We start from the raw sequence: 88,713 nt of genomic DNA, 5'->3' as shown, positions 1-88,713 counted from the left end.
TTTCTGGAGGGCAACCCCGACCAGCCTTTGATCACCGGCTGCGTGCCAAACACCGTCACCGCCGTGCCGTATCCGTTGCCGGAGCACAAGACCCGAACCGTGCTGCGCAGCCACAGCTCACCGGCCAATGGCGGCTTCAACGAGCTGTCGATCGAAGACCGCGCCGGCCAGGAGCTGATCTACCTGCGCGCCCAGCGTGACCTACAACAGCAAGTCCTCAACGACAGCCGGCTGGAGGTGGGTAACCAGCGGCATGAAATCATCAAGGGCGACAGCATCACGGTGCTGGAGGCAGAAGACCGGCGCACCGTGACTGCCGACCGCAAGGTCGAGCTCAAGGCCAACGATTATTTGCAGGTGGCTCACAGCAGCCACACCCGTGTCGGCCAGACGCTGGTGGCCGAAGCCGGCCAGCAGGTGCACCTCAAGGCCGGGCGAATCTTATCCTCGATGCCGGGGTCAGCATCACCTTGAAAGCCGGCGGCCAGCACATCGTGATCGGGCCGGGTGGCATTTTCAGCAGCACAGAGATTCAAGTCGGCGGTGCGCCGCTTGCGGGCGTCGCTGCGGCTCCACTGCTGCCAGGCATGTTGGAGGAGCTATCTGCGTCACCTCTTTTGGTCCTGGCTCAGCGGCGAGCATTGCAGAGCGCTACCCCACGTTGCGAAATCTGTCAGCAGGCAGAGGAGGAAAGTGCGACATGAGTATTGATTCCCCGGCCAACTACTTGCTGATCGATGGTGTATTGCGTGCCAATGCACTGACGAGCCTGTATCAACTCGATGAGTCGGTTGAAGTTGAACCCTTGTACCTGGGCACGCGATGGGCTGCGCTGAATGATCTTGGCCCCATACTGGTCTCGATTCGCGGTTCATCAGGCTTCGTTAACGAGACATGCCGAAGCGCTACCGGTCAACCTGATGCGAGCCTGCTGTACAGCCTGGCGCCGATGAGTGTCGTAGCGGCTCATTTGCGGCGCTTCATAGCTCCGCCAGATGTGTTGGGCGGCAATGGTTTGCTGCGTTTTGCCGACCCGCTGGTGGCGCGCCATTGGTTGGGCAGCTATCAAGGCGCGCAGCTGGATACCGTGCTTGGCCCTATAGATGCCTGGCACGTTCCTGAACATCCGCATTCCTGGGAGCCTGTTGTATCCCTCGAGTGGCGAAGCATTTTTCGTGCGGCGCCGTCGCCCGAGTGGGTTGATTCATGCGCTCAATTGGGAGAAACCCAATTGGGCGCACTGGATCAGGCGGCACGCTGGCGGTTCATGGAGAAACTGCATCAAAGCCTCGAACAGAGCCTTCCTCAGCACCTCGCTCGAATAGACATAAGCCAGCTGACTCGATGGTTCCATGACCGTCTGAATGAGGCTCAGGCCTGGGGGCTTGGCACCCAGCGCAGCCTCGCGATCTGGGTTGAATACAGCCTGCGCTGGGGCGAGGGTTTTACATTGCGTGCCGATGGACCCTATCAGCAATGGCTGGTCCGTACCCCCGATGCCCCCAGGTTCGCTCCAGAGTTACGTATCCAGCAAATGGACAGCGACTTCGAATTGAACAAGGAACTGTGATGAACCAGCCCACCGCGGAATACTTGCTGAGGCAGGCCAGGCGTAACCAGATGTTCAGCAATGCGCCCATGGGCATGGGCCAGTGCCCCTTGAAACTTGCCGAGGTAGCCATTTTTCCGGTGCGTTATGCGCTGGACGAATCACCATCAGCCAAGGGCAGCCACCAAGGGCCGCATGCCTTGCCCGCCGGCTGGTCCAGGCCACCGCCTGCACTGCAGACCCGCAGCTATACCCTGCGGCAATTGCGCGATGGCTGGCTCTACGTCTGGAACAGCGTCGACCAGACGTTCCATGAATATCAGATACACGGCGAACACTTCACGCGGCACCCGTGGACGGACGTCCAGCTGCATCAGGACGTGCGCCACAACCCGGGCGAAACCCATCCCTACCTGCTGTACCCGCGACGTAGCCAGTTGCGGCTCGCCTATTCGCCGGTGCAATGGACGTGGCGCCTGTGCGAGTTGATGCGCAACAGTGCGACTGCACACAGCCGATGGATGCGAAGCCTGGATCTGCCGGGTTTTTGCCGCACTGGCGAGGTCGCCCATGGCGGCCTGATCACCGAGCTGGGCAATAGCGTGGCCGATATCCTGGTCTACGGCGCAACGCCTCCCGGCTTTACCAGTACGCTATTGCCGACCACCGCGACGGAGCCCGGCGCGCCCTTCAAGGCCGCGTTCGAAGAGGCGCTGGTACGGGGCCGGGTGCCGGAACAGGACACCGCGCTGTTTATCGCCCTGGATGATCCGCTGGCCCTGATCGATGACCTGACCATGAACCTGACCGGTCGCCTCCTAGAGCAAAGCCGGTTTGAAAGCCTGCATCAATACCCGGTGGAAAGCGCAATCGCCGTGCAGCGTTTGTGCGGGTTTGATACCGAGGCGTTTGTGCCCGACGCGCTGACCGACCCGGTGCAACGTCAAGCCTGCAACGATGACCTGTATGCGCTCCTGAAAGCCCAGGATGAAGTCGAGTGCGGCAAGGACCTGGCGTCCGCCGACCAGGTGGGATTGGTGACGCTGGGCGCCACCTCAACCGTGGAAGCCGGCATGGCCTCGTTCAAGGCCAGATGGGGCCAGTTGCCCGATCATCTCCAATGGCAGCAGGCCCTGGAAGAGTGGAACGCCAAGCGCTTGTGGCGCGAAGATGTGCGCTTTGACGACGTACAGCAGTACCTGCGTCAGACCACCGCCGAGGCGCGGCGGCTGCGCGAGCATGGCCAGCGCAGCGAGCGCGACCTGCTGACCTGGCTGGATCAGCTGGGTCCGGGCGCGGAGGCGGTCTACCACGATACCTGCGATGAAGGGCACGCCAGTCAGTTACTGGAAACCGCCCACGCCCTTTACACCGTCCTGGGCAACGGCGAAAACGGCCAACAGTGGTTGTGCGCGCAGGCCCGCCAACCGAGCACCCTGTTCGGCATGGCGCTGTTCAATTTCAATGCCGAAGTCGCCACCTTGATCAGGACCGTGTCGCACAACTTCAGCACCACCGGCAAACTGGACTATCAGGGCCGTGAAGGGGACGGCAGCTCGCCGGTCCTGACGCCTGCCTCGGCGGCGGGCGAGACAAACCTCGCCACTCGCTTCAGCGAAATCAAGGCGGTACTGGACCTGGAGACGCTGCGCAACAGCAAGCTCTACCAGGCCATGAGCAGCACGGCCAGGCAGGCCATGACAACCTTGATCAAGGTCGCCAACCACCAGGCGAAGGAGGCCTGGCACGGGCTCAGTGGCATGTTGCTGCCGGCCATGAAGCAGCAGGCAGGGCTGATCCTCGCCGTGCCCCAGGTGCTGATCTCCAGCGAAATCTCCAGCGCCACGCAACTGCTCTTCAACCCAAACTACCCGCGTGATTATCAAGCCTGGCTGCTGGAGGTCGAGGCCGTCAAGAACAGGATCAACGTCGCCCAAAGGGTGCTGCTGCGCCCCGGCGCGGCGTACGATCAACGCGCCGCGCGCATTGCCCTGCAGGCCCATGAAGCCTCACTGAAAAACCTTTTCCTGAGCCGCCCCAACCAGATCCTCGCCCACGCCTCGGGCCACACGCGGCTTGCGGCGGGGCTGGTGCAAATCAACCACTGGCTCGCCGACCTGGGGCAAAGCGAAGTGCTGGCCCAACTCAAGCTGACAGGCACCTATGAGCACATAACCCGCACGAAAGCCTGGATGAACCAGAACCTGGGCCACGCCCTGCCGGCCCTGTTGGTCGGCCTGAACGCCTGGAACCTGCATCACAGCGCTCGGCAGGCGCAGAACGACGGGCGGTTTTCCGCGCAGGAGTGGCGGGTTGTCGGGGCCAATGCGGCGTATGCGGGCAATGCCGTTGCGGCGTTGTGGGTGGGGCCGGCGTGGAGTCGGGCGGGGGGATGGTTGGTGAGCTGGGTGCGGAAACGCTCAAGGTGGCTCAGGTAGCTTATAAACGTTGGCTGTCTGCCGCTGAACAAGGGCTGGCCAAAGGAGAGGCTGCCAAGGCTGCGGTAGCCAACGAGTTTGCAACGTTTTCGAAAGGGCTGATTTGGCGCACGGTGACGTGGGCGGCCTTGGGGGCTGTTGCGGCCGGGCTTGAGGCTTGGCAGATTTCCCACGAAGTCGAAGGAGCCACCAGCGAAGAAGAGTGGTTCCTGCTTACGTGGAAGAAACATACTGTCGTGGGAATGTCCATTGTTGCTGGAGGGCAACTGGCTGGCGCAGGTCTCGGTTACTGGTTTGGTTTTGCCTGGGTCATGTCCACCCCGGTAACAGTCATATTGGCCGGCCTTGGCATCGCTTATCTGATGATTACCATGGCCGCCAACCGTTACAAACGTGAAGGGCTGCGTCTGTGGCTGCACCGTTGCAGTTGGGGGCGCGGGGCTATACCCGAGTGGCAGGGCGATGAAGGCCATGCCCAACAAATGTTCGCCCTGCTGGAAACCCTGCAACGACCCACCGTGATGGGCAGAGCCTTGCATTACGACGGCGACCGGATGCCGAGCAGGGGGCTGGGCTTCTGGGTACAGATCCAGGTGCCCGTCGCAGTGGCGGGCAAAGCGCTGACCTTGCAACCGTGGCTGGTGGAAAAGAGCCATTTTTCCGAAGGTGATCTGCGCACCTTGAACACCGCCGCCGTCCACGACCAGTTTCTTAACGGCAACTGGGTCGACCCCCAGCAGCTCGGCGAACTGCCCAGCGTGCCCGCCCGCACCGTCAGGCCGGCGGACTTCAGTTATGCCGATACAGACCAGCACCGGCTGTGGCAGGTGTGGGTCGAAACCACGACCCGACGGCCGATCCTGGAACTGGAGATTACCTATCCGTCCGGCGTGCGTCAGCGCTCGGACTTCCGGGGATACATGTTTCGACTGGCGTTGGAATGGACCACGAATGAAGCAGACCGGCTCAACAATGTCTTTACCAGCGAACTGACGCAAGAGAGCGGTGTGCTGCTGGCTAATAAACACATTCAGCCCTTGCAGTTGATTGTTCCCTTGTCAATGAGCGATGAGCGTGACGATGTTTAACTTTAACAAAGCCCTTGAGTTGCCGCCGCAACTGCAGTGGAAATACGCCAATGAGCCCGAATTATTGGGCTGGACGATACGGGCGCGTAATTACAATACGTTTGTGGCTAATTGTATGTTTGCGTTTATGTCTCTGGTGATTATGGGGTGGTCTTATTTTTTGTATGCGACGGCTGATGCAAATGATAGTGTCGCCTCCAAGTTTGTATTTAGCCTGTGTTTCTATATGTTTTTTTCATTTGTGATTTCTTGGATGACCCATCAGCGCATGAATATCGCCTATCGCTTCACGGAATCTGGTGTGGAGTATTGCAAATGGAAAGACTTTCCCAAATGGGTATTGCCGTTTGTAAAGTGGTTTGCGGGCATAACGGCAGTGATGTTTATCTTTCTTGCAACCCTTGATCCTGCGTTCTTGATCGGTGCGCTCATAGGTCCGGGGGGGATGGGGTTGATGTACCTGTCAATGGCGAACTCAAAGAGCTACCGAGAGCTACATACTCAATATCACAATCATTTTTTTCATTGGGATGAACTGACAAAACTAACGATCGCGACAAATAGAGATATGGTGGAGGTTGACTATAGCGTGCCGAAGGAAGGTTCTATTTACATGATCGAAGGGAGTCTGTATGTGTTTTTTAAACGCGATAGAAAAAATGAGGTAGTAACCTTGATCAAAAAACATTTACCGCCTGCCGTTCCTTGTATTGTCGGAAAAGTGGATGTTCTGAACTAATCACGATGCCATGGATGTTTAACCGCAAGCGGCGCGAAACGGCTGATATAGATGTCCGTTCCACAACAGCTCGGCGAACTGCCCAGCGTGCCCGCCCGCACAGTCAGGCCGGCGGACTTCCGTTATGCCGCTACAGACCAGCACCGGCAGTGGCAGGTGTGGGTCGAAACCACGACCCGACGGCCGATCCTGGAACTGGAGATTACCTATCCGCCCGACGTACGTCAGCGCTCGGACTTCCGGGGATACATGTTTCGACTGGCGTTGGAATGGACCACGAATGAAGCAGACCGGCTCAACAATGTCTTTACCAGCGAACTGACACAAGAGAGCGGTGTGCTGCCGGCCAATAAACACATTCAGCCCTTGCAGTTGATTGTTCCCCTGTCAATGAGCGATGAGCTTGACGATGTTTAACTTTAACAAAGCCCTTGAGTTGCCGCCGCAGTTGCACTGGAAATACGCCAATGAGCCCGAATTATTGGGCTGGACGATACGGGCGCGTAATTACAATACGTTTGTGGCTAACTGCATGTTCGTATTTATGTCCGTTGTAATAGTTGGGGCTGGATTCATCATGTACTCCGTCTATAGCGGGATGAGTCAGCCTTGGCGTACATTGTCTTGTGTGTTTTTTTGTACGGCCATGTTTTTGGTGATAGTCGGTATGACCCATCAGCGCATGAATTTCGCTTATCGCTTCACGGAATCTGGCGTGGAGTATTGCAAATGGAAAGACTTTCCAAAATGGGTATTGCCGTTTGTAAAGTGGTTTGCGGGCATAACGGCAGTGATGTTTATCTTTCTTGCAACACTTGATCCTGCGTTCTTGATCGGTGCGCTCATAGGTCCGGGGGGGATGTTGATGTACCTGTCAATGGCGAGCTCAAAGAGCTATCGAGAGCTACATACTCAATATCACAATCATTTTTTTCATTGGAATGAACTGACAAAACTAACGATCGCGACAAATAGAGATATGGTGGAGGTTGACTATAGCGTGCCGAAGGAAGGTTCTATTTACATGACCGAAGGGAGTCTGTATGTGTTTTTTAAACGCGATAGAAAAAATGAGGTAGTAACCTTGGTCAAAACACATTTACCGCCTGCCGTTCCTTGTATTGTCGGAAAAGTGGATGTTCTGAACTAATTACGATGCCATGGGTGTTTAACCGCAAGCGGCGCGAAACGGCTGATATAGATGTCCGTTCCACAACAGCTCGGCGAACTGCCCAGCGTGCCCGCCCGCACCGTCAGGCCGGCGGACTTCCGTTATGCCGCTACAGACCAGCACCAGCAGTGGCAGGTGTGGGTCGAAACCACGACCCGACGGCCGATCCTGGAACTGGAACTGGAGATTACCTATCCGCCCGGCGTGCGTCAGCGCTCGGACTTCCGGGGATACATGTTTCGACTGGCGTTGGAATGGACCACGAATGAAGCAGACCGGCTCAACAATGTCTTTACCAGCGAACTGACGCAAGAGAGCGGTGTGCTGCTGGCTAATAAACACATTCAGCCCTTGCAGTTGATTGTTCCCTTGTCAATGAGCGATGAGCGTGACGATGTTTAACTTTAACAAAGCCCTTGAGTTGCCGCCGCAACTGCAGTGGAAATACGCCAATGAGCCCGAATTATTGGGCTGGACGATACGGGCGCGTAATTACAATACGTTTGTGGCTAACTGCATGTTCGTATTTATGTCCGTTGTAATAGTTGGGGCTGGATTCATCATGTACTCCGTCTATAGCGGGATGAGTCAGCCTTCTTTCTTGCAACCCTTGATCCTGCGTTCTTGATCGGTGCGCTCATAGGTCCGGGGGGGGTGGGTTTGATGTACTTGTCGATGGCCAATTCGAAGGATTACCAAGCCATGCACACCCAATATCATCACCATGCTTTCAAGTGGGAGGACCTTACACAGTTGGCCATTGCGACTAATAGAGAGGTGGTGGATTTAAAATATAGCGTCATTTTGGCGGGGAATGACTATAAGACGAACTGGAGTCTTAATGTTTTTTGCAAACGCAAGCATAAGGAAAGTGTGGCTGATTTCATCAGGCCTTATTTATCTCCCGGCGTGCCCTTCATCAAAGCCAAGGTGAATGTGCCAATGAGCACTGACTGACGGTTGCAGGTGGTAAAAGATCTATTTTGGATGCCAGTTGCTGGTCTTTATCAACAGCACCAGCATTTTTACGTGCAGCCGATAATGGCCATCCTCAGCCAATGATTGCCCTGCTGGAAACCCTGTAACGACACATCATCATGGGCACAGCTTTACGGTTGTCAGCTCGAGAGGTAGCGCAACACCCCGGATCAAATTTCAGGGCATTTCCTTCGTTGCTTGCAGATAACTCCTACATCAATGCGTGGCGCAAAACTCAATACTTCCAGTCGCTTTTAGGGGAATCGGTTCAGGGTCAGTCTGGGATCGATTACGCCAAACCGTAGCGTCGTGAATGGAATTAGTATGCAGCGAGTTCACCTCTGATGAGGTCAGTCCGCAAAGCCCTGATTAGCGGGGCGGATCATTTCTGCGCTACCCGGGATACGGTTTTGCCGCGAGCGCGCTGGAGCCTGGGTCCGGGTGGGTCGCAGCTTGATGAGGTGCTTTGCGGCTACCTCCTCGGACCGGTGCTGATCGCTAGCTTTGGCTGCTTGCGGCAGCGCGATCTGTATGGCAATCAGCGGCAAGTAGTGATGGCCGGCAGTTGTCTGGAAAACTTTCAGTCTGTCGCCAGCACTGGTTTTGCGCGTGAACTCACGCTACAGGACGAGCCGTAAATGTCCTATTCAAGCAAGCTATCGGCTCACTATCTTGAACTCGCGAAGTCAGCTATTGGTGAGCAGTCCTTTGCAGGTGAAGACGTTCGTTTTTCGAGCGAGTTCGAGACGTTGGAAAGCGAGTTGGCCAAAGCCCGATCGATGCATGAAAGCGGGCAGGTTGACTGGCTGAAAGTGCAGGAAGTCGGTGAGGCGTTGCTACGTACTCAGTCCAAGGACTTGCGGGTTGCGAGCTGGGTAACGTGGGCGCTGTACCAGCGTGAGTCCTTTTCCGGCCTGGTGGCCGGCTGTGGGCTCATGCATCACTTGTGTAAGCACTCGTGGTCGCAGATCCACCCGGTCAAGTGGCGAACCCGCGCTGCGGCTGTCGGCTGGCTGGTGCCGCGGCTTGAGCAGGTACTCACTGACAGTGTCGCAATCAAAGAGCAGTTGCCGGTGTTCCGCCAACTGGTTGAACACCTTGAAGGTCTCGATGCCGCCTGCGCAGAGCATCTGGGTGGCGATGCGCCGCTGCTGTTGCCGATCACTCGCCGCTTGAGAAGCAGGGTTCTGCGTGCTGCAAACAACCAGCCAGAGCCTGGTGTGGTGGGCGCAACAGTGGCTCAGGTCAAGCAAGCAGCCACACAGTTGTTTACCCCTGGCGCTACGATCGACAACGAAAAAGACGCCCATAAGGCCCTGCGCGATCAGCAGGAGGCGGCACGGCCTTTATGCGCGTGGTGGCTCAAGCAGAAAGCCACCGACCTGCGGGCCTATCGCCTCAATCGAACGCTTCTGTGGTTACCCATTGACGTCGTCCCTGAACGTAATTCCGAGCAAATCACTGCATTGCGCGGTTTGCCGACGGACAGGCTGAAGGCCTATCAGGCCCAATATGACCAGTCCAAGTACGCCGACCTGCTGGTGGAGCTGGAGGCGAGTGTCGCAAAGGCCCCGTTTTGGTTTGATGGCCAACGGATGGTTTGGGAATGCCTTCAGGGCTTGAGCGCGGAAATGGCGATGCGAGAAGTGGAAATCCATTTCGCGCTGTTGATTCAGCGCCTGCCAGGCATTGTCGAATTGCGTTTTCATGATGGCTCCCCGTTTGCCGATCCAGCCACTCAGGCATGGATCGCCGCCAACGTCATGCCACACCTGCAATCCGCCAGTACGCCGCGCAAGGTCGAAGCCATCGACGCGCAGTCCGCCTGGGAGCTGGCCCTGGAAGAAGCCCTGCCGATTCTGCGCACGGAAGGCCTCAAGGCGGCCGTGCAGTCCCTCAAGCAGGGCTTGCAAGGCGCCCAGGGCGGGCGCGTTAGATTCTTCTGGCAGTTCGCTCTGGCGCGGCTGTGCTTCATGGCAAAAAAGTACGAATTGGCCAAGACCCAGCTCGAAACACTGGACCAGACACTACAGGGCTCGGGCCTTAACGCCTGGGAGCCCGACCTTGTACTGGACGTGCTGCATTTGCTGCATAGCTGCTGCGAGTTGTTGCCACAGAACCATGCCGTACGTGAATGCAAGGAAGAGATTTATCGCAGGCTGTGTCACCTCGATCTCGAAGTGGTACTGCAATAGGCCTCAGGGCCACAACCGCAAGGAGAAAAGCCATGGCCAAAGAAGGCTCGGTAGCCCCCAAGGAACGCATCAACGTCACTTTCAAACCTGCCACCGGTGCTGCCAGGGAGGAGATCGAACTGCCGTTGAAACTGCTGGCAATCGGTGACTACACCCACCGCAAGGATGAGCGCAAGGTCGAAGATCGCAAGCCGATCAGCATCGACAAGATGACGTTCGACGACGTGCTGGCCAAACAAGAGTTGAACCTGACACTTAGCGTACCGAACCGACTGCAGGAAGACAGCGACACGCAAGAGCTGGCGGTGAAGCTGCATGTGAACTCAATGAGGGACTTCAATCCGGCCAGCCTGGTCGAGCAAGTGCCTGAGCTCAAAAAACTGATGGAACTGCGCGATGCGCTGGTAGCCCTCAAGGGGCCGCTGGGTAACGCACCGGCATTTCGCAAAGCCATCGAAGGCGTACTCGCCGACGACGAATCCCGCGCTCGCGTTCTGGGTGAGCTGGGCTTGAGCACCGCCGCTCAGGATGCCTGAGTCCCCATCAGCCAAGGAAGCCAAGACAATGAGCACTAGCGCAGCACAGCAGAACAACAACGAGCAGGGCGAATTCAGCATTCTCGACAGCATCATTGCCGAAACCCGCCTGACGCCGGGCGACGAAGCCTACGACATCGCCAAGCGCGGCGTGTCAGCGTTCATTGAGGAGCTGCTCAAACCGCAGAACGATGGTGAACCGGTCAAGAAAGCCATGGTTGACCGCATGATCGCCGAGATTGATGCCAAACTCAGCCGTCAAATGGACGAAATCCTCCACCACTCGGACTTCCAGTCTCTGGAATCCTCGTGGCGTGGCCTGCAATTGCTGGTCGAGCGCACCAACTTCCGCGAAAACATCAAGATCGAGATTCTCAACGTTTCCAAAGAAGACCTGCTGGACGATTTCGAAGATTCACCGGAAGTGATGCAGGCTGGCCTGTACAAGCACATTTATACCGCTGAATACGGTCAGTTTGGTGGTCAGCCGGTGGGCGCGATCATTGCGGACTACTTCATGACTCCAAGCTCGCCGGACGTAAAGCTGATGCAGTACGTGTCCAGTGTGGCCTGCATGTCCCACGCGCCGTTCATCGCCGCAGCCGGCCCGCAGTTTTTCGGCCTGGAAAACTTCACTGGTTTGCCGGCCCTGAAGGATCTCAAAGATCATTTCGAAGGCCCGCAATTCGCCAAATGGCAGAGTTTCCGCGAATCGCAAGACGCCCGATACGTAGGTCTTACCGTCCCGCGTTTTCTGCTGCGCAACCCCTACGACCCGGAAGAAAACCCGGTGAAGTCGTTCGTGTACAAGGAAACCGTAGCCAATAGCCACGAACACTACCTGTGGGGTAACACCGCCTACGCGTTCGGCACCAAATTGACCGATAGCTTCGCCAAATTCCGCTGGTGCCCGAACATCATTGGCCCGCAAAGCGGTGGCGCGGTGGAAGACCTGCCGTTGCACCATTTCGAAAGCATGGGCGAAATCGAAACCAAGATTCCTACCGAAGTGTTGGTTTCCGATCGTCGTGAATATGAGATGGCGGAAGAGGGCTTTATTTCTCTGACCATGCGCAAAGGCTCCGACAACGCGGCGTTCTTCTCCGCAAGCTCGGTGCAAAAGCCAAAGTTCTTCGGCAACAGTGCAGAGGGCAAGACGGCCGAACTGAACTACAAGCTCGGCACCCAACTGCCGTACATGATGATCGTCAACCGCCTGGCTCACTACTTGAAAGTACTGCAGCGCGAGCAGATCGGGTCGTGGAAAGAACGTACTGATCTTGAGCAGGAGCTGAACAAATGGATCCGTCAGTACGTGGCCGACCAGGAAAACCCCAGCGCCGAAGTCCGTGGCCGCCGTCCACTGCGTGCTGCCCAGATCATCGTCAGTGATGTCGAAGGCGAGCCAGGCTGGTACCGCGTGAGCCTGAACGTGCGGCCCCACTTCAAATACATGGGCGCAGACTTCACCTTGTCACTGGTCGGCAAGCTGGATAAAGAGTAAGCGGAGCCTGACTCATGACTGGATACGGCAGCCTTTTCGAACGCCTGGGTGGCGATGCTGGAAAACGCATCGATTGCAGCCTCGAGTTTTGCGCCATGGCGTCGGTGGCTGCCCATCTGGCCAAGATGTTGAGTACACGTGCGGGCAGTGTGCAAACGCTGTCCGATTACGGGCTTCCCGATCTCAATGACATGCGTCTGAGCCTGCACGACGCCTTGAGTCAGGCCCGTTTGGCTATCGAGAAATTCATAGAAGCCTACGAGCCACGCCTGAGCAACGTGCATGTCATCTCCCTACCGCCTGACCACGAACAGCTCCGCTTGTCCTTCAGCATCAACGCGCTTATGGAAGTTGAGGGTTTCAAGCGACGGGTCAGCTTTGCCGCGCGCCTGGATGGCAACGGCCAAGTCAAAGTCAGCACATGACGGAGATCGAAACAATTTTATTGATTGATCGGCATCGACGTTCGGGACGTTTCTTTAACGCCACTGACCTCACACCTTTCGCGAACAAGAAAAGCGGGTAGCCGACTGTGTCCTTTAACCATTACTACCAAAGCGAACTCACGGCACTTCGCCAGTTAGGCCGCCGATTTGCCGAGCGCAACCCTGCGTTGGCGCCTTTCCTCGGGCAGGCCGGACGTGATCCGGATGTTGAGCGGTTGCTGGAAGGCTTTGCGTTTCTGACCGGTCGTCTACGGCAGAAGCTCGACGATGAATTGCCTGAGGTCAGCCACTCGCTGATGCAATTGCTGTGGCCGAACTACATGCGGCCGCTGCCTGCGTTCAGCATTTTGCAGTTCGACCCGCTGAAGCGCTCCGGACCTGCATTGATGGTTGGGCGCGATACGCCGGTCCAGAGTCAGCAGATCGACGAGGTACATTGTGGTTTCCGCACCTGTTACCCGACCGAAGTTCAGGCACTGGATCTGACCGGACTGACGTATTCGGTGAAGGGCAGTGGTTCGTTGCTGAACCTGCGCCTGGAGATGAGCGCCGACGGCCACCTTGGCGAGCTGGAATTGAACCGCTTGCGTCTGCACTTGGCTGGCGAGCGTTACATCAGTCAAATGCTGTACCTGAGTTTGTTGCGTAATCTGGAAGGTATTGAACTGATTCCGCTCGATAGCGCCGGCATGGCAATCAAAGGTGTCGACGGCAAGCCAATGGCGTTCAAGATGCCATGCAACCGCGTACAACCGGTGGGGTTTGCCGAAGACGAGGCGTTGATCCCTTATCCGCTGAACACCTTCCGCGGTTACCGCTATCTGCAGGAATACTTCGCCTTCCAGGACAAGTTCATGTTCGTCGATGTCCTCGGTCTGGATCTGCTCAAGGCGCTGCCGCAAGACACGCTGAAACAGATGCGGGGACTGGAGTTGCGTTTCGACATTCGCAAGAGCGGCAACCTGCGCATGCCTCCGACCCTGGACAACGTGAAGCTGCATTGCACCCCCATCGTTAATTTGTTCAAGCACGATGCGTTACCGATTCGTCTCGATGGAAAGCAGGACGAATACCTGCTACTGCCCACAGAACATAACCTGGAAAGCTGCGGTGTGTTTTCCGTGGAAACGGTGACCGGCTGGAAGCCCGGCGGCACCGGTTATCAGGAATACGTGCCGTTCGAATCCTTCGAACACGATCCGAGTTTCGACGTGCCCAACAGCCGTCCGCATTACAGCGTCCACCAGCGTTCGTCATTGCTCCACGACGGCCTCGATACCTATCTGAGCTTTGGCATCCGCCACACCGAAGCTCACGAAACCTTGTCAATCGAGCTGATGTGCACCAACCAGAATCTGCCGCGCAGACTCAAGCTCGGTGATATCAACATGGCCTGCGAAGGCACGCCGGAGTTCCTCGGTTTCCGCAACATCACCCCGGTCACCGCAAGTTTCGCGCCGCCGCTGAACGGTGACTTCCTGTGGAAACTGATCAGCAATATGTCGCTTAACTATCTGTCCCTGGCCGACGTCAACGCGCTGAAGGTCATTCTCGAAACCTACGATCTGCCGCGTTACTACGATCAGCAGGCAGAGAAGGTCAGCAAGCGTCTGCTCGACGGGCTCAAGTCGATTGAGCATCAGCATGTCGACCGATTGCATCGCGGTTTGCCGGTGCGAGGACTGCGCACCGAGCTGACCATCGACCCGCAAGGCTATATCGGCGAAGGGGACCTGTTCGTGTTCGCTTCGGTTCTCAACGAGTTTTTCGCGCTTTACGCCAGTCTCAATTCGTTCCACGAGCTACGGGTAAAAAGCACACAGGGAGAGGTGTACCAATGGGCGCCACGTATGGGCTTGCAGCCCCTGCTTTAAGCGGGTTGACCCGGGTAATACGCGAGTATTCGCTGTTTCAGGCCGTACTGCTGGTACTCGACCGGCTGCGTGTGGCTCACCCGTACATGAGCGAAGAGGAGCTGTACGACCAGCTGGAGTTCCAGGCCAACCCGAGTCTGGGTTTCCCTGGCAGCGACGTTGATCGCGTGGAGTTTTTCGAAGAACACGGGCAGATGCGCGCGCGACTGCGATTCAACCTGATCGGCCTGGTGGGGTCCGGTTCGCCGCTACCGGCGTTCTATGGCGAACAGGCTCTGGGCGACAGCGAAGAAGGCAATTCGACGCGCAACTTCCTCGATCTGTTTCACCATCGCCTGCACCGGCTGATGTTGCCGATCTGGCGCAAGTATCGCTACCGCGCGCGATTCCTGAGCGGCGCGCTCGACCCGTTTTCCTCACAGCTGTTTGCCTTGATCGGTCTAGGCGGCGAAGAGATCCGCAAGGCCGGGGAACTGAACTGGAAGCGCCTGCTGCCGTACCTCGGGTTGCTCAGCTTGCGGGCGCACTCTGCGGCGCTGATTGAGGCGGTACTGCGTTACTACTTCAAGCACGAAAACCTGCTTATCGAGCAGTGCATCGAGCGTCGCGTGGAAATGCTCGACGAACAGCGCAATCGTCTGGGTCGTGCCAACAGTCTGCTGGGCGAAGACCTGGTACTGGGCGAACACGTACGCGACCGCAGCGGCAAATTCCGCATCCACATCACCCAACTCGATTGGCAACGCTTTCACGAATTTCTGCCGATCGGTTTCGGTTACCAGCCGTTGCGCGCGCTGGTTCGGTTCACTCTGCGTGACCCGCTCGATTACGACATTCGCCTGGTACTGCGACAGGACGAAATTCCCGAGCAGCGCATCGGCGAGCAGAACGCCTGTCGTCTGGGATGGACCAGTTGGCTGGGCCGCGAAAGAGCGGACGGCGTGGTGACGCTGGGCAGCAAAATTCATTAAGGACAGATGATCCATGATCAACGTAGACCTGCAACAACTTATCCACGCCCTGGATGCCGAAACCCGTCGCGATCTGGAGCGTTCGGCTGAGCGTTGCGTCGCCCGCGGCGGCAGCAAAATCCTGATCGAAGACTTGCTGCTGGGTTTGCTGGAGCGCCCGCAAGGCTTGCTCGTCCGTGCATTGCAAGATGCCGGGATGGACGCCGGTGTATTGAGCGCTGCATTGCACTCCCGGATGGAACACAGCGGCTCGCGCAATCCGGTGTTCGCCCCGGAACTGCTGCAATGGCTGCAAGATGCGTTGCTGGTGGCCAACCTCGAACTGGGGCAGAGCCAGGTTGAACAGGCTGCGCTGATCCTCGCGCTGCTGCGCAACCCGATGCGTTATGCCGGCAGTCGCTACCAGCCGTTGCTGGCGAGGCTGAACATCGAGCGTCTCAAAGAGTTCGCCTTGTCACAGAAAGAACCAGCGGCCACTGGCAAACCCACCGCACCGGGTGAATCGCTGTTGGAGCGTTTTACCCACAACATGACTCAACAGGCTCGCGACGGCAAACTCGACCCGGTGCTGTGCCGTGATGGCGCGCTCCGGCAGATGATCGATATCCTCGCTCGTCGGCGCAAGAGCAACCCTATTGTTGTCGGCGAAGCCGGTGTCGGTAAAACCGCGGTCGTCGAAGGCTTGGCCTTGCGCATCGCCGCCGGTGAAGTGCCCCCTGTGCTCAAAGGCGTCGAGTTGCTCTCGCTGGACGTTGGCCTGTTGCAAGCGGGCGCCAGCGTCAAAGGCGAGTTCGAACGCCGCCTCAAGGGCGTCATCGACGAAGTCAAAGCCTCGCCGCATCCGATCATCCTGTTCATTGACGAAGCTCACACGCTGATCGGCGCGGGTGGCAATGCCGGTGGCTCCGACGCGGCCAACTTGCTGAAACCGGCCCTGGCCCGTGGCGAGTTGCGCACCATCGCCGCCACCACGTGGGCGGAGTACAAGAAGTACTTCGAAAAGGATCCCGCACTGGCTCGTCGTTTCCAGCCGGTGCAATTGCACGAGCCGACGGTCAGTGAAGCCGTCACTATTCTGCGTGGCTTGGCTCAGGTTTACGAAAAGAGCCACGGCATCTACCTGCGCGATGACGCAGTGGTTGCTGCCGCTGAACTGTCCGCCCGTTACCTGACGGGTCGCCAGCTGCCGGACAAGGCGGTCGACGTGCTCGACACAGCCTGCGCCCGTGTGCGCATCAGCCTCGCGGCTGCCCCGGAAAGCCTTGAGCGCCTGCGTAGTGAACTGGCTGAAAGTGGCCGTCAGCGCCAGGCTCTGTGCCGTGATGGAGACGCCGGTTTGCTGATCGATTACCCAGCGCTGAAGGCGTTGGAGCATCGCCTCGACGAAGCCGAAAGCGAAATGATCGCGCTGGAATCGCTGTGGACTGAACAGAAAGCACTGGCCGAGCAGCTGCTGGATCTGCGTCAGCGACTGGCCATGGCCCGTGAAGCCAGCGCCGTCGAGCCGACGATTGAGCAAGGCGCGGTGATCGAATCCCTTCATGCCGATGAATTACAAAGCGTTGAGTCTCTGGAAGCATCGCTGAACGCCGCCCACCGCGCCTTGACCGAGGCTCAAGTAAAAGAGCGTCTGGTGAGTTTCGAAGTCTGCCCGCGCCTGGTGGCCGAAGTCATCAGTGCCTGGACCGGCGTGCCATTGGCGCAACTGGCCCGCGAACACAACACCAAGGTCGCCACTTTCGCCACCGAACTGCGCATGCGCATTCGTGGTCAGGAGCAAGCCGTTCGCGCCCTGGATCGCACTATGCGTGCCACTGCGGCAGGTCTGAACAATCCGCAAGCCCCCGTTGGCGTATTCCTGTTGGTCGGCCCGAGCGGTGTCGGCAAGACCGAAACCGCACTGGCTCTGGCTGACTTGCTGTATGGCGGCGATCGTTTTATTACGACCATCAACATGTCCGAGTTTCAGGAGAAACACACTGTGTCGCGCCTGATCGGTGCGCCACCGGGCTATGTCGGTTACGGCGAGGGAGGCATGCTCACTGAAGCGGTGCGCCAGAAACCGTATTCCGTCGTCTTGCTTGACGAAGTCGAGAAAGCCGACCCGGACGTGCTGAACCTGTTTTACCAGATCTTCGACAAAGGCGTGGCCAACGACGGTGAAGGACGCGAAATCGATTTTCGCAATACGTTGATCCTGATGACCTCGAACCTGGGCAGCGACCGCATCATCGACCTCTGCGATAACGGCGCGCGGCCCGCCGCCGAAGTGCTGGAAGAAACCATTCGCCCGATACTCAGCAAACACTTCAAGCCGGCTCTGCTGGCGCGCATGCGAGTGGTGCCTTACTACCCGGTGGGAGGTCCGGTGCTGCGTGAACTGATTGAAATCAAACTCGGCCGGCTGGGCGAGCGTCTGAACCGTCTTCAGCTGGCTTTCACCTATTGCCAAAGCCTCGTCGATCATTTGGCCGAACGCTGCACGCAGAGTGACAGCGGCGCACGCCTGACCGACCACTTGCTCGATCTGCATGTGTTACCGCTGGTGGCCGACCGCTTGCTCGATGCGATGGCCTGCGGTGAAAGCCTCAAGCGTGTGCATGCCACGCTCGACGGTGGCGCCAGCGTGATTTGCGAGTTCGCCTGAGGTGGGTGTGATGTTCACTCAGGTATCGCAACCACTGGCCTATGCCGAAGCTTTGCTGGGGCAGTTTACCAAGTTGTCACGTGCGGCGAACGATGCTGCGCTGCTGGGTGAATTGGTGCAAGGGGTGGCCGAGCTAAGCGGTTGCGAACTGACGCAACTCTACTTGCTGGATGCGACTCACACATGCCTTGGGATGAACGCCGAGTGCCTCAACGGCATACTGCAATCACGCGAAGTGGCGAGCCTGCCAGCGGATTACAGCGGTGGGCAATTGCTGCAATTTTCTCTGTGCCAGAACCGCGTGGTAAGTCTCGAGGGGTTGAGCAGCAGCCTCCACGAAACCAGTTTCATGCCGCCACAGGCATCACCTTGGCAATCTCTGTTGTGTGTGCCGCTGGTCAATCAACTCAAAGCGGTCAAAGGCTTGTTGCTCTGTGCGAGTCACCGGCACATTGATTTGCAAGTCTTTGCAGACTCGCTCGGGCAGTTAGGCTCGTTCGTGCTGGGCCAACTGAATCTGCTGCAACGCTCGCGTCAGCCCGCCGTGGATTTGTCGCCAGTGCCTGTCAGCCTGCCCTGTGCCAGCGGTTACGGATTGATCGGTGAGAGTCTGGCCATGCGCCAGACCCGTGCGTTGATCAGCAAAGTCCTGCACAGCCCGTACACAGTGCTGCTGCGCGGTGAAACCGGCACTGGCAAGGAAGTGGTCGCGCGGGCGATTCACGATTGCGGCCCACGACGCTCGCAGACATTCATCGTGCAGAACTGCGCGGCGTTCCCCGAAAATCTTCTGGAAAGCGAGCTGTTCGGCTATCGCAAAGGTGCGTTCACCGGTGCCGACCGTGACCGCGCCGGACTGTTCGACGCGGCCAATGGCGGCACTTTGTTGCTCGATGAGATTGGTGACATGCCATTGTCGCTGCAAGCCAAGTTGTTGCGCGTGTTGCAGGAAGGCGAGATTCGCCCGCTGGGCTCCAGCGACACTCATAAAATCGACGTGCGCATTATCGCCGCGACTCACCGTGACTTGTCGGTACTGGTGAGTGAAGGCAAGTTCCGTGAGGACCTGTATTACCGTCTCGCGCAGTTTCCGATTGAGTTGCCGGCCCTGCGTCAGCGCGAAGCCGACATTTTCGACCTGTCCCGACACTTTGCCGATAAAGCCTGTTCGTTTTTGCAGCGCGATGCGCTGCGTTGGTCCGAAGAAGCGCTGGATCATCTGTCCGGTTATGCCTTCCCAGGCAACGTGCGCGAACTCAAAGCGATGGTCGAACGCGCGGTTTTGCTATGCGAAGACGGCGAGTTGCTGGCCGAGCATTTCTCCCTGCGCACGCAAACCTTACCGCCAGACAGCCGCTGGAGCCTGCGTGAACGCCTGGAGCAGGTCGAGCGCAGGCTGCTGCTCGATAGCCTGCGTAAAAACGACGGTAACCAGACTCTCGCCGCCCGTGAACTCGGCCTGCCACGCCGCACGCTGCTCTACCGACTCGGGCGCCTCAACATCAGTTTGGGAGATTTCGATGGGTAGGCAAAGGACCTCACTGGCTTTTAACAATGCCACCCAAATGGGTTGGCGCTTTGTCCATTCTGGAGAACCTCAGATGCCTGTTCGTTGCTGGCAAGCCTTCCTGCTGACCCTCGTCGTTCTATTTGGCCTTGGCGGGTGTAGTGGCAATTACAAACATGACGACAACACCTATCGCCCATTGGGTGATCCGCAAGCGGTCAATCGCGGCAAGTGACCGTAAGGAGTATCACCATGGAACTGGTTCTCGAAATACTGAGCACCCAGCAATTCGCGTCCACGGACTTGTGCCGCAAGACCTTCAAACAGACCGGGGGCGTCGTCGGCCGGGGCGAGGATTGCGACTGGATCATCCCTGATCCAAAGCGTCACGTGTCCAATCACCACATGATCATCAGCTACCGCGAAGACATGTTTTTCCTGACCGATACCAGCAGTAATGGAATCCAGGACGGGGAGAGCGGTGCGCGCCTGCGCAGAGGCGAAGCGGTGCGCATTGAGCACGGCAGCACCTATGTACTGGGTGACTTCAAGATTCTCGCGCGACTGGTGCGTGATCCGACGACCTTTGGCGAAGTCGGCCGTCCACGCGCTGCGGGCAGTATCATTCCGGATGAAGCCTTCCTCGACCTTGATCCGCTGAAGATCCTCGAGCAGCAAGAACGCGTGTATTCGCAAATCGAAGAGCTGATCTCCCCGAACACCACCATCGAGGACGCCCGCCAGCGCGCCGATTGCGCGCGTATTGACATCGAAAACCTGCTGGTTCCGGAACTGGTCAAGGCCACAGTAGGACCCGCGCCGGCGGCGAAAGTGGTCGAACGTCAGAGTGAAGGGTTCTGGGAACGTTTCGGGACGACGCTGGGCGTGGATGTGAACGGCCTCGACCATGACGCCCGCGAAGCATTGGCGCTGAGCGCGGCACACTTGCTCAAGCAAAGTGTCGGCGGTTTGCAGCAGAGCCTGCACACCCGCAATGAGCTCAAGAACGAATTGCGCCTGGCCCGGACCACCTTGCAAGGCGGCAACAAAAACCCGCTTAAAACGACCGGCGATGCGGTTGAAGCGTTGGGCATTTTGTTGCAGCCAGACAAGCCTGGTCAATTATCGGCCGAGCAGGCGATCTCTCGCGCATTCCGCGATTTGCAGGCCCATCAAGTGGCCTTGCTCACTGCCAGCCGCGCCGCCGTACGCGCAACGCTGGAGCATTTCTCGCCGCAGCAGCTGACCCTGCGTTTCGAGCGAGATAACAAGCCGTTATTCGCCACCTCCGGCAATCGCTGGAGAGCCTACGGTCGTTATCACCAGGGCCTGCGTGAGGACGATGACTGGAGCGAGCGGCTGCTGGCCCGTGACTTTGCTCAGGCTTACGAAGAACAGATTCGCCTGATTTCCACCCTATACACCGACCACCAAGGATGATGCGCATGTCCCGCTGTTCGACCACTTTTTTCAAGACGGTGCTAACGGTCATGACCTTGGTGCTGCTGGCCGGGTGCACGTCGTTGTCGCCCTATTCGAAAATGACCAAGCTCAACCTGAAGCTGACTGCCAGCGATCAATTGAACCCGGACCTGAACGGGCGTCCGTCGCCAATCGTTGTTCGTCTATTCGAGCTAAAGCACCCGGTGACCTTCGAAAACGCCGACTTCTTCAGTCTGTATGAACGTGCCAGGAAGTCTCTGGCTCCAGACCTGGTGACTAGCGAAGAACTTGAACTGCGCCCCGGCGAGACCGTCGAGCTGAAACTCAGCGTGGGGGAGGGCAGCCGTTATGTTGGTGTACTCGCCGCCTATCGCGACCTGCCGGAAACCAAATGGCGCTATACCGTGCAGATCTCTGCGCTGGCGGTCACGAATGCTGATCTGACGCTCGATTCTGCCGGTATCCGCAACAACCATGATGTGCTTTCCAGGGTAGATGACTGACCATGAACATCCATAAAGTCATTTGGCAGGAAGGTATGCTGCTGCGTCCACAGCACTTCCAGCACAATGATCGCTACTACGACCACCAGATGAAGAGCCGCACTCAATTGCTGGGTGGTTACACCTGGGGGTTTCTCAATCTGGATATCGACTTGCAGTTCCTCAATATGGGTAAGCTGGTAATCAGCCAGGCCTCGGGGATACTCCCGGACGGCAGTCTATTTGAGCTCGGCGGAAGCACCGAGCCACTGGCGCTGGACGTGCCACCAAACACCTGCAACACACCCATCTATCTGGCGCTGCCGCTGGTCACCGGAAATCACATAGAGTCGCGCCGCCCAGAACAATCTGATGTGTTGGCGCGTTACACCACCTATGAAACAGAAGTCGCCGACTCCAATGCCGGTGATGCTTGCGTCAGCCAGATTTATTGCGCACGCCCGGACTTCAAACTGTTGCTTGGTTTGCAGGAGAGCGACCAGACCTATGTAAAACTTAAAATCTGCGATGTACTCGAAGCGACGCCCGACGGCGTGATCAGCCTCGATCCGGATTTTTTGCCGACCTATATTCAGGCGCATTCCTCCAGCTACCTGCTGTCGTGTCTCAAGGAAGTGATCAGTATGCTCGCCCATCGCGGCGACACTATCGCTGACCGGATTCGCTCCAGCGGCAAGGTCGGTGGCGCCGAAGTCGGTGACTTCATGATGCTGCAACTGATCAACCGTACTGAACTGCTGATGCGTCACTATCTGGAACTCGAGCAGGTACATCCGGAGGAGTTATACCGCACGCTGTTGACCATGCTCGGCGATCTGGCGACCTTTTCCAGCGAAAGCAAACGCCCGCGCCTGCACAGCCGTTACCAGCACAGCGATCAGGGTGCCAGTTTTCGCGAGCTGATGGAGGCGATTCGTCAGGTGCTATCGATGGTGCTGGAGCAGCACGCCATTGAACTGGACCTGCAGGAGCGTCAGTACGGGATCATCGTTTCGCCGCTGCACGATCATAAACTGCTGGGCTCGGCTACTTTCGTGCTGGCGGCCAGTGCCAATTGCGATTGTGAAGAACTGCGCCACCGCCTGCCGGCACACCTCAAGGTCGGCCCGGTTGAGCGCATCCGCCAACTGGTCAACCTGCACCTGCCAGGCATCAAGGTCAAACCGTTACCGGTGGCTCCGCGACAGATCCCGTTTCACTCCAACAAAACTTATTTCATCCTCGAACTCAGTTCCGAAGACGTTGCACAACTGGAGCGCTCTGGCGGTTTCGCCTTCCATGTGGCCGGCGAATTCTCCGGGCTTGAGTTGAAATTCTGGGCCATCAGGAACTGACAGACATGACCAGGGACACGGAACACCATCAGGACGATAAAACCGTCCTGCTCGACCGCCAGGGCCACAGTCCGGCACAAAGTCCGATGACCGACTTCACCGCGCCACCGCGCTTCGAGCAACTGGAAGAGCGCATGATCTACGCCGCGCGCCTGCGCCCGGCCGAGGCGTTCAACATCAGCCTCAACTCGCTGGTGGCCGCCGCGTCCGGGCTGTTTTCTGACGTGGTGCGGCTCAAGCATAGCGACATCCGCGAAGACCTGACTGCGCTCAACGAGCGACTGACCGCCGGGATCAATCTATTTGAGGTGCAGGCACTGCATAACGGTGTCGAAAGCAGTCAGGTAATGACCGCGCGTTACGTGTTATGCACCGTTATCGACGAAGCTGTCGTGACCACGCCGTGGGGCAACGAAAGCGAGTGGTCGCAAAAGAGCCTGCTCAGCAGCTTCCACAACGAAACCTTTGGCGGAGAGAAGGTCTTTCAGCTGCTGGAACAGCTGTCGAAAAGCCCGATCAAACACCTGCCGTTACTGGAGTTGATGTACCTGTGCCTGTCCCTCGGTTTCGAGGGCAAGTACCGCGTGCAAGCGCGTGGCCTGCTTGAGCTCGAAGGCCTGCACGACGCCTTGTATCGGCAGATTCGCCAATTGCGCGGCGACGTGCCACGCGAACTGTCGCCGCACTGGGAAGGATTGAACGATCAGCGCCGCAGGCTGGTGCGCATTGTGCCAGCGTGGATGGTGGTGCTGTTCACCTCCGTCTGCCTGGTGGTGATGTATTCAGGTTTCGCCTGGGTTCTGGGCGAGCGGCGCGACACTGTTCTGCAAACCTTTCAGCCGCTTGATCCGGTCGTAGTCCAGCCGCAGTCGCAGCCGTAAACAGGAACGCGTGATGAAAAAGTATTTCAAGAAAGTCGGCGCATTCTTGCGCAAAACCTGGGTCTGGACCTTGCTGGTGGTGCTGTTCGTCGCGCAACTGGTGTGGTTCGTCGGGCCGCTGTTGGCAGTGAATGACTACAAGTTCTGGGAAGGTTCGAGCTCTCGCTTGCTGACCATCAGCGTGCTGTTCCTGACCTGGGGCCTGACCATGGTCTTCGTCAGCTGGCGCGCCGGTGTGCGTAGAAAAGCCGTCGAAGAAAGCGAAACCGGCCAGGAGCGTATCCGCCGTGAAGAGCAGATCGACCAAGAGCAGACTGAGTTGAGGACACGCTACAAGGATGCCCTGAAAACCTTGAAGACTTCGAGCTTGTATCGCGGTCGCAGCGAGGACTGGCGCAATGACTTGCCGTGGTACCTGGTGATTGGCCCTCAGGGAAGTGGCAAGACAAGCCTGCTGGATTTCTCGGGTCTGGACTTTCCGATCAACAAGATCGACCGCAAGCTGACCCGCGACACCGCCGGCACTGGTCATTGTGACTGGTACTTTGCCGACCACGCTGTCTTGATCGACACCGCCGGGCGTTATCTGACACAGACGGATGTCGACGTCGACGGCAGTGCCTGGAGCACCTTGCTCGACCTGCTGAGCAAACGTCGCCGCAACCGTCCATTGAACGGTGTGCTGGTGACCATTGAAGTGGAAACCCTGCTTTGCCCCGATGAGAAAAGCCTCGATCCCCTGGCCCGCCAGGTTCGTTCGCGTTTGCAGGAGGTGCATCAAAAACTCCACGTCGACGTGCCGGTTTATCTGGTACTGAGCAAGGCTGACAAGCTGCTCGGCTTCAATGAGTTCTTCGATCAACTGACCCGTGAAGAAAGCGATCAGGTGTTCGGCGCCAGCTTCCGCAAAGAAAAGAGTGGCACCGATACTGTCGTGCTACGCGCCGAGTTCGAAGAGCTGCTGCGACGCTTGAACAGCCAGGTGGTCATGCGCATGCACCAGGAACGCGACACCCGGCGCCGTGGCCGCATCCTCGACTTCCCTCATCAACTGGAGCGGGTCGGTGAGCGGCTGTGCGTGTTCGTCGACATGGCGCTCACCGGTAATCGCTACCAGCGTGCCAGCCAGTTGCGCGGTTTCTATTTGACCAGCGCACCGTATCTGACCCAGGAAATGGACACGACCGCCGCTGCTATGGGCGCCAAAGCAGGCGTGAAAACCAGCATGCTCCCAACCCTTCGCAGCGGGCGCTCGCGGTTCATTCACCACGTGCTCAGCCGGGTGATCTTCCCTGAGGCCGATCTGGTTGGCCTGGACAAACGCGAACGCCGTCGCATCCATTGGGGCCAGCGTGTGTTGTACGTAGGTGCGCTGGGGACGTTGACACTGTTTGGCATGCTGTGGGCAGGTGGTTTCTCGGCCAACTATGAGCGCTTGGAAAACCTGCGCAATCTCGCACAGATCTGGACGCAAAAGCGCTTGGCATTGACTGCGCAAGATGACTCCCTGGTCGTGCTCAAGACCCTCGACGCCAGCTATGCGGCGACTCAGGTCTTCCCGAAGATAGATGACGTGTCGTACCACGAACGAAGTGGCCTGTACCAAGGCGAAGACGTCAATCCAGTGGTCAATACCGCTTACGAACGTGAGCTCGAAACACAACTGCTGCCCAAGGTCGCGACGCTGCTCGAACGGCAGATTCAGGCCAACATGCAAGACCGCGAACGCCTGCTCAACAGTCTGCGCGCGTACCTGATGCTGAACATTAAAGATCGCCTTGATGCGAAGTGGCTCAAGGATTGGGTCGCCACGGATTGGTCCCAACGTTACGCCGGCAACACCGCGGTGCAGAATGGTTTGAACACTCACTTGGAGCGATTGTTGCTGCAGCCGTTTTCCTATCCGCTGAATGAGAAACTGGTGGATCAGGCGCGTCAGGTATTGCGCAGCGAATCGCTGGTCAACGTCGTTTACCGAATGCTGCGCGAGCAGGCTCGCAGCCTCCCCGAGTACCGCCTCAGCCAACACCTCGGCCCACAGGGCTCGCTGTTTGTCGGTACCGCTTACGGGATTCCGGGCTTTTACACCCAGCAGGGTTATCGGCAGTACTTCTCGGTGCAGGGTTCTGCGCTGGTCACCCATATCCTGCGAGACAACTGGGTGCTGGGCGATGGTTCTGGCATCAGCGGCATGGACTTGCGTCGCCTGATGGTTGAGCTGGAGCAGCTTTATTTTCGCGACTATGCCACTTTCTGGAGCGAGGCGGTCGGCCAGGTTGCGCTGCCACCGATCAACGACGCAGGCGAGGGTGCCGAGCAACTGGCGGGCCTGACCTCAGCCAATTCGCCGGTGCTGCAACTGCTGGTGGAAGTGCGAGAAAATACCCGGTTTTCGGTGGTTGCCGACAGCGTTGATGTGGCTGCTGCGACCGGGGCGCTCACCGAGAAAGGCGGCAAGCTCGGCAAGCTGGCCTCGGCGGCAGCGGACAAAGCGGTGGACATGGCGAATAACCTGCCGGACACCGCGAAGAAGTCCCTGCAACGTCGCTTCGAACCGCTGCACCGTCTGCTGGATGACAACAATGGCCCGGCCGCTGATTTGATTCCGGTCCTGACAGCACTCAACGACCTGCAGCTGCAGCTGGCAAGCCTGGCCCGCGCCAGCGTGCCGGAGCTTGCGGCGTTCGAAATGGCCAAGACCCGCATGGGCAATCAACGCGACGCACTGAGCGCCATGCGCAATGCCTCCAGTCGTTTGCCGCGTCCGGTCAGCGTGTGGTTCAACGTGCTGGCCGAAGACACCTGGCGGCTGGTGCTCAGCGATTCCTATCGGTACTTGAACCAGCGCTATCAGAGCGAGCTGTACAATTTCTATGGCAAGGCGATCAACCAGCGTTATCCATTCAACGCCCACAGCGCCAGTGACGTGGCGCTTGGCGACTTCCGCGAATTCTTCAAGACCCAGGGCATCAATGACCGTTTCTTCGACACCTATATGCGTCCTTTCGTGAGCGGTGATCCGGGCAACTTCCGTCTGCGCGTCATTGATGGTCAAAGCCTGCCGATGTCCAGGGGTTACCTCGACCAGATGGCGGCAGCACAAGTGATTCGCCAGAGCTTCTTCTCGATCAACCCAGCCGAGCCGCAAGTTCAGTTCAAATTGGAACCCTACACCCTTGATCCGGTAGTCAGCCGTTCCGAGTTCAGGTTTGGCGACAAGACCATCGAATACCGCCATGGTCCGATTGTGTCGGTATCGTTCCTATGGCCAACCGACGCTGAAGACGGTCGTACCAGTCTGGTGCTGGACAAGATCGCGGGCCGCCCGGTCGGCATAGAGAAAAACACCGGCCCATGGTCGTTGTTTCGCCTGTTTGACCTGATGCAGACCGAGTACTTGACCGGTCGCGACGTATTGATATTGAAATCCGACGTGGGCGGCCTGCGCGCTAACTACTTGCTCAGCAGCCAGCGCGCGCCGAACCCGTTCGATATGGGCGTGCTGCGTACTTTCCGTATGCCGGCACAGCTCTGATGGCTGACGGCCGCTGGCGAAGCGCTGCGCGAACCGACGCCGGCAAGGTTCGCACGCATAACGAAGATGCTTTTCTGGACTGTCCAAATCTGGGGCTGTGGGTGGTCGCTGACGGCATGGGCGGTTATCAGGGGGGCGATATCGCCAGCCAGTTGATCGTCGAAAGCCTGTCGGAGCTACCGTTACAGGATGACTTTGACGAACGCCTCAAAGGCATTCGCCAGTGCCTGCACTGGCTCAATCGCCGTTTGGGCCAGGAATTGACCGTCACCGCCGGGCACCACGACAGCATCATGGGCAGCACCGTCGTGGCGCTGCTGGTGGAGGGCAATCGCGCTGCCTGCATCTGGGCTGGCGACAGCCGTTGTTACCTGTGGCGCAACCAGCGTCTGTATCAGCTATCCAGGGACCATTCGCTACAACAGCAACTTATCGACCAGCAAAACATGAGTGTCGAGGATGCCAAGGCTCACCCTGATGCCCACGCCCTGACCCGTGCGGTCGGGGCGACGGATCGGTTGACGCTCGATGTTATCGAGCTTGAGGTTTACCCCAGCGATGCTTTTTTGTTGTGCAGCGATGGTTTGTACAACTGTCTGAACAGCGACGCCTTGGGTAACGCCTTGAGCCTGGCCGCGCCACAGGTTGCACTGGAGCGTCTGTTTGACGGCGCTCTGCGTGGCTTGGCGCGGGACAACCTGACTGCCGTAGTGATCCGCCAATGACCCCACTCATGCCGCCACTCGACGACATTCTGATGAAGCAAGCACATGCCAGTAACCTGACTTACTTTGCGTTTGACGCTGCGCAAAATGGAAAACCGCGAAACGCCAAATCGGCTAAGGCACCCACAAAGGCCAGCATCGGCACACTGCCGGACGTTTTGGGGGGACGTTATAGAATAGAGCGCCTGCTCGGTGCTGGCGGCATGGGTGCGGTTTACCGCGCAAAGGACCTGCTGAGCGAACAGTTTGGTGATCCCGATCCCTACATCGCGCTGAAAATTCTCAGTGAGGAGTTTGCCGAGTCACCGGACGCCAGCGTCTTGCTCTACAGCGAGTTCGCCCTGACCCGACTTCTGCGCCACAACAATGTGCTGCGCTTGCACACCTTCGAAGTGGACGCGCACTGCCAGCGCCCCTTCATTACCATGGAACTCATGCGCGGCTTTACTTTGGACAAATTGCTCTGCGAACGCCCCCTGGGTCTGCCGTGGAAAGAACTGCGCGACATCGCGTTGCCGCTACTCGATGGGCTTGCCTACGCCCACGCTCGCGGTGTGGTGCACGGCGACATGAAACCGAGCAACGTGATGCTCAGTGATGACGGAGTGCGTTTGTTCGACTTCGGTCTGGGGCAGGCGCAGGAAGGGGTCCTGCCCGGTCTGCCGCGACTGAACCGCAAGTGCTTCAACGCCTGGACTCCCGGTTACGCTGCTCCCGAACTTCTTCAAGGTGAACCGCTAACGGCTGCTGCCGACGTGTACGGCGTAGCCTGTCTGTTGTACGAATTGGCGGGTGGTAAACACCCGTTCCGGCGCTTGCCGTCGACCGAAGCCCGCGACGCTAACCTGGAGCGCGAGTTGCGTGCACCGCCGAATCTGCCGAAACACTGCTGGCCAGAATTGCGAGAGGCGTTGAGCTTTGATCCGGTTGCCCGGGTCACCACGGTTTCCCGTCTTCGGCGTGCCTTGGGAGAATCGGCCTCGTGGTGTGAAAAGTGGTCGTATCGGATGCACCTGACAAAGAGCTGAGCGACAAATGCCCGTAGGCGCGAGCTTGCCCGCGTTCAATCAGTAAGCACGCGTTATCGTTAACAGCTTCGCGAGCCAGCTCGCTCCTATGGTTCCCCGAAGATCTCGATCAATTCGTTGAGAAAAGCACTCACCAGATCCCGCTGACGCGCCGAGTGTCGCACCGCCGCATGAAACCCCACCTCATAACGCAGCAGTTGCGGATTCAACGGATGCAACTGCCCCAACTGTTCATGCCGGGCCGCATAGTGCTGAGGCAGAAACCCCAGGTGCTGGCCCGAAAGGATGAGCAGCGCAGCGCCGTCCATGCTGTCGGTGAGCACGGTCAGGCGTTCGATTGAGGTGGGGGCGGGCATTTCCGGCAGGGGATGGCTCGGCCAGACCCAGTCAAACGCACTGACATCGGCGCGGGTCAAGGCGCCTGCCTGTTCCGATAGCGGATGCGACGGCGCGCAGTAGGCGATCTGGGTTTCCTCGAACAACGGAACGTAATCGATGTTGGGCAAGCGGTGCCAGAAGTAACCGATGGCCAGGTCGATGTGGCCGTTAATGATTTTTTCTTCCAGCAGCGAGGAGGACAGTTCGGTGAAATGAAAGTACAGGCCTTCGTGCCGGGCCCTCAAGCGTGCAATGGCCAGGCCGATTTTCTTGTTCGCCACCGGGTCGATCTGCCCGAGCAGACCGATGTTGATGTTGCCCGAGACTTTACGGTTGATGTGCTGGACTTCGACCCGAAATCCTTCGGCGGCCGCCAGCAGACGGCGAGCCGCCTCGATGAATTGCTCGCCCTTGGGCGTCACTGAAAACCCGCCGCGGCCGCGCTCGCACAAGCGAAAACCGACCCGCGCCTCCAGCGTGGCCAATTGCGCGCTGATGGTCGGTTGCGTGGTATTGAGAGCGGTTTGCGCCGCCGAGATCCCGCCCGCTTCAACGACGGTCAGAAATACCCGGATCAAACGCAGATCCAGCTCCGTAACAGTTCCCAGCATGGGGTCTCCAGATAATCACTTACATAGGTTTGGATCTATGTGAACAGTGTGCCTGCGATATTTTATCGCCCAGTTCGACGGCCTACATTGCCGTGAAACCAGCGTCATCGTCAGATTTTTCTGGATTTTCACCTGAACCGGACCTCGAAACGAGCGCTGCACCCACAAAAACAATAAACAACTGCATAGGAACAATCGTATGTCAGGTTCCCCAGTGTCTGCGCACGCCACCGAGGCGAGCGGCGGGTTGGCCATCGAAGGCCACTCCATCGATTACATTCCGCAAAGCGAGCGTCACGCCAAACTCAGCAGCCAGGGGCCGTTCTGGTTTCTCGGCAATTTTCACTTCTTCACCATTTCCATCGGATTTGTCGGCCCGAGCCTTGGCTTGTCGGCGATGTGGACCCTGCTGGCTGGTGCGCTGGGCATCATGTTCGGCACTATCTTCATGGCCTTTCACGGTTCCCAGGGGCCGGAAATGGGCTTGCCGCAGATGATCCAGTCCCGCGCCCAGTTCGGATACCGCGGGGTGATCCTGGCCTTGATGGCGACGATGTTTGTATTCGTCGGCTTCAACGTGGTGAACATCTCGCTGATCATGAACGGCCTGGAGCATGTGTTCGGCATCGACCCCACCATCGTCGCCGTGGTCGTAGTGCTGATTGGCGCATTGTTATCGATCTACGGCCACGACCTGATGCATAAGGCCTTCAAGTGGGCGTTGCTCGCGACCTTGCCGCTCTATGCGCTGGTGACCATTGCCCTGATGTTCGGCGCCGGTTCCGAAGGCGTTACGCCGGCGTCCGACCTGGGCTTCAACTGGGTCGCGTTCGCCACACTGTTTGCCATCGGCGCCAGCTACAACATCTCCTATGCGCCGTATGTATCCGACTATTCCCGCTACCTGCCAAAGAACACCAGCCGCAAAAAGCTCATCGCCGCAGTGTTCATCGGCGCCTCGTTGTCGGGCAGCTGGATGATCGGTCTCGGTGCCTGGTTGGCCCAGGAGTTGAAAGCGGCGGATGCGTTGGTGGCGTTGAATCAGGTCGGCTCGTCGATGCTGCCTGGGCTGGGCAATCTGCTGGTGATTGTCTCGGTACTGGGCTTTCTGCCGATCATTGCGCTCAACACCTACAGCGCCATGTTGACGCTGCTGACCGGTGTCGACTCGATCCGGAGAATCACCCCGACACCCCGCGCCCGAGTCCTGTCGATCAGTGTGATCAGCCTCATTTTGCTGACCTGTGTGTTGTCGATCAAAGGCGACGGCATTGCCCTGTTGAACACCTTCCTTGTGCTGCTGTTGTACTTCCTCGTGCCGTGGACAGCGGTGAATCTGGTGGACTATTTCTTCGTGCGCAAAGGTCGCTACGCGATCCCGCATTTCTTCACGCCGAAGGGCATCTACGGCGCCTGGCAGTTTCGCGGGATCGTCTCGTACCTGATCGGCTTCGCCGCCATGGTGCCGTTCTTCTACATCTTCGATGCCGCCGCCGGCAAAGAGGTGTTCGTCGGCCCTCTGGCACGAGTGCTGGCAGGCGTGGACATCGCCTGGCTGGTGGGTCTGTTGGTCTCGGGCCTGACGTATTACCTGCTCAGCCGCTCGCTTGATCTGGTGGCCGAACGTCGAGTGATCGACGCGCTGACCGAGCATGACATTGTCGCCATGACCCATTCATCTGCGGAGGCAGGGCGTTGAACAACGCAAGAAATACCGTGGTCGCCTGCTGCCAACTGGCGCCGAAAATAGGCGATCTGGCCTACAACCGAACACTCACCGAGCGTGCAATTCGTCAGGCAGCCCATCAGGGCGCCCAAGTCGTGGTGCTGCCCGAGCTTGTGCAGAGCGGCTACCTGTTTGCCGATCGAGAGGAAGCGCTGTCTTTGGCGGAAACGGTCGATGGGCCAATGTTGCAGTTGTGGCAAGCGCTGGCCCGCGAGTTGAACCTGGTGATCGTCGGCGGGTTCTGCGAGCGCCTGGAAGGTGACGAACTGGCCAACAGTGCGGTGATGATCGACGCCAACGGGCTGCGTGCGGTGTACCGCAAGGCGCATTTGTGGGATGCGGAGAAAGACCTCTTCACCCCCGGCGATGCCGCGCCGCCCGTGGTCGAGACCGTCCATGGACGTCTCGGCATGCTGATTTGCTACGACCTGGAGTTCCCCGAGTGGGTGCGCCTGCCCGCATTGGCTGGCGCTGACTTGCTGTGCGCGCCGGTCAACTGGCCCGACGGCCCGCGACCGCAGACCGAGCGTCCAGCCGAGGTCCTGCGGGTGCAGGCCAATGCCTCGGTCAATCGGATGTTCATCGCCGCGTGCGACCGTTACGGTCACGAACGTGGCGTCGGCTGGGTGCAGGGCTCGGTCATCGTCGACGCCGACGGTTATCCGTTGGCCGGACCGGCAGAGCAGGGCGGCGAACAAATCCTGCTCGCGACGCTGAATCTCGCCGAGGCGCGCAACAAACGCATCAGTGCGCGTAATGACCTGCATCAGGACCGGCGACCCTCGTTGTACGGGCTGGACAGCGGTTTGTAACCGTTGATGTCAAAGTGAGCTGGACCCGTTCCCGGCCCTATGGCATCGTCAAGCCACCAGACCATGCAGTGAACGGGATCGCAATGATGGAGGAGGGGATCAAGGCCGGTGACAACACGTCCATGGCCACGCTGAAGGCGTTCAATCGCTGCGTGTTGCACGTTGGACGGCTGGCGCGGGATAGCGGTGCGTCGCGCTTCATCGCCGATGGCTTGCAGGCCTTCGGTGAGCTGGTGCCGTTCGCGTCGGCCTGGTGGGGCGAGATGTCCACTGCGGGTCCCAATGTTGCACCGCAGAGCTGGATGCACGGCAGCATCAATCTTCCTGAGTCGTTTGCCGCCGAATGGCACCCGGTGGCGGCCAACGATCAGTTCTCCCATGCCACTTTGAGCCAGCCCGGCGAGGTGGTGCGTGATACGGGGTTCAACGACCCGTGCGAGGCGGTCAACGATTTCGCCCGGCGCTACGATCTCTACCACTTGATGAGCATCACCTTTGAGTTGCCCGAAAGTGGCTTGATGTTCTTTGTCTGTCTCTACCGTGGCCTGCGTGAGCAGTCGTTCGATGAACACGAGGCCCAGTTGTTTTCGGCGTTCTGCGATCACCTGTTCCAGCTGTGGCGGTTTCAGGTGCAGGACATGATTCGCTTCGATACCGACGATGGCGCGAGCGACTTCGGTGTTGCGCGCCTGGACGGCAGCTTGCTGTATGTCGGTGCGCGGTTATGCGCGGCGATTCAACGTGAAATGCCCGGCTGGAATGGCTCGATACTGCCGGTCGAGGTGGTCTCACAGCTGCAAAAAGCACCTTGCGTGGTGCGTCTGGGTCGTTGCGCGTTGACCCTGAGCCCCAACGCCGAGCATGTAATCCTGTCTCTGGAAGCGCCGTCGCGAGCCGAAGGCCTGGCCCCTCGGGAGCGCACGGCGGCGATGTTGTTCGCCGCGGGTCACTCCTACAAGGAAATCGCCAAACTCCTGTCCCTGAGCCCGGCCACCGTGCGCACTTACCTGCGCAACTGCTATTTGCAGCTCGGCGTCAAAAGCAAGGTGGAGCTCGGTTCGGTGCTGCGCTCTGCGGGTCCGCCGACGGAGTCTGCACGCCGCGATTAATCGCGTCTTTTCAACTATTTGCCTCACCCCTCCTCATTTGCAGAGGTCCATTCGAACGCTGCGCCCTATAGGGTAGGCCCTGTCTATCAGGGGCTGGCGCAGTCGCTTCGGGCCGCTTCAAAACAATAAGAACAGGGGTGTGGCATTTGAGACTTTCCAGGCTTTTTGTCGCCGTTGCGGCGACGACGGCGATTTCCGGCATGGCGTTGGCGGCGACACCCGCCGACATGGTCATGCGCAATGGCTACGTCTACACCGTCGATGGCCAGAACTCCGTGCAGCAAGCGATAGCCGTTTCGGCTGGCAAGATTGTCTATGTCGGCAGCGACGCCGGCATCGACGACTACATCGGCAAGCAGACGCGATTGATCGACCTGGGCGGGCGCATGTTGATGCCGGGCTTCGTCGATGCGCACATGCATCCGGGCGACGGCGGTCGCGCCATGACCTTGTGTGACCTGAAGTACCAAACCCTGACCCGCGCACAGTTTCAGGCCAGCATTCAGGCCTGCCTTGATGCTGACAAGGACAAGGGCCCGGACGTGTGGCTTGAAGTCGGCAGTTGGGACCGCATGGGCATGACCGGACTCGATGGCGACGCCGATAAAGCGACCCTCGACGCGCTCAAGACACAGCGTCCGATCCAGGTGCGCTCCACCGATTTCCACACCATCCTGACCAACTCCCGGGGCCTGGAACTGGCCGGGATCAGCAAGAGCACCGCTGATCCCGAAGACGGCAAGTACCGTCGTGACAGCGCCGGCAACCCGAACGGCATTTGCGAAGACGGCGCCGCCGAGTCGATGGCCGCCGTAGTGCCGCCTGCGACCGACGCAGAAAAACTCAACCAGCTCCGTGCCGCCCTCGACGCCATGCGCCAGCAGGGCATCACCAGTTTCTTCGATGCGCTGTCAGGGCCGGAAAACGGCAAAGCCTTCACTGGCCTGCAAAACTCCGGCGAGCTGACCGCCCGGGCCTTACTGGCCATCAAACTTGACCCGGCTGCCGCCATTGCCGATCCAGCGAAGACCATCGCCGAGGCCAAGGCACTGGCCAGCACGTACGATCAGGGCGAGGTGAAGGTCGCGCCGGGCGTGAACATGCGGCACGTCAAACTGTTCATGGACGGCATCATCAACGCCCCGGCAGATACCGGCGCCATGTTGAGTCCCTACCTGAGCAACACTGGCTCCGAGGTCGCACCGAAATGGACGCCTGGGCACAACGTCGGCGAGCTGTATTTCCCGCCGCAAGTGCTCAAGCCGTTGCTGTTGCAAGCGGTGCAGGCTGGTTTCGACCCGCACCTGCATGCGACCGGCGACCGGGCGGTCCGCGACTCGCTCGATGGTATCGAGTACGTGCGTCAGCAACTTCCCGGCAACGGTTTTCGCCCGACGATCACCCATGCCGAATCGGTCGACCCCGCGGACTACCCACGCTTCAAGGCACTCGACGTCACCGCCAACATGTCTTTCCAGTGGGCCCAGCAGGCACCGTCCACGGTCGACGGCACCAGCGAACACCTGGGCACCGCCCGTTTTGCGCGCATGGAACCCTCGGGCAGCATCGCCCGGGCCGGTGGCCGAGTGGCGTATGGCAGTGACTGGCCGGTCGATCCTCTCGATGAATTCCTGGCGCTGAAAGTCGGTGTCACCCGCTCCGGCGATCCGACCAATCCGCACAGCTATGGCACCAAATACGCAGGACGGTTGAACGCCGACCCGGCGCTGTCGCGCAGTGACGTGTTGCGCAGCATCACCCTCAATTCCGCCGAACAGTTGAAGCTGGACGCGGTGCTCGGCTCGGTCGAAGTCGGCAAATTCGCCGACCTGATCGTGCTGGACAAGAACTTCATGCAGGTGCCCGAAGACGAACTCGGCCGTAACCAGGTGCTGTTGACGGTGGTCGGCGGCAAGGTCGTCTGGGCCAAGGCACCGTTCCTGGGGACTGCGCCGCAAGTCGCTTCCCAGTCTGTCATTTCCCGATCCGCCCAATAAAAAAACCAGAGAGCGTTCTGATGCGATTGATTCCAAACCTGTTGGCCGCTGCGTTGGCCATCTCCTCGGTGCCGGCGATGGCCGCCGCCGACCTGGTGCTGTTCAACGGCAAAGTCTTCACCGCCGAGCCGGGCCAAGGCCTTGTGCAAGCGGTTGCCGTGCAGGACGGCAAGATTCTCAAGGCCGGCAGCGATGCCGAAATCAATGCCCTGGCCGATGCCAAGACCCAGCGCATCGACCTGGCGGGCAAAGTGTTGATGCCGGGTATGATCGACACCCACAGCCACCCGGTCTCCGGGGCTTTCGACAGCATGAAGGCCAACCTGCTGGACGAGGTCAAACCCATGCCCGAACTGGAGCAATGGTTGATCGAAGAGGACAAGGCCGGGCGTGCCCGGTCCGGTGACGTGATCAGCGTGGCCGGGGTCAGTTCGGCCTATTGGGAGAAAGCCCGTGAACTGGGCAAGGTATTCAACCAGGGGCGTTGGGCCGATCAACCGATTGTGTTCAGCGGCATCGACGGCCACACCGGCTGGGCCAACAACGCGATGCTCAAGCGTTTGAAGATCGACGCGGCGCTGGTCAAAAGCCTGCCGGAGAAAGAACGCGGTTACATCGGCCATGAAGCGGACTTCACCCCTAATGGCTACTTTGCCGAATCGCGCTGGGACGTGGTGCGCAACGGCATTCCGGCACCCACCCCGGAAGCGATGCTCAAAGCCGCTCGCGAGGCGGTGAAGATCAACAATCAGTACGGTGTCACCGCCTGGATGGATGCGGCGGCGAACGGCGGCAGTGAAGATTCGCTGTTCGATTTCCATGCCACCGCTGAAAGTGTCGGCGTGCTGCCGCTGTACAAGGAGCTGTCGCAGAACGGCGAGCTCAGCGCCCACGTCGCGGCGTTGATGGTCACCAATCCGAAAAGCAAGCCCGCCGATCTGGAAGTGATCTCCACGGTCATGAAGCAGTTCGAAGGCGTGCCTAACCTCACGTTCCCTGGCATCAAGATATTTGTCGACGGCATCCTCGAATTCCCGGGGCAAACGGCGGCAGTCATCGTGCCGTACAAAAACAGCCACAAGGACGGTCAACTGCTGACCGATCCGTCGCACTTTGGCGAACTGGTGGTGGCAGCGGAAAAGCGCGGATGGATCGTGCACATGCATGCGGTCGGCGACCGCGCGGTGCGTGAAGCACTCAATGGCGTGGCGTATGCGCGCAAGCTCAGCCCGAAGCCTGTGCCGCACAGCATCGCGCATTTGCAATTGGTCAATCCCAAGGAGTTTCCACGCTTCAAGCAACTGGGCGTGATCGCCTCGATGCAACTGCTGTGGGCCACCGGCGAGTCTTACACCGTGGAACTGGTCAAGCCTTACATCAGCGCGTTTGCCTACGGTTATCAGTACCCCGCGCGGTCCCTGCATAACGCCGGCGCGATGATTGCCGGTGGCAGCGACTGGCCGGTGTCGAGCAACAACCCGTTCAACGCCATCGCCCAGGCCAGCACCCGCAAAGGGCCGTTGGGTGTGCTCAATGCCAAGGAAAGCATCGACCGCCAGACCATGTTCTACGCCTACACCATCAACGCGGCGAAAGCCTTGCGCCTGGACGAGCAGATCGGTTCCCTGGCACCGGGCAAGCAGGCTGACCTGATCATCCTCGACCGCGACGTGTTCAAGGTCAGCGATGACGAACTGTTCGAAACCAAAGTCCTGAAGACCTTCTTCGCCGGCAAGCAGGTCTACGCCCCCGCGTCCTGACCTGCGTACACCCGACACCTGTAGAAAACGGCCAGCCCCTCGTAGCGCGAGGGGCCTGGCTTCGCCATGCCTGAAATTCCCCGTACGTCATAACAACAAGAGAACTGTATGAACGCATTTTCAGCATTGACCCTCGCGACACTGGCCCTGATCCCACTGACCAGCCAGGCCCTGACCCTCAACGACGATTTCAGCCTGGAGATGACCCTGGGTGTCGTCAGCGATTACCGCACCCGGGGCATCTCACAAACCCTGGGCGATCCAGCGGTGCAGGGCGGGGCTACGCTGTTGCACAGCAGCGGCCTGTACATCGGCGCCTGGACCTCCAACGTCGACTTCGGCGGCGGTTTCGACACCCGTCAGGAACTTGAGTACTACGCCGGTTACTACTGGCAGGCAACGGACGCAATCAGCCTGGACCTGGGCTACATCAAGTACGACTACCCGAAAAATTCCGAATTCAACCTCAGCGAGGTGTACGCGGTTCTCGACCTGTACGGCGTGAAGCTCGGTGCCTATTACTCGGACGATACGCCGAACGTTTTTGGCGAGGACCAGGACACCCTTTACACCTACCTCAGCTACAAAATCGACTTGCCAGCCGAAGTCGCCCTGGACCTGCGTTTCGGGCGCAACGACGTGAAAGACCCGGCGTTCTGGACCGCCGACGGTGACAACCGCGAGTCCTACTACGAGTGGGAAGCCAAGCTGACCCGCGACTTCGTCGGCGTGACCTGGGGCCTGAGTTACGTCGACACCGACCTGTCGAAAAGCGAGTGCTCCGGCTGGTACGGCTATGACGACCTGTGCTCGGCCACGGTGGTCGCCAGTGCAACCAAGACGTTCTGAGTTTTTCCCTGACAACAAAAACAGTTCCTCAAAGGAAACACTGTCATGAGTGCGCAACGAAGTCCGCTGATCGAGTCCCGCTCGATCGATTTCATTCCCGAGGCCGAACGTCACGGCAGCCTCTACAGCCAGTTCACTTTGTGGCTGGGTGCCAACCTGCAAATCACCGCCATCGTCACCGGCGCGCTGGCTGTGGTGTTGGGCGGCGATGTGTTCTGGTCGCTGATCGGCTTGCTGATCGGGCAGGTGCTGGGCGGGGCTGTAGTGGCACTGCACGCGGCGCAAGGGCCCAAACTCGGGTTGCCGCAAATGATCTCCAGCCGTGTGCAGTTCGGGGTGTACGGGGCGGCCATTCCGATTGTGCTGGTGTGTCTGATGTACCTCGGGTTCAGCGCCACGGGTGCGGTATTGTCGGGGCAGGCGATTGCGCAGTTGATCAGTGTCAGCGACAGCGCCGGCATCCTGATTTTTGCGGCGTGCATCGCCTTTCTGACGATCTTCGGCTATCGGGTGATTCACCTGGTCGGTCGGGTGGCCAGCGTGTTGGGCATCATTGCCTTCGTCTACCTGTTCACCCGTTTGTTGACCCTCAACGACATCGGCCTACTGCTGGAAAACCGTCATTTTGCCTGGAGCACCTTTTTGCTGGCGGTGTCGCTCTCGGCGTCCTGGCAGATCGCGTTCGGGCCGTATGTGGCGGACTACTCGCGCTACCTGCCGAGCAAGACGTCGTCATGGAAAACCTTCGCCGCCGTCGGCCTGGGCACGGTGATCGGGGCGCAGGCTTCAATGGTGCTTGGGGTGTTCGCCGCAGCGCTGGCGGGGGCGAATTTCCGCGGGCACGAAGTGGCGACCATCGTCGGTCTGGGCAGTACCGGCGTGATCGCGTCGTTGCTGTACCTGAGCATCGTGTTCGGCAAGGTCACGGTGTCGACCCTCAATGCCTACGGCAGCTTCATGTGCGTGGCGACCATCATCAGTGGTTTTCGTCGCCGCCTGGAAATCACCGCCGGCCAGCGCATGCTGTTCGTGCTGCTGATTGTCGCGGCGTCCACCACTGTGGCATTGCTGGGGCAGTACTCGTTCCTCAACTCGTTCAAGTATTTCATCCTGTTTTTGCTGACGTTCTTCACCCCGTGGAGCGCGATCAACCTGGTGGATTACTACTTCATCAACAAGGAGCGTTATGACATTGCGGCACTGTCCGACCCGAACGGGCGTTATGGTCGCTGGAACGTGCCGGGGATCAGCGTCTATGTGATCGGCGTGCTGATCCAGCTGCCTTTTGTCGACACCCATTTCTACTCCGGGCCGATGGTTGCGCAACTAGGTGGCGTGGATATTTCCTGGATTGTCGGGCTGGTGGTGCCGGGGCTGATGTATTACGCGTTGGCCAAACCGTCGATGAGTGCGGTGGTGGAGCGGGGTTCGAAGGCCTGAATCAACGCTCGGGAAGTGTCCAGCGCTGGCGCAACTGCTCGTACTGCGCTTGCGGCAGTTGCACCAGCACCGGGGATTTGCTCGGGTCGAGCCAGTCGAACAGCTGCACGATGTTCGCCGGGTCCATGGCCGTACAGCCACGGGTCGGCGCGCTGGGACCGCGCCAGAGGTGGAAGAAAATGCACGAGCCGGCAGCGGGCGTGGCCGGGGTGTTGTGCTGGATGAAAATGCCCTGGCGATACAGCTCATCCGAACGGCGCATCCGTTCGGAACTGCTCCAGTCTTTGTCGACGACCGCGCCGTCGACCAGTTCGTTGTAACGCCTGGATTGGCTGTCATCCACGCATTCGATGGTCGGTGTCAGCGACAGATAGGGCAGGCGGGTCTCGGCCGAAGGCGCGTAGCCGAACGCCGATCCCAGCTTGAATATCCCGGCCGGTGCCTTGCCATCGCCTTCCTGCTTGACCGGCCCTTCGCGTTGTTCGATGTCGAGTAAACCTCTGCCCCAACCCATACCGTTCTTGCCAAGGACAATCGCGAATGGCGCGTCGAATTTTTCAAAGGTCTGCCCGTGTCGTTCATAGCGCTGGGCCACGCCCTGAGTGTCATTCCAGTTTTTACTGGTGACCACGATCAGTTGATCGCTGCCGTCGAGTCCCTGGGCCATCGCGGCCAATGGAAACAACAGCGTCAGCAGGGTGTTGATCAGCGTGTTCATGGCTGCAACGGCGTAATGGGGAAATCCATCACGTCCGGCTTGGGTGGATTCCCGCTGAAGGTAAAGTGCCACCACTCGGTGGAATAACCGTTGAATCCTGCTTTTGCCATCGCGCTGTTGAGTCGCTGTCGATTGGCTTTGGCGGTTGCGCTGATTTGCGCCGAATCCGTATGCGCACGTTCATCGAAGCAATCAAACCCGGTGCCCATGTCCTGCGCACCATCTTTCCAGCGCTGGCCGTAAGGCGCGGTGCAATCGACCGGTGTGGCGGAAGGTGTCCAGGTGTCGGCGGGCGGGGCGCCGGGGCCGGTCAGCGTCAGGTCGACGGTGTTGCCCCGGGAGTGATTGGACACGCGAGCCACATAACCCAGGCGCCAGAAATCCTGCTTGTCGACGCGGGGGTAAAACTCGGCCTTGAGTGGGTCTCCCGGCTCGTTGGCGAAGCGGCCCATGTCCGCCACCGCACGAGTCGGTCGATAGCAGTCGAACACCTTCAAGCCATAACCCTCGGCTTTCAGCGCGGCTTGCACCCGGGCGAGGGCCCTGGCGGCGTCCACCGTCAACAGGCATTCGGGCGCCTGATAACCCTCGAGCGCATGCCCGGTGAAGTTGTGGGCGCTGGCGTAGCGGATGTCCTGCTCGATGCCTGGATCAATGGCGCGCAAGTACACCATGTGCTCGGGCTTTGGCGCGTCGGCCATGCACGGTGCGGCGAGGCTCAGGCACAGCATCAACAGACAGGGTGAACGCGACATCGGGAACGGCTCCATGCATGACCAGTCTGCTCATGATGGCTTGAAACCGTCGGCACCTCCATGAAGTTGTTGATCGGCATGGTACGACGAGCGCACCAGCGGGCCAGACGCTACGTTCCTGAACCCCATCCGTGTGCCTTCCTCGGCGAACCAGGCGAACGTGTCCGGATGCACGAAACGCTGCACTGGCAAGTGGCTGCGCGACGGTTGCAGGTATTGGCCGAGGGTCAGCATGTCGATGTCGTGCTCGCGCATGCGCTGCATGACTTCGATGACTTCGTCGTCGGTTTCGCCAAGGCCGAGCATCAGGCCGGATTTGGTCGGCACGTGCGGCACCGATTGCTTGAATTTCTGCAGCAGGTCCAGCGACCACTCGAAGTCCGAACCCGGCCGCGCTGCCTTGTACAGACGCGGCACGGTTTCCAGGTTGTGGTTGAACACATCCGGTGGCTCAGCGGCGGTGATCGCCAGCGCGACGTCCATGCGCCCGCGATAATCGGGCACCAGGGTTTCCAGTTGAATGCCGGGCGAGAGCTTGCGGATCTCACGCAGGCAGTCGACGAAGTGTTGGGCACCACCGTCGCGCAGGTCGTCGCGGTCCACCGAGGTGATCACTACGTACTTCAAGCGCAGCTCGGCGATGGCCACGGCCAGGTTCATCGGCTCGTTGGCATCCAGCGGCTTGGGCCGGCCATGACCGACATCGCAGAACGGGCAGCGGCGGGTGCAGATGTCGCCCATGATCATGAACGTCGCCGTGCCCCCGGAAAAACACTCACCGAGGTTGGGGCATGAGGCTTCTTCGCAGACGCTGTGCAGCTTGTGTTTGCGCAGCAGTTGCTTGATCCGGTCGACCTCGGGAGAGATCGGCATACGTACGCGAATCCAGTCGGGTTTGCGCGGCAATTCTTCCGTGGGAATGATCTTCACAGGAATCCGCGCAACCTTTTCCGCGCCGCGCAGTTTGGTGCCGATTTCTACTTTGGCTGGACTATTGCCGGTCGATTCGACAATGGCATTCATGATGCTTTCCTTTTACGCGAACGGGAGGGTGATTTGCCCTGATGCTTCCTGTAGGAGCCCGGCTTGCCGGCGATGACATCCTTCAGGGCACCATCGCCAGCAAGCCGGCTCCTACAAGAGCGGATCACCGCGTGGTCAGTCGCGGTAGACGGGGAAGTCGGCGCACAACGCGGCGGCCTGCCGGGCAACATTGGCTTCGATATCGGCATCGCCCAAGTGATCGAGGATGTCGCAGATCCAGCCCGCCAACGCAATGCTCTGCGCTTCCTTAAAGCCACGGCTGGTGATCGCCGGCGTACCGATGCGCAGGCCCGAGGTCACGAATGGCGACTGCGGATCGTTGGGCACGGCGTTCTTGTTCACGGTGATACCGGCACGTCCGAGAGCGGCGTCGGCGTCTTTGCCGGTAAGGCCCTGGCGGATCAGGCTGACCAGGAACAAGTGGTTATCCGTGCCGCCGGACACCACGTCGTATCCACGCTCGATAAAAACTGCGGCCATGGCTTGGGCGTTACGGATCACTTGCGCCTGATAGGTCTTGAAGCCTGGCTCCAGCGCTTCCTTGAAGCACACAGCCTTGGCCGCGATCACGTGCATCAGCGGGCCGCCCTGACCACCGGGGAACACGGCCGCGTTGAACTTTTTCTCAAGTTCAGGATTGGCCTTCGCCAGAATCAGACCACCACGCGGGCCGCGCAGGGTCTTGTGGGTGGTGGTGGTAACCACGTCGGCGTAGGGCAGGGGATTGGGGTACAGACCGGTCGCCACCAACCCGGCAACGTGGGCCATGTCGACGAAAAAGTACGCGCCGACCTTGTCCGCAATCTGACGGAAGCGCGGGAAGTCCAGGGTCTTCGAATAGGCCGAGAACCCGGCGATGATCATTTTCGGTTTGTGCTCAACGGCCAGGCGCTCGACTTCGTCGTAATCGATCAGCCCTGTTTTGGTGTCGATGCCGTATTGCACCGCGTTGTAGAGCTTGCCGGAAAAACTCACCTTGGCGCCGTGGGTCAGGTGACCGCCATGGGCCAGGCTCATGCCTAGCACGGTGTCGCCGGCTTGCAGCAGGGCCAGATAAATCGCGGCATTGGCCTGGCTGCCAGAGTGCGGCTGGACGTTGGCGTAGTCGGCGCCGAACAATTGTTTGGCGCGGTCGATGGCCAGTTGCTCGACCACATCGACGTGCTCGCAGCCGCCGTAGTAACGCTTGCCCGGATACCCTTCGGCGTACTTGTTGGTCAGGCCGCTGCCTTGCGCTTCCATCACCCGTTGGCTGGTGTAGTTCTCCGAGGCAATCAGTTCGATGTGGTGTTCCTGCCGCGCATCCTCGGCGTTCATCGCCGCCAGCAGTTCGTCGTCGTAGCCTTTGATCTGGTCGTGCTTGCTGAACATGGTGTGGTCCTTATTCGGAATTCAGGGAGGGGGCTTCAGGCGTCGGCGTGTTCTGCGGTCAATTGCTCGTAGGCGTCCTGATCCAGCAGTTCGCTCAAAGCTTCAGGGTCTGCGGGTTTGAAGCGAAAGAACCAGCCTTCGCCCAAGGGGTCTTCGTTAACCCGTTCCGGGGTGCTTTCCAGCGTCGTGTTGATCTCGACCACTTCACCGTCCAGCGGCATGCCGATGCTGCTGGCGGCTTTCACCGATTCGAGCACCGACACTTCAGCGCCTGCATCGAAGGCGCCCAGTTCAGGCACCTGAACGAACACCACATCCCCCAGCGCCTGCTGGGCAAATGCGGTGATGCCGACGGTGACCAGGCCATCGGCGTCAAGCCGCAGCCATTCGTGATCGACTGTAAAACGCAATTGGCTCATCTCAGTTCCTTATTATTTTTGGACGCATTCAGGGCTCCTGGCAGGGCAACGAGCGGAGCTGAGGTTGAGTTAGCAAGGGCGGTGCCAAGGTTGATTAGTTGTTTTAAATCAATGGCTTGATGTTATCTCGTTAAGTGCGCACCATTTCATTTGTATTGAAATCAATACAGCCAAGCAGGGATGTGAGCGCAGACACCGTAAAGGCGGCTGGGAAGGAGATTGTCTTGATTTCGCTACGCTGTATCGATTTTCATACGAGAAGTGCAGAAGCAACACAGTCTCCTGTAGGAGCGAGCCTGCTCGCGATGAGGGCGTGTCAGTTGAAATGTAGGTTGACTGTCAGGCCGCTATCGCGAGCAGGCTCGCTCCTACAGGGGAATGTGATCCGGCAGATCACTCAGGGCTTGGCTGGAATGCCGTACTTGCGCAAGCGAATCGCAATTGCGCTATGGGATGTCTGCAACCGTGCAGCCAATAACCGGCTCGACGGATAGCTGCGATAAAGCTGCTCCAGCAGGTTCTTCTCAAAGTCGCCAACCGCTTCTTCCAGGCTGCCGACTTCGCCGTCGTTCTGCCGCTCCACCGCTGTGCGGGCGATGTCCAGGTCGTCGATGTCCACCAGCGGGTTTTCGCAAATCGCCGCCGCGCGGAAAATCACGTTTTGCAGTTGTCGCACATTGCCCGGCCAGCGGTTGCCGAGCAGGGCGCTGAAGGTGCTCGGCGCCAGGCGACACACCGGTCGCTGGATCTGCGCGCACGCCTGTTGCATGAAGTGATTGGCCATCAGCAGGATGTCGTGACCGCGCTCGCGCAGTGGCGGCACTTGCAGGTTGAGCACATTGAGGCGGTAGAACAGGTCTTCGCGAAACCGCCCTTCGGCGACCATTTTTTCCAGGTCGCGGTGGGTCGCGCTGAGCACCCGCACATTGACCCGGACCTCCTTGTCGCCACCGACCCGCCTGAAGCAGCCATCGCTCAGGAAACGCAGCAATTTGGCTTGCAGGTAGGGCGACATTTCCCCCACTTCATCAAGGAACACCGTGCCCTGATCGGCCAGTTCCAGCAGACCGAGTTTGCCGCCCCGTTGCGCGCCGGTGAAGGCGCCAGGGGCGTAGCCGAACAGCTCGCTTTCGGCCAGGCTTTCAGGCAATGCCGCGCAGTTCAGCGCCAGGAACGGAGAGTCGTGGCGGGCACTGATCGCATGGCAGGCGCGGGCCACCAGTTCCTTGCCGGTGCCGGTTTCGCCTTGAATCAGCAGCGGCGCATCCAGGGCCGCCACCCGTTGCGCACGGGCCTTGAGCGCACGGATTGGCGGCGATTCGCCGAGCAACGCATCGAAACCTTCGGCATGGTCGTGGTGCAACGCCGACAGTCGCTCACCGATGCGATTGGGTTGATACAGGGTGAGCAGGGCGCCGGCATCAGTGATCGGCATCGCGTCGAGCAGCAAAGTCTGGCCACCGAGACTGACCTCGTGCATCGGCAGGCGGAAATGGTGAGCGATCAAAGTGCGTTGCAAATCGGCATCGTCAAACAGGGCGGTCAACGACTCACCGGCCGGTTCACGCCCGCAGAGGGCAATCAGTGCCGGGTTCGCCAGCAGCACATGGCCGCGGTCATCCACCGCCAGCACCGGGTCGGAACTGGCGGCCAGCAACGCGTCCAGTTGCAGGCGGCGCCGTTGCCCCGGAAGGATGTCGACCATGGTCACCGCTTGCACGCCATGCACACCAAACAGTGCTTCGCGCAACTCCTCCAGCACCTCGGCGCCAAGGGTTGGCGCATCGATGTAGACGTTCGGCGGCACCATTTCCACGGCGTCCAGGTTGAAGCTGCGCCCGCCGAGCAGGGCCAGCACTTCCTGGGTGATGCCGACGCGGTCGATGAAGGTGACGTGGATGCGCATGGGGGGCCTGCAAGGTTGGCGAACTAAAATCAGTATGCCCGGCAAAATTTGAATTTGGCGAGTGTCACATCACGGCTGGCCGGTTTTACGGGCGCTGGTGGCCAGATCCTCAAGGAACGCTTGCAGGATCGGCGGCGGTGCCGTGCCGCGCCGGGTGATCACATCGAACGGCGATTTCAGGAGCAGGCTCGTCGGGGCCAACTGGTGCATCTCGCCGTTCTTGACCCACTGGGCGGCGAAGTGCTCGGGCAGAAAACCCAGGTAGGCGCCGGAAATGATCAGGATCGCGGTGGCCTCGATGTTGTCCACGGTGGCGGCCGCCTTGCTCACGCCCAGGTGTTCGAGGTCGTGTTGCTGCATGTAGCCGCGCACGACAATCCGCCCCGCAGCGACTTCTTCGAGCAACTCCTCACCTTCAGCCTGACTGCCATACAACGGGTGGCGCCGTCCGCAATACAAGCCCAAAGCTTCCTGGTACAGCGGTGATTGCAACAACCCCGGCACATGGATCGGGAAGTGCCCGATGGCCAGGTGCAAGCGGCCGTCGAGTACCCGTTCTTCCAGTTCCGCCGGGGTGCCGACGTACACGTTCAGGTGCACGTCATGGCCCCGTGAAACGAAGCGCTGGGTGGTGCGCGGGATCGGCGAGTCGGGGTCGGTGATCGTGGTGTCGATGATTCCCAGGTTGAGCTTGCCGCTGATGTGCTGCTTGAGCACGTCGGCGTCCATGCAGAAATTTTCCACCGCCGACAGCAGGCGCTGGGTGGCTTCATGGATCGCCACCCCTTGTTCGGTCAGGCGAAAGCCGCTGCGCCCGCGCTGGCAGAGCTTGACCCCAAGGCGGGTTTCCAGATGGGTCATCTGTTCGCTGATGGTGGACTGCCCGGCGTTCAACGCGGCTTGTGCGGCGGAAAACCCGCCGCAACGGACAATCGTGGCAAACACCCTGAGCAACTTCAGATCGACATCGTGCAGTTGAATCACCTGGAACCTCCCGCCTGTGGATGCATCGGTAATGCCGATATGAGTATCTGATGTTTAGCATTTTTTCCACGAAAACCTGCGCCCATAGTCTTTCCAACGGCGGTCGCCTTGCAGTTCCGCCAAGCCGATAACAAGAAGTGGAGAGGCTAGAAATGTCGAACAACGGTTATGAATCCGGTCGTCTGAACCTGCCATTCGTGGGTCATTGCACCTTTGGCAAATCCCCGGTGTGCACCGATTGGGATGCACTGGATGCCGACGTCGCGGTGCTTGGCGTACCCAATGACATGGGTACCCAGTGGCGCTCCGGTGCACGCTTCGGACCACGCGGGATTCGTGAAGCATCGACGCTGTTTTCCTTCGGCCACGCTGGCGCCTACGATCACGAAGATGACGTGATGTACCTCACCGCATCGGACGTGCGCATGGTCGACGTCGGTGATGCCGACATCGTCCACACCGACATGGTCACCAGCAACAAGAACACCGAATACGCCGTGCGCAAGATCCTCGATGCCGGCGTGATGCCGGTGGTACTCGGCGGCGACCACTCGGTGCACGCGCCAGTGATCAAGGCCTTCGAAGGCCGCGGTCCGATCCACATCATTCACTTCGATGCGCACCTGGATTTCGTCGACGAACGCCACGGTGTTCGCTACGGCCACGGCAACCCGCTGCGCCGCGCTTCGGAAATGAATCACATCGTCGGCATGACCCAGATGGGCATCCGCAACGTCTCGTCGTCCAACCGCGACGACTACGAAGCGGCTCATGAAGCAGGTTCGAAAATCCTCTCGGTACGCGACGTTCGCCGTCTCGGGGTCGAAGGTGTGCTGGCGCTGATCCCGCAGAACATCAACTACTACATCACCATCGACATCGACGGTTTCGACCCGTCCATCGCCCCCGGCACCGGCACCCCGAGCCACGGCGGTTTCCTCTACTACGAAGTGCTGGAAATCATCCAGGCCCTGGCCAAGCGCAGCAAAGGCAACATCGTCGGCATGGACCTGGTGGAAGTGGCACCGGTCTACGACCCGACCGGCATGACCTCGATCCTCGCCGCGCAACTGCTGCTCAACAGCATCGGTTTCATCTTCCACGAGCGGGGCAAGGTGCGGGCCGCCGCCGAGAGCGAATCGACTCCAGCCTGAACATCGAAACCAGAGACCCGGCAGGCTCTGACTGCCGGGCAGAGAGAATAAAAATGGATACGATCGTCAAGAGTTACCTGCAAAAATTCGGCGTCAGCGAAGCCACCCAGACCTTCCTCAGCAAGGTCCAGAAAATGTTCATCGGCGGTGCCTGGGTCGAAGCCAGCGACGGCCAGACGTCCGATGTGATCGAACCTTCGACCGAAGGCCTGATCACCCGCATTCCCATGGGCACCACCGACGACCTGGACCGCGCTGTGCAGGCTGCCCGTGCGCAGTTCGACGGTGGCGCCTGGCGTCAGGCCAAACCGGCCGAACGCGAGCGCATGATGCAGCGCCTGGCTGACCTGATCGAACAGAACGCTGCCGAGCTGGCGGAAATCGAATCCATCGACATGGGGAAATCGGTTGCCTTCGCCAAGGACGTGGACATCCAGGGCACCGTCGATACCTTGCGTTACTTCGCCGGCTGGGCCACCAAGCTTCACGGGCGCACCGTCGAGCCGTCGCTGCCGGGCAATTACCTGGCCTATACCCGCAAGGAAGCGGTCGGTGTGGTCGGCGCCATCGTGCCGTGGAACTTCCCGCTGCAAACCATGGCCTGGAAGCTCGGCGCGGCGCTGGCGACCGGTTGCACCGTAGTGGTCAAGCCTGCTGAACTGACCTCGTTGTCGGCCCTGCGTTTTGCTGAACTGGTGCAGGAAGCGGGCATCCCCGACGGCGTGATCAACATCGTCACCGGGCGCGGCAGCGTGGTCGGTGCCGCCATGGCTACTCACCCGGGCATCGACAAACTGACCTTCACCGGCTCGACTCCGGTCGGCCAGACGGTTGGTCGCGCAGCGCTGGATGACATGAAGCGCCTGACCCTCGAACTCGGCGGTAAATCACCGGTCATCGTCTGCGCCGACGCCGACATCCCGGCCGCTGCCCAGGCAGTCGCCAACGGCGTGTTTTTCAACTCTGGGCAGGTATGCGACGCCGGTACACGGGCCTATATTCATAGCAGTGTCTACGACGAATTCCTGCGCGAACTGATCGCCTACACGCGCACCCTGAAAATGGCTCCGGGCCTGGATCCTGATTGCTTCATCGGCCCGCTGGTCTCGGCCCTGCAAAAGCAGCGTGTGACCGAGTACATCGAAACCGGCAAGGCCGAAGGCGCCGAACTGGTCTACGGCGGTCAACCGGTCGATGGCCCTGGCTTCTTCGTCGAGCCGACCATTTTTGCCAACTGCCGCAATGACATGCGCATCGTCCAGGAAGAGATTTTCGGGCCGGTGCTGGTCACCGCACCGTTCGACGACGAGGAAGACGCGCTGGACCTGGCCAACGACTCCCCCTACGGCCTGGCGGCGGCACTGTACTCCAACGACCTGGGCAAAGTGCACAGCCTGATTCCACGCTTGAAGGCAGGCTCGGTCTACGTCAACGCCCACGGCACCCTTGATCCATCGATGCCGTTCGGTGGCTACAAGCAGTCCGGGTTTGGCAAAGACCTGGGCGCCGAGCAGCTCGACTACCTGCTCGAAACCAAGGCGGTGTGGATCACGCTGCCAAGCTGACACCAGCCCCTTGTAGGAGCGAGCCTGCTCGCGATGAACCCCAGTACACCACGGGGTGTCAGGTTGCCAGCATTATCGTTGGCGACCATCGCGAGCAGGCTCGCTCCTACAGGTTTTACACCATTGAACATCAGGAACGGCATGGAGGCCCAACGGGCGTCGTTCACCCGAAACAACGCGGTTATCTCGTCATGATCTTCCAACAATAAGAGTCCATCATGAACACTAACGCCAAGTCCGCCACGAGCGTGCCTGCCCTCGACGAAAAGTCTGTCGTCGAGGGGCATTCGATTGACTTTATCCCCGAAAACGAGCGCACCGACAAACTGGCCAGCCAAGGCCCGTTCTGGTTCCTCGGCAACTTCACCTTCTTCACCATGACCATCGGCTTCGTCGGCCCAAGCGTCGGCTTGACCGCGCTGTGGACCACGCTCGCCGGTACGCTGGGCATCATGTTCGGCACGCTGTTCATGGCGTTTCACGGTTCGCAAGGCCCGCACCTTGGCTTGCCGCAGATGATCCAGTCCCGGGCGCAGTTCGGTTATCGCGGGGTGATCCTGGTGCTGCTGGCGACGCTGTTCGTGTTCGCCGGCTTCAACATTGTCAACCTGGTGCTGATGATGCAGGGGCTGCACACGCTGTTCGGGTTCAACCCGGCGGTGATCGCGGTGGCGGTGACCATTCCGGCGGCGGTGCTGGCGATTCTCGGCCATGACTGGATGCACCGCAGCTTCAAATGGGCGCTGTTTCTGTCATTGCCGCTGTATGGCCTGGTGACCGTGGCGGTGGTGATGGGCTGGGTGCCGGATGCGGTGCTGCCGGCACTCGCAGAAGGCGAAGTGGCCCGTGAGCCGCTGGGTTTCAACTGGACCGGTTTCATTGCGCAGTTTGCGGCGGCCGCCAGCTACAACATCGCCTATGCGCCTTATGTGTCGGACTACTCGCGCTACCTGCCGAAGAACACCTCCAGCGGCAAGCTGATCGCCGTGGTGTTCCTCGGGGCATCGCTGTCCGGTGCGTGGATGATTTCCGTGGGTGGCTGGCTGGCCGATCACCTGCACTCCACTGACGTGCTGGTAGCCCTCGGGCAAGTCGGCAACACCGTGTCGCCGCTGGTGGGTACGGCGGTGGTGGTGGTCACCATCCTGGCGTTCCTGCCGGTGATCGCGATGAACATCTACAGCGCCAAGCTGACCACGCTGACCTGCGTCGACTCTATCAAACACATCGAACCCACCCGCAAGGCCCGCATCCTGGCCATCGGCTTCGTGATCCTGCTGCAACTGGGCGTGGCCCTGAGCATCCAGAGCACGGGCAAAGGCCTGTCGGTTCTCGGCATCTACCTGGTGGTGATGCTGTACTTCCTGGTGCCCTGGACCTCGGTCAACCTTACCGACTACTTCTTCGTGCGCAAGGGCCGCTACGCCATCCCGCACTTCTTCATGCCCCACGGCAACATCTACGGCAGCTGGGGCCTGCGCGGAATCGCCGCCTATGCCATCGGTTTTATCTCGATGATCCCGTTCTTCTACATCTTCGACGGCGTTGAACAACGCGAGGTGTATGTCGGCCCTCTCGCCAAAGCGCTGGGCAGCATCGACATCGCCTGGCTGGTCGGGTTGATCGTCTCGGGCGTGGCGTATTACTGGCTGAGCCGCTCGATCGATCTCAAACACGAAGAAGTGGTGATCCAGCAGATCGAGAAAACCTCTCCTCAATACACCACTGGCGACACGCTGACCCACAAACAGCAGCCACCGCGGGTATTCACTGAATCGACGGTCGGGAGATAACTATGACCACGCAAAAAATGGCTACGCAAAAATACGACTACATCATCATTGGCGCAGGCTCGGCAGGTTGTGTGTTGGCCAACCGCCTGAGCGAAGACCCGGCGACCTCGGTGCTGGTCCTGGAGTTCGGCGGCAGTGACAAGAGCGTAGTGATCCAGATGCCGAGCGCATTCTCGATCCCGATGAACACCAAGAAGTACAACTGGCGCTACGAAACCGAGCCGGAAACGCACCTCAACGGCCGACGCATTCACTGCCCCCGGGGCAAGGTGCTGGGCGGTTCGTCGTCGATCAACGGGCTGGTGTACATCCGTGGGCACGCACTGGATTTTGACGAGTGGGAATCCCTGGGTGCCGAAGGCTGGGGCTATCGCAACTGCCTGCCGTACTTCAAGCGGGCAGAAAGTTATGAATCGGGTGGCGACAGCTATCGCGGGCAGACCGGGCCGCTGCACACCACCAACGGCAATCACATGAAAAACCCGCTGTACGGGGCCTGGGTGGAAGCTGGGGCGGAGGCGGGCTACATCAAGACCGAAGACTGCAACGGCTACATGCAGGAAGGGTTTGGCGCGATGCACATGACCGTGAAAAACGGTGTGCGCTGCTCCACCGCCAACGCCTATCTGCGCCCGGCCATGGGCCGTCCGAATCTGACGGTGGTCACCCATGCGATGACCCGTCAGGTCATCCTCGAAGGCAAGCGTGCGGTAGGGGTCATGTATGACCACGGGGGGCAGACCCACCAGGTGTACTGCAACCGCGAAGTGCTGATCTCGTCCGGGCCGATCGGCTCGCCGCACCTGCTGCAACGCTCGGGCATCGGCCCGGCGGCCGTCCTGCGCAAGGCCGGGATCGGCGTGCGGCATGACCTGCCGGGCGTAGGGGAGAACCTGCAGGACCATGCCGAGGTGTACATCCAGTTCGGCTGCAAGGAACCGGTGACCCTCAACAACAAGATGGACCCGCTGAGCAAGCTGATGATCGGCCTGCGCTGGTTGCTGTTCAAGGACGGCCTGGGCGCCACCAACCACTTCGAGGCCGGTGGTTTCATCCGCTCCGAGAAAGGCCTGCGCTGGCCGGACATCCAGTTCCACTTTCTGCCGGCAGCGATGCGCTACGACGGCAACAAGCCGATCAAGGGCCATGGCTTCATGGTGCTCACAGGTCCCAACAAGCCGAAAAGTCGCGGCTATGTGCGCGTACGTTCAGCCGATCCGTACGAGCATCCGGAAATCCGTTTCAACTACCTGGAGCGGGAAGAGGACCGTGAAGGCTTCCGTCGTTGCATTCGCCTGACCCGCGAGATCATCGGCCAGAAAGCCATGGACCGCTTCCGTGATGGTGAGATCGCCCCGGGCGCCCAGGTGACCAGTGATGAAGACCTCGACGCCTTCGTGCGCGACAACCTGGAAAGCACCTACCATCCGTGCGGTTCGTGCCGCATGGGCGAGGACGATATGGCGGTGGTCGATTCCGAGTTGCGCGTGCGCGGCATCACCGGGCTACGGGTGATCGATTCGTCAGTGTTCCCGACCGAGCCGAACGGCAACCTCAATGCGCCGACCATCATGCTTGCCGAGCGTGCCTCCGATCTGGTGCGTGGTGCACAGATGTTGCCGTCTGCGGATGTGCCGGTGGGTCTGGTCGAAGGCTGGGAAAGCAGTCAGCGCACTTCGTTGCCGGGGCGTAACGTGCGCGTGTAACCCTTGTAGGAGCTGGCTTGCCGGCGATGGCGGCCGGCCTGACACACCGAGTCGCCTGGTTCGCCAGCAAGCCGGCTCCTACGGGTGATCTTCGTCGGAAAATATTACGTCGTTGTTCCGTTGCCATTGCTAGTCTGTAATTCCTTGAGACCGCAATGGAGCAACCTCATGGCTATTCAGGCCCTGCGCGCCGACGCATCGCACATCGATCAAATCGCCCCTTTGTTTGACGCTTACCGGGTGTTCTACGAGCAGCCGTCGAACCTTGCGCAATCACGCGCCTTCATCGCCGAGCGTATCGCCCGGGATGAATCGGTGATTTTTCTTGCCCAGGACGCTGACGGTGAAAACCTCGGCTTCGTCCAGTTGTTCCCGACGTTTTCTTCCATCGACGCCCATCGCACCTGGCTGCTCGGTGATCTGTTCACCACACCTGCCGCCCGGGGCAAAGGCGTCGGCACGCTGCTGATGAACACCGCTCGCGACTTTGTGAAGCTGGCCGGTGGCAAAGGCATGACTCTGGAAACCGCCACCGACAACTTCACCGCCCAGCGACTGTATGAATCACTGGGCTGGGTGCGCGATCCCGGTTACTACACCTATGGGCTGGATTTGAGGAAAGCCTGAATCAGCGTGCCTGATCGCCGAACACCGGCCGCATGAATGAACGCTCGTAGCTGAGGATGAACTTCCTGTCCTCGGCGTACTTGAAGGCGGCGATGCAGTCTGGATCGTCCATCGACTGCTGGCGGTAATGTTCATACGTCGCCAGGCTCGGGAAGGTGAACAGCGCCAGGGCGATGTTGTTGGCGCCCTCCGACGGCAGAAAATAGCCGTGGTGCTGGCCGCCGAATTTTTCCACCAGGGGAATCCACAACTTGCCGTAATGCTCGAACGCTTCGAGCTGGTAAGGGTCAAGCACGTACTTCAGGTAGCAGGTCACCATTGCTTCGTTCCTTGTCACGTTGTGTGGGCAGTCGCCACTGTAATCAACGCAGCGCGCAATCGACAAATGTTAGTGAATACCCGGCGATCCCTTGTAGGAGCGAGCTTGCTCGCGATGGTCGCCAACGATTACGCGTGCTATCTGGCTAGCCGTGGCGCATCTGAGTCCATCGCGAGCAGGCTCGCTCCTACAGGGGGGCGATTTGAAGAAATTGCGGGCAAAAAAAAGCTGCCTTAAGTGGCAGCGGAAGATAAAGCACGCATTTGATAGGCCGAGTATGGCGCCCGGTACATGACAATTCGATGACGGATGAACAATTGAGCGGATGGCCGGTGCTGTCATCTGGATGTCATCGAAGAGGGTGCAAGATCCTCGCAAACCGTCCTGAGTGCCCGGCGACCAGAAATCGGCCGGCAGACGAACTTGCAAGGAACCCTTATGAAAGACGCCCCCCTGTTTGCCGCCATCGACCTGGGCTCCAATGCGTTTCGCATGATGATTGGCCAGTCGGTACGGCGCAACCAGCAGATGGTTATCCAGGAAGTCAGAACCCTGCGTGAACCGGTGCGGTTGGCGGAGGGTTTCCAGGGTGGGGCGCTGGATGAACTGGCGCTGGATCGCGGTTGGCAGGCGCTGGCGCGATTCGGCAAGAAACTGCGCGGTTTCGAGGCGGTTCGCGTGCGGGCCGTGGCGACCAGCGCAGTGCGCGAGGCGGACAATGCACCGCTGTTCCTGGCCACCGCCGAGCGTCACCTGGGGTTTCGCATTGACGTTATTTCCGGGCATGAAGAAGCACAACTGGTTTACGCCGGTGTGGCCCACACGCTGCCGGATGCGCAAAGCACGCGGCTGGTGGTGGACATCGGCGGCGGTTCGACGGAAATGATCATCGGCCGTGGCGACCGGGTGCTCAGCACCGAGAGTATCGCCATCGGCAGCGGGACTTTTGGCGCCCGTTACTTTTACGGCGGGCGGATCATGGCTCAAGCGCTGCAGGAGGCCGAGCGCGTGGCCACGTTGCAGTTCGAGCAAGTCGCCCGCCGTTACCGCGTCATGGGCTGGCAGCAAGCGATTGGTTCGTCAGGCACCGCGCGGATGCTGGCCAAGGTGCTCAAGGCCAACGGCTTGAATGACGAGGGACAAAGCGGCATCACTTACGGCGGACTGTTGCGCCTGTCCCTGCGCCTGCTGGAAATCAAACACGTCAAGCACCTCAAGTTGGCAGGCCTGCCCACCCATCGCATGAGCATGTTGCCCGGTGGTCTGGTGGTGATGCTGGCGGCGTTCAAAGTGTTGGGGATCACGCATATGACGGCGTCTGAGCCGGGTCTGCGGTTCGGCGTGCTGCATGGGTTGATGAGCAAACCTCGGGGCTGATCGACGAGCGCATCAAGGAACTGGGAGGCTGACGCGGGGAAACCCAGGCCCGTGTCCGCACCATTGATTCAGGAAGCGAACTCATTGCCTCCCGAACCAAAAGGTAACCCCTGTAGGAGCGAGCTTGCTCGCGATAGCAGTGGGTCAATGAATAATCCGCTGTCTGATACGCCCTCATCGCGAGCAAGCTTGCTCCTACAGATTTGGCGTTCACCTGACCGTTTTGGATATCCGTAGCCGTCATGTTCCAATAGCCAGCAATCGCAGTCTGGAACCGGAACATGAAGAACATCGCCGCATTGATCCTCTACTCAGCGCTCGTGCTCAGCACTCCCGCCCTTGCTGCCGGCGATGTACAGGCCGGGGAGAAAGTCTACAAGCGCCTCTGCAGCGGCTGCCACCAGATCGGCGAATCGGCTCGCGCCTTCTTCGGCCCGCAGCTCAATGGCGTGATCGGTCGCCAATCCGCCGTCACCACGGACTACGTGTATTCCGATGCGATGAAGTCCGCCAACCTGGTCTGGGACCGCGAAACCCTGATCGCCTACCTCGAGGCGCCGAAGAAAGTCGTGCCCGGCACCCGCATGATTTTCTGGGGCCTCAGCGATCCGGAAAAAATCGAAGACCTGCTGGCCTACCTGCAAACCTTCCCGGCCCAAGGCCTACGATCTACTGTCCGAGCTCTACCCGGACCGTGAAGTGGTGCAGCTCAATATTCGGCGGGCGGGGGCGGCATCCACTGTGTGACCAGTCATCAGCCGCTGGCCTGATCGGTTGCCCTCAATTTCCGGCACCACACAAAACCGTAGGAGCAAGCTTGCTCGCGATAGCGGTGGATCAGTCCATAAAGATGCAAACTGACCCCCCGTCATCGCGAGCAAGCTTGCTCCTACAGGGGGCTTTGGTGGGTCAGGCTTTACTGGCTTTCAGATAAGCCCCCAACCGTTGCCCCATCTGCTCACCCAGTGCCTGCAAGCCACTCAACGGCCGCACCATCACCTCAAACTCGACAATCTTGCCCTGGTCATTGAAGCGAATCATGTCGATGCCCTTCAGCTCCTTTTCACCTACCCTGGCGCTGAATTCGAGAATCACGTTCAAGCCATCCCCGGTTGCCAGCTCGCGGTGATAGGCAAAGTCTTCGAACACGTTCATCACCGTATTGAGAATCATCGATACCACGGGCGCACCCGGATACGGCGTGTGCGCCATCGGCGAGCGGAACACCGCTTGCGGGTCGAGCAGCTCGGGCAGGGCGCTCAGGTCCTTGCGGCTGATCATTTCGTGCCACTGCTCGAGCGTGACGGCAACGTTGGCGTTCAAGTTCAGTTCGGCCATGTTCAACTCCTGTTTTTTATTGTTGTTTGCTTCGAAAACGCTGGTGGATGACCTGGGCTGCGTCGTCCGCCCATTGACTGTAAATCATTGGTCCCGGATGAAAACCATCGCTGGCCATCAACCCCGCCTCGGGTGCGAGCGGGGTGCTGAGCATCGTACATTGATCCACGTTGGCTGCCAGTTGCGCCAGATGCGCGTTGAAACGACGGGCTCGAAAACCCAGGTACCAGCGCAGCGGCTGTGGCAATGCGGGAAACAGGTGCATCGGTGGAAGCGGGGAGACGACAATCTGCTGCACAGCGAATTTTTCGCACAACAGCGCCATCAGTTGTCGCTGCCGGATCAACCACTGATCCAGTGAGAGCGCGCTGGTGACATCGTTGACACCAATCGACAGCAGCACCACATCGAACGGCTCTGGCGCGTGCTGTTGAAGCAAGTCGAGTAATGCTTGTGAATCCAGACCCGACTGCGCCCAGAGTTTCCACGACACACGAAAGTCAGCCGCCAAACGCCCGACCAACCGGCCGCTGAGGGCGTCACACTGAGTCAAAGCACCAACGCCCGCCGCCGCACTGTCGCCGACGATCAACAGGCGCAGGGCATCGCCGATGCCCGCCACACCCTGACGCTCGCCCGCAGCCTCCGGCAACCTGGGCGTCACCCGGCGGGTATACAGCCCTTGGGCCAACAGCAGCGGGCCGAGGATAATTTTGGCCAGGGTTTCAACGTGGCTCATGAGGGGATTATCCGGAGAACTCATCGTCGAAAATGCTTTCGATCGGCAACGCAAAGACCCGGGCGATCTGGAAAGCCAGCGGCAGGCTGGGATCGTAACGACCGTTTTCGATGGCATTGATCGTCTGCCGCGAAACCTTCAGCAGCGCCGCCAGATCAACCTGCGACCACTTGCGTTCGGCGCGCAGTTCCTTGAGGCAGTTGTTCATTGATAACGTCGCTTGGCCAGCCTGAGCCCGACCATCCACATCAAGCCCATCACCGGCCATACACAGACCCATGACACGTGGGGAAAGCCGACGTTTTCCAGAAAACCGTAGGTGAACGTCAGCAGCGCCGACGCGGCAAAGGCGAAACCCAGGGCTTCGTACTGGATGCGCAGGTGCATTTCGTCCAGCGTGCGCATGTTGCGCACCACCGCCCAGCACATCAGCCCCGCGGGGATCATCGGTAGCAGGGTGATGATGATCTTCAGCGCAATCGCCATGTCCTGCTGGTCTTTGAGCAAGATCAGCGAAGTGATCAAAAGTATCGTGTACAGCGCCATCGCCGCGCCCATTTCCATATAAAAGCGTTTCATTGCATCCTCCTGATGTAAAAGACCCTTTACATGTTCGCCGGAGTTTTTCCGGATGTAAAGGGTGTTTTACATACGACAGCTGTAGGAGCGAGCACGCTCGCGATGGACTTGAGAGCGCCGCGTGTAAGCGGTCACACGCGTTATCGTTAGCCTCCTTCGTCGGAACGCCGCCCGGAGCATGCTCACCCCTACACTGGTTCGGAACTAGATCCGCTGAGAATTCAATGCTTGTCCACCACACACAACTCACCCGTCGCCCGAATCATCGCCTGTCCGTGCAGGTAATCCTTGATCAACGCAGAACGCCCTTTGGCCAGCCACTGCGGGCAATTCGGGTCGTTGCGGTAGGGCAGGAACGCGGCGTATTGCTTGAGCAAAGTGATTTGCAGTTTGTCGAGCTTTGGTCGGATCTCGGTCTCGAGGTTTGGCCGGGGCGTATCCGGCGCCTTGTGCGCAGCTTGCCACTGGGCGATGCGACCGTACTGCACCAGTTTGCTGGCTTCGATCTGCGCGGCGATCAGGTCGGCGACATCGTCCGGGTCGAGTTTGCGCTGGGCGGCCTGCTTGCGGGCGTTGGCAATCACTTGCGCTTCCCGGGCGCTGTCCTGAATCGGCTTGCCGCTGTCCCATTTGGTCAGCGCCACTTGCTCACTGATCTGCAAGCGCTCGTTCATCGTCGCCAACAGCGGTTGCAAGGCATCGGGCGCGGGAGGCGGCGCACTCGCCTGGGCGCCATGGGCGAGGCAGACAAGAAAGGCACTCGTCAGCAGGTGCGGCAGGCATGGGGAGCGGGGCATGGACAGAACCTCCTTGGACGCTGAATTCACTTGCGCCTGTGTAACACAAGGCAACCGACGAACGATAGGCTGCGAAGCATTCAGCCCAGCAACCGCTCGATCTGCGCCAATTCCCAGGTACTGAGCAGACTCACCGGATCGGTGCCGAAGCGTTGCCCATTGTCGAACGCATACTCGCGGCCATCCGGGCTTCGCCCCTGTAAACAGTGGCGCAGGTGTTTGCCGTCGACCTCGAGTATCAGGCGCCAGCCATCGATGTCGACCTGTACATGAGTCGATTCCGGCGATTGATCGACACGCTCGAAAGCGCGAATGCCTTGGGCGGCATCACGCAGTTGCTGATAAACCTCGCGGGCGGTGAGGGGGGGCACGGGTGTCTCCGGCTTGAATTCGGGGAGGCACAGGATAGACCAGTCGCCCAAGAAAAAGCCCGGCTGATAAGGCCGGGCTTTTTCGTTGAGTCCTGCGTTAGAGCACAGCATTCAGGCGGTGCGGTTTTCGATCAGGCGATCCGAACCACCTTCGGCGACGCGGTTTTGCATGAGTTTGTCGGAGCCGTCAGCGGCGACGCGGTTTTCGATCAGCTTGTCGGAGCCGTCAGCAGCGACGCGGTTTTCGATCAGTTTGTCGGAGCCATCAGCCGCCACACGATGCTCGATCAAGCGATCCGAACCACCCTCAGCCACACGGCTTTCAATCAGACGATCCGAGCCGCCTTCAGCGACAACCGGGTGAGCAGAGTTAGCGGCGAAAGCGTTGACTGCAAAAACCGAGAATGCGATACCGAGAAGGGTTTGGCGTTTCATGAGGGTGTGCTCCGGGGTGCTTATGGGTGGGTATGGAGCCGATGTTACGCCGCGGATTTTTTATGAGAACTTCATTGAGATGATGGTGACTATCGATGCCAGCGATGGATCGAAATCTCTGGGCGTAAGCACCCCTCGCCACAGCACTTTCGCAAGAGTTCAAGCCTCGCTGATCTGACTGACACTGGTGATCTGCCCGTTCCACACCATTTCGTAATGCGCGGTTTGCACAATCGATGTCACCGGTCGCGGCGTCATCAGCGCCCAGCAATCACTGCCCGGCAAACGCACCGAGCGATAGCGCAAACCGGGGCAAGCGGCCTTCCTGACCTCCCGGCCGAGGCGCCGGGAAACGCTGTAATCATCCGGCGCATACACCGGGTCCGTCATCGGCAGTGCCGTAGCGTCATTCATCCCGGCATCGACAAAGGCACAAGACAATCCCCGGAACACAAAGCGCTCGTAGTTCAGGCTCGGCACCTTCGACCAGTACAGGCTCTGGTGATGCCGCACCTCGGCCAGCGCCGCTTCCATCGAGTCCGCCAGGTACAACACCCCGAAACTGCCATCACTGAACCGCGAGCCCGCCGGGTTCACGTGGGTAAACGGCGCCGTCGCATAGGAGCAACCCGTGATCCCGAACGGAATCTCGCGCCGTGGAATCAACTCCAGTTGACCCACTTCATTCTTCAAGCGCGGATTGGTCAGCGCCTGAATCTCGAACAACACCTCGAATTCATCCGCATCCGCCACGTCATCGAACAGGGCAATGGGGGGAAACTTCGAATTGACCAGCCGATAAGCCTGCAACGCCTGCCCGGCAAACGTCGGCAACTTACCCACGGTCACCATTGCGCGCCCCGCAGCATGTCGATGCGGCGGAAGGTTTCATACAACGAAACCATGTCGCCCTGCGCCATGATCTCCAGCGGACTGCGGCCATTGAAAAACTCATTGTCATTGGCCATCGACGCAAAGCCGTAGACGTTGTCCGGGTTATCGAACACCAGGCGCAACGTCCCGTGAATGTTCAGCACAAAACTGATGCGCTGCATCTGATCCGCATCCAGCGCCACCGCCCACTCGGGATCATGCTGTCGTGCGCGGGTGTAAGTGCTGCGCGAGATGCGCAGGATGCGGCAGGCTTGATCGCCGCTGGCTTTCCACTTTTCCAGAATGCCGACGGCAGCGCGCAGGCCGGTGACGCATTGGTTTTTGGTGAAAGATTGGGGTTGCAGAGGAACGGCCATAATCAATATCTACTTTGATTCCGTAGATTCAAAGATAGTTAATCTGAATCTGTAGATCAAATTGGTTCGACCGACGGAAAATTCCCATCGAGTCTCACCAGCGAGACGTTCGCCGTTTTTCTTTACCCCGCAGCCTGCGCCCGCAACCGCCGACCAATCACATCCATCAAATCACAGCCATCGCGCAACGCAATCACCAGAAGCCTGGAAAAGTCCTCCAGCACCACCGTGTCGCATCCGAGTTCGGATCGATAGGCGATGTTTTCCAGCACCTGCGTGACTGTACGAATGCGGTAATCCGCCATGGCTTGCAGGACGTCGAGGGGGGCTTGGGTGTCGATGAGCAGGGAGGCCGGAACCAGGTCGATTCCGGTGAGGGGCATGTATCGATTCATTTTGAAGATCTCTGTTTGATTGGCTCAAGGCCGTCACGCAGTCGTCGCCAAACGATTGGGTGGCAGCTGTGCGCAGGTTGGCGAACCGGCAACAGAGAAAACCGGCAGACCCGAAAGTCTCCCGCGCACAGCCGCCATAACAGCGGCTTTGCGGGTGCGATGATACCTGCAATAAAGCGGATAGCCTTCGCATTCTCTGAAGTCAGGTCGCCAAACCCGAATCGCCATTTGGGCGACGGCGCCGACTATAAGCCGCACGGGATCAGCGCGGGAAGGTGAGGGATTCTGAGCTTCGTGTAGGACTTGCACTGATAAAACTTCAGACCTTTCACATATCGTCACTGGAAATATAACCACAGACCTGAGATGGTCTTCGCCCCTTGGATTCAGCCACCCACGCTATCCTTAATCATCGCTCCCGCCGTCAAGATGGATCTTTCCCCCCATGCAAAACCCGAACCCCCAACGCCCCCTCTGGAAAACCTACCTGTTTTTCCTCGCCCCGATGGTGTTGTCGAACTTCCTGCAATCGATGTCCGGCACGGTCAACAGCATCTACATCGGCCAGATGCTCGGCACGCAAGCGTTGGCGGCGGTGTCCGGCATGTTCCCCATCGTGTTTTTCTTCATCGCCCTGGTGATCGGCCTCGGCGCGGGTGCGGGGGTGTTGATCGGGCAAGCGTGGGGGGCGCGGGAGACGCATCTGGTGAAGGCGATTGCCGGGGCGACATTGTTGCTGGGGGTGCTGATCGGGTTGGTGGCGGCGGTGGTCGGGAGTGTGTTTGCGCGGTCGGCTTTAGTGGGGTTGGGCACGCCGGCGGACGTGCTGGACGATGCGGTGGCGTACGCCCATGTGATGTTGTGGATCATGCCGTCGCTGTTGGTGTTTGTACTGTTCACGCAGTTGCTGCGCGGGGTCAGCGATACGTTGTCGCCGCTGTTGGCGCTGGTGGTGTCGACCATTGTCGGGCTGGCGCTGACACCGGCGCTGATCCGTGGCTGGTTGGGTTTTCCTCCGATGGGGATTCAGAGCGCAGCGTTTGCCGGGCTGGCGGGGAATCTGGTGGCGATGGCGTTGTTGGCGTGGCGCTTGCTCCGCAAAGGGCATCCGCTGGCACCGGACCGTGAGTTCTTTGCCGCAATGCGCCTGGACATGACGATCCTCGGCAAGGTGCTGCGCATCGGCTTGCCCACCGGGTTGCAGATGGTGGTGTTGTCGTTGTCGGAACTGGTGATTCTGGCGCTGGTGAACCAGCATGGGTCCCAGGCGACAGCGGCGTATGGCGCGGTGACGCAGATCGTCAATTACGTGCAATTCCCGGCGCTGTCGATTGCGATCACCGCGTCGATCCTCGGGGCGCAGGCGATTGGGGCCGGGCGCATCGAGCGCATTGGGCCGATCCTGAAGACCGGGCTGATGATCAATGTGTGTTTGACCGGTGGTCTGGTGGTGTTGGGTTACTTGTTGTCGAGCTGGTTGCTGGCGTCATTCCTCACTGAGGAGGCGACGCTCAACATGGCTGAGCATCTGCTGCACATCATGCTCTGGAGCCTGTTGGTGTTTGGCTTCCAGGCGATCATCGGCGGCATCATGCGCGCCAGCGGCACGGTGATGGTGCCGGTGGCGATTTCCATTGTCTGCGTGGTCGGTGTGCAGTTGCCGGCGGCTTATTTGCTGGATGCGAAGTTCGGGCTGCAAGGGGTGTGGATGGCATTTCCGGTGGCGTATCTGGGGATGCTGGCGTTGCAGACGCTGTACTACAAACTGGTGTGGCAGCATCAGAAGATTGAGCGTTTGGTGTAGGCAGGGTGGCTCCCTCAGGTGGCTTTGATGTTCGCGGGGCTTGATGGCAACCATTGTCGAACCGACAATCCATTGGTGGGGGAGTCACCGACAGGCGTGATCGCCTGGGGAGGTTTTCCATGAGCCCCTTGTCCCATTCCATCCTGCAAGACCGGCCAGCGGCCGGGCGGCGTTTGATTGAGCCGCTGCAGCCTTACGCGCATCGCTCTGACGTCATCGTTCTGGCCTTGCCCCGTGGCGGTGTGCCGGTGGCCTATGAAGTGTCCACGGCGCTGGGCCTGCGCCTTGACCTGATGCTGGTGCGCAAGCTCGGCGTGCCGTCGCGTCCGGAGTACGCCATGGGCGCGATTGCCAGTGGCGGCATTCAGATCCGCAACGAAGAAGCATTGCGCAGTTACCCGATGGCCCCGGCCGCGTTCGAGGCCGTGGTCGAAAGGGAAACCCGCGAGTTGCTGCGCCGGGAACAGGTTTATCGGGGAAACCGGGCACCGGTGCAGCTCAAGGACCAGGTGGTGATCCTGATCGACGACGGTCTGGCGACCGGCGCGTCGATGAAGGCAGCGATCCATGCGCTGCGCTCGCAGGCACCCTCGCGCATCGTGGTGGCCGTGCCCGTGGCGCCGATCGAGACGGCAGAGGCGCTGCGCCGTGAGGTGGATGAGCTGATCTGCCCGTTGATGCCCGAATGGTTTACCTCGATTGGCCATTGGTACATGGACTTTACCCAGACCAGCGATGCCGAGGTGATCGCGTTGTTGCAGCGGGCGTGGCAACGGGAGGCAGACAGGACAGATTGAGGTGGATTGAAGGGTGGTCGTCAATCGGCGCTCGAAGTGGAATAAACGTCGATTGTTTGCTTAAGTCCTTTTGATGCCGATCGGTGTACAGCGCTGCAACTCATGACGGGAGCCCGCCCGGAGAGTCCGATGAACCCTCGAATACTGCGTTTCGTCGCGTTGGCCGGCGTTGCCACGCTTGGCGTTGTGCCGCGTGCCGACGCCGTCGAATACACCGCCGTGAACAACACGGCCAGCACCATCAGTTTCACCTATCAGCAGATGGGTTCGAAGGTTTATGGCACCTTCGGCAAGTTCGAAGGGCAAATCGAATTTGATACGCAAAACCCCGCCGTCGCCCATGCCGCGCTGACGATTGACCTGGCGAGCATTGATATCGACAGCAGCGACGCCAAGACCGAACTGCAAAAACCGGCGTGGTTCGACACACAAAACTTTCCCAAGGCCGTTTTCGAGTCGACGGCCATTCAGGACCTCGGGAACGACCGCTACACCTTCACTGGCAACCTCACCCTCAGAGGTCAGACGCGGCAGGTGATTGTGCCGGTGGTGCTCAAATCAGAGAACGCCATTGGCATTTTCGATGGCGAACTGATCCTCAAGCGCGACGATTTCAAGATGGGCGAGGGGGAGTGGGCGGACAGCATGGTGTCCAACGACATCAACATTCGTTTTCGCATGGTGGCGCCGCAGCGGTGAAGCGATCCCCCCGTCATTTGCGCGCCGCTGCTTTTTTTGGTTTGGCCGCCGGTGCCTTCGCCCCGACCGGCGTCTGTCCCGCCGAACCATTGATGTTCGCCAGGCTTTTGTGCACTTGTTCAACAATGCGCCGTTGCGTCGGTCGGTCGTTGTCGAACCCGCCGTGGCTTGCGTTGATTGACGCATTCGACGGTGTGGTGATGTAGGTGAAGTTGGGCAGGTTGAACACCGGCGAAGCGTGGATGTATTTGTCCATGCCCAGAATCGGCGTGCGCACGCCGGTCTCGAACGACTCGGACACCAGGTACAGCAACGACCGCAGGTAAGGGCGGCAGGTCGGGTCCTGGTTTTCCGCCATGTCGGTCAGGGAAAATTGCAGGCAGTTGTCCACGGTTTTGCTGATCAGGTGCGGCATAACCAAACGCTCGAAGGTGTCGACGCGCACGGCGGGTGCCATCAGGTTCAGGGAGGCAAATCGCAGCCCGGCGCTCGCCAGGCGATCAATGATGAAACTGTGGACGATGGAACCTGCCGAGTGGCCGATCAGGTGCAGGCGAAACTTGCCGATCTTGCCGGAGGTAAGGAACGCCTTTTGCAAAATTTGCAAACCGCTGCGCGGGTTGCCGCTCAAGGCATCGGCGTTTTGCTTCATCTCGCCCCATAACAGTGTGCCGGGCGTGGCGAGAGCACGTTCCAGGCGTTTGTCATAAAACTGTTTGACCGCATCGCCCAGTTCCGAAAAGACCCCGCCGGTACTGCGCGGTACTTGCCGGTAGGCATCGACGATCAGGTTGAGAATGGTCTGCATGGCGCCGGTTTCCCACATCAGGAAGATCGGGAAAATTTTCGCTTCGTAGAGCAGCGGCACCCATTGTTTGGCGGCGGCGGCCGCGGTTTTTTCGTCATTGAGCCCACCATGGGCATAGAGCGCGATGTCGATCGCCTGGTTGGCCGCCAGCCCCCAGCGTTTGCGGGCTTCGCCGAGGTGAAAGTCGACCAGGTCCTCGACGTCTTCGGGGCGCGTGCGAAAATCACCGGTCTGGCTCAGTTCGCCGTTGTTGCCCAGGTCGATGATGAACGGGTTGATTTCACGGTTGGCCAGCACATCCGAGGTGGCGACCACCACGTTGCCCGCCGGGGTTTCGCGTAGCGTCGAGGCTTGGGAAATCGCCATGTGTTCGGCGGTGACCACGCCCAGTTGTGGCACCCAGCAGTCCATGGCGTTGAGCTGCCAGTCGGAGTACGTGAGGATCGCGTAGCCGGCGCTGCCCCAACCGCTGCCCCACGAGTTATGAATCAGAAAGCCGTCCTGGTTGTAGCCGACGATCACGAAGGCATGTCCGCCGTCGTCGAGTTCGGCTTTCTGGCAGGGGATGCGCCAATAGTCGTCCCACGTGGCAGGCGGTGCGGCGAGTTGCGCAGCCTCGCTGGCGGCGATGGTCCAGCCTGAGTGGCAAGCGGCGCTGGCGTACAACACGCCGAGGTCATTGAGGGCGACGTGCATGTCGCTGATCGACAACGGGTCGACCCGATAATACGCACCGAGCGGGCGTTGCACCGAGTCGATCCACCAATCGGTGTCGGGTCGGTTGGTGGCGGCGGGCATGTCAAGGTTCGGCCACAGATAGGAGGCGCAGGCACCTTGCTTGTACCAGCCTTTAAGTGCGCCGCGCAGGGTCGAGCCGCTGTCGGACAGCTTGGGGTCGGGGTTCGGTGCTTCGGGAATTTCGTCGTAGCGCCGCGCCATGCTGTAGAGCATGAACGGCGAAATGCCCGGCTTGTCTTCGCGCTGGCCTTTGCTCAGCAGAAATTCGATGACCGTCGACAAGGCGAAACCGGTGCAGGCATTGGTCTGCATTTGGTTCTTGATACTCATCCAGTGCGCCGGCAACAGCGACTTGGCCGGTTGCAGGCCGACAGGTGGCTGGTAGAGGCGGTCACGCAGATCCAGTTGATCGGGGCAGACCGGGCGACGCCGGGCAAGGTGTTCGGCGCTGGCTTTTGCGCGGCTGGTGCGCTGTTTGGATTTGGGTTGGGGTTTTGGGGTGCTGGCGCGGGCGGGTGCAGCCTTGCGAGGTGAGGTGGCCATCGTGGCTCCTTGGAAACTCGGCAGTCGCGGGTTCAGTGATGGCCATTGCTGGCGCGCAGGCACCTGCAATGGCGCGTCACAAAACGGTAGATGATGTGCACGAGGTTTCAAGGCTTGCCGACAGACACCCGGTCCACATTGCATGGACCGGGTGTTCATCAAGGCCGTTTTAGTGCGCCGCTATCGGTGCCGTGACGGTCTTGCCGAGCGACGAGGTGACGGTCGCGGTCGGGTTCGGCGACGGGCCGGCGCCGGTGGTCGTGACCGACACCCGCCAGCGAGCGCCGGTGCCGATTGGCGTGAGGGTCGCCGTGCCAAGGTTGAGTAACCCGGCAGTGGTCGAGACTTTCACCGTGATGGTGTTGCCTGTGCCGCGCGAGGTGGTGCCCGTCAGATCCCAGGTGTAGCGACTGTTACTGCGGGAGGTGACCGCGGCGCTACTGATCACCAGGTCTTCGTTGACCGTCGGCGCAGCGGTGACCGACACCGAGACCGTCGCCGGATCCGAGAGCGCATCCTTGGTGTCGCTGGCCTGATAGGTGAAGGACGCGGTGAACGCTGCGGCGATCGTGGCCGGCGGTGTGTAGACCACTCGCACGCCATCGGTGCTGACCATGCCCTGGCCGGAGTCCGGTTGCGCCAGGCCCACGACTTTGAGCGGTACGTTGCCGTCCGGATCACTGTCGTTGGCCAGGACGTTGATGGTCACCGGTTGGCCGTTGCTGCTGGTGGCACTGTCGTTGAGGGCGATGGGTTTTTTGTTGGTCACGTCATCGTCGTCATTGCCAGGGCCTTCGCCACTGCGGAAGGTTGGCAGGGCAGCGGAGTTGACGTAGGTGACACCGTCCCAGCCAGGCAGGGGCGTTGGCATCAACTGGAACTGACCCGGGTTCTCGATATCCCAACGCAGTAGCATCGAGTTGTCTTCGTGCTGGGTATTGTGGCAGTGCTCCATGTAGGTCCCGGCGAATTCGCGGAAGTGAATCGCCATCTCCACATCCACCGAACTGTCGATGCCTTCGCCGATGCGATAGACGTCTTTGCGCGCGCCTTTTTCCCATTCCGGCGGCGCCTTGCCGTCGCGGCTGAGGATGATCCCTTCTTCAAAGTGCACATGCACCGGGTGGTTCCAGCCGTTGCCACCGTTCACGATTTTCCATACTTCCAGCGTGCCGTCGCCGCTGTAGCCGCCATCGGTCGGGCCGTTGGCCAGTTGCGGCGCCGCGTCGATCCGGCGAGGGTCCATGGAGTATCCGAAACCACCGTCCGTCTTGATGGTCCACGGAGCTTCGTCGGTCCCGTCGGAGCGGCCGAAGATGAACTCGCGATGGCGGGCCTGTTTCAGCTTGGCTTGCACCACCGGATCGTCACGATTGAGGGTCAGCGGGATCATGGTTTTGCCGGCCGCTTTACCCGGTTTGGCAGGTTCATAGTCGGCGGGGTTCATGCTGACATCCGTGCCGGAATAAGGCTGGACGATCATCTGCATGAATTTGCCCACCACAGGGTCGCCTTTGTCCCATTCAGGGCCTTTGCTGCCCTGTTTGATCACCGCTTTGTACTGTTCGGACAACACGTCGGCCAGGCTCAGTGGATCGTCCTCCGGACCCTTGCCGGTCTGGTGTTCCATCAAGTTGACGAAGTACAGCTTGTCGCCGACCTTGATCCCGTTTTTCGCGAAGTTGACGATGATATCGAACCGCTCGGCGATGCCCTGGGTAGGCAGGATCGCGTTGTGGTCCTGTTTATCGCCGTCGCCATCCAGGTCCATGCTGCCGTCGAAGGGCACGGCGTGTTCCATGAGGTTGCCGTCGTTGCCGACCATGTGGAAGGGCACGCGGGCATAGGACACGCCGGAACCTGCCGGCCCTGGGAACTCGCCACCGGTACCGGCAATTTCACGCACCAGCGCAATCCTGAAGTAGCGTGACACCGAGCCGTTGAGGATACGGAAACGATAGCTGCGCGCCCGCACTTTCAAGCGCGGCTGGTACTGCCAGTTGACCAGGATCTGATCGCCAAGAAAGCCGTCGGTGTTGAACGGGTTGAACCACAGTTGACCATTGGCGTCCCAGGCCTTGTCGGCCACCAGCAGGTTGACGTCGTAGTCGCGGTTACCCCAAGGCAACGCCGAACCGCTGGGCAGGCGCAGGTTGACGCCGTCTTCGATCGCTTCGTTACCGCGATCCAGGGCGCTGTAGTAGTTCATCATCACCGCGTTGCCCTTGTATACGTTTTGTGCGGTGAAATCGAGCATGTGGTCGTGGAACCAGTGGGTGCTCATGGTTTCGCGCCAGTCGCCGCGGATCTTGATGGTGCCGTTGTCGCAGGTTTTCAGGCCCGGGCTGGCGTCATTGACGAACAGGGTTTCACCCGGGGCGCAGGGGAACGCCGCGCGCGGGTCATGGGCGTCGGTGTTGATGGTGTCATAGCCGGCCAGTTGCATCGGCCAGCGATAGTCGTAGTACTGCCCCGGAAAGAAATACGCGTTGGTGTAGCCGTCGCTTTCTGCCGGGTTGTGACCGTTGTGTTCGTGAGTACTGATGGTGTGCAGGCCGAACCCCATGTTGGCCGCAGGGTCGATCGGCAGGGCGTTGTAGTGACGCATCAATACAGGCTGACCGTATCGCACCATCAGCAGTTTTGCCGGAAAGGTGCCGTCAAAGGTCCAGAGTGCCTTGTGGTTCTGGATCGGCATGCTGGGGTGAAAGCGCGTGTCGATGCCTTTGGTCGTGCCTGTTGTGGTTGGAATGTCCGAGGTCTGGTAGTAGAGACCGCCAGGCCCGAACTCACCGACGGCGTAGTTGTGCAGCTGCCTGCGGTCGCGCATGCCGCCATTGAGTTTGGCGCCCGCTTGCACGGTTTTAAACGCGACCTGAGGGTAGAACTCGTTCCAGCGCTGGTGCGACCAACCCTTTCCTGGCGGACGACCTTCGGCGGGCGAGCCGACCGGGTGGCGGTTGAGGAAGGCTTCGATCTGCGCTTTCCACGGGTTGCGGTCCAGCACGTTGGAGTACTGCGACGGAAACGGGTACAGCCCCGGCTGGCGCATGAAGGCTTCCAGTGCCGAACTCGACGGGCCGCTGCGGGCGATGCTGTCCGGGTCTTGCACCGGCGCCGGGCCGGCGGTGGGCACAGGGAACGTCAGCGGTGGCGCTGGCAGGGTAGGGTCGAGTTTTTCCGTGCCGAATTCTTCGAACAACAGCAATTGCTGGGTGTACGGCTGGGCCCCGAACAAGGGGCTGGGCTTGCCGTTAGTGGGGATTTTGAATGAGGTCTGCAGGGCCGGCGGCAGTACGTTTTCGGCTGTTGGCGTGGTGCGGGTGCCATAGACGCCATTGGGCAGGGCAATTGCACCCTGGTTGGCTTCCGGCATGGTTTTCAGGGCTTCCAGCGCGGCGGCGGCGGCCGCGGGATCCGCGGGCGGATTTGAGTAATACGAGGGGTCTGTCGGGGGCGGTTGGCTGACATCGTCCAGTGGTACAGCATGGGCGCTGCCAAGGTTGATATTGAGCAGTAGCGCGGCGGTGATGCTCGGCCTCCGGAGAAAGCCGAACGATGGGTACTCGGGTATGTTTTTCATGATGGTTCTCTCGGGGCTCGCCGGTGCAGGGCTGGCGCTAGCAATTCGATATCAGCAAAACCCGAGCCAAAACAAAAAGCCCATTTGTATCAATTTGTTGAGACGTCTAACCCGTTGTCAGGTGGGGAATTTTCCGCAGATACGGGGAAAAGAACGGCAGGCTTATACCCATTTCCCCCCCGTTTTTCCCGGGCTTGCCAAAACCCCTCGGTCTCGACGAAAATGAGAGTCATTATCAAATAACGTTTTGTGTCGGGTCTTTCCATGTCCTCCGCTGATCTCTCCCTGCAACACGCCGTGCATACGCTTTACGAGGACCATCACAGTTGGCTCTGCGGCTGGCTGCGCAAACGTCTTGGCTGTGTCGAGCATGCGGCGGACCTGGCCCAGGACACCTTCATCCGCGTGCTGACCCAGCGTAAAACCCTCGAACTGCGCGAACCGCGGGCCTACCTGAGCACCATTGCCCGCAGCCTGATGATCGACATGTTTCGCCGCCGGGCGCTGGAGCAGGCGTGGCTGGAAACCCTGGCGGCCATTCCCGAACCGGTTGCGGTGTCGCCGGAAACCCGTGAGCTGGTGATCGAAACCCTGATGGAAATCGACCGTCTGCTCGATGGCCTCGGTGAGCGTACCCGGGAGATTTTCCTTTTGGCGCAGCTCGATGGGTTGAGCTACGTCGAGATCGGCCGGCGCATGAACGTCTCGGTCACCACCGTGAAGAAGCACGCGGTGCGCGCCCTGACGCACTGCCTGTTGTTGATCGAGGACTGAGCCGTGGCGAGTTCAAAGTCGCTGGATTACGCCACGCTGGAAGCGGCGGCGCGCTGGTATGTCGACCTGCGCGACGACGTGCCGGATGAGGAGGTTCGTGAGGCGCATCGTCGCTGGCTGGAGCGTGATCCGCGGCATATGCAGGCCTGGGAACGCCTCGGGCGCTTGCAGGACAAGCTCGGCCAGGTTTGCCCCGGTGTCGCACGGCCAACCCTCGCCAGCGCCCGGGCCAAGCGCCGGGATGTGCTCAAGGTGTTGTCGCTTTTGCTGGTGGCGAGCGGGGCGGGCACGCTGGCCTGGAACACGACTCCACTGCCAACGTTGATGGCGGACCAGCGCACCGGCACCGGGGAACGCCGCCGCGTACGTCTGGACGACGGCACGAACTTGCAACTCAACACCGCCACGGCAGTGGACGTGCGCTACAGCGCCAGCCTGCGCGAGGTGCGTTTACTGGCAGGGGAAATTCAGATAGAAACGGCCCGCGACACTCACGCCCGGCCATTCATTGTTCACACCGCCGAAGGCAGTATCCGTGCGTTGGGCACCCGGTTCATCGTGCGCAGTGAAGCGGGGCGTACGCAGGTCAGTGTTCAGGAGCATGCGGTGGAGGTGCGCAGCGCCGAACTGCCGAATTGCGCCGTGCGGGTCGATGCCGGGCAGCAAGTGAGTTTGCGTGAAGACCGCATCGACTCTTTACTGCCTGCAAATCCACAGGCCGATGCCTGGACCCGCGACATGCTGGTCGCCAACGATTGGCGTCTGGCGGATTTCATTACCGAGTTGCAGCGCTACCGTCCCGGACACTTGGGCTGTGATCCGGCTGTGGGTGCGCTGCGAATTTCCGGGGCGTTTCATCTCGGCGACACCGACACGGTGCTGGACAACCTGACGTCCACTCTGCCTGTGCGTATCCGTCGTTTCAGCCGTTACTGGACCACGGTGGAAGCGGTTTGAGGACGGTTGCAAAAAAATCGCAGCAGGGGTTATTGATTTTGATTCTCGTTCGACTTGGTAGATAGAGGCGCAACAGACGCCGCCATTTGACTGCCAACGGGCGAAAGGAAACTGCATGACCCCTCGCAATCCCCAACACCGCATTGCTTCTTCCCAGCCATCCATCAAACCCTTGAACCGTGCGGTGCACGCGGCACTGCTGGGTATGGCGCTGGCCGCTCCATTGGCGATGACGATGGTGGCACAGCCGGCCTGGGCGCAAACCAGGGACGAGGCGCAATTCAATATTCCGGCCGGCCCGTTGGGTTCGGCGCTGACTGAATTTGCATCCATCGCTGGCGTAACCGTTTCGTTCGATCCGGCCTATGCCAACGGTCAGAAAACCGCGGGTTTGCAGGGTCGCTATACGACAGACGCGGGTCTGCGACAATTGCTGGCGGGGAGCAAACTGGAAGCGGTGCGCCACGACAACGGTAGCTACTCGCTGCTGCCGATCCAGGTCAGTGGTGCCGCGCTGCAGCTAGGCGCCACGAGCATTTCGGGTGTCGTCACCGAATCGGCCTACGGCCCGGTAGAGGGTTACGTCGCGACCCGCAGCGCCACCGCCACCAAGACCGACACACCGATCCTGGAAATCCCGCAGACCATCAACGTGGTCACCGCCGCCCAGGTGGAAACCCAGGGCGCACGCAACCTGACCCAGGCCCTGCGCTACACGCCGGGGCTGAACACCGGGGGCTTCACCGACCGCAACTCGATTGCCGATGAGATCACCAGCCGTGGTTTCGCACCGACGCCGTTGTATCTGGACGGCGCCTACATCCCCTACGCCGGCAGCCTCGGCGGCGCCCCGCAAATCGATCCCTACACCCTGGAGCGCATCGAAGTGCTCAAAGGCCCGTCGTCGGTGCTGTACGGGCAGAACCAGCCGGGCGGCCTGATCAACATGGTGTCCAAGCGTCCGACCACCGAGCAGCGCAGCCAGGTCAAGCTCGGGGCGGGCAGCTACAACCGGGTGAACGGCGCGTTCGACACCAGCGGTCCGCTCGACGAGCAAAAGGAGTTCAGTTACCGCCTGATCGGTGTCGCTGACAAGGGCAACGAACAGGTCGACCACAACAACAGCCAGCGCATGCTGCTGGCGCCGAGCCTGACCTGGGCAATCAACGATGCGACGGCCCTGACGCTGTTGGCGCAGGCGCAGCGCGATGACGGCGTGCCTGACTATCAGTCGCTGCCAGGAATCGGTTCGCTCGACCGTGCCCCCAACGGCGAGAAGATCAACCGCCACTTTTTCTCTGGCGATACCAATTTCAACGACTACAAGCGTGACCAGTATGTTTTCGGCTATGACTTCACCCACGATTTCAGCGAAGACCTGAAGTACCGCTCCAGTGCCCGCTACACCGACGTGCGCGACCGCTACAAAGGTTTCTACCTGCGCAGCTTCGTCACCGATGCCGATGGCGTGACCGATTACACCCGGGCCAGTCGTGCCAAGGTCGATTGGCATCAGCACAACATCGCCTACACCATCGATAACAACCTGGAATACACATTCAATACCGGTGCGCTGGAACACACCACGCTGGTGGGCGTGGACTACCGCCATTTCTCGCGCAAATACGATGGCTACAATGCCAACAACGTGTTGCCGGTCGACCTCTACGGCAAGAACAACTACGACACCAGCAGCGTGACGCCGACGCTGACCACCCAGTGGGACAATACCCTGCGCCAGACCGGCGTGTACGTGCAGGACCAGATCAAACTGGACCAGTGGATCCTGACCATTGGTGGACGTCAGGATTGGGCTGAAATCGACAACAAGGACTTGCTTGCGTCTACCCACGAAGCCAAGCGCGACAACAAATTCACCGGCCGTGTGGGCCTGACCTACGTCACCGAATTCGGCCTGGCGCCGTATGTCAGCTATTCCGAATCCTTCCTGCCGACCCTGGGCACGGCGGCGCCTCAACGCGGAGGCAGCGCCTTCGAACCGACCGAGGGCGAGCAATACGAAGTGGGTGTGAAGTATCAGCCGTTCGAGAAGACGCTGATCACCGCGTCGGTCTATCAGATCAAGCAGAAGAACGTGCTGACCGGTGATGACGACTATCCGGAGTACATGTCCCAGAGCGGTGAAATGCGCTCCCGTGGTGTCGAACTGGAAGTCAAATCGAGCCTGGATAATATCGACGTAATGGCCGCCGCCAGCTACATGGACTCGTTCTACACCAAGGACACCTGGGGCAACGAGGACAACCGTAACGAAGCCCAGTCGCCGGTGTCCGCGTCGATGTGGGTGGACTACCACTTCACCCAGGCCAACCTCAACGGCCTGACCTTCGGTGCCGGTGCGCGCTACACCGGGCGCAAGCCGGGTGATGCCGCCAATTCGTTCGACGTGCCGTCGTGGGTTGTCTACGACACCACCGTCAGCTACGACATGGGCAAACTGGACCCGAGCCTGCGCGGCTTGCAGACCCGACTGAATGTGCAGAACATCTTCGATCGTGAATACGTGTCGGACTGCAACTATTCGTTTGGCTGTTATTACGGGCAGGAGCGGGTGGCATCGGTTGAGATGACGTACGACTGGTAAGTCTTGTGATTATGCGGTGCGATCACTGACGCCATCGCCGGCAAGCCAGCTCCTACAGGGGATTGGGTCGTCCGCAAATACCAGACTCACCCCAAAACCTGTAGGAGCTGGCTTGCCAGCGAAGGGGCCGGCACATCCGGCCTCGTTGTCGCCTGACACACCGCCATCGCCGGCAAGCCAGCTCCTACAACCCTCGATCGATCAAATCATCTGCGGCAATTGATCCAGCATCTTGTCCAGGGTAATCGGGTAGTCCCGCACACGAATCCCCGTCGCGTTGTAGATCGCATTTGCAATTGCCGCGCTGACGCCGCATATGCCCAGTTCCCCGACGCCCTTGGCTTTCATCGGTGATGAAATCGGGTCGGTTTCGTCGAGGAAGATCACTTCCTGATGGGGGATATCGGCATGCACCGGCACCTCGTAACCCGCCAGGTCATGGTTGACGAAAAAGCCCAGGCGCTTGTCCACGGCCAGTTCTTCCATCAACGCCGCGCCGACGCCCATGGTCATTGCTCCGATCACCTGGCTGCGTGCCGAGGTCGGGTTGAGGATGCGCCCCGCGGCGCACACGGCCAGCATTCGGCGCACGCGGGTTTCGCCGGTGGCGCTGTCCACGGCGACTTCGACGAAGTGCGCGCCGAAGGTCGATTGCTGGTATTTCTTGCTCAGCCCGGCAAACTCGATGGTGTCCTCGGCCACCAGCTCACCCGCTTGAGCGGCATCACGCAGCGGCACACGTTTTTCGCCGGAGCGCACTTGACCGTCGACGAAAGTTGCCTCGTCTATCGTCATGCCCAGTCGTTGAGCAACCGCCTCGCGAAGCTTGACGCACGCGGCATACACTCCGGCCGTCGAGCAGTTGCCGCCGAACTGGCCACCGGACCCCGCCGAGACCGGAAAGCTCGAATCACCCAGGTGCACCACCACCTCTTCGAGGGTAACGCCGAGCATCTCCGCGGCGGTCTGGGCGATGATCGTGTAGCTGCCGGTGCCGATATCGGTCATGTCGGTTTCCACGGTCACGATGCCTTGATCGTTCAGCCGCACCCGTGCGCCGGATTTCATCAGCAGGTTATTGCGAAACGCCACGCCCATGCCCATGCCGATCAACCAGCGGCCTTCGCGTTGCGTGCCTGGTTGTGCGGAACGTTTGTTCCAGCCAAAACGCTCGGCGCCGGTGCGCAGGCATTCCACCAGGCGGCGCTGGGAGAAGGGACGTTGCGGGTTCACCGGATCGACCTGGGTGTCGTTGAGAATGCGCAATTCGATCGGGTCGAGTTTGAGCTTGTCGGCCATTTCATCCATGGCAATTTCCAGCGCCATCATCCCCGGCGTTTCACCCGGCGCACGCATGGCGTTGCCTTCGGGCAGGTCGAGGGTCGACAGGCGCATGGTGACCCGACGGTTTTCTCCCGCGTATAGCAATTTGCTCGGTTGCGCGGCCAGTTCGACTTTGCCGCCGGGCAAGTCGCCGGACCATCCCTCATGGGCGATGGCCGTGATTTTGCCATCAGCCGTCGCGCCGATGCGGATGCGTTGAATGGTGGCCGGGCGGTGCGTGGTGTTGTTGAACATCAAAGGCCGGGCGAGCATGACTTTCACCGGCCGTTTCGCCATCCGCGCACCGAGTGCCGCCAACAGGGCATCCGAGCGGATAAACAGCTTGCCGCCGAAACCACCGCCGATGTAAGGCGAGATCAAGTGCACGTTTTTCTTCGGCACGCCAAGGGTGGTCGCCAGGTCGGTAACCGACCAGTCAATCATTTGATTGGAGGTCCACAGGGTCAGCTTGTCACCGTCCCACGCCGCCATCGAGGCCATCGGCTCCATCATGGCGTGGGCCTGATCGGGCGTGGTGTAGGTCGCGTCCAGTTGCACCGGCGCGGCGGCAAAGGCGCCCTCGAAATCGCCGTGCAGGGTGTCGGCCATTTGCTCCTTGGCTTCCACGCCGCAATCGCGAACGCTGGCGAGGTCGAACACACCTTCGGCGCGTTCGTAACGGATGCCCAGCAGTTGCGCGGCGGCTTGCGCCTGTTCAAAGGTCTCGGCAACGACCAGGGCGACGGCCTGGTGGTAGTGCTGAATGTCCGGTCCTGCGAGCAGTTTCGCCGTGTTGTACTTGCCTTTGCCTAGCTTGCCAGCGTTGGCCGCCGTGACGATGGCGATCACCCCGGGCGCGGCGCGGGCCGCCTCAAGGTCCATCGAAACGACGCGGCCTTTGGCGATGCCCGACCCCACGACCACACCATAAGCCTGATTTGGCACGGCGCTGTGATGTTCGTAGGCGTAGGTCGCTTGCCCGGTGGTTTTCAGCGGTCCTTCGATGCGCGTGGTGGCCTTGCCGACGACCTTCAACTGGTCGATGGGGTTGGTGGTGGCCGGGGTTTCGAATTTCATGCGTGCTCCCTCGCCTGAGCCATCACTGAAGCGAGCGTGCGCTCGACCAGGGTCAGTTTGAAGGCGTTTTCATGGGTGGGTGTCGCGCCGGTAAGCAACTGATCGGTGAACGTTTTTGCGCCGCTGGGCAGGGCGGTTTCTGCTGATTCGACGCGCCAGGGCTTGGGCGCGATCCCACCGAAAGCCACTCGACCGCTGCCGTCTTTCTGAAGTATCGCGGCGACGGAAACCAGCGCGAAGGCGTAAGAAGACCGATCCCGGACCTTTTGGTAAATGTGCGTACCGCCGATCGGCGCTGGCAACGTAACCGCCGTGATGAATTCGTTTTCCGTCAGCGAGTTTTCGATATTCGGCGTGGTGCCCGGCAATCGATGCAGGTCCGCGATGGGAATGACGCGTGTGGTGCCGTCGGGTTTGACCGTTTCGACTTGAGCGTCGAGGGCGCGCATCGCCACGGCCATATCGCTGGGGTGCGTGGCGATGCAGGCCGAGCTGACGCCGATGATGCCAAGTTGCCGGTTGACCCCGTCGATGGCCGCGCAGCCGCTGCCGGGTTGGCGTTTGTTGCAGGCTTGATGGGTATCGTAGAAGTATGGACAGCGGGTGCGTTGCAGCAGGTTGCCGGCGGTGGTGGCGGCATTGCGCAATTGCCCGGAAGCCCCGGCGAGCAGGGCACGCGCGAGCAAGCCGTAGTCCTTGCGGATGCGCGGGTGGGCGGCGAGGTCGGTGTTGCGCACCAGGGCGCCGATGCGCACGCCGCCGTCCTGCGACGCTTCGATCCGGTCCAGCCCCACATCGTTGACGTCGATCAGGTAGGTCGGCGTCTCGATCTCCAGTTTCATCAGGTCCAGCAGGTTGGTGCCGCCGGCGATGAATCGCGATCCCTTGGCCTGTGCCGCCAGGGTCGCAGCCTCGGCCGGGGACTGGGCGCGCAAGTAGGTGAAAGGTCTCATGCGTTGGCCTCCGCGACTTCGCTGATCGCCTCGATGATGTTGGAGTACGCCCCGCAGCGGCAGATGTTGCCGCTCATGCGTTCCTGGATTTCACCGGCGATCAGTTGCGGCGGTTCGGTCAGGCTGGGGCTGGCGTGGCTGGGAATGCCATCGCGGATTTCCTTCAGCATGGCGACGGCGGAGCAAATCTGACCCGGTGTGCAGTATCCGCATTGATAGCCGTCGTGCTTGATGAACGCTGCCTGCATGGGATGCAGTTTTTGAGGCGTGCCAAGGCCTTCGATAGTGGTGATTTTCGAGCCTTGGTGCATCACCGCCAGGGTCAGGCAGGAATTGATCCGCCGGCCATTGGCAATCACCGTGCAGGCCCCGCACTGGCCGTGATCGCAGCCTTTCTTGGTGCCGGTCAGTTGCAGGTGTTCACGCAGAGCATCGAGCAGGGTGGTGCGGGTATCCAGGTCCAGGTCATGCTGTTCGTCGTTTACCCAGATTGTCACTTTGGCCTTGATCGGGCGCGCCGCGGCATTGGCGGCGGATGCCTGCGCCGAGATGAACGGCGGCAATGCCACGGTCGCGGCGGTCACCGCGCCCACGATCAGGAAGTAGCGGCGGGAAATCGTCATCAGGTCACGGTTTTCCATCGATTCGATTCCTGTGGAGTGTTTACGATTGCAGCGTTCGGTCGACGCTTTTGCGGTCCTCATCCATTGAGTGACCCACGGCGGCGGCGGAAAGTTTTCTTGAATTTCGTGTATGGCGTTATGCGTGTGGCTCATGAATGAGGAAATGCTTGCGGCACACGTTATGATAGGCCGCTCGCAAAGAACGCTTCCTCCGGAGTCAGCCCCCGCAATGCCGCCGATCAGCCACTTCAAAACCCCGTGCCCCGAGCACATCAACAGCCAGATTTTGCAGATGGTGGTCGATAACCTGACCGAGATCAGTGCGGTTGCGATCCCCCCGAGCAACCTGCTGCACAACGTGTACCAGTATGCGATCGGCTACGAAGTGCATCTGTATCTGGAGGCGTTGAGCGGGGCGAAAGGAATCGACGTGGAGTTGATCGTCGCCACCGATCCGGACGACCCTGACACCGTCATCGGTTTTCTGCTGTACCTGCCAGTCAAGGGCGATCCGGATGCCTGCGGCGTGGCCTACATGGCGGTTCGCGCCGAGCATCGGGGCCTGGGAGTGGCGCGACGGATGGTGCGCGAAATGGTCGGTCGTTATCCCCATGCCGAACTGTCCTGCGCAGTGGCGAAGGTGCCGTACTTCGAGTCGATGGGTTTCCAGGTGGTGGGCGTGCGATCGACCCAGGTGCTGATGAACACCCGCGATCACGGCAGCGACGGGCTTATGCCGTTGCTGGATGTGGCGCCGATCTACAGTTCGCTGGAAGTGCGGCAGATTCATACCTACCTGCTGCAAAAGCACGGCAAGCGGTCCATGGTCGATGCGGAGAAACAGCGGGATCGGCATTTGGATCAGCTGACGCGCAAGGCCACTGAGTTTGTGCGTGAGCGACTGGGCGAAAACTTCTGATCGCACTCGACCAGACACTGCAGAACTCTGTGGGAGCGGGCTTACCCGCGAAGGCGGCGTGTCAGTCAGCCTGAATGCTGGACGTGATGGCCGCTTCGCGGGCAAGCCCGCTCCCACAGGGGTATGTGTTGGTTTTCAGAAGGTTAAAAAAGAGCCTCAGAGCTCTTTGATGGGGAGGAAGTAGAGCCGTTGAGGCTCAAGATGCGCACGAAGCAAGCGGTGAGCTTATAGGGGTTCAGTGCACCCACCGCTTACGCAACAGCTTGTTGAGCAAACAAGCGGCTGCGTAACTCCATCCTAGAAAGACCGAGTGTTTCACTCAAGTACCACTAGTCGTATCCCCCGGCCACCCGGCGCGGCGCAGCGCCGTGAGCAACGTTTCGGTATCCAGCCCTGGCACCGCGTGGCCGTTGCCTTCGGCGCCGTCGGCGGCCAACAAGGCGTTGATGATCGCTTCTTCCACCGCTTCGGTGGCGGCCAGAAACAACTCGCTGATGTGCTCTTCATTGCCGCCGCCGGTGCGCGCCAGGCCGAGGCTGGCGCGTTGGGCCAGACGCGTGCACTGGTGCGACAGCAACGGCGCGTCGGTGGCCAGGCAAACCACAATCGAGCCCATGCCCGGATGCGGCAACGAAGCCTTGAGGAACGGCGAATCGACCGGGTCCATGAAACGCCCGACCGGGTAGCCATCGACGCGCAGTTCATGGCGGATGCCATGGTTGGCTTGAACGATGGCACCGACCGTCCATCCCCCTTGGGCTGCGTTCAAGCGTCGCGAAGCTGTACCGATGCCACCCTTGAACTCATGGCAGATCATGCCGCTTTCTGCCGGCGCGGGGTTCTATCACAGTGACGCCGGTGAGGATGTCGCGACCGTTGGCAGTGCGTCCTCGCACATTGCTGTGGCCAACGCGGACGCCGGGAACGTCGGTGATGGCGTTGAGTGGGCCGGGTTGCAGTTGGCCGAACTGGATATTCAGGTCGCGGGCACGTGGTTTCATGGGATATCTCATTTGAATGTTGGGCAGTAAAAGATCGCGGAGCCTGTGTAGGAGCTGCCGAAGGCTGCGATCTTTTGATTTTTTACCGTGGAAGAGCAGGATCAAAAGATCGCAGCCTTCGACCTTGTTCGACCGCTTCGACGCCCGACTCACGGTGCATGAAATCGAGACAGCACGGCTGATCCTTCAAGGCTTCTCCAGCAAAGCCATTGCCCGGCAGATGGGGATTTCACCGGAAACGGTGAAGGTGCATCGGCGCAATCTGTATCACAAGCTCAATGTAAACGGGCATGGGGAACTGTTTGCGTTGGTGTTGCAGCGGCGTTGAGAGTGGGGTCAAAAGATCGCAGCCTTCGCCAGCTCCGGGATTTTGCATTCACTCGTAGATTTCGTCTTGAACCTCCTGCGCAAGTCGGCTCTACGCGAAATCATGCGCCACGCAAATCCGTGCTCTTCGCAGGAGCTGGCTTGCCAGCGAAGAGGGCGTTGGGATTGGCGCAATGTTGGAGGCCGCCTTCGCCAGCAAGCCGGCTCCTACAGGGAATCATGCCGCTCGGGCTGTTCGCAGGAGCTGCCGAAGGCTGCGATCTTCTAGCTTTCCCCGAGTTTGAACACCAACGCCTTCAACCCACACTCGACATCCGCATCCGGAAACTCCGGTGGATTCTCCAGCCGCTGCTCAAACCGCAGGCTCGGGGCCTCGCGAGTCACGCCGTCAATCAGGAAGTCGGCACCGAAGGCCGGGTCGTTCATGCAGGCCAACACGGTGCCTTCAGGACTGAGCAACTCCGGCAAGCGGCGCAGGACGCGCTGGTAATCCTTGGTCAGCAAAAAACTGCCTTTCTGAAACGACGGTGGGTCGATGATCACCAGGTCGTACGGGCCCTTGCCGATGACCTTGCCCCAGGACTTGAACAGGTCGTGGCCCAGAAAGGTCACCTTGCCGAGGTCGTGGCCATTGAGCCGATGGTTGTCGCGGCCACGGCTCAGGGCCGGGCTGGACATGTCGAGGTTGACCACATGCGTGGCGCCACCTTCGATGGCCGCCACCGAGAAACCGCAGGTGTAGGCGAACAGGTTCAGCACCCGCTTGCCTTCGGCATTGGCCCGTACCCAGTCGCGACCGTAGCGCATGTCGAGGAACAGCCCGGTGTTTTGCTTGAGGCCCAGGTCGAGGCGGTACTTCAGGCCACCCTCAAGGATCGTCAGTTCCTCGATCTCTTCCCCAAGCAGCCATTCGGTGGTGCTTTGCAGCAGGTAGCGATGTTGCAGCAACAGCGTATGGGCACCGGATTGCGTCCACTGCGCTGACCGGGTGATCGCCATCAGCACCTGCTTCAAGTCTTCCAGTTGCGCCGCTTCAGGTTCCTTGAACAGCGCCACCAGCACCACGCCCTGCAACCAGTCCACGGTTACCTGCTCCAGCCCCGGCCAGCAGCGCCCGCGACCGTGGAACAGGCGACGGGTTTCGGTGGGGGCGGCCGCGAGGGCGGTCAGCAGGTGTTCGTTGAGGGTGGCGAGGGCTTCAGGGTTCATCGGGTCGGGTCGGTCGTTTGTGGGGGCGGCATTTAAACATAACCGAGTCTTTTCCGGGTTACACAAAACACTGTAGGAGCGAGCCTGCTCGCGATGGTGTATCAGGCACCGTTGTGTCGACTGACACACCATCGCGAGCAGGCTCGCTCTCACAGGTTCAGCGCCAGTTATCACGTTTAATTTAACTTTACGTGAGGATTTGGCGATCTCGCGGCTCCCATACTCGGCTTCAACGAACAACAACCGGGAGCCGGACATGACGCAGGCAACGGCTTTATCCAAGGCCAGTCATCCACGCTGGCTGCGACTGACCCATTGGCTCAACGCTCTGGCGGTGCTGGTGATGGTCACCAGCGGTTGGCGCATCTACAACGCCTCGCCGATCTACGATTTCAGCTTTCCCAAGTCGATCACCCTCGGCGGTTGGCTCGGCGGCGCATTGCAATGGCACTTTGCGGCAATGTGGTTGCTGGCGATCAACGGCGTTCTCTATCTGCTCATCAACCTGCTCAGCGGCCGTTTGAAACGCCGCTTCTTCCCGGTTTCGCCCAAAGGCGTGTTGCATGACCTGTGGGCCGCCTTGCGCGGAAAACTGGGCCACGCCGATCTTCGTCACTACAACCAGGTGCAGCGATTCGCGTACCTGTTTGTGATGGTCGACCTCCTCTTTCTGGTGCTCTCCGGACTGGTGCTATGGAAGTCAGTGCAGTTCCCCCTGTTGCGTGAATTGCTGTGGGGATACGAAGGCGCACGTCGCGTGCACTTTTTCACCATGGCGCTGTTGGTGGCCTTTGTGGCGGTGCATCTGGTGATGGTGGCGCTGGTGCCGAAAACGCTGTTGGCCATGCTCGTCGGCCGCAAGGAGCAGGTATGAAAAAGCGCATCGAAGGCACGGGGCTGGACGAGCAATCAATCCTTACCGACGCGCGCAAGATCCTCGCACCACAGATCGAAGACCGCTCGCGTCGTTCGTTCCTGCTGCGTGGCCTGACCCTCGGCGGCGTGGCGATGTTGTCCGGTTGCAACATCACCGACAACGACAGCGTCGAAACCGCGCTGTCATCCATGTCGCGCTTGAACGATCGGGTCCAGGGCTGGCTGTTCAACCCCAATGCTATGGCGCCGACCTATCCGGCCTCAATGATCACCCGGCCGTTTCCGTTCAATGCCTTCTACGGCATCGACGAAGCGCCGACGGTGGAGGAGCAGAGCTATCGCCTGGAAGTCACTGGCCTGGTCGCCGACAAGCGCAGCTGGCGCCTCGAAGAATTGCGGGCCATGGCCCAGACCGAGCAGATCACCCGGCACATCTGCGTTGAAGGCTGGAGCGCAATCGGCCGCTGGGGCGGCGTGCGCTTCAGTGATTTGCTCAAGCGCATCGGCGCCGATATGGATGCCAGATACGTCGGTTTCAAATGCGCCGACGACTACTACACCAGCATCGACATGGCCACAGCGCTGCATGCGCAGACGCTGTTGGCGCTGACTTATGACGGCGCGGTGCTGCCGCGAGAATACGGCTTCCCGATGAAGCTGCGCATGCCCACCAAGCTTGGCTACAAGAACCCCAAACACATTCAGGCGATTTTCGTCAGCAACACCTACACCGGCGGCTACTGGGAAGACCAGGGCTACAACTGGTTCGGTGGCAGCTGACAGGCGCTTGAATATTTCACCCTGCGCAAACCTGTGCTTCAAGGAGTTTTATCATGAAAAAGTTGGCCACTGTTGTTCTGTCCATGTGCCTGGCCGTTGGTGCTGCCTCTGTGTTCGCCGCTGACACGATGAGTAATGACAGCATGAGCAAGGATTCGATGTCCAAGGATGCAATGTCCAAAGACGCGATGAAAAAGAGCGATTCGATGTCCAAGGACGCCATGTCCAAAGACAGCATGAAGAAAGACGAGATGAAAAAAGACGCCATGTCCAAGGATGCGATGAAAAAAAGCGAAATGTCGCAATAACTGCAAGCGCCCACTGTCTGTAGGAGCAAGCTTGCTCGCGATGACTTAGTGTCAGTCGATATCAATGTTGACTGACCCGCCACCATCGTGAGCAAGCTTGCTCCTACAGTTTTTTTGCGTCGGCGAATTTCTCGAGTCTCTGGCACCCGCCGCTTATGTTTTTCGATTTGTCGTATCAAAAATGAATTTCCGTCCGGTCCGCTGCTCATACCTTGTAAGTGGCGGACTAGAGCCCGCGAAATCATTGAGGCAATCAGGGAGCGGCAAGGTCATGAGTCGAGTGTCGACGAGGGGCGAATATCTTCCTGGCGGGTTGATTCTGGTGGTTGAGGATGATCCGCTGATCCTGGAATTTCTCTGTGAAATTCTTCAGGAGGAAGGTTTTGTGGTCGAGCCACAGATCAGTGCGGATGCCGCATCGATCTATCTTGAGCAGCATGCGTGCGAAGTGGGATTGTTGCTGACTGACATCACCATGCCGGGCACGCTCAATGGCGCTGACCTGGCCAACCAGTTCGGCGATCGCTGGCCGGACAAGCCGATCATGATCATGTCCGGCTTCGAAACTCCGGCCAGTTCCGGGGTCCGGCATCACGTGGCGTTCATCAAGAAGCCCTGGGCAATCGGTTCTCTGCTCGATTGTGTCGAAGAGGCATTCAAGTCCAGGCCGCTCCACTGACCTCGCTCGCAGATGCTACATTGCCGGACACATTCGCCCGGCACCCTGCGAGGTTCTTTTCTTTGTCTGATCACCGAGTTTTCAACACGCCTTACCGTGCGTTTCTGTTCGACATGGACGGCACCGTCTTGACGTCTATCGCCGCCGCCGAACGGGTCTGGGCTACCTGGGCCATGCGCCACGGGGTGGATGTCGACACCTTTTTGCCGACGATCCATGGCGCCCGCGCCATCGACACCATCACTCGCCTCGGGCTGCCGGGAGTGGATGCCGAAGCCGAAGCGGAGTGGATCACCGAGGCGGAAATCGAGGACGTTGAAGGTGTAGCCGAAGTGCCCGGCGCGGCAGCTTTTCTGCGCGCCTTGCCGACTCATCAGTGGGGCATTGTCACGTCCGCGCCCCGGGCGCTGGCTGTGCGGCGGATGGCGGCGGCAGGGATTCCAGAGCCGGAGGTGATGATCACCGCCGAGGATGTCACTGCCGGAAAACCTGATCCGAGCGGTTACCGCCTCGCTGCACGGCGCTTGGGGGTCGAGCCAGAGCACTGCCTGATTTTCGAAGACGCAACGGTGGGGATTCTGGCAGCCGAGGCGGCAGGGGCTGATTTAATGATTGTCACGGCGACGCATGAGCAGCCGATTCAGACGCGACATGCAACGTTGAGCAGCTATGACCTGATCAGTGTTCAATTGGATACCGTTGTAGGCGCGAGCTTGCTTGCGATGGTGTGTCAGATACGTTGATATCGACTGATCGATCATCGCGAGCAGGCTCGCTCCTACAGGGGGGCGCTGTTTTTTCAGTAGATGCCCGGAATCAGCCGCCAACTTCGGGCGCAGTAGGCTTCGTATTCGCTGCCGAACTGCGCTTTCAGCAAGGCTTCTTCGGCGTGAATCCGGGCAATCAAGGGGATCACCGTCATTGCCGCCAGTATCAATCCAGTCCCCGAACGAAACGCCAGTGCCCAGCCCACGCCGAGGATCAACATCCCCAGATAGCTGGGGTTGCGCAGGTTTCGGTAAATCCCGTCGGTCACCAGCCTGTGCCCCGGTTGAATCGCCACCAATGCGCTGAACCGATTGCCCAGCACAAACACCGGCCACAAGCGCAGGGCGCCTCCGATGATGAACAGCAGGGCACCCAACCACCGAATGCCCTCGCCACCGAAGGTCCAGACATCAATACGATCGGTATAGGCGGGCAAGAAACCGCTGAGGATGCCGATGATGCCAAAGGCCGGGAGCACCCAGCGGTTGGATCTGTCTTCACGCTCGCCTGAGCTCAAATTGCCCTCGGTGAACACAGAGGCAGCCGCCATGAGCAAGGTGGCAATTGCTACAACAACCAGAGCCTGGTGGGCGAAAAATGCCGCAACGCCGCCCAGTGCCCATATCGCCAGAGCGAGATAGGCGAGGGTACCGACAACGGCGAAAAACGCCAGCGTCACAGAGATTTTCATCGCTGGGTGGACGCACGCAAGGCAGGGCCGCAAAGGCTATCCAGCTATCACAAGCCCCACCGCTGGCGAAAATCTTCAGTGATCGGCTGCAACGCCATCCTGAACCAGAATGGCACGAGCCAGGTCTTCGTCGCTTGCGTTGTTGAGGTCGGGATGGTTTTGCCGGATCCGCTGCAACACCTGCTCCAGATAGACACCGCGAATCGCACCGCCACTGGCCACGAAACTGGAGGCGTCATCCCGGGCGGGAATGACCATTTTGTCATCCTTGAAGGTCGAGTACAGCGAAGCGGAAACCCCGGCCGAGGTGGCAACATCCTCGGCATCGACTTTGGCCATAGCCGAACCGAACGGCAAACAAAGTACCAGGGAAGAAAGGATAAAGAGACGGCGCATGACGGTGTCCTCCGACAGCATGAAGCATAAGGGAAGTACCACATATTCTAGGATACGCGGGAACGGTAAGGAGTTCCCTGGCGGGGTCAGGTCGGTGTGGGACAGAAAGCCTTCTGTACCGATGATCAGGGTAGCGGATGCTTTTTCGCTATCAGGTCTATGCTAAAGAGTGCGCACACCGCCATCGGAGCATTCTGATGATTACTGCACGCACTGCCTGCCTGCTGGCCGATTACAAACGCTGGGCAAACCAGCGGCTCTTTGACAGCCTCGTGGCGTTGCCGCCGGGGGAGGTCAATAAAAAGCGGGTATCGGTGTTCAAGAACATGATCGGCACCCTCAATCACGTGTATGTGGTGGACTGCATCTGGCAGGCTCATCTCGAAGGTCGTGGGCATGATTTCAAGACTTCACACGATCTGCTGCATTCGGACCTGATCGAATTGCGCATGGCGCAAAAAGAGCTCGATCACTGGTATTGCGACTGGAGCGCACGGCAAACCGATGCGTCGCTGGACAAACCCATCGAATTCAACTTTGTCTCGGGTGAGAGCGGCACCATGAGTGCGGGCGCGATGCTGATGCATGTGGTCAACCACGCCAGCTACCACCGTGGCTGGGTAGTGCAGATGTACTTCGAGATCCCGGCCATGCCACCGGTGACCGACATGCCGGTGTACCTGCGCGAATCCGAACCGGTCCTGCTGAGCACGCTGCAGGTACCGACAGTGACGGCCCCCTGTGCTGTGCAGTATTCGAACGCAACCAGCGTTCTGCCGGATCGTTATCGTTGAGTCCGTTTGCGACCATCGACAGTCCCGACTGCGTCGACCTGCGCTGCGCTGATGAAAACGTGGCCTATCATTGATATCGGATTGAACGCGGTACCCATTTCCCGGCAAATAATTCCTCCAAGACCCAACAGTCCAATGTCAGGGCGCGGTTAACGCATCACTGGAGTTTGAGCATGAAAATCGATCTGAGTGGAAAGCTGGCGATCGTCAGCGGCAGCACCGCGGGTATCGGCCTGGGTATCAGCAAGGCGCTGGCCGCGTGTGGTGCCACGGTGGTGGTGATCGGTCGTGATACGGCCAAGGTCGATCAGGCATTGGCGAGTATTCGCCTGAGCGTGCCCGATGCGCAGTTGCGGGGTGTGACCGCGGACCTGGGTACGGCCGAAGGCGCCGCACAATTGTTCGTCGCCGAGCCGCGTGCGGATATCCTGGTGAACAACCTCGGGATCTTCAATACGGTGGATTTCTTCGATGCGCCGGACAGCGAGTGGACGCGCTTCTATGAGGTCAACGTGATCTCCGGCGTGCGATTGTCCCGTCATTACACGCCGCAAATGGTCAAGCAGGGCTGGGGGCGGGTGATTTTCCTGTCCTCGGAATCCGGTGTGGCAACGCCGGCCGACATGATCAATTATGGCGTGACCAAAAGCGCCAACCTGGCGGTGTCCCATGGCTTGGCCAAACGCCTGGCCGGCACTGGCGTGACGGTCAACTCGATCCTTCCCGGGCCGACCTTTACCGATGGCCTGGAAGACATGCTCAAGGACGCCATCGCTGAATCCGGGCGCAGTGCCCGGGACGAAGCCGACGCCTTTGTTCGCAAGGCCCGGCCGACTTCGATCATCCAGCGGGTGGCCGATGTCGCGGAAGTCGCCAATCTGGTGGCCTACATTGCTTCTCCGTTATCCTCGGCCACCACCGGCGCGGCCTTGCGGGTCGACGGCGGTGTCGTCGACAGTCTGGCGATCTGAACCTTATTCATCGAGAGAGTGCATTACATGGCAACGGCATCAGCAACCATCGACATCCCGGCTTCGGCCGATCAGGTCTGGCAATTGATTGGCGGTTTCAATTCGCTGCCGGACTGGATTCCGTTCATTCCCCAAAGTGAACTGAGCGAAGGCGGGCGCGTACGTCATCTGCAAACCTCCGATGGCGCGGTGGTGGTCGAGCGCCTGCAAGTTTTCGACAACGCGGCGAAAACCTACAGCTATTCGATTTTGCAGGCGCCGTTTCCGGCCACCGATTATCTGGCGACAATCAAG

At 59.8% G+C, this 88,713-nt stretch carries 80 protein-coding genes and 4 pseudogenes (1 of these 84 only partly in view); 56 read left to right on the top strand and 28 right to left on the bottom strand.

The genetic code is table 11. The features are described from left to right. The 25 genes and pseudogenes from AD668_RS29715 to AD668_RS28055 form a co-directional block, all read left to right on the top strand. Positions 1 to 704: pseudogene (locus AD668_RS29715) on the top strand (type VI secretion system tip protein VgrG); the annotation flags it as partial. Further along, positions 701 to 1,570, top strand: a complete 870-nt coding sequence (locus tag AD668_RS28180; RefSeq protein WP_053164470.1) for a DUF4123 domain-containing protein — start codon at positions 701 to 703, stop codon at positions 1,568 to 1,570. The pseudogene AD668_RS29715 and the gene AD668_RS28180, both read left to right, overlap by 4 nt. After that, positions 1,570 to 3,987 (top strand): toxin VasX, encoded by a 2,418-nt coding sequence (locus AD668_RS28175; protein WP_053164468.1) that lies wholly within the window; start codon positions 1,570 to 1,572, stop codon positions 3,985 to 3,987. The genes AD668_RS28180 and AD668_RS28175 overlap by 1 nt, the downstream gene beginning before the upstream one ends. Further along, positions 3,942 to 5,075, top strand: a complete 1,134-nt coding sequence (locus AD668_RS30165) for a hypothetical protein (RefSeq protein ID WP_053164466.1) — start codon at positions 3,942 to 3,944, stop codon at positions 5,073 to 5,075. Before AD668_RS28175 ends, AD668_RS30165 begins: the two co-directional genes overlap by 46 nt. Continuing rightward, positions 5,068 to 5,814 carry a hypothetical protein gene (locus AD668_RS28165; RefSeq protein WP_053164464.1) on the top strand — a complete coding sequence of 249 codons (747 nt, stop codon included), beginning with the start codon at positions 5,068 to 5,070 and terminating at the stop codon, positions 5,812 to 5,814. Before AD668_RS30165 ends, AD668_RS28165 begins: the two co-directional genes overlap by 8 nt. 51 nt (positions 5,815 to 5,865) lie before the next feature. Continuing rightward, complete coding sequence (locus tag AD668_RS28160; RefSeq protein ID WP_053164462.1) at positions 5,866 to 6,231, top strand: hypothetical protein; 366 nt, start codon at positions 5,866 to 5,868, stop codon at positions 6,229 to 6,231. After that, complete coding sequence (locus AD668_RS28155; RefSeq protein WP_053164459.1) at positions 6,224 to 6,964, top strand: hypothetical protein; 741 nt, start codon at positions 6,224 to 6,226, stop codon at positions 6,962 to 6,964. Before AD668_RS28160 ends, AD668_RS28155 begins: the two co-directional genes overlap by 8 nt. 51 nt (positions 6,965 to 7,015) lie before the next feature. Further along, complete coding sequence (locus tag AD668_RS28150; protein ID WP_053164457.1) at positions 7,016 to 7,387, top strand: hypothetical protein; 372 nt, start codon at positions 7,016 to 7,018, stop codon at positions 7,385 to 7,387. A 300-nt stretch (positions 7,388 to 7,687) separates the two neighbouring features. Next, a complete protein-coding gene (locus AD668_RS30435) occupies positions 7,688 to 7,942 on the top strand; it encodes a hypothetical protein (protein ID WP_371259849.1) in 255 nt (84 codons plus the stop codon). Positions 7,943 to 8,601: 659 nt separating this feature from the next. After that, entirely contained in the window at positions 8,602 to 10,158 is a 1,557-nt protein-coding gene (tssA, locus tag AD668_RS28130) for a type VI secretion system protein TssA (RefSeq protein ID WP_053164449.1), read from the top strand. A gap of 32 nt (positions 10,159 to 10,190) precedes the next feature. Beyond that, positions 10,191 to 10,694, top strand: a complete 504-nt coding sequence (gene tssB, locus AD668_RS28125; protein ID WP_053164447.1) for a type VI secretion system contractile sheath small subunit — start codon at positions 10,191 to 10,193, stop codon at positions 10,692 to 10,694. Between the two features lie 28 nt (positions 10,695 to 10,722). Continuing rightward, entirely contained in the window at positions 10,723 to 12,198 is a 1,476-nt protein-coding gene (gene tssC / locus AD668_RS28120) for a type VI secretion system contractile sheath large subunit (RefSeq protein ID WP_053164446.1), read from the top strand. Between the two features lie 14 nt (positions 12,199 to 12,212). Beyond that, the gene (tssE, locus tag AD668_RS28115; RefSeq protein ID WP_053164444.1) at positions 12,213 to 12,623 is read left to right on the top strand and encodes a type VI secretion system baseplate subunit TssE; all 411 of its coding nucleotides are present in this window, start codon (positions 12,213 to 12,215) and stop codon (positions 12,621 to 12,623) included. A gap of 107 nt (positions 12,624 to 12,730) precedes the next feature. Next, entirely contained in the window at positions 12,731 to 14,518 is a 1,788-nt protein-coding gene (gene tssF, locus AD668_RS28110; protein ID WP_053164442.1) for a type VI secretion system baseplate subunit TssF, read from the top strand. Next, a complete protein-coding gene (tssG, locus tag AD668_RS28105; protein WP_053164441.1) occupies positions 14,482 to 15,489 on the top strand; it encodes a type VI secretion system baseplate subunit TssG in 1,008 nt (335 codons plus the stop codon). Before tssF ends, tssG begins: the two co-directional genes overlap by 37 nt. A gap of 13 nt (positions 15,490 to 15,502) precedes the next feature. Then, a complete protein-coding gene (gene tssH, locus AD668_RS28100; protein WP_053164439.1) occupies positions 15,503 to 18,136 on the top strand; it encodes a type VI secretion system ATPase TssH in 2,634 nt (877 codons plus the stop codon). Positions 18,137 to 18,146: 10 nt separating this feature from the next. After that, the gene (locus AD668_RS28095) at positions 18,147 to 19,664 is read left to right on the top strand and encodes a sigma-54-dependent Fis family transcriptional regulator (RefSeq protein ID WP_053164437.1); all 1,518 of its coding nucleotides are present in this window, start codon (positions 18,147 to 18,149) and stop codon (positions 19,662 to 19,664) included. 73 nt (positions 19,665 to 19,737) lie between these two features. Beyond that, positions 19,738 to 19,878 (top strand): hypothetical protein, encoded by a 141-nt coding sequence (locus tag AD668_RS28090; RefSeq protein ID WP_053164435.1) that lies wholly within the window; start codon positions 19,738 to 19,740, stop codon positions 19,876 to 19,878. A 17-nt stretch (positions 19,879 to 19,895) separates the two neighbouring features. Then, positions 19,896 to 21,083, top strand: coding sequence for a type VI secretion system-associated FHA domain protein TagH (gene tagH, locus AD668_RS28085; RefSeq protein WP_053164433.1), 1,188 nt, complete (start codon positions 19,896 to 19,898; stop codon positions 21,081 to 21,083). A gap of 5 nt (positions 21,084 to 21,088) precedes the next feature. Then, on the top strand, positions 21,089 to 21,589 hold the full coding sequence (tssJ, locus tag AD668_RS28080) for a type VI secretion system lipoprotein TssJ (RefSeq protein WP_053164431.1): 501 nt from the start codon (positions 21,089 to 21,091) through the stop codon (positions 21,587 to 21,589). A 2-nt stretch (positions 21,590 to 21,591) separates the two neighbouring features. Next, positions 21,592 to 22,923 (top strand): type VI secretion system baseplate subunit TssK, encoded by a 1,332-nt coding sequence (gene tssK / locus AD668_RS28075; RefSeq protein WP_053164429.1) that lies wholly within the window; start codon positions 21,592 to 21,594, stop codon positions 22,921 to 22,923. Between the two features lie 5 nt (positions 22,924 to 22,928). After that, the gene (gene icmH, locus AD668_RS28070) at positions 22,929 to 23,804 is read left to right on the top strand and encodes a type IVB secretion system protein IcmH/DotU (RefSeq protein ID WP_053164427.1); all 876 of its coding nucleotides are present in this window, start codon (positions 22,929 to 22,931) and stop codon (positions 23,802 to 23,804) included. Between the two features lie 13 nt (positions 23,805 to 23,817). After that, complete coding sequence (gene tssM / locus AD668_RS28065) at positions 23,818 to 27,339, top strand: type VI secretion system membrane subunit TssM (RefSeq protein ID WP_053164425.1); 3,522 nt, start codon at positions 23,818 to 23,820, stop codon at positions 27,337 to 27,339. Next, the gene (locus AD668_RS28060; RefSeq protein ID WP_053164422.1) at positions 27,339 to 28,064 is read left to right on the top strand and encodes a PP2C family serine/threonine-protein phosphatase; all 726 of its coding nucleotides are present in this window, start codon (positions 27,339 to 27,341) and stop codon (positions 28,062 to 28,064) included. Before tssM ends, AD668_RS28060 begins: the two co-directional genes overlap by 1 nt. Beyond that, a complete protein-coding gene (locus AD668_RS28055) occupies positions 28,061 to 29,092 on the top strand; it encodes a serine/threonine-protein kinase (protein ID WP_053164420.1) in 1,032 nt (343 codons plus the stop codon). Before AD668_RS28060 ends, AD668_RS28055 begins: the two co-directional genes overlap by 4 nt. Positions 29,093 to 29,178: 86 nt before the next feature. On the opposite strand, the gene AD668_RS28050 is transcribed toward AD668_RS28055, so the two are convergent. Beyond that, entirely contained in the window at positions 29,179 to 30,081 is a 903-nt protein-coding gene (locus tag AD668_RS28050; RefSeq protein ID WP_053164418.1) for a LysR family transcriptional regulator, read from the bottom strand. Positions 30,082 to 30,280: 199 nt separating this feature from the next. Here AD668_RS28050 and AD668_RS28045 point away from each other — a divergent pair, with 199 nt between their 5' ends. The 7 genes from AD668_RS28045 (at position 30,281) to AD668_RS28015 (ending at position 39,774) form a co-directional block, all read left to right on the top strand. After that, complete coding sequence (locus AD668_RS28045; RefSeq protein ID WP_053164416.1) at positions 30,281 to 31,780, top strand: cytosine permease; 1,500 nt, start codon at positions 30,281 to 30,283, stop codon at positions 31,778 to 31,780. Beyond that, the gene (locus tag AD668_RS28040) at positions 31,777 to 32,619 is read left to right on the top strand and encodes a nitrilase family protein (protein ID WP_053164414.1); all 843 of its coding nucleotides are present in this window, start codon (positions 31,777 to 31,779) and stop codon (positions 32,617 to 32,619) included. Before AD668_RS28045 ends, AD668_RS28040 begins: the two co-directional genes overlap by 4 nt. A gap of 86 nt (positions 32,620 to 32,705) precedes the next feature. Further along, positions 32,706 to 33,728, top strand: coding sequence for a helix-turn-helix transcriptional regulator (locus AD668_RS28035; RefSeq protein WP_053164412.1), 1,023 nt, complete (start codon positions 32,706 to 32,708; stop codon positions 33,726 to 33,728). Between the two features lie 200 nt (positions 33,729 to 33,928). Further along, the gene (locus AD668_RS28030) at positions 33,929 to 35,725 is read left to right on the top strand and encodes an amidohydrolase (RefSeq protein ID WP_053164410.1); all 1,797 of its coding nucleotides are present in this window, start codon (positions 33,929 to 33,931) and stop codon (positions 35,723 to 35,725) included. A gap of 20 nt (positions 35,726 to 35,745) precedes the next feature. Further along, the gene (locus AD668_RS28025) at positions 35,746 to 37,485 is read left to right on the top strand and encodes an amidohydrolase (protein WP_053164408.1); all 1,740 of its coding nucleotides are present in this window, start codon (positions 35,746 to 35,748) and stop codon (positions 37,483 to 37,485) included. Positions 37,486 to 37,593: 108 nt separating this feature from the next. Further along, entirely contained in the window at positions 37,594 to 38,334 is a 741-nt protein-coding gene (locus AD668_RS28020) for a TorF family putative porin (protein WP_053164406.1), read from the top strand. A 45-nt stretch (positions 38,335 to 38,379) separates the two neighbouring features. Continuing rightward, positions 38,380 to 39,774: a cytosine permease gene (locus AD668_RS28015; RefSeq protein WP_053164404.1), complete on the top strand. Its 1,395-nt coding sequence runs from the start codon at positions 38,380 to 38,382 to the stop codon at positions 39,772 to 39,774. Between the two features lies 1 nt (position 39,775). Here AD668_RS28015 and AD668_RS28010 read toward each other — a convergent pair whose 3' ends face one another. The 7 genes from AD668_RS28010 to AD668_RS27980 form a co-directional block, all read right to left on the bottom strand. After that, positions 39,776 to 40,492 carry a L,D-transpeptidase gene (locus tag AD668_RS28010; protein WP_053164402.1) on the bottom strand — a complete coding sequence of 239 codons (717 nt, stop codon included), beginning with the start codon at positions 40,490 to 40,492 and terminating at the stop codon, positions 39,776 to 39,778. Beyond that, positions 40,489 to 41,247 carry a M15 family metallopeptidase gene (locus tag AD668_RS28005; protein ID WP_053164400.1) on the bottom strand — a complete coding sequence of 253 codons (759 nt, stop codon included), beginning with the start codon at positions 41,245 to 41,247 and terminating at the stop codon, positions 40,489 to 40,491. Before AD668_RS28005 ends, AD668_RS28010 begins: the two co-directional genes overlap by 4 nt. A gap of 30 nt (positions 41,248 to 41,277) precedes the next feature. Then, positions 41,278 to 42,270, bottom strand: a complete 993-nt coding sequence (gene lipA, locus AD668_RS28000) for a lipoyl synthase (protein ID WP_053164398.1) — start codon at positions 42,268 to 42,270, stop codon at positions 41,278 to 41,280. A 135-nt stretch (positions 42,271 to 42,405) separates the two neighbouring features. After that, a complete protein-coding gene (glyA, locus tag AD668_RS27995) occupies positions 42,406 to 43,662 on the bottom strand; it encodes a serine hydroxymethyltransferase (protein ID WP_053164396.1) in 1,257 nt (418 codons plus the stop codon). A 35-nt stretch (positions 43,663 to 43,697) separates the two neighbouring features. Beyond that, entirely contained in the window at positions 43,698 to 44,081 is a 384-nt protein-coding gene (gene gcvH / locus AD668_RS27990; RefSeq protein WP_053164394.1) for a glycine cleavage system protein GcvH, read from the bottom strand. Positions 44,082 to 44,478: 397 nt separating this feature from the next. Continuing rightward, a complete protein-coding gene (locus AD668_RS27985) occupies positions 44,479 to 45,987 on the bottom strand; it encodes a sigma-54-dependent transcriptional regulator (RefSeq protein WP_053164393.1) in 1,509 nt (502 codons plus the stop codon). A gap of 69 nt (positions 45,988 to 46,056) precedes the next feature. Beyond that, on the bottom strand, positions 46,057 to 46,971 hold the full coding sequence (locus AD668_RS27980; RefSeq protein WP_053164391.1) for a LysR family transcriptional regulator: 915 nt from the start codon (positions 46,969 to 46,971) through the stop codon (positions 46,057 to 46,059). A gap of 152 nt (positions 46,972 to 47,123) precedes the next feature. Here AD668_RS27980 and speB point away from each other — a divergent pair, with 152 nt between their 5' ends. From speB to AD668_RS27955, 5 genes are all read left to right on the top strand, one after another. Next, the gene (gene speB, locus AD668_RS27975) at positions 47,124 to 48,125 is read left to right on the top strand and encodes an agmatinase (protein WP_053164389.1); all 1,002 of its coding nucleotides are present in this window, start codon (positions 47,124 to 47,126) and stop codon (positions 48,123 to 48,125) included. A gap of 53 nt (positions 48,126 to 48,178) precedes the next feature. Then, positions 48,179 to 49,690 (top strand): aldehyde dehydrogenase, encoded by a 1,512-nt coding sequence (locus tag AD668_RS27970; protein ID WP_053164386.1) that lies wholly within the window; start codon positions 48,179 to 48,181, stop codon positions 49,688 to 49,690. 218 nt (positions 49,691 to 49,908) lie between these two features. After that, entirely contained in the window at positions 49,909 to 51,483 is a 1,575-nt protein-coding gene (locus tag AD668_RS27965) for a cytosine permease (RefSeq protein WP_053164384.1), read from the top strand. Positions 51,484 to 51,500: 17 nt separating this feature from the next. Beyond that, the gene (betA, locus tag AD668_RS27960; RefSeq protein ID WP_053164483.1) at positions 51,501 to 53,189 is read left to right on the top strand and encodes a choline dehydrogenase; all 1,689 of its coding nucleotides are present in this window, start codon (positions 51,501 to 51,503) and stop codon (positions 53,187 to 53,189) included. 168 nt (positions 53,190 to 53,357) lie between these two features. Beyond that, positions 53,358 to 53,816, top strand: coding sequence for a GNAT family N-acetyltransferase (locus tag AD668_RS27955; RefSeq protein WP_053164383.1), 459 nt, complete (start codon positions 53,358 to 53,360; stop codon positions 53,814 to 53,816). A 1-nt stretch (position 53,817) separates the two neighbouring features. Here the strand turns inward: AD668_RS27955 and AD668_RS27950 are convergent, their stop codons facing one another. Then, positions 53,818 to 54,135, bottom strand: a complete 318-nt coding sequence (locus tag AD668_RS27950) for an NIPSNAP family protein (protein WP_053164381.1) — start codon at positions 54,133 to 54,135, stop codon at positions 53,818 to 53,820. A gap of 438 nt (positions 54,136 to 54,573) precedes the next feature. Here AD668_RS27950 and AD668_RS27945 point away from each other — a divergent pair, with 438 nt between their 5' ends. From AD668_RS27945 to AD668_RS29710, 3 genes and pseudogenes are all read left to right on the top strand, one after another. Further along, complete coding sequence (locus AD668_RS27945) at positions 54,574 to 55,512, top strand: phosphatase (RefSeq protein ID WP_053164379.1); 939 nt, start codon at positions 54,574 to 54,576, stop codon at positions 55,510 to 55,512. A 281-nt stretch (positions 55,513 to 55,793) separates the two neighbouring features. After that, positions 55,794 to 56,210: a c-type cytochrome gene (locus AD668_RS27940; protein ID WP_053164377.1), complete on the top strand. Its 417-nt coding sequence runs from the start codon at positions 55,794 to 55,796 to the stop codon at positions 56,208 to 56,210. Next, a pseudogene (locus tag AD668_RS29710) lies at positions 56,170 to 56,282 on the top strand (agmatine deiminase family protein); the annotation flags it as partial. The gene AD668_RS27940 and the pseudogene AD668_RS29710, both read left to right, overlap by 41 nt. Before the next feature lie 139 nt (positions 56,283 to 56,421). Here AD668_RS29710 and AD668_RS27935 read toward each other — a convergent pair. The 10 genes from AD668_RS27935 to AD668_RS27890 form a co-directional block, all read right to left on the bottom strand. Next, on the bottom strand, positions 56,422 to 56,850 hold the full coding sequence (locus AD668_RS27935; protein WP_053164375.1) for a nuclear transport factor 2 family protein: 429 nt from the start codon (positions 56,848 to 56,850) through the stop codon (positions 56,422 to 56,424). 16 nt (positions 56,851 to 56,866) lie between these two features. Next, positions 56,867 to 57,589 (bottom strand): SGNH/GDSL hydrolase family protein, encoded by a 723-nt coding sequence (locus tag AD668_RS27930; protein WP_053164373.1) that lies wholly within the window; start codon positions 57,587 to 57,589, stop codon positions 56,867 to 56,869. A gap of 7 nt (positions 57,590 to 57,596) precedes the next feature. Then, positions 57,597 to 57,797, bottom strand: a complete 201-nt coding sequence (locus AD668_RS27925; RefSeq protein WP_053164371.1) for a helix-turn-helix transcriptional regulator — start codon at positions 57,795 to 57,797, stop codon at positions 57,597 to 57,599. After that, entirely contained in the window at positions 57,794 to 58,168 is a 375-nt protein-coding gene (locus AD668_RS27920) for a hypothetical protein (RefSeq protein ID WP_053164369.1), read from the bottom strand. The genes AD668_RS27925 and AD668_RS27920 overlap by 4 nt, the downstream gene beginning before the upstream one ends. Before the next feature lie 221 nt (positions 58,169 to 58,389). Continuing rightward, the gene (locus AD668_RS27915) at positions 58,390 to 58,965 is read right to left on the bottom strand and encodes a chorismate mutase (protein ID WP_053164367.1); all 576 of its coding nucleotides are present in this window, start codon (positions 58,963 to 58,965) and stop codon (positions 58,390 to 58,392) included. An 80-nt stretch (positions 58,966 to 59,045) separates the two neighbouring features. After that, positions 59,046 to 59,336, bottom strand: coding sequence for a hypothetical protein (locus AD668_RS27910; RefSeq protein WP_053164481.1), 291 nt, complete (start codon positions 59,334 to 59,336; stop codon positions 59,046 to 59,048). 111 nt (positions 59,337 to 59,447) lie between these two features. Next, entirely contained in the window at positions 59,448 to 59,771 is a 324-nt protein-coding gene (locus tag AD668_RS27905) for a hypothetical protein (protein WP_053164365.1), read from the bottom strand. Positions 59,772 to 59,930: 159 nt separating this feature from the next. Beyond that, positions 59,931 to 60,623, bottom strand: a complete 693-nt coding sequence (locus AD668_RS27900; RefSeq protein ID WP_053164363.1) for an RES family NAD+ phosphorylase — start codon at positions 60,621 to 60,623, stop codon at positions 59,931 to 59,933. Continuing rightward, complete coding sequence (locus AD668_RS27895) at positions 60,617 to 61,021, bottom strand: hypothetical protein (protein ID WP_053164361.1); 405 nt, start codon at positions 61,019 to 61,021, stop codon at positions 60,617 to 60,619. Before AD668_RS27895 ends, AD668_RS27900 begins: the two co-directional genes overlap by 7 nt. A 122-nt stretch (positions 61,022 to 61,143) precedes the next feature. Then, the gene (locus AD668_RS27890) at positions 61,144 to 61,416 is read right to left on the bottom strand and encodes a hypothetical protein (protein WP_053164359.1); all 273 of its coding nucleotides are present in this window, start codon (positions 61,414 to 61,416) and stop codon (positions 61,144 to 61,146) included. Positions 61,417 to 61,861: 445 nt separating this feature from the next. On the opposite strand from AD668_RS27890, the gene AD668_RS27885 reads away from it, so the two are divergent. The 3 genes from AD668_RS27885 (at position 61,862) to AD668_RS27875 (ending at position 64,716) form a co-directional block, all read left to right on the top strand. Continuing rightward, positions 61,862 to 63,220 carry an MATE family efflux transporter gene (locus AD668_RS27885; RefSeq protein ID WP_053164357.1) on the top strand — a complete coding sequence of 453 codons (1,359 nt, stop codon included), beginning with the start codon at positions 61,862 to 61,864 and terminating at the stop codon, positions 63,218 to 63,220. Between the two features lie 119 nt (positions 63,221 to 63,339). Next, the gene (locus tag AD668_RS27880; RefSeq protein WP_053164355.1) at positions 63,340 to 64,017 is read left to right on the top strand and encodes a phosphoribosyltransferase; all 678 of its coding nucleotides are present in this window, start codon (positions 63,340 to 63,342) and stop codon (positions 64,015 to 64,017) included. Between the two features lie 129 nt (positions 64,018 to 64,146). Further along, positions 64,147 to 64,716 carry a YceI family protein gene (locus AD668_RS27875; RefSeq protein ID WP_053164353.1) on the top strand — a complete coding sequence of 190 codons (570 nt, stop codon included), beginning with the start codon at positions 64,147 to 64,149 and terminating at the stop codon, positions 64,714 to 64,716. A 13-nt stretch (positions 64,717 to 64,729) separates the two neighbouring features. Here the strand turns inward: AD668_RS27875 and AD668_RS27870 are convergent, their stop codons facing one another. Further along, positions 64,730 to 66,805 (bottom strand): C1 family peptidase, encoded by a 2,076-nt coding sequence (locus AD668_RS27870; protein WP_177330212.1) that lies wholly within the window; start codon positions 66,803 to 66,805, stop codon positions 64,730 to 64,732. A 169-nt stretch (positions 66,806 to 66,974) separates the two neighbouring features. Then, positions 66,975 to 70,388 carry an Ig-like domain-containing protein gene (locus tag AD668_RS27865; RefSeq protein WP_053164350.1) on the bottom strand — a complete coding sequence of 1,138 codons (3,414 nt, stop codon included), beginning with the start codon at positions 70,386 to 70,388 and terminating at the stop codon, positions 66,975 to 66,977. A gap of 264 nt (positions 70,389 to 70,652) precedes the next feature. Here AD668_RS27865 and AD668_RS27860 point away from each other — a divergent pair, with 264 nt between their 5' ends. The 3 genes from AD668_RS27860 to AD668_RS27850 all read left to right on the top strand — a co-directional run bounded on the left by AD668_RS27860 (position 70,653) and on the right by AD668_RS27850 (position 74,724). Next, entirely contained in the window at positions 70,653 to 71,162 is a 510-nt protein-coding gene (locus AD668_RS27860) for a sigma-70 family RNA polymerase sigma factor (RefSeq protein ID WP_053164348.1), read from the top strand. Positions 71,163 to 71,165: 3 nt separating this feature from the next. After that, positions 71,166 to 72,119, top strand: coding sequence for a FecR domain-containing protein (locus AD668_RS27855; RefSeq protein WP_053164346.1), 954 nt, complete (start codon positions 71,166 to 71,168; stop codon positions 72,117 to 72,119). Between the two features lie 115 nt (positions 72,120 to 72,234). Beyond that, positions 72,235 to 74,724 (top strand): TonB-dependent siderophore receptor, encoded by a 2,490-nt coding sequence (locus AD668_RS27850; RefSeq protein WP_053164344.1) that lies wholly within the window; start codon positions 72,235 to 72,237, stop codon positions 74,722 to 74,724. A 201-nt stretch (positions 74,725 to 74,925) separates the two neighbouring features. Here the strand turns inward: AD668_RS27850 and paoC are convergent, their stop codons facing one another. Genes paoC through paoA form a run of 3 tightly spaced genes read right to left on the bottom strand, consistent with a single transcriptional unit; the run spans position 74,926 to position 78,700 of the window. Then, entirely contained in the window at positions 74,926 to 77,124 is a 2,199-nt protein-coding gene (gene paoC, locus AD668_RS27845; protein ID WP_053164343.1) for an aldehyde oxidoreductase molybdenum-binding subunit PaoC, read from the bottom strand. Then, complete coding sequence (locus AD668_RS27840; protein WP_053164342.1) at positions 77,121 to 78,077, bottom strand: xanthine dehydrogenase family protein subunit M; 957 nt, start codon at positions 78,075 to 78,077, stop codon at positions 77,121 to 77,123. Before AD668_RS27840 ends, paoC begins: the two co-directional genes overlap by 4 nt. Then, on the bottom strand, positions 78,074 to 78,700 hold the full coding sequence (gene paoA, locus AD668_RS27835; RefSeq protein ID WP_371259851.1) for an aldehyde dehydrogenase iron-sulfur subunit PaoA: 627 nt from the start codon (positions 78,698 to 78,700) through the stop codon (positions 78,074 to 78,076). Before paoA ends, AD668_RS27840 begins: the two co-directional genes overlap by 4 nt. Positions 78,701 to 78,929: 229 nt before the next feature. On the opposite strand from paoA, the gene AD668_RS27830 reads away from it, so the two are divergent. Then, complete coding sequence (locus AD668_RS27830) at positions 78,930 to 79,619, top strand: GNAT family N-acetyltransferase (RefSeq protein WP_053164338.1); 690 nt, start codon at positions 78,930 to 78,932, stop codon at positions 79,617 to 79,619. Between the two features lie 319 nt (positions 79,620 to 79,938). Here the strand turns inward: AD668_RS27830 and AD668_RS27825 are convergent. Then, a pseudogene (locus AD668_RS27825) lies at positions 79,939 to 80,620 on the bottom strand (P1 family peptidase). Between the two features lie 118 nt (positions 80,621 to 80,738). Between AD668_RS27825 and AD668_RS27820 the strand changes: the two are divergent. Then, a pseudogene (locus AD668_RS27820) lies at positions 80,739 to 80,948 on the top strand (response regulator transcription factor); the annotation flags it as partial. 263 nt (positions 80,949 to 81,211) lie between these two features. Here AD668_RS27820 and AD668_RS27815 read toward each other — a convergent pair. Then, on the bottom strand, positions 81,212 to 82,156 hold the full coding sequence (locus AD668_RS27815) for a class I SAM-dependent methyltransferase (RefSeq protein ID WP_053164334.1): 945 nt from the start codon (positions 82,154 to 82,156) through the stop codon (positions 81,212 to 81,214). Positions 82,157 to 82,412: 256 nt separating this feature from the next. Here AD668_RS27815 and AD668_RS27810 point away from each other — a divergent pair, with 256 nt between their 5' ends. From AD668_RS27810 to AD668_RS27790, 5 genes are all read left to right on the top strand, one after another. Beyond that, positions 82,413 to 83,030, top strand: coding sequence for a cytochrome b/b6 domain-containing protein (locus AD668_RS27810; RefSeq protein WP_053164332.1), 618 nt, complete (start codon positions 82,413 to 82,415; stop codon positions 83,028 to 83,030). Then, the gene (locus AD668_RS27805; protein WP_053164330.1) at positions 83,027 to 83,812 is read left to right on the top strand and encodes a molybdopterin-dependent oxidoreductase; all 786 of its coding nucleotides are present in this window, start codon (positions 83,027 to 83,029) and stop codon (positions 83,810 to 83,812) included. Before AD668_RS27810 ends, AD668_RS27805 begins: the two co-directional genes overlap by 4 nt. 53 nt (positions 83,813 to 83,865) lie before the next feature. Beyond that, positions 83,866 to 84,120, top strand: coding sequence for a pentapeptide MXKDX repeat protein (locus AD668_RS27800; protein WP_053164328.1), 255 nt, complete (start codon positions 83,866 to 83,868; stop codon positions 84,118 to 84,120). A gap of 271 nt (positions 84,121 to 84,391) precedes the next feature. After that, entirely contained in the window at positions 84,392 to 84,799 is a 408-nt protein-coding gene (locus AD668_RS27795; protein ID WP_053164326.1) for a response regulator, read from the top strand. A 62-nt stretch (positions 84,800 to 84,861) separates the two neighbouring features. Then, on the top strand, positions 84,862 to 85,542 hold the full coding sequence (locus tag AD668_RS27790; protein WP_256220807.1) for an HAD-IA family hydrolase: 681 nt from the start codon (positions 84,862 to 84,864) through the stop codon (positions 85,540 to 85,542). 56 nt (positions 85,543 to 85,598) lie between these two features. Here the strand turns inward: AD668_RS27790 and AD668_RS27785 are convergent, their stop codons facing one another. Next, positions 85,599 to 86,258: an isoprenylcysteine carboxylmethyltransferase family protein gene (locus AD668_RS27785; protein WP_053164324.1), complete on the bottom strand. Its 660-nt coding sequence runs from the start codon at positions 86,256 to 86,258 to the stop codon at positions 85,599 to 85,601. Between the two features lie 75 nt (positions 86,259 to 86,333). Next, entirely contained in the window at positions 86,334 to 86,654 is a 321-nt protein-coding gene (locus tag AD668_RS27780) for a DUF2388 domain-containing protein (RefSeq protein WP_053164477.1), read from the bottom strand. 197 nt (positions 86,655 to 86,851) lie between these two features. Here AD668_RS27780 and AD668_RS27775 point away from each other — a divergent pair, with 197 nt between their 5' ends. The 3 genes from AD668_RS27775 to AD668_RS27765 all read left to right on the top strand — a co-directional run. Beyond that, positions 86,852 to 87,448, top strand: a complete 597-nt coding sequence (locus tag AD668_RS27775) for a DinB family protein (RefSeq protein WP_053164322.1) — start codon at positions 86,852 to 86,854, stop codon at positions 87,446 to 87,448. Positions 87,449 to 87,621: 173 nt separating this feature from the next. Beyond that, entirely contained in the window at positions 87,622 to 88,419 is a 798-nt protein-coding gene (locus AD668_RS27770) for an SDR family NAD(P)-dependent oxidoreductase (RefSeq protein WP_053164320.1), read from the top strand. A 27-nt stretch (positions 88,420 to 88,446) separates the two neighbouring features. Beyond that, a protein-coding gene (locus tag AD668_RS27765) for an SRPBCC family protein (RefSeq protein WP_053164318.1) crosses the window boundary here: on the top strand, positions 88,447 to 88,713 show its 5' portion. It continues 144 nt past the right edge of the window; 267 of the gene's 411 nt are visible here — the first part of the coding sequence; its start codon is at positions 88,447 to 88,449; its stop codon lies beyond the right edge, outside the window.

This window comes from Pseudomonas sp. P1.8 (assembly GCF_001269805.1).
Lineage (GTDB): Bacteria > Pseudomonadota > Gammaproteobacteria > Pseudomonadales > Pseudomonadaceae > Aquipseudomonas.
The sequence above is the reverse complement of the archived record's forward strand: the minus strand, read 5'-3'. Positions and strand labels throughout refer to the sequence as shown.

Excerpts from the sequence above, each read along its gene's own strand:
- AD668_RS27925 (WP_053164371.1), bottom strand. The coding sequence starts at position 57,797 with ATGAACAACTGCCTCAAGGAACTGCGCGCCGAACGCAAGTGGTCGCAG.
- AD668_RS28150 (WP_053164457.1), top strand. The coding sequence starts at position 7,016 with ATGTCCGTTCCACAACAGCTCGGCGAACTGCCCAGCGTGCCCGCCCGC.
- AD668_RS28030 (WP_053164410.1), top strand. The coding sequence starts at position 33,929 with ATGGCGTTGGCGGCGACACCCGCCGACATGGTCATGCGCAATGGCTAC.
- AD668_RS27770 (WP_053164320.1), top strand. The coding sequence starts at position 87,622 with ATGAAAATCGATCTGAGTGGAAAGCTGGCGATCGTCAGCGGCAGCACC.
- AD668_RS30165 (WP_053164466.1), top strand. The coding sequence starts at position 3,942 with ATGGTTGGTGAGCTGGGTGCGGAAACGCTCAAGGTGGCTCAGGTAGCT.
- AD668_RS27805 (WP_053164330.1), top strand. The coding sequence starts at position 83,027 with ATGAAAAAGCGCATCGAAGGCACGGGGCTGGACGAGCAATCAATCCTT.
- AD668_RS27915 (WP_053164367.1), bottom strand. The coding sequence starts at position 58,965 with ATGCCCCGCTCCCCATGCCTGCCGCACCTGCTGACGAGTGCCTTTCTT.
- tssH (WP_053164439.1), top strand. The coding sequence starts at position 15,503 with ATGATCAACGTAGACCTGCAACAACTTATCCACGCCCTGGATGCCGAA.
- AD668_RS27840 (WP_053164342.1), bottom strand. The coding sequence starts at position 78,077 with ATGAGACCTTTCACCTACTTGCGCGCCCAGTCCCCGGCCGAGGCTGCG.
- AD668_RS30435 (WP_371259849.1), top strand. The coding sequence starts at position 7,688 with ATGCACACCCAATATCATCACCATGCTTTCAAGTGGGAGGACCTTACA.
- AD668_RS27950 (WP_053164381.1), bottom strand. The coding sequence starts at position 54,135 with ATGGTGACCTGCTACCTGAAGTACGTGCTTGACCCTTACCAGCTCGAA.
- AD668_RS28155 (WP_053164459.1), top strand. The coding sequence starts at position 6,224 with ATGTTTAACTTTAACAAAGCCCTTGAGTTGCCGCCGCAGTTGCACTGG.
- AD668_RS27810 (WP_053164332.1), top strand. The coding sequence starts at position 82,413 with ATGACGCAGGCAACGGCTTTATCCAAGGCCAGTCATCCACGCTGGCTG.
- speB (WP_053164389.1), top strand. The coding sequence starts at position 47,124 with ATGTCGAACAACGGTTATGAATCCGGTCGTCTGAACCTGCCATTCGTG.
- AD668_RS27785 (WP_053164324.1), bottom strand. The coding sequence starts at position 86,258 with ATGAAAATCTCTGTGACGCTGGCGTTTTTCGCCGTTGTCGGTACCCTC.
- AD668_RS28025 (WP_053164408.1), top strand. The coding sequence starts at position 35,746 with ATGCGATTGATTCCAAACCTGTTGGCCGCTGCGTTGGCCATCTCCTCG.
- tssK (WP_053164429.1), top strand. The coding sequence starts at position 21,592 with ATGAACATCCATAAAGTCATTTGGCAGGAAGGTATGCTGCTGCGTCCA.
- AD668_RS28010 (WP_053164402.1), bottom strand. The coding sequence starts at position 40,492 with ATGAACACGCTGATCAACACCCTGCTGACGCTGTTGTTTCCATTGGCC.
- AD668_RS27965 (WP_053164384.1), top strand. The coding sequence starts at position 49,909 with ATGAACACTAACGCCAAGTCCGCCACGAGCGTGCCTGCCCTCGACGAA.
- AD668_RS27955 (WP_053164383.1), top strand. The coding sequence starts at position 53,358 with ATGGCTATTCAGGCCCTGCGCGCCGACGCATCGCACATCGATCAAATC.
- AD668_RS27905 (WP_053164365.1), bottom strand. The coding sequence starts at position 59,771 with ATGAAACGCCAAACCCTTCTCGGTATCGCATTCTCGGTTTTTGCAGTC.
- AD668_RS28060 (WP_053164422.1), top strand. The coding sequence starts at position 27,339 with ATGGCTGACGGCCGCTGGCGAAGCGCTGCGCGAACCGACGCCGGCAAG.
- AD668_RS27885 (WP_053164357.1), top strand. The coding sequence starts at position 61,862 with ATGCAAAACCCGAACCCCCAACGCCCCCTCTGGAAAACCTACCTGTTT.
- tssB (WP_053164447.1), top strand. The coding sequence starts at position 10,191 with ATGGCCAAAGAAGGCTCGGTAGCCCCCAAGGAACGCATCAACGTCACT.
- paoA (WP_371259851.1), bottom strand. The coding sequence starts at position 78,700 with ATGACGATTTCCCGCCGCTACTTCCTGATCGTGGGCGCGGTGACCGCC.
- AD668_RS27900 (WP_053164363.1), bottom strand. The coding sequence starts at position 60,623 with ATGGTGACCGTGGGTAAGTTGCCGACGTTTGCCGGGCAGGCGTTGCAG.
- AD668_RS27895 (WP_053164361.1), bottom strand. The coding sequence starts at position 61,021 with ATGGCCGTTCCTCTGCAACCCCAATCTTTCACCAAAAACCAATGCGTC.
- AD668_RS28005 (WP_053164400.1), bottom strand. The coding sequence starts at position 41,247 with ATGTCGCGTTCACCCTGTCTGTTGATGCTGTGCCTGAGCCTCGCCGCA.
- AD668_RS28035 (WP_053164412.1), top strand. The coding sequence starts at position 32,706 with ATGGAGGAGGGGATCAAGGCCGGTGACAACACGTCCATGGCCACGCTG.
- lipA (WP_053164398.1), bottom strand. The coding sequence starts at position 42,270 with ATGAATGCCATTGTCGAATCGACCGGCAATAGTCCAGCCAAAGTAGAA.
- AD668_RS28160 (WP_053164462.1), top strand. The coding sequence starts at position 5,866 with ATGTCCGTTCCACAACAGCTCGGCGAACTGCCCAGCGTGCCCGCCCGC.
- AD668_RS28050 (WP_053164418.1), bottom strand. The coding sequence starts at position 30,081 with ATGCTGGGAACTGTTACGGAGCTGGATCTGCGTTTGATCCGGGTATTT.
- AD668_RS27875 (WP_053164353.1), top strand. The coding sequence starts at position 64,147 with ATGAACCCTCGAATACTGCGTTTCGTCGCGTTGGCCGGCGTTGCCACG.
- AD668_RS28165 (WP_053164464.1), top strand. The coding sequence starts at position 5,068 with ATGTTTAACTTTAACAAAGCCCTTGAGTTGCCGCCGCAACTGCAGTGG.
- icmH (WP_053164427.1), top strand. The coding sequence starts at position 22,929 with ATGACCAGGGACACGGAACACCATCAGGACGATAAAACCGTCCTGCTC.
- AD668_RS27970 (WP_053164386.1), top strand. The coding sequence starts at position 48,179 with ATGGATACGATCGTCAAGAGTTACCTGCAAAAATTCGGCGTCAGCGAA.
- AD668_RS27870 (WP_177330212.1), bottom strand. The coding sequence starts at position 66,805 with ATGGCCACCTCACCTCGCAAGGCTGCACCCGCCCGCGCCAGCACCCCA.
- AD668_RS27985 (WP_053164393.1), bottom strand. The coding sequence starts at position 45,987 with ATGCGCATCCACGTCACCTTCATCGACCGCGTCGGCATCACCCAGGAA.
- AD668_RS27880 (WP_053164355.1), top strand. The coding sequence starts at position 63,340 with ATGAGCCCCTTGTCCCATTCCATCCTGCAAGACCGGCCAGCGGCCGGG.
- AD668_RS27940 (WP_053164377.1), top strand. The coding sequence starts at position 55,794 with ATGAAGAACATCGCCGCATTGATCCTCTACTCAGCGCTCGTGCTCAGC.
- tssM (WP_053164425.1), top strand. The coding sequence starts at position 23,818 with ATGAAAAAGTATTTCAAGAAAGTCGGCGCATTCTTGCGCAAAACCTGG.
- betA (WP_053164483.1), top strand. The coding sequence starts at position 51,501 with ATGGCTACGCAAAAATACGACTACATCATCATTGGCGCAGGCTCGGCA.
- AD668_RS27865 (WP_053164350.1), bottom strand. The coding sequence starts at position 70,388 with ATGAAAAACATACCCGAGTACCCATCGTTCGGCTTTCTCCGGAGGCCG.
- AD668_RS28090 (WP_053164435.1), top strand. The coding sequence starts at position 19,738 with ATGCCTGTTCGTTGCTGGCAAGCCTTCCTGCTGACCCTCGTCGTTCTA.
- AD668_RS27815 (WP_053164334.1), bottom strand. The coding sequence starts at position 82,156 with ATGAACCCTGAAGCCCTCGCCACCCTCAACGAACACCTGCTGACCGCC.
- paoC (WP_053164343.1), bottom strand. The coding sequence starts at position 77,124 with ATGAAATTCGAAACCCCGGCCACCACCAACCCCATCGACCAGTTGAAG.
- AD668_RS27830 (WP_053164338.1), top strand. The coding sequence starts at position 78,930 with ATGCCGCCGATCAGCCACTTCAAAACCCCGTGCCCCGAGCACATCAAC.
- AD668_RS28020 (WP_053164406.1), top strand. The coding sequence starts at position 37,594 with ATGAACGCATTTTCAGCATTGACCCTCGCGACACTGGCCCTGATCCCA.
- glyA (WP_053164396.1), bottom strand. The coding sequence starts at position 43,662 with ATGTTCAGCAAGCACGACCAGATCAAAGGCTACGACGACGAACTGCTG.
- AD668_RS27775 (WP_053164322.1), top strand. The coding sequence starts at position 86,852 with ATGATTACTGCACGCACTGCCTGCCTGCTGGCCGATTACAAACGCTGG.
- AD668_RS27860 (WP_053164348.1), top strand. The coding sequence starts at position 70,653 with ATGTCCTCCGCTGATCTCTCCCTGCAACACGCCGTGCATACGCTTTAC.
- AD668_RS27890 (WP_053164359.1), bottom strand. The coding sequence starts at position 61,416 with ATGAATCGATACATGCCCCTCACCGGAATCGACCTGGTTCCGGCCTCC.
- AD668_RS27800 (WP_053164328.1), top strand. The coding sequence starts at position 83,866 with ATGAAAAAGTTGGCCACTGTTGTTCTGTCCATGTGCCTGGCCGTTGGT.
- AD668_RS28180 (WP_053164470.1), top strand. The coding sequence starts at position 701 with ATGAGTATTGATTCCCCGGCCAACTACTTGCTGATCGATGGTGTATTG.
- AD668_RS27920 (WP_053164369.1), bottom strand. The coding sequence starts at position 58,168 with ATGAAACGCTTTTATATGGAAATGGGCGCGGCGATGGCGCTGTACACG.
- tssC (WP_053164446.1), top strand. The coding sequence starts at position 10,723 with ATGAGCACTAGCGCAGCACAGCAGAACAACAACGAGCAGGGCGAATTC.
- tagH (WP_053164433.1), top strand. The coding sequence starts at position 19,896 with ATGGAACTGGTTCTCGAAATACTGAGCACCCAGCAATTCGCGTCCACG.
- gcvH (WP_053164394.1), bottom strand. The coding sequence starts at position 44,081 with ATGAGCCAATTGCGTTTTACAGTCGATCACGAATGGCTGCGGCTTGAC.
- AD668_RS28175 (WP_053164468.1), top strand. The coding sequence starts at position 1,570 with ATGAACCAGCCCACCGCGGAATACTTGCTGAGGCAGGCCAGGCGTAAC.
- AD668_RS27780 (WP_053164477.1), bottom strand. The coding sequence starts at position 86,654 with ATGCGCCGTCTCTTTATCCTTTCTTCCCTGGTACTTTGTTTGCCGTTC.
- AD668_RS27935 (WP_053164375.1), bottom strand. The coding sequence starts at position 56,850 with ATGGCCGAACTGAACTTGAACGCCAACGTTGCCGTCACGCTCGAGCAG.
- AD668_RS27795 (WP_053164326.1), top strand. The coding sequence starts at position 84,392 with ATGAGTCGAGTGTCGACGAGGGGCGAATATCTTCCTGGCGGGTTGATT.
- AD668_RS28015 (WP_053164404.1), top strand. The coding sequence starts at position 38,380 with ATGAGTGCGCAACGAAGTCCGCTGATCGAGTCCCGCTCGATCGATTTC.
- tssJ (WP_053164431.1), top strand. The coding sequence starts at position 21,089 with ATGTCCCGCTGTTCGACCACTTTTTTCAAGACGGTGCTAACGGTCATG.
- AD668_RS28095 (WP_053164437.1), top strand. The coding sequence starts at position 18,147 with ATGTTCACTCAGGTATCGCAACCACTGGCCTATGCCGAAGCTTTGCTG.
- tssG (WP_053164441.1), top strand. The coding sequence starts at position 14,482 with ATGGGCGCCACGTATGGGCTTGCAGCCCCTGCTTTAAGCGGGTTGACC.
- AD668_RS28045 (WP_053164416.1), top strand. The coding sequence starts at position 30,281 with ATGTCAGGTTCCCCAGTGTCTGCGCACGCCACCGAGGCGAGCGGCGGG.
- tssE (WP_053164444.1), top strand. The coding sequence starts at position 12,213 with ATGACTGGATACGGCAGCCTTTTCGAACGCCTGGGTGGCGATGCTGGA.
- AD668_RS27930 (WP_053164373.1), bottom strand. The coding sequence starts at position 57,589 with ATGAGCCACGTTGAAACCCTGGCCAAAATTATCCTCGGCCCGCTGCTG.
- AD668_RS28055 (WP_053164420.1), top strand. The coding sequence starts at position 28,061 with ATGACCCCACTCATGCCGCCACTCGACGACATTCTGATGAAGCAAGCA.
- AD668_RS27945 (WP_053164379.1), top strand. The coding sequence starts at position 54,574 with ATGAAAGACGCCCCCCTGTTTGCCGCCATCGACCTGGGCTCCAATGCG.
- AD668_RS27850 (WP_053164344.1), top strand. The coding sequence starts at position 72,235 with ATGACCCCTCGCAATCCCCAACACCGCATTGCTTCTTCCCAGCCATCC.
- tssA (WP_053164449.1), top strand. The coding sequence starts at position 8,602 with ATGTCCTATTCAAGCAAGCTATCGGCTCACTATCTTGAACTCGCGAAG.